The following is a 114,675-nucleotide window of genomic DNA, read 5'->3' on the forward strand; positions in this document are numbered from 1 at the left end:
CCGCGGCGCGTCGATCACGGGACCAACTTCTACGCCGCATCCGCCTTGCGGGACAGCCGGTTCGGGCCGCTGCTGTTCGGGTGGCTGACCGAAGGACGAGACCGGCCGGCCTGGACGGACGACTGGGCGGGCGTCATCTCGCTGCCTCGAGTCGTCTGGCTCGGACCGGACGGGTCGCTCCGCAGTGCACCCGTGCCGACGGTCGACACACTTCGCGTCGGTGAGGGCTCACGCGCCTTTGGTGCGTCGACGGGTGCTCAGTGCGAGATCGTCGTACCGGAAGGCTCCGGGCAGGTCGTCATCCACTTCAGTGAGCAGGAACGCCTGCTGATCGAACTGGACGCCGACACCCTGACAGTCGACCGCACCCAAGCCAGCCTGGACCGCCACGCCCACGCCGACCGCATGCAGGTCGCAGACGCCTTCGACCCCACATCCAACCGCCCAGCCGCCCGAATCATCCTCGACGGCTCAACCCTGGAGATCTTCACCAGCGCAGGCCGAGCCCTAAGCACCCGCATCTACCCAACCACCCCACCCACCTGGCGGATCCAAGCCCCACCCACCGCCCACCTCTGGCCCCTCGCCAGCTACTCGCCGAACAACTGGTCGTAGTGGGTGGTGAGTGATACGTGGGTGACGCCGTTGAAGACGCCGGGGATCTTGCCGTACGACGTGAGCGCGGTCGAGCGGCCGTTCGCGTGACTCAGCGCGAACTGGTACGCGGCCTGCTTGTCGTGGTCGACGGCGACGAGGAGCGTGCCGCCGCGGGTGCCGCAGCTCTGGGCGACCAGGGACTCGTACGGCGCCCATCCGCCGGTGCGGACCAGCTTCAGGACGGGCTTGGCGCCGGCCGCGATCGGGATGTGCACGGTGTAGAGCGCCCCGGCGGTCGTTGTCATCAGCAACGTGTCGTACGTCGCGGTTTCGCTGATCACCGTCATCGCCTTGAAGCCGCGGAAGCCCGGCAGCGGGCCGAGCGCCTTGAAGCCGGCGCCGACGATCGCGTACCGGTACAGGCTGCCGTTCGTGTTCAGGCCGTACAGGTACGCGTGCCGTGGCTGCGCGACGCTGTAGTTCGATGTGGCGATCGACTTGAAGCTGCTCCAGCCCGCTCCGACCTTCTTGAAGGTCGGCACCGGCGGCTTCGTCTCGTCGTTCGGGATGTACGTCGTGTGCCGGTACAGGTTCCCCGCCTGCAGCAGCAGGCCGTAATAGTAGTACTGGGTCTGCGAGGCGTTGGTCGCGAAGTACCAGGTCGCGTCCGCGCGGGTGCTGACGAACGGGAACGACTGGTAGCTGATGGACCGCGGCGGTGTCGCCGGCGTCGCGTCGATCTCCTGCATGGTGCCCGCGGCGGTCGGCACGCCGACTGCGCTGACGCACGGGTCAGCAGCAGCGGCCTTCGCCGACAGTGGCTGGGCGGTCTTTTCCGGGAAGTACGGCGTCGGGTCGGCCTGGCCGGTGGCGGCCGCCGGCGCCGAAACAGCCGCGGCGCCGAGCAGGCCGGCCCCGGCCAGCGCGAGCGCGAATCGCTGCAGTTTCATCGGAGTCCCCCTCCAAGATTGTCTCGAAGTTCGAGATTCCGCCGACTATAGCCAGGCCTGCGGACATCTGACGAGGGCAGTTGCAGCTACCTGCAACTCCCGCCGCTCAGCTGCGGCTCCGGCGGGAACGAGTCGCCGCGAGGATGCCGATGCCTGCCACGATCAGCGCCAGGGCGGCGAGCAGCAGGCCCGGGCTGACCGAACTGCCGGTGTTCGGCAGTTCGGTCCCAGGCTTCTGCGGCGGCGGGGTCGGCCGCCCGGGCTGACGCGGAGTGACCGTCACGGTGACCGTGCTGGTGTTGTCGGTCGGGTCCGGATCCGGAGTGGTCGCTTCGGCCTTCGCTGCGTTCGTCACCGAGGGTCCGCCGTACTGCGCGTCGACCAGGACGTCCAGCACCACCTTCGCCGTCGTACCAGGGTCGATCCGACCGACCGCACAGGCGATCTTCTGACCGTCCGCGGTGCAGTGCTTCGGAGTGGTGGTGAGCCGGAGACCGTTCGCGAGTACGTCGGTGACCGTGACGCCGACCACTGCGGAAGGGCCGGTGTTGTGTACGGCGATGACGTAGCGCAAGGTGTTTCCGGCGATCACCTTCGGCGCCGATGCGGTCTTGTGGAGGCTGAGGTTCGCCGACTGGGTGGTGCGGCCACTGACCTCCGCCTCGTTGTTGGCGATCACCGGGTCCGGCGTGGACGAGCCGACGCGGGCGATGTTCTCCAGCGTGCCGGTGAATCCGGGGACCACTGTCGCGATGATCGTGATCGCGATCGTTGCCCCTTCGGGCAGCAACGCTGTACCGCACTGGACCGTCCCGGCCTCAGGAGCGTCCAGCGCACCGGCGGCAACCGGAGGCAGCAGAGTGCAGGAGCCGCCCGTGGTGCTCACCTTGGTGAGGCCGCGCGGCAGTTCATCGGCGATCGTGACCATGCGGGCGTCGGACGGGCCGTTGTTCTTCACAGTCAGCACGTACTTCACCGTCTGCCCGGAGACCGGTTCGGCCGGAGACATGGTCTTGGTGATCGCCAGGTCCGCCAGCGCCGTCACCGGCGACTCCACGGTTCCGGAGTTGTTCTCCGGGTGCGGATCGGTCGTCGGCGACGTCGCGGTCGCGGTGTTGGTGACGCTCGCGCCGTCGTACCCGGATGCCAGCCGTACGCGCAGCGAGACGATCGCCTGTCCGATCGGCAGGTCACCGAGCTCGCAGCGCACCGCACGTCCCTCGACGGTGCAGCCTCTCGACGCAGAGCTGACCGTGAGCCCAGCGGGCACGGTGTCGGACAGTACTACTGCTCGTGCGGTCGACGGACCGGCGTTGGTGACGACGATCGTGTAGTCGAACGCACTGCCCGGCGTCACCCCGGCCGGGTCGGAGGTCTTCGTGACACTGAGGTCCGCACGGGTCTCGACCGGGGTCGTCACCGTGGAACTGTTGTTGCTCTCGTCCGGGTCACTCACCGGAGAGGTCGCCGTCGCAGTGTTCGTGAGCGACGTTCCCTGGTACGCCGGATCGAGCGCGGCCGTGATGAGTACGGTCGCCGCCTTGCCTGCGGCGATCGTGCCGAGCGCACAGCTCACCGTCTGACCGGTAGTCGTACACGTACCTTGGCTGGGATCCGCCTTCACCAGCGACAGGCTGGTCGACAGGCTGTCCGTTGCGGTGACCGCAGTGGCGTCCGACGGGCCGTGGTTCACCACAGTGAGGCGGTAGGTGACTCCGCCACCGGCCACCACGGTCGACTCGTCGCTGGTCTTGATGACCTCGACGTCGGCGACCTGCTCCACGTCGGTCCTCACCGAGCCGTCGTTGTTCGACGGATCGGGGTCAGCCGTCGCACTGGTCACCGAGCCGGTGTTGGTGATCGCCGTGGTCTGCGAAGCCGCTACCGCGACCCGTAGTACGACGACCGCGTTGCCACCTGCTGCGACCGTTCCCAGCGCACAGGTCACTGTGGAGTTGGCCGTCGTACAGGTGCCGTCCGCACTCGTTGCCTCCAGCACCGACAGCCCCGCCGGCACGGTGTCCGTGACAGACACGCTCTGCGCGGTAGAAGGTCCGGCGTTGCGCACGGTCAACGTGTAGACCGCCTCGCCGCCAGCCACAAGAGGCGACGGCTGCACGGTCTTCACGAGGGACAGGTCGGCGGCCGTGGTCACCGTGGTCTCGACCGAGTCCTTGTTGTTCTGGTCGCTCGGGTCCGGAGTCTGCGAGCTCACGGTCGCGCTGTTGACCAGGGTCCCGGCCGGCTGGTCCGGCGAGACCTTCACCACGATGGTGGCCTGGGCGTCGTCATCGGCTGCCAGCTTGCCGACAGGGCAGCTGACGACCGGCTCCGACACGGCTGGATCCTGCGTGCAGGCGCCACCAGGTCCGGTTCCGCTGACGAACGTCGTACCGGCCGGAAGCGTGTCTGTGATGACCGCGCCGACGGCGTCGGACGGACCGGCGTTGTGCACAGCCAGCGTATAGGTCAGCTCGTTGCCTGCGACAACCGTTGCCGCCGCTGTCTTGGTCACGGACAGGTCCGCCTGGGCCTGAACGGACGGGGTGGTGGTTGAGGTGTTGTCGGACGTGGTCGGGTCGGCCGGCGTCCGCGAGGTCGCCGTGGCCGTGTTGACGAGTTCACCGGGAGCAGTACCAGGTGCAACCGTGCCCTTGATGGTGACCACGAAGCTGTCCCCGGCCGCCAGCGTCGCCGCCAGGCAGCGCACGGAGCCATTGGCCGCGGTGCAGGTCGCTCCACCGGTCGCCGAGGCCGACACCCCAGTCACAGCGTCAGGTACGTCGTCCTCGACGGTGACACCGTGAGCGTCCGACGGACCGGCGTTGTGGACCGTCAGGGTGAAGGTGATCGCCTTTCCGGCCACCACCGGATCCGGCGAGGCGGTCTTGGTGATCGAGATGTTCGCCTGCGCGCCGGTCATCAGCGTGTATGTCGCCGAGTTGTTGTCGTCGACCGGGTCCGGTGTGGGTGAGGAGACGGTCGCGGTGTTGTCGAGCTGGTTGGGCGGAGTGCCGGACGGGACGTTCGCCACCACTGTCACGGTCACCACGTCGCCGGGCGCCACGGTGCCGACAGCACAGGTGACGGTGCCGTCAGCCTCGGTACAGCTGCCACTGGAGGTGGTCGACGAGGCGTACTGCAGTGGGGACGGCACCGGGTCGGTCACCTTCACCGACTGCGCCGCGGACGGCCCGTTGTTCGTCACCGTCAGCGTGTAGGTCACTGGACGACCAGCTTGCACAGGTACGGGCTGAGCGGTCTTCGTGATCGCCAGGTCGGCGCTTGCGGTCAGGTCGTCCGTCGTACGCCCAGTGTTGTTGCTGGTGTCCGGGTCCGACGTGGAGCTCGTTGCCGTAGCGGAGTTCGTGAGTTGCCCGATTGCCTTGGGAGAAACGGTTCCTGTCACTGTGATGGTCGCGGTAGATCCAGCGGTCAGAGTGCCCACAGCGCACTGCACCTGTGCCGAGTCAACCGTGCAAGACCCGGCGGAGCTGTCCGCCGTGACACCTGTCAGCGCACTGGGTACGACGTCCGTCAGCACAACCTTGTGCGCGTCGGAAGGCCCGTCGTTGTGCACAGTGATCCGGTAGGTGATCGGCTCGCCTGCAACGACCGGCTTGGTCAGTGTCTCCTTGGCGACGACCAGGTCGGCCTTAGCCGCACCTGGTGTGACAGTCACCGTGCCGGTATTGTTCGAATCATCCGGATCCGGGGTGTCGCTCGTGACCTTCGCACTGTTCGTCAGCGCACCGCCTTGGTACCCGGCGTCCAGCGTCGCTGCAATCCGTACGTCGACGCTCGACCCGGCTGCCAGCTTGGCGAGCGTGCAGTTGACGTCCTGACCAGCTGTCGAACAGTTGGCCGCGGACTGTACGCCGGTGATCGTGAAGCCGGCCGGTACCGAGTCCCCGACGCGGACCTGCTCTGCGTCGGACGGTCCGTCGTTCTTGATCGCCAGTGTGAACACGACGGACTCACCAGGTGCCGGTTGAGTCGGGGCCACGGACTTCACGAGCGAGAGGTCCGCCGTACGAGTCACATCAGTAGTGACCGACGAGGTGTTGTTGTCCGGGTTCGGGTCCGACGTGGAGGTGGTCACAGTGGCGACGTTGGTCAGGCTGGTCGCGGGACTCGACGAGGCAACACGTACTACCACGGTGATCGTTGCCGTTGACCCAGAGCTGATGGTTCCAACGAGACAAGTTGTCGACGCGCAGGTGCCCTGTGTGGGCGTCGCGGAGACCAGCTCGACGCCGTCGGGCAGCGTGTCGGTGACCGTCACGTCCTGCGCGGCACTCGGACCGTTGTTGCGGGCAACCAGCGTGTAGGTCAGCTCACCGCCTGCGGACACCGGGTCCGGCTTCGCGGTCTTGGTGATCGACACGTCCGCCGACGCCGCGACCGGTGTGTGCACCTCGTCGGTCCGGTACGTGTACTGCTTGTTCAGCGTCTCGGCCGTGTAGTCGAGCAGGCCGACGTTGTCCAGCGTCGTACCGGCCGCGGCCTGGTCCACGGTCATGCGGAACCGGACCGTGCTGCTCTGGTTCTTCTTCAGCCGGCCGCCGTTCGTGGCGTTCGCACCGGTGCCGATCCGGAACCGGACCGTGCGAGACGTGTAGTCCGCCTGGTCGTCACCGACCTGGTCGGTCTTGGCGCCAGAGCCGGCACCCGACACCACACTGAGCGATCCGGGCACGTACGTCGTGTTCGGCGGCAGCTCGTCGCGAACGGTCGACCTGAGCGCGTCGTCGTCACCTGTGTTGCTGAAGCTCAACGTGTATTCGAGGGTGTCGCCAACCTTCGCCGGCTCGTTGCCGGCCAGGTTCCGGACCGTCTTCGTGCCGAGGATGGTCGGCGCGTACAGGTCGATCTGCGTGGTCAGCGCGGCCGGGTAGTACACGTCGCCGGTGCTCGCGAAGGTCAGCTCGGCGCGCGTCGAGTTGTTAGGCAGGATGCCGGCCGCGTCCACGACCTTCGCGTCCATGCCCAGGTTGTTCACGTTCGCCGGGGTCCGGTCGGTGAGGTTCGTGCCGCCGTCGGTGATCCGGCTGCCGTAGAAGTTCGCCGACGGGCTCTGCGCGTCGGCGAGCCTGGTGCCGTTGACTGCGAAGTAGTCACCGGTGATGCCGGCGTCGCCTTCGTACGTGACGCTGCCGAAGCGCGCGTTGACTGCACCGCTCGGCGGCGCGAGGAACCCGGAGATGCTGGTCCGCACCGGCTCGCCACTGCTCACCTTGGCGTACCCGTTGAAGACGCTGAGGTCCCGCAGCGGCTCCTCCGCGGACTGGTACGCGATCACCAGACTCCACCCGGCGTACCGGTCGCCACCGGTCCCGGTCGGCACGTCGGCGCCCCAGTACTCGCCGTTGCCACCCGCTCGCACGAGGTCCGTCACGTCGAGGTACGACGAGTAGTCGTTCTTCGACCCGGTGTTCAGGTAGTCGGTCCGGTTCGCGGTGACCGTCTGGTACGCCGCGTTGCCGGGCAACCGCAGGCGCATCGTCGTACCGTCGTCGCTGGTCCCCGTACCGCCGCTGCCGGCGCCACGGGCAGCGCCCCAGAACAGGCCGGCGTACAGCACCTGAGCACCGGCCGGCAGGGCGACCGTCGCGCCCGAGGAGGACTTGGTGGACGCGTCGGAGTCCAGGTCCACGGGCTCCATCGTCCAGTTGTTGTTGTTCGCGTTGGCGCTCCCGCCGGCCAGCGCCGCGCGACACGTCGGGGACGTCCGGTCGCAGCTCAGCAGGGTGTTGCCGGTGATCCGGACCGCGCCGTTCGTCTGCGCCCCGAAGACCTTCCCGAAGTCCCGCACGGTGTCCGCCCTGGCAGTTGCCGTCAGCACCGTTCCGGACACCACCACGAGCAGCAGAGCAAGCAACAACTGCGCACCCGAGCGGCCATCCGAAGTCCCCGTTTCTGTCAGCGGTCGCCAGGCAGGCATACCACACAACAGATCACAGAGTAACCAATCAACTACTGAATGTCGTACTCATTCGTTGCCGCGGGCCCGCACCGCCGGTCGCGTCGTGCGTTTCTCGATGCTCTTACGGCCCGCCTGCTCGGATGTCAGCGGTACGACGCGGCGCACGAAAACGCCCGGCAGATGGATCGCGTCCGGTACGAGCTCGCCGACCTCGACGACCCGCTCGGCCTCGACGATCGTCAGCCGGCCCGCCATCGCCGCGATCGGATTGAAGTTCCGCGCGGCCGCGTGGAACAGGCAGTTGCCGGCCCGATCCGCGACCGCGGCACGGACCAGCGCGATATCGGTGACGATCGCCTCTTCCAGCACCATGTCCAGGCCCTGGAACGTCCGGATCTCCTTGGGCGGCGACGCGACCGCGACCGTGCCGTCGGGCGCGTACCGCCACGGCAGCCCGCCTTCCGAGACCAGCGTGCCGACCCCGGTCGGCGTGAAGAACGCCCCGAGCCCGGTGCCGCCCGCCCGCAAGCGCTCGGCGAGCGTGCCCTGCGGTGTCAGTTCGAGCGTCAACTCCCCCGCGAGGTACTGCCGCGCGAACTCCTTGTTCTCCCCCACGTACGACGCGATCACCCGGCTGATCCGCCCGCGTTCGAGCAGCAGACCGAGCCCCGCGCCGTCGACACCGCAGTTGTTCGACACCACGGTCAGCTCGCTCGCACCCTGCTCGAGCAACGCCTCGATCAGGAACCACGGAATCCCGGCCAGCCCGAACCCACCGACCGCGAGGCTCGAACCGTCCGCGATGTCCGCCACCGCCTCGGCCGGAGTGGCGACGACCTTGTCAAGACTCATGACCTCGACGGTAGGCCGCTGCGACCCATAGGGAGAAATACTCAGATGCGTTGGATCAAGACTCTGAGAGTATGAATCGCGTGGAGCTCCGTCACCTGCGGTACTTCGTCGCCGTCGCCGAGGAACGGCACTTCGGCCGCGCCGCCGCCCGCCTGCACATGGCGCAGCCGCCGTTGTCGCAGCAGATCCGCCAACTCGAGAGCGAGCTGGGCCTGCAACTGCTCCGCCGTACGACGCGACGCGTGGAGCTCACGCCCGCGGGTGAGTCCTACCTGGTTCGGGCGCGGCAGATCATCGCGGCGGTCTCGTCCGCGGCGGGTGAGGCGCAGCGGGTCGCGGCCGGGTTGCAGGGGCGGTTGGTGATCGGGTGCGTCGGCTCCGCGACGTACAGCCTGCTGCCACAGCTGGTCCGGACGTTGCGCGAGGAGCTTCCCGATGTCGAGGTCGCCGTACAGGGCGAGATGCTCGCGCCCGACCAGGCGCAGGCGCTCGCGGACGGGCGGATCGATCTCGGGCTGCTGCGGCCACCGGTCGATGACGAGTCACTGCGGGTCGACGTACTGCGAGCAGATCCGCTGATCGTCGCCGTACCCGATGGGCATCGCCTGGCCGGCCGACGCCGGGTGCGGCTGAAGGAACTGGCCGACGAGGACTTCGTGATCCATGCGGGTGGCGGTCGTTCGGTGATGCACGACACCGTCCTCGCACGCTGCCGCGAGGCCGGGTTCGAGCCGCGCGTCCGTCACGAGGTAGCCGAAACGTCAACGCTGGTGACGTTCGTCGCGGCCGGGCTAGGCATCGCAATCGTCCCCGCCCCCGTCGCCGAACTCCTCATCCCAGGCGTCACCTACCGCCCACTCACCGGATCCCCAACCATCGAACTAGCAGCCGCCACCCGAACAACCGACGAGGCTCCCCACCTCGAACGCGCACTATCCGTCCTCAAAGGGTTGGTTCAGTAGAAGCTCGGAGAGTGAGGACGACCTCGTTGCGGTGGAGGGTCAGGGAGCCGCCGGCGGCTTCGGCGCAGCGGCGGGCTATGTCCAGGCCCAGGCCGGTGGAGCCTCGGTCGCTGCGGCCGCGTTCGCCGGCGCCCAGGGGGATGCCGGGACCGTTGTCGGCGACAACTATCCGTACGGCGCCGTCCGCGCGGGTCAGCGTGATCCGCGCGGGCGTTCCGTCGGGGGTGTGTGCGACGACGTTCTCCACAAGTGCGTCGAGCGCGGCGCCTAGGTCCTCGCCGGAGGAACGCACTGCCGCCGGCGCGTTCGGCAGGTCCAGCGCGAGCTCCCGGCCCTGGTCCTCGAACAGCGGCTCCCAGAACGCGGCCCGTTGACGCGTCACCTCGACCGCGTCCGAGTGCGGAACGCGACCCTCGCGCTGCGGTCGACGGGCGGCGCTGATCACCGCGGTCAGTGTCCGTTCGAGAGTGTTGACCTGGGTGTTCAGCTCCTCGGCACTCTCCCGGTCCGGCAGCGCCTCGACCTGCAGGCGCAGCGCGGTCAACGGCGTACGCAGGCGGTGCGACAGGTCCGCGACCGCCTCGCGTTCGACCGCGATCACCTCGTCGATCCGGTCCGCGAGCCCGTTCAGTGCGGAGCCGACCTTCGCGACCTCGGCCGGTCCGGTCGTCGGCGCGCGGGCGTCCATATCGCCGAGAGCCAGGCGTTCCGCCGTACTCGCCGTTTCCTCCAACGGGCGCGCGAGGCGCCGGGACACCAGCTCGGCGCCGAGGATGCTGAGCAGTAGGACGACCAGGCTCGCGCCGACGAGAATCAGGATCCGCGGCACCACACCGGCGTACAACTCGTCGCTGGTCAGGTAGAGGCAGACGGTGGCCGCGCCGTCCGGCGTACCGACGCTGACGTCCACCGCGAGACCGCCGCCGACATCGCGGTAGTCCGCGTCACCGATCTTCGGCGGGCCCTTGTCGTCGTGGTCGTCGTCGCCGTACCCGGCCGGCAGGTTCGTCGGCGTCGGCACCCCACCAGGCGGCGGGTCGCCCAGCGTCGTACCGTTCGGCATCCGCACCGAGATCCGGCCCGCGTGGGCCGTCAGGCCGTTCAGGTACGCCGTGATGTCGTCGCTCGTATGGCCCTGGTCGCCGACGTAGTACGCGACGCTCTCCGCCAGGTAGCGCGCCTTGTCCTTGGACTCGTTGGCCGTCGTACTGCGCAACAGAAGCACCAGCGGTACGGCGAACGCGAGCACGACCAACGTGGTCATGCCCACCGACAGCAGCAGGATCCGACGGCGCATGCTCAGCCGTCCACCGCGAGCTTGATCCCGACGCCGCGAACACTGTGCAGGAACCGCGGCGCGGCCGCCGTCTCGCCGAGCTTCCGACGCAACCACGACAGGTGTACGTCGACAGTCCGGTCACCACCGCCCCACGGCAGCCCCCAGACCTCCGCGAGCAGTTCCCGCTTCGTCACCACGGCTCCGGGGCGACGCGACAACGCCAGCAGCAGGTCGAACTCCTTGCGGGTCAGGTCGACCGGCCTACCGTCGACGGTCACCTCCCGGCTCCGCGGATCGATCCGCAACCCGCCGACCTCGACAGTCGAATCCTCCTGCTGGTCCTGCCCGAGCCGCCGCAGTACGGCGCGAATCCGCGCATCCATCTGCGCCGCGCTGAACGGCTTGATCACGTAGTCGTCCGCGCCCGCATCCAGCAGCCGTACGACGCTCGCGTCGTCGTCGCGCGCCGTCGCCACGATCACCGGTACGTCGCTGACCGCCCGCACCATCGCGAGCACGTCCCGCCCGTCCAGATCCGGCAGCCCGAGATCGAGCAGCAACACCTCCGGCCGCTCCCGCGCGACCGCGGCGACCCCGTCCGCGCCAGCCGCGACCGCCGAGACCACATGCCCGGCCGCCGTCAGGGACTTCCCCAACGACAACCGAATCGCATCATCGTCCTCGACCAGCAACACCCGCGCCATGTACCCGAGCGTAACCGCCGCCCCCGCAAGCGAGCCTCAAGCGGGCGTTAAGCGTTCTCCGGAACTTTTTCGTCACCAGGTGACTGTTTCTCACCGGAAAGGCGAGGTGGCTTGAGCCCGGTGGTGCGGAGTTCGAGGGTGGCCAAGGCGGTGACGACCTCGCGGTCGCCGGCACGCCAGGCGGCGACCGGGTCGTCGGAGATCTTCGCGAGTTTGTGCATCGGCTGGTTCGCCATCGCCCGCAGCGCGAACAGGTCCAGATCCGCCGCGTTGTCGATGAACCGCCGCGCCGCCGTGGCCCGCCGCGCGAACCGGATCCGCCGCGGCACCCAGATCAGTACGGCGAACAGCACCGGCAACCCGATCGTCACGCCCGCGAGCACGTACGCCAACTGCTCCACCGCATGTGCCTGATCCCGCCCCGCCTGCGCCAACTTCCCCGCCGCCCCGGCCGCACTGTCGATCGGGGACCGTAGTTCATCCCCCACCGCCGGCACCTTCCCGATCGGCTCGGACATCCGCCGCAGATCCCCCGCGAGCCCGTCCCCGGCCTCCGCCGCCTTCCGCCCCGGCGCCCCCAGCGCATCGGTCGCCCGGTAAACCAGCAGCCCCAGCTCGACACACAGCCAGACCCAGGCCACCAGCATCAAATCCCCAACCACCTGACCGAATCGCCGCGCCCCGACATCGGCATAGAGCTTCACCACAGCTGCCCTTTCGTTGGCCGTGGGACCAGCCTGCCGGGAACCGCGTCACTGCGCCAACGACCCCCGCGCGGCGATCAGCGGAAGGCTTCGGCGTTCGTTCGGGCCCAGGCCGTGAAGTCGACGGCCGGACGCTGCAACAGATCGGTGAGGTCGGGACCGACAGCCGTCTCTGCGGGGGTCGGAGAACCGAAGACCGCGAGCGTGGCGTCCGCGACATCCGCCGGCATCCACTGCACCATTTGCTGCCGGGCCTCCTCCGGAGAGACCTCGACAAAGGCGATGGGCTCACCGAGCGCCGCACCGAGGGATGCCGCGCGCTCGCGCGGTGTGCTGACCGGGCCGGCCAGTTCGTAGGTCTTGCCGGCGTGCCGACCATCCAGGAGCGCCGCGGTCGCGGCTCCGGCGAGGTCCGCCGGGTCGGCGGTCGGAAGCGCGATGTCGGCGTACGGCGCGAACACCGTCCGAAGCTCTCGGACCGACTGCGTCCAGGCGAGCGCGTTCGTGTGGAAGCCGCCGGGACGCAGGATCGTCCACTGCAGGCCCGAACCGGTGACAGCAGCCTCGAGCGCGCGGAACCCGTCGTACGCGTCGAGGTCCGGCCGCGTCCCGGCCGCCACCGAGGACAGCAGCACGATGTGGCGGACTCCCGACGTCTTGGCGACACCGGCAATCGCCTCCGGGTCGAGGCCGGCGCCCGCGCCGTGCACCAGGACGAACAGGGAATCGGCGCCCTCGAACGCCGGGACGAGCGAGTCCGGGTCGGCGAGATCGGCGCGGACCGCAGCCAGGCCGGCGGCGGGCGGCAGCGGCGCCGAGGTGCCTCGCGAGACTGCGGTGACCGTCTCACCGGCGGCGAGCAGGTTGCGGACGAGCGGGCGGCCGATGTTTCCGGTCGCACCTGTCACGACGATCATGGGGATACCTCCGGGTCGTTGTTTCCGACTGACCCGACGCACGCTACTGTCATGGAGATAGTGGGTTCCTCATGGAAAGCGACGTACCCGGGAGATCCGTTTGACTACCACGACCAGCACCACGACCAGCACCACGACCAGCACCGCCACCGCATCGACCGACGTCCGCCCGTGCCCCATTTCGCCGGTGGTCGACCTGGTGTTCAGCCGCTGGACGACCCCGATTCTGTGGACCCTGCACGAGAACGGCCGCCAGCGTTTCATCGAGCTCGAACGCCGGCTCGGCATCACGCCCAAGGTGCTGACCCAGAGGCTGCGGCAGATGGAGCGTGACGGACTCGTCGTACGGACGTATCACCCCGAGGTGCCGCCCCGGGTCGAGTACAGCATCAGCGAACTCGGCGAGAGTCTCGCCCCGGTCTTCGCCTCGCTCAGCACCTGGTCGCAGGAGCACCTTCCGGCCGTCGAAGAGGCACGGGCCGCGTACTCCGGCCCGCTGCCGCGCTGACGGATCCGGTCACAGGTTCGAGCGGAGGTTCCACAGGAGCGGGTAGTAGCGGAGGTCGAGACGGCTGCGGAGGTAGCTGGCGCCGGACGAGCCGCCGGTGCCCGGCTTGGTGCCGATCATGCGCTCGACCATGACCACGTGCCGCGCGCGCCACGCCGCGGCCAGTTCGTCGTGCTGGACGAGAGCCTCGGCGAGTTCCCAGACGGCGGCGTAGTGCGAGCGGTCGCCGGCAATCTTGCGCAGGGCGTCGCGGATGGAGTCCTCGGAATCGGTGTCGAACCCGGCCTTCCGCAGTACGTCGAGGTACGCGTCCCAGAGCGTCGGCTCCTCCAGCCGGCGCCGCAAGCGATCCTGCTCGACCGAGGTCAGCCCGCGGAAACGGCGTACGAACGACGGATCCTTCGCGCCGGACAGGAACTCGATCTCGCGGAACTGCACGGACTGGAACCCGGACGCCGGCGACAACCGGTGCCGGAACTCACCGAAGTCCTGCGGTGTCATCGTCTCGAGGATGTCCACCTGCTGCGTCAGCACGCGCTCGATCGTGTGCACCCGCCGCAGCAGGTGCTCGGCCAGCCAGTGCTCACCGGCCAGCATCGCGTCGCGGGACGCGGTCAGCTCGTGCAGGACCTGCTTGAACCACAGCTCGTACACCTGGTGGATCGTGATGAACAGGAGCTCGTCGTGCGCCGGCGGGTCGGACTCGAGGCGCTGCTGGTCGAGCAGCTCGGCCAGCCGTAGGTAGCTGCCGTACGTGAGCCGGCCGCCCTCCTCACCGAAATGTACGTCGACCCCGCCCCACTGCCCCGCAACCCCGTCACCAGTGCTCATGACACGGAGACTAACCGACCACCTTCGTGACCGGTCAGCGATTCGTTCGTTGGATCTTCGGTACGCCGAGTTCGAGGAGTTCCATGTCCGCCACGGTCGACACACCGATCGTTCCGGGTCCGGTCCAGGGGCCGACGCGTGAAGAGCCGCTGGTCGAGGCGTTGCTGCTCGACGACTACCGGTCGCTCGTCCACCTCGCTTATCTGATCCTCCCGCCTGCGATCAGCCGGGCGAGGCGGGTGGCGGCAGCGCACGCGGTGGTCCAGCGGGCGCTCCCGCCAGGGCTCGCGCCGCCAACCGAACTCGTGCTCCCGTCGAGCCTCACCGCGCCGGTGGACGTCAGGATTCCGGCGACCCGGCTCCGGGAGTTCATGCGCCGCCGGGTCGTCGAGGAAGCGACCCGGCAGGCGGAGCACCGAACGTTGCGCGCGCGCCTCGGCAGCGTCCTCGCCCCGGCCGACGCCCTCGGCTTCGAGCCCTGCACGACCCGCCCCGACCGCTCCGCGACCGGCCGCCGCCGCGCCCGCGGCCGCCGGTTCGCGATCGCCACCGTCCTCGTCGTCACCACCGCCATCCTCGCCGCGCTCCTCACGTTCTGACCCAGCCCGGATCTGCAGGCCCGCATCTTGACGTAGTGTCGTCACCCACCTACCTTCGGTGGCACCGCATTCTTCCTACCGCCCCAGGGAGATCCGTGATGTACGTTGGAATCGTTTCCAGCCTGTCCCTGCTGATCGCTCCCCTCGGCGCGCCACCACCCGCGCCGGCTGAGACCCCATCGGTGAACATGTCCACCCAGGCAACGATCTGCAACAAGTACTGCGACGCCCGCGACCCCGCCCTCGCGCCCAACGACCGGGCGCCGGTGTCCAGCACGCTCTTCGGCCGCACGATCACCCTGCACTTCGACGACGACGACGCGATGGGCTGGGCCTCGATCGAGAACGGCAACCCCGGCGACGAGGTCTGGCTGGACCGTTCGATGGACGGCGGCCGCACCTGGTCCGGCGGCAGCCGCCTCGGCAACACCGCGATCCCGAGCGGCCAACGCGGCTGGCGTACGCAGATGTACAACGTCGACGACTGGAACAACCTCGGCGTCGGAGCACTCCGCGCGTGCGGCAAGGCCGGCGACCGCGCCGACATAGCCTGTACGGCGTGGGCTCGTACGACGTGGAACGCCTGGGACCGTCGTACGGCGGCCGCGACCGCGCTGATGCAGGACTACAACCTGTCCAGCGGACTGTTCGACACCACCGGCTGGTGGAACTCGGCCAACGCGCTGAACGCGCTGATCGACAACGCGCGGGTCAGCGGGATGCCCAGCTACAAGTACGCGATCGGCAAGACGTACGACCTGAACCTGAACAAGTTCGAGGGCCAGTTCCGCAACGACTACATCGACGACACCGGGTGGTGGGGGCTCGCATGGGTTGCGGCGTACGACCTCACCGGCGAGGCCCGGTACCTGCAGACGGCGCGCGCGGACGCCGATCACATGGCGGCGTACTGGGACAACACCTGCGGCGGTGGCGTCTGGTGGAGCGAGGCGAAGACGTACAAGAACGCGATCTCGAACTCGCTGTACATCCAGCTGAACGCGCAGCTGCACAGCCGGATCGCCGGCGACACGACGCACCTGCAGCGTGCGCAGGCCGGGTGGACGTGGTTCCAGCAGACCGGGATGATCAACGGCTCGAACCTGGTGAACGACGGCATCGACCTGTCCACGTGCAAGAACAACGGCGACACCGCGTGGACGTACAACCAGGGCGTGCTGATCGGCGCCCTCACCGAGTTGTCCAAGGCAACGAACAACTCGACGTACCTGACCTCCGCACGCCGGCTCGCCGACGCATCGACCACCGCGTCGTCGCTGCACACCGCCGACGGCATCCTGCGCGAGCCGTGCGAGAACGGCGACTGCGGCGGCGACGGCCCGTCATTCAAGGGCGCGCACATCCGCGGCCTCGGCAAACTGAACGCGGCGCTGTCCGACCACCCGTACACGACCTACCTGCAACGCCAGGCCGACCGCGCCTTCGCGGCCGACCGGACACCGATGGACCAGTACGGCCTGCACTGGTACGGGCCGGTCGACAAACTCGACGCAGCCCGCCAGCAATCCGCCCTCGACCTGCTCAACACGGTGTGAGACGTGGCCTGAGGGCCGGGTAATGCCATGATGACGGGCATGGAGCTGAAGATGTCGGCGTCGTACGACGCCACCCCCGAGGAAGTGTTCGCGATCGTGACGGACACCGCCTTCCGCGAGCAGGCATGCGAGAAGACGAAGGCACTGTCGTACGACGTCAAGGTCAGCACGTCAGGTACCGACACCGTCGTCCGGGTCTCCCGGAAGATGGAGTCCACCGACATCCCCGACATGGCCCGCAAGTTCGTCGGCGACACCCTGACCGTCGTCCAGACCGAAACCTGGCACGCCGCCGGCGCCGACGGTTCGCGCACCGCGGAAGTGTCCGGCGAGATCACCAACACCCCCGTCACCCTGAAGGGCACCGCCCGAATCGCCCAGGACGGAGCTCAGACCGTCCAGGCCATCAACCTCGACGTCAAGGTCGCCGTACCCCTGATCGGCAAGAAACTCGAGCCCTTCGTAGTAGACGCCATCCGCTCCGGCCTCCAAAAAGAACACGACCTAGGCCACGACTGGTCCGGCAAATAACCCCCGCCCCACAATTGGCCCGTTGTCGACCGCGCTCGGCTCATGCTCGGCTCGGGCTCGGCTCGGGCTCGGCGTGCTCGGCGTGCTCGGCGTGCTCGACTCACGGTCGGGCGGCGATGGTCCGTGATCGGGACCGTGTCGTTGCGCTGAGCGGGTCACCTCCGGTGGCAACCTGAGAAGAAGCGTTGCACCGGAGGTGACCCGTTGATGCGAAGTACCCTGCGAAAGAAGCGCGACCGGACCCCGTCGACAACCGACGCAGCCCAGTACTGCGCGTTCTGCGCCACCGTCATGCCATTCGAACGCATCGAACCCTCGGACTACCTGGTAGACGAGCCCGACGAGTGGATCTGCATCAAATGCGGCTCCGCCCTCCTAGTAGACCCACCCACCCAGCAACTCCACCAATCCGCCTAACCCCAGCGCCACGCTCCGACCCGGTGAACAATCCGCACCCCCAAACCACAAGCTATTACCTGTCCAACGCCCCCACCCGGGCTCCCCACCCCCCACTTCACGGCGCGCGTCCGCCGCCTTCCAGCGGCACGCTGCAGGTGTGCGAACAAGCCCCGGGGCCGGACCACAAGCTATACCTGTCTCACGCCCCCACCCGGGCTCCCCACACCCAGCTCCCGGCGCGTGTGTTGACCCGCTTCCCAACGCCCAGTTCCCGCCCCGCCTACCGCGGTTTCCCACACCCAGCTCGCAGCGCCTACCTACCCCGCTTTCCCACACCCAGCTCGCAGCGCCTACCTACCCCGCTTTCCCACGCCCAGCTCGCGGCGCCCACCTACCCCGGTTCCCCGCGCGCGCTTCCCCGCGCGTCCCCGCCTCCACTTCACGGCGCGTGCCACCCCGGCTCCCGGCGGCACACCCCGGATGTGTGAACAAGCCCCGGGGACGAAGCACAAGCTATTACCTGTCTCACGCCCCCGCCCGGGCTCCCCACACCCACTTCACGGCGTGCGTCCGCCGCCTTCCAGCGGCACGCTGCGGGTGTGTAAACAAGCCTCGGGGCCGGAGCACAAGCTATTACCTGTCTCACGCCCCCGGCAGGGGTTCCTACGCCCACTTCCCGGCGTGTGTTGACCCGCTTCCAAACGCCCAGTTCCCGCCCCGCCTACCCCGGTTTCCCACGCCCCGCTCGCGGCGCCTGCCTGGCCAGGTTCCTCACACGCGGTTCCCGGCCTGTCCCCGCATCCAGTTCACGGCGTGTGTTACCCGGCATCCGGCAGCACTCTCCGGATGTGTGCATAAGCCCCGGGGACCGCGCACAAGCTATTGCCTGTTTCACGCCCCCGCCGGGTGTTCCCACATCCAGCTCTCGGTACGTGTCTGCACCTGGCTTGCCCGGCGTGGGGCTAGGCGCGGTTTGTGGTGTCGGCGGCTGTGAGAGCTTGGCGCATGGATTCGCGTACTTCGGGGGGCCAGGGACCGGTGTTGGTTAGTGGGATGTCGGTCATGAAGCGGCGTTCGGGTTCGGGGATGGTTGTGGCTACGAGAGTTGGGTCGTCGACGACTGCTGCGTAGAGCCTCGGGCCGTCGGCGCCGAAGAGGTCTGCGGCGACCAGGCGGCCGTCCGTGTTGCGCATGATGTTGTCCGGGTTGTCGTCCAGCTTCGGCGCGAACCAGGGGAACTCCCGGCGCCCCCGCTCGTGCACCCGCCATACAACGTCTGCGAGTTCGGCAACCTCCGGCTCGCGCGCCGCCAGCGCCCGGTGGAACGCGGCCGCCTCGTTCGCGTCAACCGGCTCGAGCCACTCCATGATCTGCAGGTCGCCGCCGCCCACCAGCCGGCGGTGCGCGTACAGCCGCGGTACCTGGCGGGTGTGCGCCGCCTCCCGATACAGCGCGACCGTGTACGGCGCTGTCGGATCGAACGGACTGATCCGCGCAGCGTACGACCGTCCGGGGCCCGCAACGCAATCGCCCAATCCCCCGCCCCACAAGACGTCCACCCAGCGTCCCGCAACACCCGCTCCACATCCCGATAGTCCCCGTCCCCGGGCACTAGCCCCACATCCCGATAGTCCCCGTCCCGCAGTACCTGCTCCACATCACGATTGCCACCGCCCCGGAGTACCTGCTCGGTGTCCCGGTCGTCGCCGGCCCGCACGACCTGCTCCGCGTTCCGGGGGTCGCCGGCCCGCACGACCTGCTCCGCGTTGCGGAGGTTGGCGTTCCGCAGGACCTGCTCCGCGTTGCGGGGGTCGCCGTCGCGCAGGACCTGCTCCGCGTTGCGGTCGTCGCCGTCTCGCACGACCTGCTCCGCGTTCCGGGGGTCGCCGGCCCGCACGACCTGCTCCGCGTTGCGGACGTCGCCGGCCCGCACGACCTGCTCCGCGTTGCGGTGGTCGCCGTTCCGCACGACCTGGTCCGCGTTGCGGTGGTTGGCGTTCCGGAGTGCCTGGTCTGCGGATGAGTGGTTGGTTTTGAGCGGTGGTGACTTGTGGGGGTTGTCGGGGGGCATGTTGGCGAGGATAGGTAGGTGGGTGCGCTTGCCGCCTTCTAATAAGCGCCGGCTGGGGTTAGAGGGGTGGGCCGAAGGCGCAAACCACCTGGGTTTTGTGGGTGGGGTCGAGGGCGTTGGCTACTAGTTGGGCGACGGTTGGGTCGAAGGCGAGGCCTACGTGGCCGACGGGGTCCAGGGGGCAGGTGTCTTGGACGTACTCGTTGGTTACGCCCGGCTCGCGGATGAAGGATGTTTCGTGCGGCGTGACCAGGGCGTCGAAGCGGGACACGATCACCGTGTACTTCACTCCGGGTTGCGCGATCGGCCCAGCGGTCAGTTTGGTGACGGCCGATCCGCCGACGATGAGTTCGTCACAGGCGGGGCAGCCGAACTGGCGCAGTACCTGGTCGACGAGCGGGCCCAGGCCGAGGTAGTCGCCCACGCTGACCAGTCCGCCGAACGTCGTGCCGTGTGTCGGCGGGGCCAGTGCGATCACCTTGCCCACCTGAGCGGCGTACCCGAGGACCTTCGGGCCGTAGATCGACTGGAAAGCGCCCTCGGAGTGCCCGACGATGTCGACCTTCGCCGCGCCGGTTGCCTGGCGGACGCGCTGGACGAAGGACGCGATCTCCGCGGACGACTTCGTGATCGAGACGGTGCCACCGACCGGGATCGCCGGGGTCGCTTGGCCGTAGGTGAGGGTGAAGGCGCAGTAGCCCTTCGCGGCCAGGAACGGGCCGAGGTACGAGTAGTTGCCGGGGCCGTTGCCGCCGAGGCCGTGCAGCAGGACGAGCGGGTTCGGATGCGCGGCCGACGGTTTGCACGCCCAATCGTCAAAACCCGACGACGCCGCAGCACCGGCCGTCGTCACAGCACCAGAAGCGGCCGCAGTACCGGAAGCAGCAGCCGCAGCACCCGAGGCAGCATCAGAAGCAGTCGCGGCGCCGGAGGCGGTCGCAGCTCCGGAGGTGACGGCTCCGGTAAGGAGGACGGCGGCGAACAGGCTCGCGGCGGTTCGGCGGAGGCGGTAGCGCATGACAACTCCCCGTGACAGTATCGATGAGTGATCAGTAGATCACGGGTAGTTGAGCACGTTCGCCGGTTACAAACAAGAGCTCGTATTCAAAACAAGACCTGTGGGTTACGGATCTGCCACTCGGGGTAGTGTCCAGCGCATGAGTCGCACGATACGGGGACTGGACGCCGGGCAACGCCGGGCCGAACGACGCGAGCAGTTGCTGGACGCGGCGCTCAAGCTGTTCGCCGACAACGGGTACCTCGGTACGTCGATCGAGCAGATCTGCAGTACGGCGTACATCGGGACCAAGAGTTTCTACGAGCTGTTCACCAGCCGCGAGGAGTGCTATCTGGCGCTGCTCCGGCGGACCTCCGAACGCCTCGAGGAGCGGATGGAAGACGCCGCCGGGAAGGCGACCGGGAACGAGCGCCAGGAGGCGCCGCGGCTGCTCGCGATCTTCGTACACGCGTTGGTCGACGACCCGCGGATCACCAAGGTCACCTTCGGCATGGCGTCCGGCATCTCGGAGTCGGTCGAACGGCAGCGCCGCGCCAACCGGCGGTGGGCGGCCGGCTTCCTCGTCCAGCTCTGGGACCGGTACGACGGACCGCAGCCCGAGGAGCAGCGCACGGCACGGCACAGCGTGGCGATCGGGCTGATCGGCGGCATGTTCGACCTGGTCTCGGACTGGCTGCTGGACGCGGACCTCACCGCTCCGCCGCAGGTCGAGGCGCTGATCGACGACCTGACCACCTTCTACATCACGGTACGGCGGGGCCTCGCGACCTGACCCTCACTCGAAGACGAGCGTACGAAGGGCGACATGCCCTTCCTCGTCGATGACGTAATGCGCGTGGCCCTCGTCGTCGACCGCGACACCCTCGACCCGGCGTACGTCACCGAAGTGATGAACCACCTTGCTCCCAACAACCCCGCCGGACTCGGGCGGTAGTTCGAAGCGGACATGCTCGGAGTCGGCGAGAGCACCTTCCGGGTGGTCCGCGAGTACCGTGGCCGACTTCCCCGACGCGTCGAGGTCCCCGACAACAGCGTCGAACACATCACCGCCGCGCGTATCGAGGGCCCGCAGTCCCGCCGGCGCCTCGACGCCGCCGACATCGCCGAGGATCCAGACGTTTCCACAGCGCGGTACGGCGTTGGCGTCGTCGAACAGCTCGTCGACGTTCTCGAGTTCGACCAGGACCGGATGTCCGTCGGCGGTCACCGGGTACCGCAGCCCGAGCAAAAGGTTGCCGTTGGCACGGAACTCGGCCGCCTCGACGTTGATCGGGTGGTCGGTCGGGCGGACCATCCCGTCCCAGCTCTTCGACCGAGACTGTCCACGGGCGATTGTCGCCTCGACGTACGCCTGCCGTCCGAGCGCGCCGACAGGGAGCAGGTCGATGTCCGCGAGCGCATCGTTGACCGCCCGATGCAGCCCGAACCGGAACCGCACAATCTCCATCGAGACCGGCCCGTCACCAGGCGTTCCAGGAGAAGCGATCGACTGCTCCGGGACCCGGGCGATCCAGGACCGCTTCGCCGACAACGGGCCTGCTTTCTTCCCGAACTGCGAGCCGAGCAAGTACACGTACCCGTCCCGGGCGGCGCATGCCTCGGCGTCCTCGGTCTTGCCCGCGCTCAGGCCGGCGTCGGCGTGGATCCGCCGGGCCGACCAGCCCTCGTCGAGTGCCGTTCCGGCGGCGTGTACGAGCAGCGCGAGCGCGTCCTCCGCCGCGGTCTCGTCCAGGACGGTGACGAACGCCCGGTCCCAGCCGTGCCGCGCCAGCACGTCAGGCGTGAAGACGCGGCACAGGTCGGAGGCTTCGTTCGGTTCGAGGTGCAGATCAGTCGCATGCATACCCGAGCAACGACGGGTCCAGCGGGAGTGCTCCCGCCGGCCGCCGATTCCCGGGTAATCCCCGATCAACCCTGATGCAGACTGCTCTTTTCTCAGCCCTGGTGCGGGTAGCGGTAGTCGGTCGGCGGGGCGAAGGTTTCTTTCATCGAGCGCGGGGAGGCCCAGCGGATCAGGTTCCACATCGAGCCGGCCTTGTCGTTGGTGCCGGACGCCCGCGCGCCGCCGAACGGCTGCTGCCCGACGACCGCACCGGTCGGCTTGTCATTGACGTAGAAGTTCCCGGCCGCGAACCGCAGGTACTCCGCCGCCTCCGCGACCGCGGGCCGGTCCTGCGCGATGACCGCACCGGTCAGCCCGTACGGCGCGGAGTGCTCCATGCCCTGCATCACGCTCGCGTAGTCCGCGTCGTCGTACACGTGCACGCCGAGGATCGGGCCGAAGTACTCGGTCGTGAAGATCTCGTCGGTCGGGTCGTCGGAGACCAGCAGGGTCGGGCGGACGAAGTACCCCTCGCTGTCGTCGTAGGTGCCACCGGCAACGACCTCGATCGAATCCGTGGCCCGAGCCCGATCCAGCGCGGCCTTGTGCTTGGCGAACGCGCGGTCGTCGATCACCGCGCCGATGAAGTTCGACAGGTCGGTGACATCGCCCATCGTGATCGCGTCGGTCTCGGCGACGATGTCGTCCCGGATCCGGTCCCACACCGAGCGCGCGACGTACGCCCGGGAAGCCGCCGAGCACTTCTGCCCCTGGTACTCGAACGCGCCACGCACCATCGCGGTCTTCACCACCGCCGGGTCAGCGGACGGGTGCGCCAGGATGAAGTCCTTGCCGCCGGTCTCCCCGACCAGCCGCGGATAGGTCTTGTACGACGCGATGTTCGTGCCGACCGCGCCCCACAGGGACTGGAACGTCTTCGTGGAGCCGGTGAAGTGGATACCGGCCAGATCCGCGTGGGTCAGCGCCGCCTTGCTGACGTCCATGCCGTCACCGGTGACCAGGTTGATGACGCCGGCCGGAAGGCCCGCGGCCTCGAACAGCCGCATCGTCCAGTGCGCCGCGAACTGCTGCGTCGGCGACGGCTTCCAGACGACGGTGTTGCCCATCAGCGCCGGCGCGGTCGGCAGGTTGCCGGCGATCGCGGTGAAGTTGAACGGCGTGATCGCGTACACGAAGCCCTCGAGCGGCCGGTAGTCGACCCGGTTCCACACGCCCGGGGAAGAAATCGGCTGGTCGCTGACGATCTGCCGCGCGAACGCCACGTTGAACCGCAGGAAGTCGATCAGCTCGCAGGCGGCGTCGATCTCGGCCTGCTGCACGGTCTTGGACTGACCGAGCATGGTGGCCGCGTTCAGGGTGTCGCGCCACGGGCCGGCCAGCAGGTCGGCGGCCTTCAGGAAGATCGCGGCGCGGTCGTCGAAGGACAGCGAGCGCCAGGACGGGGCAGCCGCCAGGGCCGCGTCGACGGCGGCCTTACCGTCCGCCTCGGTCGCGTTGCCGAGCGTGCCGAGCACCTGCGCGTGCTTGTGCGGCTGCACCACCTGGATCGGCGCGCCGCCACCCAGCTTCTGCTCGCCGCCGATCGTGCAGGTGAGGTCGATCGCACCCGCCGCGGTGAACTCCTTGAGCTTCGCCTCCAGGCTCGCGCGCTCGGACGAACCGGGCGCATACCCCTTGACGGGCTCGTTGGCAGGCGTCGGGACGGCGGTGACGGCATCCATGGCTGTGCAGCTCCTCGAGTGTGGTGGACCGTACTTGGGCACGCCGGGTGCGGATGGCCTGGCGTGACACCAGCATGGTGCCACGCCAGCACCGTCAACCACGAACGCGGCTGTTTATCTCCTCCAGGGCATGTGCTGGAGGGCCCAGGTGTTGCCGTCGGGGTCCTCGAACCAGGCGTAGAAGACCCCGCCGAGGTCCTCGGTCTCGCTGACCTCGACACCGCGGCCGATCAGCTCCGCGCGGGCCGCCTCGATGTCCTTCACGACGAGGTGCAGCGAGCGCAAGGAACCCGGCTGCATCTCGGCGTTCGGCAAGCCCTGGAGCAGGGCGATCGAGCAGTACGAGCCCGGAGGCGTGAGCTGGACGATGCGCACACCGTCCGTCGGCGTCACGTCGACATCAGCATGGAAACCGCACTGGTCGGCGTAGAACTGCTTCGCCCGGTCGATGTCGGACACCGGCACCGGGATCAGCTCGAGCAGGAACGCCCCGGGCTTCACCACCACGGCGCTCGGATCGTCCGGGACCTCCGAGATGTCCTTCGGGATTTCCGTCTGCTCACTCATGCGGACTTCTTCGTAGCCTTCTTGGCTGCCTTCTTCGCCGGCGCCTTCTTGGCGGCGGCCGCCTTCTTGGCCGGAGCCTTCGCCGCGGCCTTCTTGGCGGGTGTCTTCGCGGCCTCGCCGGACCCACCGCCCGCGCGACGCGCCTTCGCGGCCTCGACCGAGGCACGCAGCGCGGCGACCAGGTCGACGACCTCGGCGCCGTCGGTCTCCTCTTCCTCGGACTCCGGCAGCGGCACGCCCTCGGCCTTCGCCTGGACGACCTTCTCCAGCGCCTGCCGGTACTCGTCGTGGTACTGGTCCGGGTCGAACTCACCGCGCAGCGTGTCGATGTACGACGACGCCATCGCCTTCTCCTGGGACCGGATCTCCACGTCCTCCGGCGGCGCCGCGAACGCCTTGTCCCGGATCTCGTCCGGCCACAGCATCACCTGCAGCACCAGGACGTCGTCGACCGTCCGCAACAACCCCAGGCTCTCCCGGGACCGCAGCGCGACCTTGACCAGCGCATACAGCTCGGAACCCTCGAGCGCGTCCCGGAGCAGCACGTACGGCTTGGCACCAGGTCCGCCGTCGGCCGCCAGGTAGTAGGACTTCCCCAGGTACAGCGGGTCGACCTGGTCGGCCGGCACGAACTCCAGCACGTCGATGACCTTCTTGCTGGACAGCGGCAGGTCGGCGAAGTCGTCCGAGTCCAGCACCACCATCCGGCCGTCCGGCATCTCGTAGCCCTTGCCGATATCGGAGTACGGCACCTCTTCGCCGTCGATCGAGCAGATCCGCTTGTACTTGATCCGGCCCCCGTCGGCGACGTGCACCTGACGGAACGAGATGTCCTTCTCCTCGGTCGCGGAGAACACCTTGATCGGGATCGTCACCATCCCGAACGAGATGGCCCCCTTCCAGATCGCCTGCATCGCCATCAGCTCCCTAAGTGCGCTGTCCGCCGCGCGGCCCCTCCGCCGCGAGCAGATCGGGGATCTCCTGTGTCGCGTACCACATCAGGTCTTCACCCTCGCACGAATCGAGGGCGAACACAGCGTTGTCGTCACCGCTCTGCGCTGCGTCCCAGAGGTCCGCGGCCTTGCCGATCACCGTGGTCGCCTGCGCCGCGTCCAGATGCACGGACACCACCGACCGCCACGGAATCACCACGTGCAGCTCCAGCCGGGCGTCACCGAGCTCCACAGAACCGTCCGCCGGCGGTACGGCGCTGACTTCGGCCGCGATCACCACCCGTCTCCGAGAGGTGCCCGGATCGGCGGCCAGCAGTCCTACCGAGGCGCGGGCCGCCTGCGCCATCGCGACGTACTCCAGCTCCTCGTCGTCGCCTTCGACGTACCACTCGCGCAGTGCCGGTGTCACGCCGTACGCCGTCAGCGGCGCCGGGCCGATCTCGCCGGCGTTGCACGCCGCGCTCAGCAAGTGGAGCGTGGATGGGACGTAGACCCTCATGAGCCCGCCTTCTTGGTCTGTTTCCTCCGGCCCCGGGAAGCCCGGTTCCGGCTGCCCCTGGTGGTGTCCAGCAACTCGTCCAGCGCATCGGTCACGCATTGGGCGAAAACAGCGAGGTCCGGCATGGCCGTGCGGTCCGCGTTCAGACCGTAGTACACCTTCCCGTCGTACGACGTGACGCCGACGGACAGGCCCTGACCGGGCATCAACGGCACCACCGGGTACGACGCGAGCATCGGGGCACCCTGCGCGTACAGCGGGAACTGCGGACCCGGCACGTTGGTGATCACGACGTCGTCGATCGGGCGGACCGTGGTGGTCGCGACCCGGGCGGCGAGCGCGTGCAGCGTGGTCGGGGCGAACCCGGCGATCCCAACCAGCGAGCGGGCGCTGACTGCGCGACCGGTGTCCTTGTGCACCTTGGTCTGGTACGAGATCTGGTGCAGCCGCATGACCGGGGAGTTCTCGCCGACCGGCAGGTTCACGCTCGAGGCGATTACCCGGGAGCCGAGCGACGTGGGCTCGTCGTCCTCGTCGTCGCGGATGCTGACCGGGACCACGGCCCGCACGCTCCGGGTCGGCCCGACGCCCTCGCCACGGGTCATCATCCAGGCCCGGAACGCGCCCGCGACCACGGCGAGGACCACGTCGTTGACCGTGCCGCCGTGCGCTGCGCGGATGGTCCGGTAGTCCTCGAGATCGGTCTGCACGGTGGTGAATCGCCGCTGACCCGATGTCTTCACATGCAGTGAGCTCTCCTGCGCGTGCCGCTGCGCGACCAGCGAGCCGACCACGCCGCCGAGCACCTCGCGGACCGACGTCGAGCCGGTCAGGCTGGCCATCTCGGCGCGGGCCAGCTCGAGGACCGCGCTCGGATGCTTGGTGGCGTCGGTGAACACCCCGGCGAGCAGCTCCAGCGCGGACGGCGGGTGCTCCGGCTGCCAGGTGTCCGTCGGGGTGTCCTTCGGGTGCGCCGTCGCGTCCAGCACCACCTGGCCGATGTCGACCGTGCTGTTGCCGTCGACAAGCGCTTGATGGGACTTCGCGATGATCGCGAATCGGTCACCTTCCAGGCCCTCGACGAGATACATCTCCCACAGCGGGCGGGCCCGGTCGAGCCGCCGGGACATGATCCGGGCGACCAGCTCGAGCAGCTGCGCGTGCGTGCCGGGGCGCGGCAGGGCGGAGCGGCGTACATGAAAGGTGATGTCGAACTCTTCGTCGTCCACCCACACCGGCGCGGCGAACCGGCCGGGCACCTGCTGGACCCGCTGCCGGTACTTCGGCACGAACGTGATCCGGTCCCGGATCAGCGCCACCAGGCTCTCGTAGTCGAAGCCCTCGTCACCGTGCACCGGCGGCTCGAAGATGTCGACCGTCCCGACGTGCATCGGGGTGGCCGGCGACTCGGCCTTGAGAAAGGTGAGGTCGAGCGACGTCAACCGGTCGGGCACGGCGGTCACCTTCCTCTCAGTTCGACGGAATCTCACCCTAGCTGCCCCTGCCGACAGTGGGCTGCGACACTGGCCGTACGGGAACACTGAGCTATCTGTGTTCGTCAGGCAAGAGGGTGCGTCGCGCCCCTGGATATGTCACATGACCCTTGAAAGGCTCCTGGACCGATGCGTTCGACGCTCACTCGCGGTGCCGCCACCGCTCTTCTGCCCGCCCTCGGCATGCTGGTCCTGGCCGGCTGCGGCGGAAACGACGCCAGCGGCAGCACCACCCCTTCGCCGAGCGCCCCGGCCAGTACGCCGACGTCGACCCTCCCCACCAGCACCCCGACCCCTGGCTCGCCGAACGCGAGCTCGCCGTCGAACACCGCCGACCCGTCCGGTGAGCAGGCCGATGTCACCGTCGACGTCACCGTTGCCAACGGCAAGGTCAACCCGAGCGGCGCGACGATCAAGGTGAAGGCCGGTCAGACCGTGCTGGTCAAGGCGGTCAGCGACGTCGCCGAGGAGCTGCACATCCACGGGTACGACAAGGAGCTGGAGCTCGCCCCGGGCAAGCCCGTCTCGGTCAAGTTCACCGCGAACATGAAGGGCACCTTCGAGGTCGAGACCCACAAGAGCGGCAAGCTGGTCGCCAAACTCGTTGTCTCATGATGCTCCCGCTGCACGGGATCGGCGGTCGTCAGGACCTGCCGATTCCGTTCGGGCTGGCGGTCGGTGGGGCCGCGGTCGCGGTCGCGTTGTCGTTCGTCGTCCTCGGGCTCGCCTGGCGTAGTCCGAAGTACCGCGGCGACGCGTCCGGCGTACCGTTGCCGACCGCAATCACCCGGACCGTCGACGCCGGCTGGTTCCGGTGGCTCGTCCGGCTGCTCGGGCTGGCGACCTTCCTGTACGCGATGGTGTCGCTGGTGTTCGGCGTCGACCGGCTGACGAACCCGATCTTCGGCTTCATCTACATCCTGGTCTGGGTCGGCCTGGTGCCGATCTCACTGCTGTTCGGGCCGGTCTGGCGGACGCTGAACCCACTGCGCACCCTGCACCTGCTGCTGTCGAAGCTGCTCCGCCAGCCGCCGTCCAAGGGTCTGCTCGAGCTTCCGGCCTGGGTGGGTCTGTGGCCGGCCACGCTGGGCATCTTCGCGTTCACCTGGCTGGAACTGGTCGCGCCGGACCGGGCCACGATCCCGGTACTGCAGGCGTGGATCGCGTTGTACGTCGTGATCACGCTGTTCGGCGCGGTACTGTTCGGCGACCGCTGGTTCGCGCAGGGCGATCCGTTCGAGGTGTACGCGACCCTGATGTCGCGCCTGTCGCCGTGGGGTCGCCGTACCGACGGGCAGCTGGTGCTCCGCCGGCCGCTCGAGAACCTGGACGGCCTTCGCGCGCAGCCCGGACTCGTGGGGATGGTGGCGGCGCTGCTCGGCTCGACGGCGTACGACGGGTTCTCGAACTCGTCCGCCTGGATCGGCTGGGCGCAGAACCAGAACATCTCGATGACGTGGCTCGGCACCGGCGCGCTGATTGTCTTCATCCTGTTCGTGCTGATCACGTACTCCGGCGCGACAGTCCTCGCCGGCCGGCTCTCCGACAGTTCGCGGACCTCGCTACCGGGCCTGTTCGCGCACTCCGTCGTACCGATCGCATTCGGGTACGTCGTCGCGCACTACCTGACCCTGTTCATCCTGGAAGGGCAGCGGACGCTGATCTACCTGAGCGACCCGCTGAGCAACGGCGCCAACATCTTCGGCACCGGACTCCTCGCCGTGAACACCGGCATCACCAACCACAGTGCGGCCATCGCGCTCATACAGGTCATCGCAGTGGTCTGCGGCCACCTCCTCGGCGTCATCTCGGCCCACGACCGCGCGGTCGCCCTGTTCCCCCGCGCAAAGGCCCTAGCCGGCCAGCTCCCCCTACTGATCGTCATGGTCGGCTACACCTGCGGCGGCCTGCTACTGCTCTTCTCCTCTTGAGCCTTCGGTAGGCCGCGGCTGGTGACGACGAGCAGGATGAAGGCGATCATGCCGACGATCAGGTGTGAGTTGCCGGGGATCGACTGCCAGAAGGTCCAGTCGAGTTCCCTGTCGTCGCGGAACGGGACCCACCAGATCGAGCGCAGTACGAACAGGCCGTAGAACAGCACACCGGTGACGGCCGCGGGGTTGAGGCCCCACACGCGGTTGACGCCCCGGATCAGGCTGACGCCGAGCGGGATGATCCACACCCAGTGGTGGCTCCACGAGATCGGCGACGCGTACAGGACCGCGAGCGCCATCACGGAAATCGCCGTCACGCGCTCGTCCGCGAGCCAGTACTTGCGGGCCAGCCACAGCACCGCCAGCCCGAACGCGGCCGACAGCACGAACCAGGTCGGCTGCACCCAGCTCGCCTCGTTACCGATCCGGTGCAGGAAACCGTTGAACGACTGGTTGCCGGTGTACGCGATCCCGCCGACCCGGTTGGCGTCGAGGATCACGTCGGTCCAGTACCGCCACGACTGGTGCGGCACGATCGCGAACCCGATCGCCATCGTCGCCAGCAGCCCGAGTACGGCGTTGCGCAGCGCACGCCACTGCTTCGTGACCATCAGCAGCGCCAGGAACGGCAGCGGGGTGAGCTTGACGCCGATCGTCACGCCGAGCCAGAACCCGCGCAGACGCGTGTCGTTCGGCCGAATCAGGTCCAGCAGGATCATTGCGGTCAGCAACAGGTTGATCTGGCCGAACTGGATCGTCTGCCAGACCGGCTCCAGCAGCAGCGACAGTACGGTCAGCGCGATCAGCACCGCCGTACGCTTCCGCTGGGTGACGAACGACCAGAACGTCTTGGTCAGGCTCGCCCGCCACAATGCGGTGATGCACAGCACCGAGAGGGTCGTCCAGGCGACCAGCGCGACACCCCACGGTACGGCGGCCAGCGGGACCATCGCGATCGCCGCGAACGGCGGGTACGTGAACGGCAGGCCCGAGCCCGCCAGGTGTGCGTCGTACAGCGAATCGCCGTGCAGCAGGACCGAGCCGCCCATCCGGTAGACGCGCAGGTCGATCATGCCGCCGTACAGGTGGCCGATCCAGGCGCCGAGCGCCACGAGGACCGCGCATCCGGCGATCGCGATGACGACGCGACGACCAGCCGGCCGAGTGGGGGAGGAGGTTGCGGGAGTGGTCACGGTCACGTCAGGTCGGCTCCGAACAGGGTTTCCAGCGCTCGCCGGGTCTCGTCGTACTCGGTGTGAAGAATCGCGGTCATTCCGATCGCGCGGGCGCCGTCGACGTTGAGTTGCAGGTCGTCGACGAACACGCACTCGGCCGGCTCGAGGCCGAGCCGGCTCGCGGCGAGCTGGAAGATCTCCGGCTCGGGTTTGCGCAGGCCCACCTCGCCGGAGATGACGATGTCGTCGAACATCCCGTCCCACGTGTCCCGCGGATAGGTGTTGCCCCAGGAGTTCGACAGCAGCGCGGTCCGGATCCCGCGTTCGTTCACGCGGCGGACCAGCGCGGCCATCGCGGGCTGGTGCTCGAAGTGCGCGAACATCCGCTCGATCAGTCCCTCCGCGGGAACCGGCGTACCGTCGCGGCGGACCAGGATCGAGGCGAGTTTGCGCTCGAAGTCGGGGACGGCGATCTGGCCGCGTTCGAGCGCGTGCACCGGGTTCAGCTCGGCGGTCACGCTCTCGGAAGGGAGCCATTTCAGGACTGCTTCGAGGTAGGAATCGAAGTCGAAATCGTCCACTTCCGCCCAGCGCCGCAGCGCCGGCTCCAGACCCGAGGTGAGCACGCCGCCCCAGTCCACCAGCAGACCACGCGGCACCGCCCGCACCTCAACCATGCGCGCAAGCCTACTCAGAAGGCCCCCGCCCTCACCCTCCCGACCCTCACCCTCACACCCTGTGCACGCTCTCCCATCCCCAGTCAGTGGTTGTATTCGATGGAGACGTCACCCGAGGACGTCTTCGCCGTGATCGTCCGGGTCGCGTTGGGATTGTTGCTCACGTTCGCCGCCTCGTCGCCGGACGACGTCGCGGTGTCCACCTTGTACGACTCGGTGCCGGACGGGATCCGGATCGAGACGTCGCCCGAGCTCGTCTTCGCCTCCACCGTCTGCGGGGCGACGGCGAAGTCCAGCGACGTACTGCCGGAACTGCTGTGCGCCGTCACCGAGGTCGCGGTGAGCCCGTCCGCCTCGAGATCACCCGAGCTCGACTTGAGGTCCAGCGGCCCACGTACGTCGTGCACCTCGATGTTGCCCGAGCTGCTCTTCAGCTCCGTCGCGCCTTCGATCCCCGCGATCGTCATGTTTCCGCTGCTGCTCTCGACCGTGAGCTTCAGGTCCCGCGGCACCGTCAGCACGTACGTCGTTTTGCACCCGAACGACAGGAATCCGCAGCCGCCGCTGTTCAGCTCGAGCGTGCCTTCGCTCTCGTGGTACTTCTCGCTCGGATCCGAGCCGAACATGTTCCGCGAGGACTGCCGGTCGACCTTGATCTCGGTCCCGTCGCCGGGCCGCACCTCGATCGTCGCGGAGCCGCCCTTCACGAGCAGCGAACTGTCGTGCACCGGGTAGCTGGTCTGGCTGTTCTTGGTGCCCTCGGTCAGTCCGGTGAGCGCCCAGTACGCGCCGCCGAGGATGAGGGCGACCGAGATGGCGATCCCGTACCGCCGCTCGACGCTCATCGAGCTCCGCGGCCGGCCTTGGACATCGGACATGACGCTCCCTCAGGTGCGGGTCGAAGTACGTCCAACCCTGGCACACAACGGCCCTGCTGTCGGCGGGGATGTCCCCCAACTCGACCCTGAGTGCCGGGTCAGGCGGGGACCGAATGGAGGTCGTTGGCGATCGCCGTGGCGAGCTGCTGGAACGCCTTGCGGAGCTTGCTCGACTTCGCGGCCTCGGCGAGGCTGCGCCCGTGCGCGACCGCGGTGTCCGTCGCACTCAGGTCGTACGGCAGCAGGGCAGCGTGGTCGATCCCGGCGTACTGCCGCAGCGCATCCAACGCCGCGTCCCCCGGCGACCCGCCGAGCGACCCGGACCGCAACCGGTTCACCACCACACGCGGGTTGACGGACGGTACGACGGCGCGCAGGTCGTGGACCGCCCGGATCAGGCGGGTCAGACCGACCGGATCCGCCGTACCCACGACGACGACCTCGTCGGCCTCCTCGAGCGTCACCACCGTCGCCCCGTTGCGCCGCGGCGCCAGCGAGTCGAACGAGATCTCCTCGTCGGTCTCGATACAGAACCCGGCGTCGACCACCGTCATCGGCGCCAGCGTCCGCGCGGTCGACCAGACCGCCTCGACCGCCGCGGGCCGCAGCTCCGTCCACCGGTCGGCCCGGCTGAGCCCGGTCAGCACCAGCAGATGCGGGTTCACCTCGCGCGCGTGCCGGGCGAGCATCACCATGTCGAGCGATCCGTTCGACGCCGATCGCGCCGCGGCGGCCAGGCCGGAGGTCTCGTCGAGCATCCCGAGCATCTGCGCCACGGTCCCGCCGTACACGTCGACGTCCGCGAGCAGCGTCGGGACCCGTTTCGCGGCAAGTTCACAGGCGAGGTTGACCGCGACGGTCGTCCGCCCGGGCGCGCCGGTCGGTCCCCAGACTGCCACCAGCCGACCGGTGCCTTGCGGGAACGCGGGCGGCTGCGGGTTGCCGGCATTCTCCGGCGAGAGCGGCACGAAACCGCCCGCGAAGTGCGAGTTGGTGATCGGCGGGCCGGCGTCGACCGCATCGGAGATCGCCCGGCCGAGGTCCGCCGGGCTCACGTCGGCGGGCAGGATCCGCTCGATCCCCATCCGGCTCAGCCGGTCCTCGGCGCCGAACGGCGCACCTGTCTCGGTCGGGTCGACCAGGGCGAGCACGGCGATACCGCGGGCATAGAGCGCGGCGACCGCATCGGACGACAGCCGCGGCAGCGCGTCGGCGAGCAGCACCGCGCGGGCCTGACCGCTCGCAGCCGCCGCCATCACATCGGCGATGTCGACACAGCGCCGTACGATCCGGATCCCTGGAGCGCCCTCGGTCCGCCGTACGACGTCTGCCTCCCACGGCGCCCCGGTCACGGCTAGCAGGACTGGGACCGACATCAGCCGTCCTTCCGGACCAGGGTCGGCTCGCCCGTGCTGATCGCGGTGAGGGCGGCCGGGATCCGGGGCAGATCAGCCGAGGCGAGCGCGATCGTCACCTGTCTACGCGCCGAACCGCCTGAGACACCCTTCACCGAGTCGATCTGCAACACGCGAACGCTGCTCCACAGCGCCCGGGCGGGCTGACCCTCCTCCTTCGGCACCACCCACACGTCCACCACATCGCCGGGCGCGGTGTCCGACGGCAGACGCCCGGCCGCCACCGACAGCGGGAACTCGGTGCGGTCCTGGTCGGACTTGGGTACGGCGGCGTCCTTCGGCACGAACTCGCCCTGACCGACCGTCCGGCCGACGACCAGACCCTTCAGATCGGCGTCGGCGGACAGGTACCGCCCCGCGTCGTCACCACTGGTGAAACGGACATGGACCGTGGTCAGGTCGTCGTTGGTCAGCGGGGTCCCCGCCTTGAGCTCGTGCTTGGCCGCCCAGATCGTGGTCGTGTCGTCGGCGGACGACAGCAGCTTCGCGCCGGCCAGCGCGGTGACGGCGACCAGCAGCACGCCGAGCACCAGGCGGCCGTCCTTCCAGCGCGCCTTCCGGCTGCGCTGGGCCGGAGCAGCCGGCGCCCCGAAGCCACTTCGCACTGCTGTCTCGACCACTTCGTCTCCCCAGTCGGTGGATCGCTGATCCCGGGACATTCTGCCTGGTTGCCGCTCGAAGGGTGAACGGTCATCCACAGGCTGTCATGGCCTGGGGACAAACACGGCCGTCCACTCGCCAACCGTGGCAAACTGAAGGAACCAGCCACTATCCGAAGGAGCACGACGATGCCGGGTCCCCGCTTCCTCCAACTCGCCGACGTCGCCGAGGTCCTGAACATCTCCGCCAACCAGGTCTACGCACTGGTCCGCCGCGGCGATATCCCCGCCGTCAAGATCGGCGGCCGCGGCCAATGGCGAGTCGAGTCCACCGAACTGGAAAAGTACATCGAACGCCTCTACACCGAAACCAAACAATTCATCACCACCCACCCCTTCGGCGAAGAAGCAGAAACCCCCGAAGACGCCAACCTCTAACCCCCCACCCGCCCCCGACGAGCTGGCGCCGGAGGCTGCACACAGGACGTGGGGTCCACACACACGAAGTCGTGTCTGCGCACCGGAACTGGGACCCGCACACAGGAACTGGGGCCTGCACACAGGAGCTGGGGTCTGCGCACAGGAAGCGGGGCCGACGCACACGCGGCGGTGCCTGAGCACAAGCAATTACCTGTCCCCACACCCCGGAAGGGGTGCACTCGCCAGCGGGCCGACGCTCGGAGGCGGCGAGAAGCGGGTCCGCGCGTACGCCGTCGTGCCTGAGCACAAGCAATTGCCTGTTTCCACACCCCGCAACGCGCACTCCCCCGACAAACTGGCCCCCGGAGCGGCGCTCACAAACTGGGGCCTGCGCACAGGCAGCGGGATCTGCGCCCGCGCGGCGGTGCCTGAGCACAAGCAATTGCCTGTTCCCACACCCCGCAAGGGATGCACTCGCCAGCCGGCCGACGCTCGGAGCCGGCGGGAAACGGGCCTGCCTGTACGCCGGGGCGCCTGAGCACAAGCAACCACCTGTCCCCACACCACGCAACGCGCGCACTCCCCCCGACAAGCTGGCATCCGGTGCGGCGCACAGGAACTGGGCCTGTGCACAGGAACGAGGGCCTGTGCACAGGAAGCGGGGTGTAGGCACACGCCGAGGTGGCTGAGCACAAGCAACTGCCTGTTCCCACACCCCGCAACGCGGGCACTGCCCCGGCGGGCTGGGGCGCGGAGCGGGACGCGCGAGCTGGGGTCTGCGCATAGGAAGTGGGGTCTGGGCCGACGCCGCGGGGGCTCGGAACAGGCAATTGCCTGTTCCCAGACCCCGGGAGGGGTGCACTGGGTCGGCGGGTGGGCGGCGGGTGGGGGTTAGCGGCGGCGTAGGGCGCGGAGGGCTTGGGTGGGGACCAGGCGGACGTTGTAGACCTCGGTCCGGCGGCGGGGGGCGTCCAGTGGGTGCTCGGCGAGTTCCAGGAAGTCGGCGCCGACGCGGTCGATGGTGCCGGTGACCGGGCCGCCACCGCTGCAGAACAGGGTGACCGGTGAGCGGTCCCGGGCGATCCCCCTCAGCAGGTGCGCAAGGCCTAGTTTCCCTTCGACGGCCCCGACCGCCGGCTCCGCCCACGGTCCCAGCCGGTGTACGGCGACCAGTGCGTCGACCGGGATCAGCCACTCCTCGTAGCGCTCGGTCTCGAGCAGCAGGCAGTCCTTGCCGACCCGGCTGAGCAGTCCGCGGACAGGCTCCGCGTCCTGCAGTTCGACGCGTACGACGGTGTTCACCGCCCCGCGCAGACGGTCCAGCACCGTGATCTTCCCGACCTCGGCGCGGATCCGATCGGCCACTTCGCCGTACAGGTCACTGTCCTGGAGCGCCTCGAACTGCGACTCCAGGTCTGCGAACAACGCTTCCCACCGCATGACCGTGAACCTACCGCTCCCCGGCATCACCGCGCCCTCCGACGGTCACCGTCCGCAGCGGAAAACGACGCAGCGTGCGTTAAGGACTTGCAAAGGTCCCGTAGAACCGGTCTATAGTGATCAAGCCAACGCAAACTAACGCAAACTCATAGGTCGGGGGCGAAGCGGGATGAACGCGATGATCCGGGCGATCAAAGGCGCGATCATGCTGGCTGCACTGGTCGGGCTGGGCCTGCTGCTGCGGTGGATCACCGCCGGCTCGATCACCGGCCTGCGGACGTACGACCTGGACTCGCTGACCAGGCTCGCCGTCGGGACGGTCGCGTGGATCGCGTACGGGTGGCTGGTGCTGGCCGCCGTACTCACGGCGCTCGAACAGATCCCCGGCGCGGTCGGCGCATTGGCCGGAGCCGTCGCGGGCCGCATCACGACCAAGACCGCCCGGGCCCTACTCCGCTCCGGCCTCGGCGTCGCCGCCGTCACTCCCCTAACAGTCGGCGCCGCTCACGCCGCCCCCGCCGACACCGCCCACGTCAGCCAGTGGACCCAGCCGTCGTCGGCCACCCAATCCACCAACAGCCGCGCCACCGTCCAACTCGGCCGCCGGGACACCTCGTTCCGCCACACCGAACCCCGCTCCACGGTCCAATTCGGCGGCATCGACGCGTTCTACGGCGCCACCGAACCCCACTCCACGGTCGAACTCGGCAGCACGGACACGTCGTACGGCGCCACCGAGCCGCGCTCCACCCACTTCGGCAGCAGGGACACCTCGCACGGCGCCATCCAGTCCCGCTCCACCGTCGAGACGGGTGACACGGACACGTCGTACCGCGCCACCGAACCCCGCTCCACGGTCCAGTTCGGCGGGGCCGATGCGTCGTACGGCTCGACCGAGCCTGCATCCTCCGTGGAGCTCGGCGGTGGCAACAGCGCGGCGGATCAATCTGCGCGCGAGTACCGGGCGACCGAGCCCCGTTCCGCTGTCGAGATTGGTGGCTCCGAGACCTCGCCGGCGCGGGCTGTCCGGAACCGCGCCGACTACCGGGCGACCGAGCCGGCGTCCAGCGTGGAGATCGGCGGCCCGGGGGCCGGCCTGCATCGGATGAGCACTGACAGCACGGCTGACCGTCAGAACAGCAACGAGTACCGCGCCACCGAGCCCCGTTCCGCGGTCGAGATCGGGAACTCCGAGGGTAAGCCGCAGGCACCGCAGGACCCCACCGACTACCGCTCCACCGAGCCGCCCTCGCAGGTCCGCCTGGGCCACCCCATCCAGAGCGCGCCGGACCGTCCCGCCACCCCGAGCACGCGTGCGCCCGACAACCCCACCCGCAACACTCCGACCCCGAACCGCCCGGGCACCCTCGGCCACCCCGCCACCGGCCGCACCTCTACTGACCGCACTTCCACTGACCGCGCCTCTACTAGCCATCCCTCCACCGGTCGGGCGGCTGCTGGCGATCCCGCTTCGGGTCGGTCGGATGCCTCTGGCGCGGACGCGGCGGGGCGGGTGGATGGCGGACGTACGGGGTCTGGTCGGCCTGTTGCTCCCGGCGGGTCTGTGGACTCGCACGCGACGGATGGTGGCGGACGGAAGGGTGGGAATGACGTGCCCGCGGGTGGGCGGGTGGGGGTGCCGGATCGGCCTACCGCTGGTGCGCCGACGCGGTATACCGCGCTGCGGCCGGGTGTCCCGGTGCGGGTCGTCGTACGGGAAGGTGACTCGCTCTGGAGCATCGCCGCCCGCGAACTCGGCTCTGGAGCGACGGCTGAAGCGCTCGCCGCACGCTGGCCGGACTGGTACGCCGCGAACCGCCACGTGATCGGGGACGACCCCGACCTCATCCTCCCCGGGCAGGTACTCCGCGTCCCGCCCGCGCCCACCGGCGACCACCTCCCGCCCCACCACCAGGAGCAGTGACATGAGCCAGCCCCACAACCTCCGGCCGGAAGACCTCCCGCTGGAAGACCTTCAGCCCGCTGCTCCGCTCGCCGCCGTCCCCACCCGTACGACGGACCGCACCGGAGCCCCCGCCACTCCCGAACATCCCGCCCCCACCCACCCGGACGCACCGGAGGCTCACATGAACGTCCCCACCCCCACCTCACCGTCAAGCAAACAGCCTGAGGCGAATGCGGCGGACACGCCGACTGCTACAGGCACGGGGACGTCGACTGGCACGGGCACTGGTACGCCGGCTGTAGCTGGCACCGGTACGTCGGCTGCCACAGGTGCAGGTACGTCGTCAGCGACTGCTGCAGCGGGCGGGCCGGAAGGAGCTACAGCTGCCGGAACTTCGGTTGCTGGAGCTGAGGGGGCTGACGCTCCGATTGCCGGCACCGAGCTCACTGGCACCGCGGCTGCTGGTGCAGCGGTCGCCGGTGCAGCGGTCGCTGACACTCCGGCCGGTGCAGTGGTCGCTGGCACTCCGGCCGCTGAAGCCCTCGTTGATGGCATTGCGGTTGCTGACACTGCGGTTGCTGGCGCTCCGGTTGCTGGCACTCCAGTTGCTAGCACTCCAGTTGCTGGTGCCGCGGTTGCTGGTGCCGCGGTTGCTGGAGGCCCCGTTGATGGCGCTGCGGTTGCTGGACGCCCCGTTGATGGCGCTGCGGTTGCTGGAGCGCCGGTCGCCGGGAGTCCGGTTGGTGGTGCTGGGGTTGGTGGTGCTGGGGTTGCTGGGGCGGGGGTTGTTGGGGCGGATTTGGTGGGGATGTTGGCTGCGGTGGCTCGGCCTCGGTTGGCGTCGGTTGGTGGGGTGGGTGAGCACAGTGTGCCGGCGACTGCGCGGTACGCCGGGGAACTGACGGATGGGGCGTTGGCGTTGCGGTTGCAGGCGATTACGCGGCTTGGTGTCGTGTCTGCGCCGCGGCACCTGTCGAGCATTGACGCCTTCGCCACTCCTCAGACCCAGAACGCTCCCGCACCTTGTTCGAAAGAGCAGGAGAGCGCGGCCGTCGCATCCGCCCTGGACGTGCGGAGCGGCGCGGCCGTAGCTGCTCCGGAAGAGCACGGCGGTGCTGCCGTCGTCCCAGCTCTGGAGCACGGTGGTGCGGGCGTCTCACCTACCCAGGAAGGGCAGAGCGACGCGGCCGTTGCGGATGGGCAGTTCGGCGCGGTTGGCGCGGCCGTTGCAGATGGCCAGGGCGGCGCGGTTGGCGCGGGCGTTGCGGATGGGCAGGGCGGCGCGGTTGGCGCGGGCGTTGCGGATGGGCGGGGTGGCGCGGCGCGGCCGGGCGGGTCGGGTGGTGCGGCTTCGGCGGGTGTTGTGGGTGGGGCGACGGAGCGGGGGCGGAAGCTCAGTGTGGTGCCGGCGGTTGCGGGTGCCACGCACACGGTCGCGGCGCCTGGGCAGCCTGACGGGGCCCGGGCGTCGCTCAAGACAGTCGACACCACGTCTTCCGACACCGCACTCACCAACACCACGTCGGCCGACGCCACATCGGCCGACGCCACGTCCAGCACCACGCCAGCCCACACCACGTCCGCCGGCACCACGTCCAGCACCACGCCAGCCCACACCACGTCCGCCGGCACCACATCGACCCACGCCACGTCCAGCGCCACGTCGGCTCACGCTGTTTCCGGCGGTTCGTCGGTTGTTGCCGGGCGGGGGTTTGGTGACCGGGAGGGTGGGGTTCCGGTTTTGCCGGAGGTTGGGGTTTGGGGGGCTCGGATGGCTCAGGCGGTTTCGGAGGTGTTGGCGGGGGATCGGCCTATCTCGCAGTTGGTGCGGTTCACCGACGATGTGGTGTTCATGGAGCTGAATCGGCGGGTGCGGATGTTGGGGTTGAACTCGACCGCGGGCATGCGTGGGGCCAAGGAGAAGAGCACTGTGCGTTCGGTGCGGGTGTTCATGCCGGAGCCGTGTATTGCTGAGGTCGCTGCGCATGTTCGGCACGGGGAACGTTCGCGCGCGGTCGCGTTCCGGTTGGAGGTTCGCCGTAACCGGTGGGTGTGCACTGCGCTCGAACTCGGTTAGACGGTGCGCACATGCCGCGTCGAACTATTGGTGGGGGTTTGGCGTCTTACGAGGCGCAATTCGATTGTGCTGGTTCTGTCATGTGGCTGGGGACACGGCGGCGTACGGTGGCCGGGGTCGTCTTTCGGGGGGAAATGTGATGTTGGACAGTGCAGCCGCCACTTCAGCGTGGCAGGTGGATGTTCGGGAGTTGACTGCCGCCGAGCGGGCGCGTGTCCTCCCTGCGGTACGTCGGCGGCGGTGGAGTGAACGGATCCGCCTGCTGTACCCGTTGGCGGTGCGCTACCACCGTGCTGCCAAGCGGCTGGAGTGGATGAGGTCCCGCACGCCGTACGCCGTCACGCGCGACGTGAACGACCTTCCGACAAGAATCAAGCGGCACAAGTCGTTGCTGTTGCGGCAGCTCGGTGAGACCGAGATGTGGATGCAGCACAACAAGGTGACGAATCTGAAGCTCGCCTGCGCGCAGGTCGACGGGCTGGTGATCCGGCCGGGTGAGACGTTCTCGTTCAACAAGGTGGTCGGCAACGCGACCCGCCGTAAGGGCTACAAACAAGGGATGCGCTTGTCGAACGGGCAGGCCAAACCGGGGATCGGCGGCGGCATCTGCCAGCTGGCGAACCTGCTGCACTGGATGGTGCTGCACTCGCCGTTGACCGTGACGCAGCGGTCCACGCACAGCTTCGACCCGTTCCCGGACAACGGGCGGGTGCTGCCGTGGGGCGTGGGCTGCAGCATCGTCTACAACTATGTGGACCTGCAGTTCCGCAACGACACCGACCAGACGTTCCAGCTCCATGTCGGCGTCGGCGACCGCTATCTCGAGGGCGAGATCCTGGCCGACGTCCCGGCCGAGTCGTCGTACCGGGTGTTCGCGAAGGAGGAGCGGTTCCTCCGGGTCGGCGCGGACTACTTCCGGCGGAACGAGATCTGGCGGACCGTGATCGATCGGCGGACGGGTACGGCGGTCCGCGACGAGTTGATCCGCGAGAACGTTGCCCTGGTCAAGTACCTGCCGGTCGACGTACCGGTGCTGGACGTCGTACTCCCGGACTGATCACCCGAGCAGCGAGCACCCGTACTTCTCGAACAGCGCCGGCTCCTCGCTCGGGTTGCCGAACGTGTGGGGCACGCCGCGCGGTCCGATGATCCCGGACCCGGACGGTACGTCGTAGTCCTCGCCGTCGATCCGCATCCGCATCGTGCCGGACAGCACGTACCAGGCCTCGTCGTCGGTGTGATGAACATGCAGCGGCGCCTGCCACGCGACCGCGTCCGACGTACGTCCCGCGGCCTCCCACTCGGCGAGCACGAGGCCGGCTCCCTCCGGCGCAACCGTCCGCCCGAGCAGCGGAACCCCCGACAGATCATCGCGACGTGACACCGGAATCTCCTCCTCGCCGGAACCATTGCCCCAAGTCGCCGTCCGCAAACTGTCGGAGCGGCGTAGCACACTGGCAGCGTGACTGTAGCTGTCGAGCCGTACCGGGAGCGCCCCGCGCGCATCGCCGGCGCCGACCTGTGGACACGGACGGCGGAGGGCGGGGTGTACCGGATCCTGCCCGACGGCTGCATGGATCTGCTGCTGATGGACGACGACCTGTTCGTCGCCGGTCCGGACAGTCGCGCCTGGACGGGCAGTGCGCCGCGGGGCACGCGGTACGCCGGGATCCGGTTCGCGCCGGGTGCCGCGCCGGGCTTCCTCGGCGTACCGGCCCGCGAGTTGCTGAACCAGCGGGTCCGCCTCGCCGATGTGTGGTCGCCGAACCGAAGCCGACGCCTGCTGGATCGGATCCGCGCGGCGCCCGACCACGCGACCGCGCTCGATCTCGAGGTCGCCAGACTGCTCGAGCAACCCACCGACCGCCTATCCGTGCACGTACTGCGCAGCGTCCGCGGCGGCCTGCTCCGCGGCACGGCCGGGGTCTCCCGCCTGGCAGCGACGATCGGCCTCAGCGAGCGGCAACTGCACCGGCGCTGCCTGGACGCGTTCGGCTACGGCCCGAAGACGCTCGACCGGGTCCTGTGGATGAACGTTGCCCTCGACCACGCGCGCACCGGCGTCCCGCTCGCCGACGTCGCCGTACTCACCGGGTACGCCGACCAGGCGCACCTCACCCGCGATGTGAAAGCTCTCACCGGTCTGCCGCCGAAGACGCTCTTGGGCTGACAAACTGCTCCTCATGACCGAAGTCGGTACGACGACGTTGCGGCACAACCCGCTCAACGCGGTGACGGCGAACGTCGAGAGGGTGACGTACGCCGACGGCCGGACCGCCGTACGCAAACAACTGCGGCGGCCGGGCAACTCCTCCGGGCCGTGGGCCGCGTCGACCGACCCGCGGCACTGGAACTACTGGCGCCGCGAACTCGAGGTCTATCGCGACGACGAGCTCCGCGAGCAGCTCGCCGACGCCGGACTGGTCCTGCCCGCCGCGCAGGTCGACGAGCGGCCCGACGGCGCCGTACTGCTGATGGACGACATCGCCGGTACGCCGGGAACGCACTTCAGCCTCGCGGAACACGCAGTACTCGCGCGCGCCTGCGGCCGCTGGCAGGCCCGTCCCGCACCCGAACGGCCGTGGACGTCGACGGGCTTCCTGCGCGACTACTCGACGACTCGCGACGTTCCCTGGCACCTGATGACCGATGACGCGGCGTGGCAGCAGCCGCTCATCCGCGAGACGTGGCCGGCCGAGCTGCGCGAGGCCTGGACCGGCCTGCTGGTCCATCGTGACGCGCTGCTCGACCTCGTCGCGACGCTCCCCCGCGCCCGCTGCCACCTCGACTTCTGGGTGTCGAACGTGATCCAGCGGCCGACCGGCGAGCTTGCACTGTTCGACTGGTCGTTCCTCGGTGACGGCGCGCTCGGTGAGGACATCGGCAACTACATCCCGGACGCGGTGTTCGACCTGTTCTGGCCGGCCGAGCGCCTGCCCGAGCTGGCCGAGACCTGCATCGCCAACTACCTCGACGGTCTGCACGAGGCCGGCTGGCGCGGCGACCCGGATCAGGTGCGGCTGGCGGTGATGGCGTCCGGTGTGAAGTACGCCTGGCTCCTGCCCGGCTTGCTGGGCCGCGCCTCGGACACGACGCACAACGCCTACCACCGCCAGGTCGACAGCCGGTACCTGTTCCACCAGCGCGGCCAGGCGCTGCTGCACGTGGCCGACTGGTGCGCCGAGGCCCTCAGCCGATCACGACGGTGAAACCTCCCGGTACGACGAGTGGCTTGCCCCTCGCAACCAGCCGTCCGCTGGAGTCGTACGTGTACGCGTGCCCACTAGCGCCCACCACACGAGGACGGGTGTCGACGCTGACCAGCAGCGTCGCCGCTCCGATCCGGAGGCTGCTGATCGTTGGGAGCAGCAGTACTGCGTCCAGCTGAGCCGTGCCCGCCGACTGCGTGCTGAGCGCGGTCGCGTTGGCAGGAAGCGGGCTGGCGAGTGTCAGCGGTTGAAGGGCGCCGGGTGCAGCCGAGATGCCTTGCGGGCCGCAGACGTGGACCAGCGTGCCAAGGGTGCGGCCGCCGCTCGTCCAGGTGGTCCGGACCGGCGTGGGTGTGTCGACGAGGTTGACGACCGGGAGAACCAGACGCGGCTGCGCTGACGCCGGCACGGTCCACGTCGCCGTACCGTCGACGGAGAGGTAGGAGCCGTTGCTCCATTGGGATTCGCCGGTCCACGCCGATGGTGGTGTGACGACCGTACCGCCGGTGGCCGTCTCAGCCTCGATGATCTGGAGCCCGTCGTACGCCGATGCGCCTGACAGGCGGGCAACGTCCGGGCGGGCGTCGAGGGCGAGCATCGAGAGCTGCCCGTGGATCGTGGACTCGGCGCCCGAGTTGCGGTTGATCCTGCCGTCGCCGGAGATTCCGTCGTACGTGCGACCGGTGGTGGCGTCGTACATGGGCTGGCCGGCGCGGTTGGCGCCGAAGTACCAAGCCGCGACGAAGGCGGCGAGGTGTTGCTGGCCAGGGTGGTCGATCGCGAGGAGCGCCTGCAGGCGGGCGTCGACGCCGTACGCGATCTGGGAGCGGTCGATCGGCGTCGGGAGCCAGCCGTTGTCGGGTCCGCCCGCTGTGAGCAGGAGCGGAGTGAAGCCGGCGGTGTCGCCGATCGCTGCGGTCAGGAAAACGTTTTCGTTGAGCGCGGCCGAGGCAGCGGCGAGGGCCGACGGCATCTGGGCGCCCCAGGCGTGCCAGACCGAGATCGACTCGCCCCAGGGCAGAAGCGCCCGGAACGGCCACTCGCGCGTCGAGCCGGCGTGCAGCTGCGCGATGCCTTCGGCGAAACGCGTGAGGGCTTGACGGGCACGAGGCGATCCGCCTGCGTCGACGTACGCCGACAGTCCAAGGACCGCTTCGGAGGTGGCGTCCGCGCCGTTCACGATCAGCCAGGCGGGGAGGCGGCGGCCGTCGACGACGTTGTACTGGCCGTAGCGGATCAGGACCTGGCGTTCGAGGGCAGCGATCGCCGACTCGAGGCGGTCTTTCAGGAACTCGGCAAAGGCTCGGTCGGTTCTACGGAAAACGCTGTATCCCTCCCCCAATGCCCAGACGGTGCGGGCCAGCCAGTAGGACGGGCCGGAGTCCGAAGGGTCGGGGAGCTCTACCGGCTCGGCGCTCGGGTTGAGCGTTCCGTCGGGCTGCATCCAGAGCACGACGTTTCCGTTGGGCGACTGCAGGAACGTGAGGGCTCGCAGAAGGTCGCGGGCGGTCTGCAGCGAACTCGCCTGGTGGAAGAGTTTCCAGTGCCGCAGGTACACAACGGCTGCCCGCGCGATGTCGTCCGCGTTGTAGGCGCCTTGTCCGTAGGTGTTCGTCGCCGGGTCGTAGGTCCCACCACCGATCCGCCGGTACGAGCCGTCCGCCTGATGGTCGGCGTACGTCCACAGAACACCCAGCGGGCCGGAGCCGTACGTGGTGTGACCGGCGGCGGCTGGAGGTGAGACCGGAGCCCGGAGGAAATCGAGATGGGCGAGATTGGACAGGCGGGTGGCGGCAGCAGCGGGAAGGGTGACTGTGGAGGCGGCAGCCACCGCGAGTGCTCCGCCGAGGACGGTCCGGCGGGTGGGTTTCATAGCAGGCGGTCCAATCTGGCCACGCCGATGGCGGCGTCGGCCATGCCGTAGAAGACGTAGTGCACGCCTTCGATCTCTTCGATGGCAGTCGGGAACACGACGTTTCCGACCGTTCCGACCTTTTCCTCCTCGGTTTCCGGGACCATCAGGGGTTCGGTAGTCCGGGCGATGACCCGGGTCACGTCGTCGGCGTCGAGGATCAGCGCGCCAGCCGCGTAGCAGACCTTCTGCGTGGTGGGGTCGAAACCTTCCGGCTGCTCGCCGGTGACGCCGTGGTGGACCACCAGCCAGCCTTCGGGGATCCGCAGCGGTGCCGGACCGGCGCCGATCTTCAACTCCTCGAAGGGGTACTCCGGCATCGCGACCAGCCGGTGCTGACGCAGGTGGACGAGGTTCCGCAGATCGTCCTCGACGGCCGCGACGGGAACGAACGACACCCAGATCCCCGGGCGGTCGTCGGTGACCCCGGCGGGCAGATGAACGCCCTCCCCTTCGCGGAACCACCCGAGATCCCACATCGGTCGGTGCAGCATCGCGTACGACGGTTCGCCGTCCGGACCCGGCACCGGTTCGGGGAAGAAAACGGTGTCCTTGTTCGGGAACAGGTTGAGGTCGGTGTCCAGGTCCGGCTGGTACTCGAAGTGCAGCGGACCCAGCCGGCGCCAGTCCCGAAGATCCGACGACACCGCGAGCGCCGGCTTCGGCCCGAGCGGCCCGTAAGCGACGTACGTCATCACATGCAGCCCGAGCGACGGGACGAAGGTGACCCGTGGATCCTCCACGCCCGCGTTGTTCTTGCCGCGTTCCCAGCCTTCGTCCGGTGCGAGCACGACACCTTCGCGCCGGACGCCGACCGGTACACCGTCGGCCAGTTCGACGGCGGCCAGGCCGACCCGTGACACGTTGCCGTCAGCAACCAGCCGCGGCAGCAGGTACAGCTGGCCGTCGGGCGTGTGTCCGGTGGCCGGGTTCAGCACCCCCGCCGCCTCGAGTTCGTTGCCCGGCTCGGCCGTCATCAGGACGCCGACCCGAGTGAGCGTATAGGGAACAGTCACGGAAAAGCCTTTCAGAAGTTAGCCTTTGACGCCCGACGACAGGTTCGTCGAGATGAAGCGGCGCTGGAAGACGATGAACAAGGTCACTGCGGGCGCAGCCAGCACGCACGCACCCGCGAGCACGGCACCGAACGGGTTCGCGGCCCGCGCCGAGACGGTGGTGAGGTAGTTGGACAGCGACACCGCGAGCGGTTGCAGGTCCTGCTGCTTGGTGATCAGGAAAGGCCACAGAAACTCGTTCCACGGCCCGATGAACGTGAGCAGTACGCCGGTCAGCAGGGCCGGCCGCACCAGCGGTACGGCGACCCGCCAGAGGATGTTCAGCTCCGACGCCCCGTCGATCCGGGCCGCGTCGAACAGCTCGGCCGGCAACTGCAGGAAATACTGCCGGAAAACGAAGACCGCGGTCGAGTTGATCAGGAACGGCAGGATCATCCCGAGGTAGCTGTCGGCGAGCCCGTAGCTGCGCACGATCAGCACGTACAGCGGGATCGTCAGCAACTGGAACGGCACGACCTGGATCAGCAGCATCAGGTTGAACACCAGCCCGCGTCCACGGAACTGCAAGCGGGCCAGCGCATACCCGGCGAGCACCCCGAACACGAGCGTCCCGAGGATCACGCCGCCGGTGAAGATCCCGGAGTTGAGCAACGACCGGCCGAGATGGATCGCCTGGTTGATCTCGGCGTAGTTGTGGCCGGTCAGGTTGCCGGGAGACGGAAATGCTCCGGAAACCGACGGATCCGGCTCGGTCTGCAGCGAGCCGATCAACATGTAGTAGAAGGGAAACAGGAAGACGAACGCGCCGATCAGCAGGCCGACGAACTTGAGCTTCACGACTCCTCCTTCCCCACGAAACGCCGTTCGACCAACGCGAGTACGAGCACACCGATGACGAGCAGCACGCCGATCGCCGAACCCACGTCGGGGTTCCCCTGCTCGATCCCGCGCTGGTACATGATCAGAACCGGAGACGCGGAGGCTCCGTCCGGGCCGCCGCCTCCGGTCAGCAGATAGGGCTCGGTGAACAGGTTCGCGCCGGTCACCGTGGCGAGCAGCACGACCAGCGTCGTCGCCGGCCGCACGCCGGGAATCGTGACATTCATAAAACGTTGCCACCGACTCGCGCCGTCCATCTCAGCGGCCTCATACAGCTCGCCGGACACGTTCTGCAGCGCGGCCAGGTAGAGCAGGATGAAGAAGCCGAGCTGCTTCCACGTGACGTAGATGGCGACTGTCGGCATGGCCAGCGACGAGTTCACCAACCAGGACGGATCAGGCGCGAGCGGCCCGAGGACCGAGTTGACCAGACCGTTGGAGTTGAACAGGAACAGCCAGACGCCGACGACCGCGACCGAGGCGGTGACGTAAGGGACGTAGTACGAGACCCGGAAGAACGTGCGCCACCGGATCGCCGCGTTCAGCGCGTTCGCGAGCAGCAGCGACAGGACGACCGTCAGCGGAACGTTGATCACCAGAAACACCAGAACGTTTCCGAACGCCCGCCGTACCGCTGGATCCGACAGCACTGTCACGTAGTTGTCGAACCCGACGAACGGCCGCTCCACGATCGCGCCCGGCGCGGTGAAGAAGTAGTCGTGGAACGACATGTACACGGCGAACCCGAGCGGATACGCGAACACCGCGGCCAGGAAAACGACGTACGGCGTGACGAACGCGATCCCGACCGGATGCTCACCGAGCACCCGGCCGAGCGGACCACGCGACCTCATGACTGCTTGGCTAGTTGGTCGACCTTCTGGGCGGCGCCGTCGAGGGCCGTGCCGATGTCTTCCTGGCCGAAGATCACCGACTTGGAGTAGGCGTCGCGGAACGTCTGCCAGATCGTGATCGAGTTCGGCACGTTCGGCACCTCGACGGTCCGGGACGCCTGGTCCGCGAACGTCTTGTACTCGGGGTTCTTCGCGAAGTAGTCGGCGTACGTCAACGCGACGTCCTTGCGCAGCGGCATCTGCCCGGTCGCGGCCAGGAACTTTCCGTCCTGTTCCTTGCTGGTCGCGAACTTCAGCACGTCCGACGCAGTCCCGCGGTTCTTGCACGCGGAGTACATGGCGACGTTCTTGGCATCGGAAAACGTGTGAATCTCGTTCGCCGGCTTACCGGACGACGTCGGCACCGGTACGACACCCCAGTCGACCTTGCCCTTGTACGTCGCGATCGCCCACGGACCGACCACGGCCATCGCCGACGTGCCGTCCACGAACGCGTCCCCGGTGTACTTCTCGGGCGACGCGAGCTTGTCGGCGTACATCGTCCGCCAGAACTGCGCGACCTTCTTACCCTCGTCGGACGCGAACGTCGACTTGCCGTCGGCAACCAACTGCTTGCCGCCGCTCTCGGCCGCGTACAACGGGTAGAAGTCGAACCAGGACTGGTAGAACTCGTTGCTCGGCGCCGGGTAGATCGCGAACTTCGCGGCCTTCGACGCCACCACCTTGCGCGACGCCGCGAGGAAATCGTCGTACGTCTTCAAGGAAGGATCGGTGATTCCGGCCTTCGCGAAGATTCTCTTGTTGTAGAAGATCATCACCGGGTTCGACTTCCACGGCAGCTGGTAGTACTTGCCGTCCGCCGACTTGTACTGCTGCGCGATGTCGCCGGACCGCTCCTCGATGTAGGACGCGTCCAGCGGCACCAGACCGCCCTGTTTCTGGAACTGCGAGACCGACGCCGGCGAAGTGTTGAAGATCAGGCAGGGCGCGTTCCCCGCGGTGATCGCCGCGCCGATGACCTCCTCGGACGACTTCCCGGTCGGGATCTCCTGAGAGGTGACCTTCTGGTCGGCGTGCTCGGCGTTCCAGGCAGCGACCATCTGCTTGCCCCAGGCGACTTCTTCGGCGTTGTTCGAGTACCAGATCGTGATGGGTCCGCGGGCTTGTGCCGCGGTGTCGGCGTCACCAGCGCCGCCACCGCCGCTCCCACACGCGGCGAGCGAGCCTGCCAGAGCCACGGCCAGCAATCCAGCTTGCAACTTCATCAGGGGTTCCTCCTACAAAGGGGGTGCAGCAGTGGAGCGGCGTACGACGAGTTCTGCGGGCGGCAACTCGACGTCGGGTACGTCGGTGTCGCCGTCTACGACCCGGTTGAGGGTCTGGGCCGCCGCCTCGCCGAAGCGGAACGGGTCGGCGCGGACCGTGGTCAGGCCGGGATGCACGTACTCGGCGAGCTCGCTGTCGTCGAAGCCGGCGATGCTCAGGTCGTCCGGCACGGTCAGGCCCGCGGCCTGGGCGGCGCCGAGACCTGCGATCGCCATCCGGTCGTTCGCGTAGACGATCGCGGTCGGCGGCTCCGGCAGCGCGAGCAGCCGCCGGGTGGCCTCGATCCCGCCGGCCGCCGTGAAGTCACCGGTCTCGACCGCGACCGGCTCCAGACCGGCAGCGGCCAGTGTGTCGACGAACGCCGTGGACCGTGCCGTGGCGTGCACGAACGCGGGCGGACCCGCGACATGCGCGATTCGGGTATGCCCGAGCTCGAGCAGATGCTCGACGACCTCCCCCGTGCCTGGCCGGTCGTCGAGGGTGACCGCGGGGAACGGCGAGTCCCCGTCCGGCCGGTTCAGGGTGACCGCGGGCAGGCCGAGCTCGATCAGCAGGCCGATCCGCGGATCGTCGTGCCGGAGGTCGGACAGGAACACCCCGTCGACCCGCGCGTCCTGGGCGAGTCGCCGGTACCCGTCCTGTTCGGACTCGCCGGCCGTGACCACCTGCAGCACCAGCGCCTGCCCCCGCATCGACAGCACGCTCTCGACCCCGGCGATGAACGCCGGGAAGAACGGGTCCGACGACAGCACGGCCGGGTCCCGGGTAATCACCAGGCCGAGCGCGAACGCTTTCGAGACCGACAGCGAACGCGCCCGGTTGCTCGGCCGCCAGCCGAGTTCGTCGGCGGCCGCGAGGATCTTGTCCACGGTCGTCTGCGCCAGTCCGGGGCGGCCGTTGAGCGCGAACGACACCGAGCCCTTGGACACGCCGGCTCGGAGCGCTACATCCGCGATGGTCGGCCGCTTCGCCACTCGAACCTCCGATTAAACCGGTTTAAGCAGCATCTAAACCGGTTTAAACCCGCTCTGTCAAGGTCTCGGACTGCTGCGCAGTACCGCAATCTCCGGGCAGTTCCGCGCACTCGTTTGCAGTCGATCGCTTGACGGAGCGGTTGTCACGGCGCTTGACTGGTCGGCAGTGACGCACCCAGCCGGTACCAGGCCGACGGCCTGCAGTCCGGTTTCCCGGCGCCAGGGCTCAGGTGAGGCCCGAGGCGGGGTAGCGTCCCCGGGACCGATGGAGCAAATCGTGTCCAGACTCATCCGCCGCCTGCTGGTAGCAGCCGCGGCCACCGCCCTCGCAGTCACCGCGACCACCCTCACCCGAACCTCCGCCGACGCGGCCGTCACGCTCCCGCCGGCACACGCGAAGTTCGACTACCAGATCGGCGGCGCGTATACCCCGCCCGCCGGTGTCCAGGTGGTCACCCGCGACCGGACCGCCGCACCGGCGGCCGGCCTGTACAACATCTGCTACGTCAACGCTTTCCAGGTCCAGCCCGGCGAACAGGGCCAGTGGGACTCGGACCTGCTGCTGCGCGATGCCAAGGGCAACCTTGTGATCGACGAGGACTGGGGCGAGCCGCTCCTCGATTTCCGTACGGCGGCCAAGCGGACCCGCATCGCCGCCAAGGTCAACGGCTGGATCGACGGCTGCGCCGCCAAGGGCTACAAGGCGATCGAGCCGGACAACTACGACAGCTACACCCGCTCGAAGAACCTCCTCACCGCCGGCCAGGCCAAGGCGTACCTGACCCTGCTGGCCACCCACGCTCACAGCAAGAGCCTCGCCATCGGCCAGAAGAACACGGTCGAGCTGGCCGGCGCCCGCACCACGGTCGGCCTGGACTTCGCGGTCGCCGAGGAATGCGGCCAGTACGACGAGTGCGGTGACTACGTCGATGCCTTCGGCAACAATGTGATCGTGATCGAGTACACCGACAGCGGCCGGCGTACGGCGTGTTCGCAGTACGGCGGAACGCTCTCGATCGTGCAGCGCGATGTGGACGTCTCCGTCCCGGGCGACTCCGGGTACGTCCGCAAGACCTGCTGAAACTCCTTTCCTGCAACCCTTTCTGGAGACCGCCATGTCTCAGCATGCTCGAAACCTGTCCCGCCGTGACATCCTCCGCACGGCCGCCGCCGTCGCGGCCGCAGGCACCCTCGGTGCGTGCGGAAAGGCCGAGGATCAGGGCGCCGACGGTGTCGTGACCCTCGACCTGTGGCACGGGCAGGTGGATCTCGGCAAGGCCGCGATCGACTCCCTGATCACTGCGTTCAACCAGTCGCACCCGAAGATCAAGGTGGTCGGCGGCGGTGGTGGCGTGACCGCGGACAGCATGCTGCAGAAGGTCACCGCGGGTCTGGCGGCGGGGTCCTACCCGGATATCGCGTACATCTTCGGGTCGGATCTCGCCAGCCTGACCAAGTCCCCCAAGGTCGCCGATCTCACCGGTCAGCTGAAGATCGACGACTACTGGCCGGCCGCGAAGGACGCGGTCAGCGTGAAAGGCAAGGTCCGCGCTGCGCCGGCGCTGCTCGACTCGCTGTGCGTGGTCTACAACAAGAAACTGTTCGCCGCCGCCGGTGTCGCCCCGCCGAAGGCCGGCTGGACCTGGGACGATTTCGTTGCCGCCGCCAAGCAACTGACCAACCCGGCGAAGGGAATCTTCGGCACCGGGTGGCCTGGGGTCGGCGACGAGGACACGGTCTGGCGGATCTGGCCGATGATCTGGGACCTCGGCGGCGACGTGGTCAGCGGCGACGGCAAGTTGGTCGGGTTCGACTCGGTCGGCACGAAAGCCCTGGAAACGCTGGACCGGCTGCGCACCGACAAGTCGCTGTACGTCGACCCGAAGCCGGGCAGCGAGCAGCTGTACCAGGTGTTCCTCGGCGGCCGGATGGGAATGGTTGCCACCGGCCCCTGGCAGCTCCCGGAACTGAAGGACAACGGCCTCGAGTACGGCGTGGTGCCGCTGCCGTCGTACTCCGGGAAGCCGATAACGATTTCCGGCCCGGACACGTGGACGATCTTCGACAACGGCAAGACGAAGGTAAAGGCGGCCACCGAGTTCGTCACCTGGCTGGCCGAACCGGCGCAGGACCTGCAGTGGGACATCAAGGGCGGCAGCCTGCCGATCACCAAGGCGACCGCGGAAATGCCTGACTGGAAGAAGCATTCCGCGGCGACGAACGGGCTGGACGTGTTCGTGACCGCGCTCGACACTGCGAAGGTGCGGCCGACGATCTCGACGTACCCGCAGATCTCTGAGCACGTGGGTGCGGCGATCGCCGCCGTTCTGCTCGGGAAGCAGAGTCCCGCGGACGCGTTGAAGCAGGCCGTCGACCAGTGCAACCAGGTGCTGGCGGTGCCGAGCTGATGGCCAGTGTGGTCGGGACGTTCACCGTCGATCCGCGGTCCCAGGCGGCCAAGCGGCGGGCGCGTGGTGAAGGTCCGACCGGGTGGGCGTTCGTCAGTCCGTCGGTGGTGATCATTCTCGGGCTGAGCGTCGTACCGGTGCTCTGGTCGTTGCTGTTGTCATTCCAGGTGAACGATCTGGTGTCGCCGAGCGAGTGGGTCGGGCTGGCGAACTACAAGGCGCTGGTGAAGGACCCGGCGTTCGGGTCGGCGGTCTCGCACACGCTGATCTACACGGCGTTGTATGTGCCGCTGAGCGTGGTCGCCGGGTTGGGGATCGCGATCGCGCTGGACCGCAAGATCGCGTTGATCGGGCTGTACCGGACGTTGGTGTTCGTGCCGTTCGTGGTGTCGGCGGCGGCGCAGGGCGTGCTGTTCTCGTTCGTGCTCGACCCGGAATTCGGGGTCGCGAACTCGTTGCTGCACAAGGTCGGGCTCCCGGCACAGGGGTTCTTCAGCGATCCGGGTCAGGCGCTGTACCTGTTGGTCGCGATCTCCTTGTGGAGCGGCACCGGGTTCTGCGTGATCGTCTATCTCGCCGGCCTGCAAGGGGTTTCGAGCGAGCTGGTCGAGGCGGCCCGGATCGACGGCGCCGGTCGTTGGGGCGTACTGCGGCACGTGACGCTGCCCGCGCTGGCTCCGGTGACGATCTTCCTCCTGCTGTTCCAGACCATCAACGCGTTGCAGGTGTTCGACCTGGTGTTCGTCACCACGAAGGGCGGACCGCTCGGGTCGACGACGGTGATCGTGTACTTCATCTGGGAGAAGGCGTTCAAGACGTTCACGGCCGGCTACAGCGCGGCAGCGGCGTACACGTTGGCGGTCGCGTTGCTGGTGGTCGGTGCCGCATTGCAGATCTACCGGAGGCGGGTGGCTGCCCGATGAAGCGGATCAGCGGTTGGCATTTCGTCCTCGCGCCGCTGGCGCTGCTCTTCGCGTTGCCGTTGGTGTGGCTGCTGGTCAGCTCGGTGATGAGCAACGCGGAAATCAACCGTTTTCCGCCGGCGTTGTGGCCGCACGGGATCAAGCTCGACGGCTACCGGTACGTGCTCGGAAACGCGCTGTTTCCGCGCTGGTTCCTGAATTCCTTCGTGGTTTCCGCGGTGGCGGTGACGGCGAACCTGGTGCTCGGGTCGCTCGGCGGGTACGCGTTCGCGCGGATCCGGTTCGCCGGGTCGAAGCTCGTCCTCGGGCTGATGCTGGCGACGATGGTGATCCCGTTCCAGCTGACGATGATCCCGACGTTCCTGGTGATGAAGCACCTCGGTCTGATCGACACGCTCGGCGCGCTGATCGTGCCGTCGCTGGTGACACCGCTTTCCGTGTTTCTGTTCCGGCAGTTCTTCGTCTCGCTGCCCCGCGAGCTCGAGGAGGCGGCCTGGATCGACGGCTGCGGGCGGCTCCGGATCCTGGTGTCGATCGTGCTGCCACTCGCGCGGCCGGCGTTGAGCACTGTCGCCGTACTGACGTTCCTCGCGACCTGGAACGACCTGACCTGGCCGTTGATCGCGATCAACAGCGACTCCACCTACACCCTCCAGCTGGGGCTCACCACGTTCCAGGGACAGCACCACACCCAGTGGTCCGCCGTGATGGCCGGCAACGTCATCACCGTGCTGCCCGTTCTGCTGGGGTTTCTCCTGGCCCAGAAGGCGTTCATCCGCTCCCTGGCCTCCACCGGACTCAAAGGCTGACTATGGACCTCCTTGTCATTGGCGACGCCAACCCTGATGTCGTGATCGGGCCGGTTGACCAGCCGATCCTCTTCGGTCAGCGGGAGCGTCTGGTTCCGACTGGGTCGCTCGTGCTCGGCGGCTCCGCGTCGATCATGGCATGCGGCGCGGCCCGGCTCGGGCTCAGCGTCGCGTTCGCCGGCCGCGTCGGCGACGACCCGGCCGGCGACTTCGTCCGTACGTCGCTGGCCGACCACGGCGTGAACGTCGACGCGCTGGTCGTCGATCCCACACTGCCGACCCCGCTCACCACGATCCTCACCTCGGGCGACGATCGCGCGATCCTCACCTCCCCGGGATGTTTGCCCAGTACGAGCGCGGACGACGTACCGCTGGAGCTGGTGCGTTCGGTGCGGCATGTGCATGCGGCGTCGTTCTATCTGTTGCCGTCGTTGGCGGCCGGGCTGGCCGGGATCTTCAAGAAGGCGAAGGCTGCGAAGGCGACCACCTCGCTGGATCCGAACGACGATCCCACCGGGCGCTGGGACCGATCTGTCCTCGACCCGATCCTGCGCGTCACCGACTACTTCCTCCCCAACGCCGCCGAGGCCCTGGCCTTGACCGGCCACCACCAGGTCGAGGACGCCGCCGGCATCCTGGCCCGCCGCGGTCCCCTCGTCGTGGTCAAGAACGGCGTCGACGGCGCCATCGCCCACAGCGGGTCGAAGGTCCTCACCGCACCGGCGCTCAAGGTCGAAACGATCGACGCCGTCGGAGCAGGCGACAGCTTCGACGCCGGCTGGGTGGCCGCCGTACTCAACGGCTCCCGCCCCGACCGCGCCCTCGCGATCGCCGCGGCCTGCGGTTCGCTATCAACCCGGGCTGCAGGCGGCACAGCAGCACAACCCGACTGGGACCTAGCAGTAGAAAGCGTGACGTCATGACCAGGATCGCCTTCATCGGTGCCGGCAGTGTGGTGTTCACGCAGGGGCTGCTCGCCGATCTGTTCGCGCTCGAGCTCGGGCCGTTGCAGATCGCTCTGCACGACATCGACCCCGAGCGGCTCGAGACGGCCGCGGCCGCGGCGTCGTACATCGCCCGGGAGCGTGGCGTCGTACCGCAGATCAGCAAGCATCTCGAGCGCCGGGCGGCGTTGGACGGCGCCGATTTCGTCATCAACATCGTGCAGGTCGGGATGAACGCGGCGACCCACGCCGACTTCGAGATCCCCGCCCGGTACGGGATACGGCAGACGATCGGCGACACCCTCGGCGTCGGCGGGGTGTTCCGCGCGCTGCGGACATTCCCGGTACTGCGGGGGCTCGCGAAGGACATCGCCGACGTCTGCCCGGACGCGTGGCTGCTCAACTACACCAACCCGATGGTGATGAACGTCTGGTACCTCAAGGCGCTCGGGGTCCGCAACGTCGTCGGGCTCTGCCACTCGGTGTACTGGACGATGCAGGGCCTGTCCGAGCTGGTCGGCGTACCGTACGACGACGTCACGTACCTCGCCGCCGGGGTGAACCATCAGTCGTGGGTACTGCGGTTCGAGCGCGGAGCCGAGAACCTGTACGACCGGCTCGACGAGGCGATCGCGGCGGATCCCGAGCTGCTGCGCCGGGTCCGGGTCGACATGTACCGGCGGCTCGGGTACTACCCGACCGAGACGAGCGAACACTCCTCCGAGTACGTGCCGTGGTACCTCGGGCACGCGCGTGAGATCGAGCGGCTCCGGCTGCCGATCGGCGCGTACCTCGACATCGTGGCGGAGAACCTCGCGTCCTACGAGCAGACCCGCAACGCGTTGAAGGCGGGCGAGCCGGTCGATGTCGAGCCCACCATGGAATACGCCCCGCAGATCATCCACAGCATCGTCACCGGCACTCCTCGGACCGTCTACGGGAACGTGCCGAACACCGGTCTGATCACCAACCTGCAGGCCGGAGCGGTCGTCGAGGTCCCGTGCCTGGTGGACGCGTCCGGCGTACAGCCGACCGCGGTCGGCGCACTCCCGGCGCAGTGCGCGGCGCTCAACCGCTCGTACCTGAACGTGGCCGAACTCGCCGTACAGGCAGCGATCGAGGAGGATCCGCGCGCGATCCGCCAAGCCGTCATGGTCGACCCGGCGACCGCGGCCGCACTACCCGTCGAGCAGATCTGGGAGCTGTGCAACGACCTGGTGCTTGCTCACCGCAACTACTTGGACCCGTCGTTGAGGGCGGCGCTCAGATAGTCGCGGTACGTCGCGAAACCGGCGAGGACCTCGGCCGCGGTCGGCTGACCGGTCAATGCGCCGACACCCTGGCCCGCGTAGATCGACGCGCGGGCCGGGTCGGCGACCTTGGACCCCTCGACCCACACCTCGTGTGCCGAGTCCTCGGTCTTGAGCTCCTCCTCATGTCCTTCCCACGTGTCGAAGAAGGCGTTGCGGAGCGCTCGGCCACCGAACTCGTCCGGCCAGCCCGCACGCGAGGCGGCGTCGAACACCGTGCCGTAGACGGTCTCGGTCTCGTTCGCCTCGATGATCCGCTGCCGCGCCGGCTCCTTCGTCTGCGCCTCCACGCAGGTCAGGAACGCCGTACCGATCCAGCCGCCAACGGCTCCGGCAGCAAGTACAGCCGCTAGGCCGCGTGGGCCGGAGATCCCGCCACCCGCGAGCACGGGCAGGTCGGTCGCGTCGAGGATCGCCTGCAGCAGCGGGAGGGTGGCGACGGCGTTCCGTCCGTGGCCGCCTGCTTCGGCGCCGCGGGCAACGATCACGTCCACGCCGGCGTCTACGGCCTCGCGGGCATCCGCGACCGTGCCGGCCTGCGTGGCGACGACGATGCCGGCCTCCTGCAGCGGGCCGACGTACGGCGTGTAATCCCCGAAGCTCAGCGACACCAGCGCGGGACGCAGCTCCAGCACCGCTTCCAGGTGCTCGGGATGGTCCTTCACCGACCACGCCATCAGCCCGATGCCGTACGGCGTACCGCTCGCAGCGGCGATCGCTCCCTCGGTGCGGATCCAGTCAGCCGTGACAGCCGATCCCGCTCCGAGCATCCCCAACCCACCGGCGGCGGAAATCGCAGCAGTCAACTCCCCGCCACTGACATTCGCCATCGGCGCCCCAACCACCGGCACCCCAACCCCAAACCTCTCCCGCAGCCACATACCCCAAGCGCACCACACCCCGCCCGCACCCCGCCATGGCCGGCACCACACCCACCCCACCAACACGCCATGGCCCGCACCACACCAACCGCCCTCGCCATCGTCGGCACCCCACCAACCCGCCCTCGCAACCGGCGGGGTCGGCCACTCGCGGGGCCTGTACCCGCGCGCCGGTGGCGGTGAACAGGATATTTCCCGTGCACCGCCCCCAGTACCTGTTCAAACCACCAACGGCCGGCCCCCAAGCAGAGGGGACCGGCCGTTGCGCGCGTGGTGGTTAGAACTTGTAGACGTCCGACTGGGGGTCGCCGTGGCAGCGTTTGTACTTTTTGCCGGAGCCGCAGGGGCAGGCGGCGTTGCGCGGCGTACCGGCGTACTCCAGGGTGCCGCCCTCGACGGCGTCCTGGTGCATCGCGACCTCGTCGTCACCGTCGATGGTCGGCGCCGAGTACGTCAGCCGCTGCGCACGCGGCTCGTTGGTGAGGCCCTTGGCCCGCAGGCGCGGCGTGTCCCGCGGCCGCGGGGTGTCCTGCGGCCGCTCCTCGTCCTCACTCGGATCGGCGAGCTCGGCGACCGCGGCACCCGAGGAAAGGATGTCCTGGATCGAGCGGCCCTCGAGTCGGTCCTCGTCCGCGAGGGCCGCCTCGTTCGCGAGCTCCATCTCGGCGCGCATCGCCTCCACGTCCACCTCGACGTTGAAGATGAACCCGACCGACTCCTCCTTGATCGACTCCATCATCGAGGCGAACATGTCGTAGCCCTCGCGCTGGTACTCGACCAGTGGGTCGCGCTGCGCCATGGCGCGCAGGCCGATGCCCTCACGCAGGTAGTCCATCTCGTACAGGTGCTCGCGCCACTTGCGGTCCAGCACGCTCAGTACGACGCGACGCTCCAGCTCGCGCATCGCGTCCTCACCGAGCAGTTCCTCACGCCGGTCGTACGCCGCGGTCGCGTCCTCGAGGAAGCGCTCGACCAGGAAGTCCTGGGTCAGGCCGGCCTTCTCGCCGCCGGCCTCCTCGATCAGCTCGTCCTCGGTGAGCTCCGACTGGTACAGCGTCTTCATCGCGGTGAACAGCGCGTCCAGGTCCCAGTCCTCGGCGAACCCGTCCGCGGTCGCGCCCTGCACGTACCCGGTGACGGTCTCCTCGAGCATGTCCTGCACCTGGTCGCGCAGGTCGGCGCCCTCGAGTACGCGGCGACGCTCGTCGTACACGACGTGCCGCTGACGGTTCATCACGTCGTCGTACTTGAGGATGTTCTTCCGGGTCTCGAAGTTCTGCGCCTCGACCTGACCCTGCGCCGACGCGATCGCCTTCGTGACGACCTTGTTCTCCAGCGGCTGGCTGTCGTCGTTGTTCCGCGACATCGCCCAGTCGACCATCTCGCGCTTGAACAGCCGCATCAGGTCGTCCTCGAGCGACAGGTAGAACCGGGACTTGCCCGGGTCACCCTGCCGGCCGGCACGACCGCGCAGCTGGTTGTCGATCCGGCGGGACTCGTGCCGCTCGGTGCCGAGCACGTACAGGCCGCCGAGCTCGCGGACCTCGGCCTGCTCCTCCTTGACCTGCTTCTCGAACCGCTCGAGCATCGCCGGGTACTCGGCCTCGTACTGCTCGATGTCCTCGGCCGGGTCGATGCCGCGGGCCCGCAGCTCCTTGTCGGCAAGGAACTCCGGGTTGCCGCCGAGGATGATGTCGGTACCACGACCGGCCATGTTGGTGGCCACCGTGACGGCGCCCTTCCGGCCGGCCTCGGCGACGATCGCGGCCTCGCGCGCATGCTGCTTCGCGTTCAGCACCTCGTGCTTGATGTTCTCCTTGAGCAGCTGCCGGGACAGCCGCTCGGACTTCTCCACCGACGTCGTACCGACCAGGATCGGCTGCCCGGTCGCGTGCGCGTCGACGATGTCCTTGACCACCGCGTCGAACTTGGCGTCCTCGGTGCGGAAGATCAGGTCCCGCTCCTCGACCCGGATCATCGGCTTGTTGGTCGGGATCGGCACCACGCCGAGCTTGTAGACCTTCGAGAACTCGTTCGCCTCGGTCATCGCCGTACCGGTCATGCCGGCCAGCTTGGTGTAGAGGCGGAAGTAGTTCTGCAGCGTGATCGTCGCGAGGGTCTGGTACTCCTCCTTGATCTCGACGCCTTCCTTGGCCTCGATCGCCTGGTGCAGGCCCTCGTTGTAGCGGCGGCCGTGCAGCGTCCGGCCGGTGTGCTCGTCGACGATCAGGACCTCGCCGTCGCCGACGACCACGTAGTCCTTGTCCAGGTGGAACAGGTCCTTGGCCTTCAGCGCGTTGTTCAGGTAGCTGATCAGCGGGGTGTTGGCCGACTCGTACAGGTTGTCGATGCCGAGCCGGTCCTCGACCTTCTCGATCCCGCGCTCGAGGATCGCGACCGTGCGCTTCTTCTCGTCGACGTCGTAGTCGGCGACCCGGCGCTTGGTCTCGTCGATCTCGAGGTCGGTGATCCGCGGGTTCTTCCGCTTCAGCTCCGCCTCGTCGGCCAGCGTCCACGCCTTCAGCGAGTTCGCGATCCGGGCCATCTCGATGTACCAGCGCTGACTGTCCTCGGCCGGGCCGGAGATGATCAGCGGCGTCCGGGCCTCGTCGACCAGGATCGAGTCCACCTCGTCCACGATCGCGTAGTTGTGCTCGCGCTGGACGCAGTCCTCGATGCTGCCCGCCATGTTGTCGCGCAGGTAGTCGAAGCCGAACTCGTTGTTGGTGCCGTAGGTGATGTCCTTGGCGTAGGCGATCCGGCGCTCGGCCGGGGTCATCTCCGGCAGGATCACGCCGTAGTCGAGGCCGAGGAAGTGGTACACCCGGCCCATCCACTCGGCCTGGTACTTGGCCAGGTAGTCGTTCACCGTGATCACGTGCACGCCCTTGCCGGACAGCGCGTTCAGGTACGTCGGGAGCGTGCCGACCAGGGTCTTGCCCTCACCGGTCTTCATCTCCGCGATGTTGCCCAGGTGCAGCGCGGCCCCACCCATGATCTGGACGTCGTAGTGCCGCTGGTGCAGCGTCCGCTTGGCGGCCTCCCGGACCACCGCGAAGGCCTCCGGGAGCAGCGCGTCCAGGGATTCCCCGTTCTGGTGACGCTCCTTGAACTCCGCCGTCTGCTGACGCAGCTCTTCGTCCGACATGTTGACGAAGTCGTCCTCGATGGAGTTGACCATCTTCGCGATGCCCTGCAACTGGCGGAGGATCTTGCCCTCGCCGATCCGCAGGACCTTGTCGACAACCTTCATGGTGGGGAGTTCACTCCTTGCTGCTGAAGCCTGGGTTGCGGCCGAACGCCGACAGGGCACGGCCGACCCACGGGAAGGCGTGCGACCCCCATCGTACGGGGCTGGGTGTGCCAAGCCACGCCCGCAGCGTGCCCCCGGCGTTATCCGACCCACGCACGGGCGGCCCGAAAAGTTCCCAGCAGTCTGTCAGAATCCTCGCAGGGCGTCACTGAGCGCTGGCGACAGGTCACCACCGCCGGCCACCCGGACCTGGTCCAGCCCGAGCCACCCGGCCAGCTGGACGAGCTCCGCTGCCAGCTCCTCGGCGGTCTCCACTGGCGCCTTCGGCTCCGCGTGCGCCGACTGGACGAGCAGCACACCGCCGGGGCGGTCGGCCTTGAGGTCCACCCGGGCGACCAGCCGGTCCCCGAGCAGGAAGGGCAGCACGTAGTACCCGTGGACGCGTTTCTCGGCCGGGACGTAGATCTCGATCCGGTACCTGAAGTCGAAAAGGACTTCGGTCCGGGTGCGCTCGTACACCAGCGAGTCGAACGGGCTGACCAGGGCGCGCGTGTTCACCCGGCGCGGCAGCCGCGCATCGCGATGCAGGTACGCCGGACGCTTCCAGCCGTCGATCCGGACCGGGAGCAGCTCGCCCTCCTCGACCAGCTCGGAGATCGCCTGCTGCGTCGGAGCGGGCGCGGTCCGGAAGTAGTCCCGCAGGCACTGCGCGGTGGCCACCCCGTGCGCCCGGGCCGCGATCGAGATCAGCCCGCGGTGCGCCTCGTCGAGCGTCGGTGTCGGCGTCTCGACCACCGCGCGAGGCAGCACCCGTTCCGGTACGTCGTACAGCCGCTCGAACTGCTGGTTGCGGCGGGCGACCGTGATCTCGCCGGCGAAGAACAGGAACTCGAGAGCACGCTTCACGTCGGACCAGTTCCAGCCCCAGTTGTCCTTGGTCCGCTCGACGTCGTCGTCGATCTCGCGGGCGGTCAGCGGACCGTGGTTCCGGACATCGGAGAGCACCTGCTTGATCAGGTCCGGCCGCTCCTTCGCGATCGACCGCGGGCCGCCCCACGCCTCGGTCGTCGCCCGGGCCATCCGCCAGCGCATCAGCGGGTGCGTCTCGACCGGGATCAGCGACGCCTCGTGCGCCCAGTACTCCACCAGACGGCGCGGCGCCTTCCCGGCCGCGCGGTCCAGTAGATCGCGCGGATACGGACCGAGGCGGGAGTAGAGCGGCAGGTACTGCGTCCTGCTCAGCACGTTGACCGAGTCGATCTGGATCAGCCCGATGCGGCCCAGCACCCGGGTCAGCGCCCGCATGTCGGGGACGCCCTTGGGCCGCGGGTCCATGAATCCCTGCGCCGCGAGCGCCACCCGCCGCGCCTGACCCGTCGAGATCTGCAACTGCGTCGTCATACCCAGATTCTGCCGGGCCCCACCGACAATCCGCCCTCACTCCGTCTTTGAGCACGCATCAACCATTTCCACGGCTCGCATTTGGTTGGTGGGGGCTCAAAGAAGGGCGGGCATAACTCTGGTGTTACCCAAAGTGGGAGGTGCGCTACGGATGGTGTTCGGGGGACCCTGCGATGAGGCCGTCCGCCCGTGCGGCCCCTATCACCCTGGAGTGAGGCATGACAGGAAAGAAGCATGCGGTCCGCGCTGCCCTCGCGGCCGGCGTACTGGCCGCGGCGTCCCTAGGTGCGGTGGCCGTCGCAGGCTCCGCATCCGCCGCGCAGTCGCCCGACGTACCCAAGACCCGGATCGTCGGCGGCACCATCGCCCACACCGCCGACACCCCGTGGGCCATCCAGCTCTCGAACAGCGGCTCCCCCGACCCGACCGGTGAGTGGTGCGGCTCGACGCTGGTGAAAGCGAACAAGATCGTCACCGCGGCGCACTGCGCACAGGAGGCCGCGTCCACCTACACCGCGATCCAGGGCCGGGATGTGCTGAGCGACAAGTCCACCGGCCAGGAGTCGAAGATCAGCAGCATTTGGGTGGACCCGGAGTACGGCAAGTCGCCCGCTCACGACGTCGCGGTGATGACGCTGGCGACGCCGTTCGAGGGTGTCGACACGCTGGCGCTGGAGACCGACAAGGCAGCCGACGCGGCCGGCGCGGCGTCGATCGTCTACGGCTGGGGCGAGACCGAGGGCACCGGCCCGGCGGACACCTTCCAGAAGGTCGACGTACCGGTGCTGGGTGACGCGTACTGCCAGAAGGCGTACGCGAGCGAGGGCTACACCGCCGACGGCGAGATCTGCGCCGGGTACGAGGAAGGCGGCAAGGACTCCTGCCAGGGCGACTCCGGTGGCCCGCTGGTCCTCAACGGCCGCCTGTTCGGCGTCGTCTCCTGGGGCGTCGGCTGCGCGGACGCCGGCAACCCAGGCGTGTACGCCGAGGTCGCGACGTACGCCGCCGCACTACAGCAGCAGATCGACAGCTGACGTAACCGCGGGACAGCGCCGGGCCGGGCAATCTGCCCGGCCCGGCGTCTGTCACCTCCTGAGGTCTCAGACGGCCAGCCGGATCACGCCGTAGTCGTAGCCGCGGCGGCGGTAGACGACGCTCGGCTGGTTCTCGTCGGCGTCGACGTACAGGTAGAAGTCGTGCCCGACCAGTTCGAGCTCGTAGAGCGCCTGGTCCAGGGTCATCGGCTTGGCGGTGTGGGTCTTCTCGCGCATCACCAGCGGTCCTTCGCCGGTGACCAGGAGAGATCCGTACTTGTGCGTCGCCACCTCGTCCTCGGCGACTGGTTCCTCCACTACAGGTGCGTTGCCGTTGAGCGGCTGCTTCGCGTTCACGTGCCGCAGGCCTTCCGGCGCTCGCTCACCACGGTGCACACGACGCCGGTCGGCCGCCTTGCGGACCTGGGACCGGAGCCGGTCCAGGCAGACGTCGAACGCTGCCTGCTTGGTCTCCCCGCACGCCTCTGCGCGGACCACCGGACCCTTGGTGTACATGGTGAGCTCGACACGCATCGCCCGATCGTGCTGTCGCGGGTTCTTCTCCTGGCTGACTTCCACCTCGCACCGCAGTACCCGGTGATCGACCTTCTCGATCCGTTCGAGTTTTTCCTCGACGTACTGCCGGAAGCGGTCACTGACCTCGCAGTGATGACCCTTGACAACGACGTCCACGGAAACCTCCATCGATCGGCGACTCTTTTACGTGTTCGGACCCCCGTGCTCGTGGTGACGGTGCCCGAAACGAGAACACCCGCTGTCGAACCCGTCGGACCTCGTGGCGAGGAATCCGGCTGATCCGGTCCTCCACCACTCCACTGCCCGACAAGCCCTAGCGGGTGTCATAGGCCAACGCTAGTCGGCTTCGGCGAAAACCGGTAGAGAAGTTCTCATGAACCAGACGCCGGTTGCCGGGCGGTGGCCGCCAGCAGCGCACAGCCGAGGACCTGGATTCCCCGGGATTCCAAGGCGCGGCAGGCTTCGCTGAGCGTGGATCCGGTGGTGATCACGTCGTCGACCAGCAGGACCGGTTGACCGATCAGCGTTTCAGCCCAGCGCGAACGCAGCCCGAACGCCCCGTCCAGGTTCGCGGTACGGCGTTCCGCGGACAACCCGGCCTGGTCGTCGGGCCGCCCCACGACCCGCAGCGCGTCGGCTGTCCGGGCGTCGATTCCCTGTCTGCGCAGGGATCTGACGGCAGTCTTCGTAATCCGCCCGAGCGGATCGTGCCCGCGCTTGCGGACCGTTGCCCGAGGCGACGGCACCGGACACACCCACGCCGCCCGGCGCTGGTCGAGGGCCGCCCGTACGACGTTCGCGAGCAGCTCACCGAGTGGCCTGGCAAGGGCGTACCGGGCGTGCTCCTTGTGCGCGAGGATCAGGTTCCGGAGCTCCCCGGCGTACGGCGCGGCGGCGGTCGGGGGCGCGAGACCGGGTGGACTCGGGTCGGGCCATGCACGGAACGGAGTCAGTTCGGTCAGTAGCCGACGGCAACCACCACAGAGAGTGACGCCAGGCCGGGTGCAGCCTGCGCACCGCCCGCCGAGCACCAGGTCCACGAACCCGTCCCACCCGCGCACCACCTCACGGTCCACGATCGGCCGCGGCCCCCGCAACCGCGCGAGCCGGAGCCTGTGGACAACTGGCTCAGCCGGGGTAGGTGGGGATGATCGTGGCCTGGCTGTTGTCGGCGTCCATGGACACCCACCCCAGGTCCTTGCTGAGCCAGTGGATGCGGCCGGCGTCGTCCTGGATCACCGGCAGCGTGTCCTTGTGGGTGTTCGACGCGACGTGCTCGGGGACGAAGCCCGGCGCCGCGCCGGGCAGCAGCTGCAGGCTCGACCCGTCGGTGCTGACCAGCCAGGCCTGTGGCGCCGCGTTGTCGGTCCCGATCACGATGATGCCCTGCTTGTCCCAGGCCGCGTCGGTGATGTTGGTCAGCGCCAGCCGCAGCGGCCGGAACGCGCCCAGCATCAGCTGCTTGCCGCCCTTCGCGGTCTGGACCGTCGCGGTCTCGACATAGTTCTGCTTCGTGGTTGCGCTGTGCATCACCAGCAGCGCCCGGACACCGTCCGGAGCCATCCGCAGGGCGACCGGGGTGTCTCCCTTGAAGTCGGTCTCGACCAGATTGACGCGACCGTCGTCGTCGCGGACGCGCAGCCGCGGGTCCTCGCTGTCGGCCCTGTCCAGGAACCACACGTTGTCCTGGCCGTCGAAGCTCGGCGGCAAGGTCTTCCCCTCGACCTTGATCTCGGACGCCTTGCCGGCGTTGTCGGCCGGCTCCAGCTTTCCGTAGACGACATGGCGCCCGTCGGCGGTCACAATCGCACCGGCGTCACCCGACAGCGTGACCGCGAAGGACTGTGCCTTGTAGAGCGCCAGCGGGCCTGCGTTCAGCGGCTGGGCGGAGATGTCCGACGCTCCGTCCAGTCCGACGATCCGCTGCGGCTTCTGCCCCAGCAGACCGTACAGCTTGGTCATCGCACCGGCCGTCGTCTGCGGGTCGTACGCGCTGAAGTTGGCGAACGGCAGCACCTCCGGCTCGTCCGGAAGCAGCGGTGCACCGCCGACGGTGATCTTGGCGCGGAGGTTGAGCTGGTTGAGCGTCCAGACGATCTGCGCCGCCAGCAGCCGTCGGTCCTGGTCCCGGAGCGATCCGGCCGCGTCGTTCAGCGCCACGGTGGCCACACCGAGGTCCACCGGGACCGACACCTGGACTTCGGTGCCGGGCGGCGCGATAGACACCACGCCGTTGCCCAGCCGGGTGGTCGGACCCTTCAGCAGCTCCTGGATCAGCTGCGTCGCGGCCTGGCCGGACGGGAGGTTCTGCGGCAGCCAGACCTGGTCCGGCACCAGCAGGTCCCGGGACTGGTTGAAGAAGTACAGGTCCCGGGGAGCGAGTTTCAGGTCGACCTGGTTGCTGCCCAGGTACGCGCCCGGCGGCACCGTGTCGACGCGGAACTGCCCGTCGACCTTCTTGAGCTTGAAGAAGAAGTCGGCCTTGTCGCTCGCGGCCGCCGGGATCCACTCGCCGCGCTCGCCGATGGTGGCGATCTTGTGGGCGGTCAGCTGGATCCCGTCACCCTTCCGGGTCAGCGACTCCGGCCGCTGGTCGTACACCACGGTCTGCGACTCGGGCTTCCACTCCCCCGCGGCCTCCGGGGTCATGTACTGGCGCGCGACGTCGTACGCCTGGGAGTCCGACATGGCCTCCAGGAAGCCGCTGACGATGGCCATGTCGTCGATGTTCGCCCGCGGCGGCTTCGCCTCGACGCCGACGCCACCCAGGTCCGGCGCGAGCCCCTGCCGTTCGCCGTTGCGGATGGTGCCCTTGGTCGGCACGGTCGCGCAGCCGCCGAGCAGCGCCACGGCCAGCAGGACACCGATCAGCCGGCGTCTCACAGCTCCTCACCGCCGCTCAGCTTCTGGTACGGCGCACCGACGTCGACGAGCTCGGTGACGACCCGGGTCGCGTCGGGCGGACGCGGCGGCAGCGGCGAGCCGGTGAGCGCAACGTCCGGGCGACGCGGCAGCGTCAACCGGAAGTACGCGCCGTCGCCGGGCGAGCCCCACGCGTCCAGGCGGCCGCCGTGCAGCCGGGCGTCCTCGAGCGCGATCGACAGGCCGAGGCCGGTGCCACCCGTGGTCCGGGCCCGGGCCGGGTCGGCCCGCCAGAACCGGCTGAACACCATCTCCGCCTCCTCGGGACGGAACCCGACCCCGTGGTCGCGGACGGCCACCGCGGCAGCGTCGTCGTCGTACGCCGTGCTGATCCGGATCGGCAGGCCCTCGCTGTGCTCGATCGCGTTGCCGATCAGGTTGCGCAGGATCCGCTCGATCCGGCGGGAGTCGACCTTGGCCTTGCACGGTCTCGGCATGTCCAGCTCGACCGGGCAGCCCTTGCGCTCCAGCAACGTCTCGTGGTTCTCCAGGACCCGGTTGACGATGTCGCGCAGGTCGACGTCCTCCAGGTCCAGGGCGGCCGCTCCGGCGTCGAACCGGCTGATCTCGAGCAGGTCGGCGAGCAGCTCCTCGAACCGGTTGAGCTCGTTCTGCAGGAGCTCCACCGAGCGGCGGCTGATCGGGTCGAACTGGTCACGGCTCTCGTGCAGCAGGTCGGCAGCCATCCGGACCGTGGTCAGCGGCGTACGCAGCTCGTGGGACACGTCCGACACGAACCGGCGCTGCAGCCGCGACAGCTCCTCCAACCGGCGGATCTGCCGCTGCAGGTTGGACGCCATCTTGTTGAACGACACCGCCAGCCGCGCCAGGTCGTCGGTGCCGCGGACCTGCATCCGCTCCTCGAGCTTGCCGGCCGCGAGACGCTCAGCGATCCGCCGTGCCATCCGCACCGGGGTCACGACCTGCCGGGTGACCAGCCAGGCCACAGCACCGAGCAGGACGATCAGCAACAGACCTGCGGTGAACAGGGCCCGCTGTACGACGTCCAGCGTCTCCTGCTGCGCAGTGAGCGGGAACAGGAAGTAGATCGCGTACTTGTCGCCAGTGGAGTCGATGCGGATCTGCGAGCCGATCACCAGGCCCGGGACGCTCGGGCTCTCCCGGTAGTTGATCTGCGTGTACGTGTCCCACAGCTTGGAGCCGTCACTCACCACGGAGGAGGCCAGCGCCTGCGGGATCGAGTCGCTGTCGACCAGACCGGTGTAGCGGATCGCGTTGGACGCCGCCTGGTCGGTCGGCACCAGCAGGACGTCGTAGAGGCCCGGGCGGTTGGAGCCGAGGACCAGCTTGGACAGCTCCTGGTTGACGGTGTTGCGGTTGGCGGCGTCGATCGTCGCGGAGAGCTGCTGCAGCTGCGCGCGGACCTCGGCCTGGGCGCTGCCACGGCGGGACTCCAGGACACCGTCGGTGACCTGGCTCATCATCACCCAGCCGACCAGGATCAGGACCAGCGTCGACATCAGCAGCGTGCCGGTGACGATCCGGGCCTGGATGGACCGCCGCCAGATGTCCGGCCAGTGCTTCGGGTGGGTCCGCCACAGCGGCTGCGGCTGGGCAGACCAATCCACCGCGGGGACGGTCAGTGCCAGTTCCGTCCCGCGGGATTCGGCCGCCTTCTGCTCGGGCGGTGCCGTCGGCTGCGCGCCCTGGTGGTCGGCGATCTGTCCGGTGTGTACCTCGGTACCGGGGTCCACCACCTGGTCCTCGGCGGCAGCCTGCGACTCTTGGCCGCGTCCGTACTCGATCAGTCCGCACCCGCCTTGTATCCGACCCCGCGGACCGTGACCACGATCTCCGGGTGCTCAGGGTCCTTCTCGATCTTGGAGCGCAGCCGCTGGACGTGCACGTTCACCAGCCGGGTGTCGGCGGCGTGCCGGTAGCCCCAGACCTGCTCCAGCAGCACCTCGCGGGTGAACACCTGCCAGGGCTTCGACGCCAGGCAGACCAGCAGGTCGAACTCCAGCGGCGTCAGCTGGATCGTCTCGCCGGCCCGCTTCACCGAGTGGCCGGCGACGTCGATGGTCAGGTCGCCGATGGTCAGTGACTCCGGACCGGGCTCGTCCATCCGGCGCAGCCGGGCCCGGATCCGGGCCACCAGCTCCTTCGGCTTGAACGGCTTGACCACATAGTCGTCGGCGCCCGACTCCAGCCCGAGCACCACGTCGACGGTGTCGCTCTTGGCGGTCAGCATCACGATCGGCACCCCGGACTCGGCCCGGATCGCCCGGCAGACGTCGATGCCGTCCATTCCGGGCAGCATCAGGTCGAGCAGCAGGAGATCGGGCTTGAACTCCCGGAACGCCGGTACTGCCTTGTCACCGGTTGCGACCAGATACGTGTCGTAGCCCTCGTTGCGCAGCACGATGCTGAGCATCTCCGACAACGCTGTGTCGTCGTCGACGATGAGGATGCGGCCCCGCATCGTCCGGTTACCGTCTGCCACGCCCTTAGCTCCTTGCCGTCCGCTGCCGACCGATTCGACTGCTCGGGGTGCGCCCGGCGCCTGCCAGACCGTACGCACTACGGATAGTGTCCCATTCCCCCGGTACTGCACACGCCGGATCGCCGTGTGACCCCGAGTTGGGCTGTGATCATCCGGGATCATGGTGCACTGCGGGGGTTCACCACAACTCACGGGCCGACCGGTACGACGGTTCACCGGGCGATTCATCGGGAGAGGAGGTACGCAGTGGCCGACCAGAACATGCGCCTGCACGACGACGTGGCGGCCGAGCCGCTGCGGCCGTGGCTACCGGCGGACCTGCTCGACAACGCCGCCCGGACCATCTCCGACAACAAGACGATCATGCTGGGCCTGCCGGTACTGGCCGGGATCGCGCTGGTCGCGGTGCAGGCCGTTCTGACCGAGGTCGCCGTACCAGGTGGGCTCGGTGGGTTCTTCGGGGCGGAGGACCCGTTCGAGCAGGCCGGTGCGGCTCTTTTGCTCACGTACGGCGTACAGGTGGCGCTCTTCTCGGTGGTGTCGAGCATGCTGGCCGGGATCATCGCTCTGGCCGCGGTGCGGAGTCAGCTGGCGCACCGGGCCGGTCCACGCGAGCTGATGCGGCTGGTACGACCTGCGTTCCCGGCACTGGCTGCTGTCGGTCTGGTCCAGTCGCTGTCGTTCATGCTGCTGATCGGCGGCTGGGGGCTCGCCGTGCTCGGTATCGGCGCCGGAACGGACGCCGCGATCTCCTCCGAGGCGGCCGGGGCCGCGGCGCTGGCGATGATGTTCGTCGGCGGCATCCTGGTGCTGATCTTCGGCATCCGGCTGGTGCTCGCGGGGACAGTCGTGCTGATGGAGGGCAAGCACGCACCGGACATCGGGCTCTACATCCCGGTCCGGGTGGGGGTCTGGGGCGCGCTGCGGCGGTCATGGCAGCTGGTGAAGGGCAAGTTCTGGCGGGTGTTCGGGATCCTGCTGTTCGGCGGGCTGGTGGTGAACATCATCGGGCAGGCGCTGCAGTTCGGGATCAGCGCGCTGATCATCACCGCCGGCTCGTGGGCCGGCCTGAGTGACAGCACGGGAGCCGTGGTGGTGACGATCGTGCTGGCCGTGGCGGCGGGGATCGCGACGCTGATGACGCTGGTCGCGAGCCTCGCGTTCATGTCCGCCGTACAGGCCCTGATCTATCTCGACCTCCGGGTCCGCCGGGAAGGTCTCGACCTGTGGATGCGGCCGGCGCTGCGGCTCGAGGAGACGGCGTGATCCACTTCCCGCTGGAGCCGCCGGTCGACATCGACCGGGACCAGGCCGCTCAGGAGGCGGCCAAGGAGCTGTCCAAGTCCGCGTACCGGGACTCCGGCTCACTGATCGAGAGGGCCATCGGCAAGGTGGTGGACTGGATCGGAGACCTGCTGAACAGTCTCTCCGGCTCGTCACCCAACGGCCGCGCCGGTCTGACCATGCTGATCGGTCTGCTGGTCCTGGTCGTCATCGTGGTGCTCTGGCGGTCCGGCGTACTGCGCACCAGCCGTAGAGCGAAGGCCCAGGCCGTTTTCGACACCACCAGGCCGCAGAGCGCTGCGGAGTACCGCGCACTCGCCGAACGGGAGGCTGCGTCCGGGGACTTCGCGTTGGCGATCCGCAGCCGCTTCCGAGCGTGCGTAGCGGAGCTGACCGAGCGGACCGTGCTGGACGACCGGGCCGGACGTACGGCGTACGAGGTGGTCGCTGATGCGTCGCGAGCGGCACCTGTACTGCGTGAGCCGCTGCAGCCGGCCGCACTGGTCTTCACAGAGGTTGTCTACGGCAACCGCCCGGGGACACCGGAGCGGTACGCCGTTGTCGTGGCTGCTGATGACGCTGCGCGGACTGCACGGGTGGCTGCATGAGCACGCCGGTCGGACGGAGTGTCGGCGAGAGCTGGCGCGCACTGCGGACACCGCTGCTCGTCACCGGGTTGGTCGTACTGGCTGCGATCGTTGTCCTGATCGCTACGTCCGCACGCACGTCAGGACAGTTCAGCCCGGACTCCACCGAGTCGACCGGGGCACGGGCGCTGGCAGCGTTGCTGGAGGACCACAACGTCGGCGTACACGGCACTGAGTCGCTGAACGACGCCGTACAGACAGGTGGCGGCAGTGCGCTCCTCATCGGGCCCGGTGGCTCGCTGGACGACGGGGACTGGCAGCGGATCGCACAGGCGCAGTGGAGCCACGTCATCCTGATTCGGCCCGGCAGCCGCGCTTTGGAGGCGCTGGCGCCCGGTGTGCGGCTCACGGGCAGCTCGCTGGCCGCCCGTAGCCGTCAGCCCGGTTGTGAGCTTCCAGCCGCGGTGAAGGCCGGTACGGTCACCGTCAACGGGCCGACGTACTCCGCTCCCGAGGGAGCGACCACCTGTTACGGCGACGGCATCAACAACACCGTGATCCGGCTGCAGGTCGGTGACAGGCTCGTCGACGTCATCGGTACGCCGGCGTCGTTCATGAACGCTCGACTCGCTGAGGACGGCAATGCGGCGTTGGCGCTCAACCTGTTCGGCACGCATCAGGATCTGACCTGGTACGTGCCGCAGTGGGAGTCGGACTACCCCGACTCCAACGGCGAGAGCAGCGCCCAGCTGATCCCACCTGATGTCCGCTACATCGCCTGGGCGCTGGCGTTCGCCGTACTGGTGGTAGCGATCTGGCGCGGGCGACGGCTCGGCCCTGTGGTGGCAGAGCGGCTGCCGGTGATCGTGCACGCGGCTGAGACGACTGAGGGCAGGGCGCGGCTCTACCGACGCTCACGGGCCCGCGACCGCGCTGCGTCGGCCCTGCGCGAGTCGGCGCTCGGCCAGCTGCACGAGGCGCACGGCATCCCGCGGCGGGCCGATCCGTCGGCTGTGGTCGCGACTGTCGCCGCACGGACCGGCCGGGATCCCGCCATGCTGTACGAGCTGCTCTACGGCCTGCCGCCGCTCACTGACGACGCTCTGATGTCCTTGTCCCAGGAACTCGACGTACTGACGCAGGAGGTACGACACCCGTGACGACTACCGAGGTCACCGCGGACCAGGCCCGGCAGGCACTGGTCGCGCTCCGGACCGAGATCGGCAAGGCGGTGGTCGGCCAGGACACTGCTGTGACCGCACTGGTACTCGCCCTGCTCTGCCGTGGCCACGTGCTGCTGGAGGGCGTCCCCGGTACGGCGAAGACGCTGATGGTGCGTGCGCTGTCCATGGCGATGCGGCTGGACACCAAGCGCGTTCAGTTCACCCCGGACCTGATGCCGGGAGACGTGACCGGGTCGCTGGTGTACGACGCGAAGACGAGCGAGTTCGAGTTCCGGCCGGGACCTGTGTTCACGAACATCCTGCTGGCGGACGAGATCAACCGGACGCCGCCGAAGACACAGGCGGCGTTGCTGGAGGCAATGGAGGAGCGGCAGGTCACTGTCGACGGCGAGCCGCGCAAGCTGCCGGTGCCGTTCGTCGTGGCCGCCACCCAGAACCCGGTGGAGTACGAGGGCACGTACCCGCTGCCCGAGGCTCAGCTGGACCGGTTCCTGCTGAAGGTCACGCTGGACATCCCGCCCCGCGACGCTGAGATCGCCGTACTCGCTCGGCACGCGCAGGGCTTCGACCCGCGGGACCTGGAGGCGGCTGGGTTGCGCCCGGTGGCCGGCCCGGAGGACTTGCTGGCCGGACAGAACGCCGTACGCCGGGTTGCGGTCCGGGACGACGTGCTGGCCTACGTCGTCGACCTGTGCCGCGCAACGCGCCAGTCGCCTTCGCTGCAGCTGGGTGTCTCGCCGCGTGGTGCCACGGCGCTGATGGCGGTCTCCCGCGCGTGGGCGTGGCTGTCGGGCCGCGACTACGTCATCCCGGACGACGTGAAGGCGATGGCGCGTCCTTGCCTTCGGCATCGAGTACAGGTGCGGCCGGAGGCTGAGCTGGAGGGTGTCAGCGCAGACGCGGTGCTGGAGAGCGTGCTCGCGACGGTGCCGGTGCCACGCTGATGGTTCTGACTGGCCGAGCCGGCGTCCTGGCTGCAGCTGGAGTGGTGTTCGTCGCTCTGGTGATGCCGTCGTGGGCTGGTGTCGGTGTGGTCGTTGCTGCGGTGCTGGTGGTGTGTCTGGTTGACATACTGCTGGCTGGGTCGCCGCGTCGGCTCCAGTTCAGTCGGGAGGGCGACAACGCCGTACGGCTGGGTGAGCAGGCTGCGGTGAACCTGCTGATCACCAACCCGGGACGGCGAGTGCGCGGGTTGCTGCGGGACGCGTGGCCGCCGTCTGCCGGCGTACTGGATCCGCCGCACAAGCTGGACCTGCCGTCGGGCGAGCGGCGGCGGCTGACGACACATCTCCTCCCGACGCGCCGGGGTGACCGGCACGCGTTCCGGGTGACTGTGCGGTCCGTTGGCCCCTTGGGGTTCGCCGGGCGGCAGGGGTCGCATGAGGTGGCCTGGACGTTGCGGGCGCTGCCGCCGTTCAAGAGCCGGAAGCACCTGCCGTCACGGCTGGCCCGGTTGCGGGAGCTGGACGGGCGTACGGCGTTGCTGGTGCGCGGGCAGGGCACGGAGTTCGACTCGCTACGGGACTACGTGCCCGGTGACGACGTACGGAGCATCGACTGGCGTGCGACGGCGCGGCGCGGGAACGTCGTACTGCGGACCTGGCGACCGGAGCGGGACCGGCAGGTAGTGATCGTGATCGACTCCGGACGGCTCTCCGCGGGCCGCGTCGGCGATGCGCCACGCCTGGACCACGCGATGGACGCGGCGCTACTGCTGGCCGCTCTCGCGACCCGTGCCGGCGACCGCGTCTCCTTGCTGGCTTGCGATTCCGCAGTACGGGCGGACGTACGGCGGCCGGCGCCGCAAGACGTGCTGCCGTCGTTCGTGAACGCGCTGGCGAACGTCGAGGCCGAGCTCGTGCAGACCGACTTCCGCATCGTCGTGTCACAGGTGCTGGAGCGGTTGGGGCAGCGCTCCCTCGTCGTCCTCCTCACCGGCCTCGACCCGGCGGTGATCGAGGAGTCCCTGCTGCCCGTCATCGGCCCACTGCTGCGACGCCACGTCGTACTGCTCGCATCCGTGGCCGACCCTCGCCTCACCGAACTCGAAGCCGCCCGCGGCGACCTGCTGGACGTGTACGGCGCTGCCTCCGCCGCGCGCACCCGCCTCGACCGAGACCGCCTGACCGCCACCCTCACCCGAGCCGGCGTCACCGTCGTCGACGAAACCCCGGACCACATCGCCCCCGCACTCGCAGACACCTACCTCGCACTGAAGAAGGCCGGTCGGCTCTAAGCCTCGCCCGTGGATACCCCGTCAATTCCGCGGTCGCCAGCATGGCCGCTTCCTTGACCGCGGACAACTGGATCATTTTGCGATTCTTGGACGAAACTGGCGCTATACTTGCAGTCTGCGACGTAAGGACCCGACATGCTGATCCGCTTCGAAGCCGCTAACTTCCGCTCGATCCTGGAGCCGGTCGAACTGTCGATGGTTGCGCTCGACTCGGCCCGCGAGGCGGCGCGAGAGGTGCCGAACCTGGGCGAGAGCCTGCTTCATGTGGCTGCGATCTTCGGGCCTAACGCGTCCGGCAAGTCCAACATCATCGCGGCATTCAAGTGGATACGAGACGCAGTACAAGACTCGTTGCATGTCTGGGACGAGACGATCCCGATCGAGCCATTCGCCTTCGCTGGTAGCTCTGACCGGCTCTCACAATTCACCGTCGAGGCTGTGATTCACGGTGTCCGGTTCGAATATCTGGTCGAACTCGACCGGCGGGCCGTAGCGTACGAGGGTTTGTTCCACTACCCCGAAAAGAAGCGGCGACGTATCTTCGAGCGCGAAGGTGGCGAGCTCAAGCTTCAACGAGGCTTGGGCAACCTCTCAGGAACAAGAGAGTTGTTGACAGAGCGCACGCTTGCCCTGTCGATCGCGAGACGATTCGACGAGCCGCTGGTGTCAGACTTCGCCACCGAACTCCTGCGGGTCCAGACACTCGGCCTGCCGTCGCGCGGCAGGTCGGCACCAGCGGAGTGGCGATCGACCGACAGCCTGTTCGAACCCGAGTCAGAGTTCGGTCAGGAGGCACTCTTCGAGATGAGCGATCCGAGTAGATTCGACGATGCTGACAGGGCGCAAGGGCTCGCCTTACTACGTTTGGCGGATCTCGGGATCGACGGAGTCGTCGCTGCGGACGAGGCGGACTCAACGCTGCGGGGGACACCGCGGCGCGGACGCACGCGGCGACTCTTGTTGACACATCGAACGGGTGCCGGCGCAGTCCCTCTCGACTTCGCCGCTGAGTCATCGGGTACCCGAACGTGGTTCCGGATGATCGGCCCGCTGCTGATGGCCTTGAAACAAGGATCACTGCTCCTGTTCGACGAGTTGGACGCAAGCCTGCATCCGACGCTGTCACAGGAAGTCATCGCATTGTTCCAGGATCCGGCGACGAATCCACGAGATGCACAGCTTGTCTTCACAACCCATGACACAAGCTTGCTCAACCACCTCAACCGTGATGAGGTCTGGCTGACGGAGAAAGCCGATGACGGCGCGACCCGGCTCGGCGCGCTCGCAGAGTTTGCCGGTGAGCGAGTCAGAGCGTCGGTCAATCTGGAGAAGGCCTATCTCCACGGCAGGTTTGGAGCGCTTCCCGACACTGATCGCACGGAACTTCTTCGCGCTATCGGTTTGATCGCCTGATGACGGCTCGCCGCGGGGGCTCGAAGGATCTGCGGCGCAGGTCAGCGAGCCGTCCCGAGCGCAAGACCATTCTGATCTTCTGCGAGGGCGAGGCCTCCGAGCCGGACTATCTCAACGCCCTCAAACGGCTGCCGGAGATCCGCAGCAACACTGCGATCAGCCTGGTGATCGATCCGACCCCAGGCCTTCCTCTGGATTTGGTACAAAAAGCTGTTCAGCGTCGGCGGCGCGATGCCGAGATAGACGAGTGCTGGTGCGTCTTCGACGTCGAGTGGCCGCAACATCATCCGCACCTGGAACGGGCGCTGCGGATCGCTGCAGCCGAAGGAGTCCGCGTCGCGATATCGAACCCGTGCTTCGAGTTGTGGCTGATTCTGCATTTCCAGGACCAGGCGGCGTTCCTGCACACCCATGGTGCGGAGACGATCAGCCGTCGACTCGACGGTCGTCCCGGCAAACGAATCGACGGTGCGAAGTACATGCAGCTGCGGCACGATGCCTGCGATCGAGCCGCACGACTCGCCAATCTGCACCGGGGCAACGACAGCCAGTTTCCGGACAACAATCCGTCGTCGACGATGCACGAGCTACTCGCCGCAGTCGAGAGGCCGCAGGCCGAGCAGGACGGCCGCCTCTAGGCCAGCGCTAACTCGAAGATGTCGCGGTGGGCAGTGGTGAAGGCGTGCTCGCGGTAGGACCAGGCGATGCGCTCGGCGGCTTCTGCACAGGTCCTTTTGGTCCAGAAGTCGACATTCCACAGCAGGCGGGACAGGACGGCCGGGATCAGGCCGGGGCGGTCTGCCGTCGGCAGGTCGTAGCCGTCGGTCAGGACGCGGACCTGGTGGGCTTGGCGTGCGGGGTCGTTGTGTTTGGACGCGATGCACCAGGTCCAGGCGGCGTACCCGAGGTCTTCCAGGGGATCGCCCGGGGCGGCCAGGTCGAAGTCGATCAGGGCTGCTGGGAGGTCGTCGGTGAAGACGCAGTTCGTGGGGGCGGGATCGTGGTGGCAGACGACCGGTTGGCCCGCGGCGAGGTCGCTGTCGCGAGTGGCGTCGTGGAAGGCGCGGAGCAGTGCACCTGCGGCGGCGACTTGTTGGTCGGACCAGAGTTGGTATCTCGACGGCACCCAGCCGTCCAGGTACGTGAGAATGTCGCGGCCGGTCTCGTCCTGGCCCAGGTACTTCGGGACGGCCCTGAAGCCCCGTTCCTCCAGGAGTTGCAGGAGGTTCGCGGTGAACGCGGAGCGATCCGACCCGGGGCGGCGTACCGTGTCGGCGACACGCACCACCCCGGGCGTCAGACGGCCTCCGCTGAGCGGGTGTTCGGTCACGCCATCGTGGGACGGGCCTGAGCGAACGTCCACTGGTGGCCCTCCAGGTCCTCGGCTTCGTAGCAACGGTATCCGTGCTGGTGGATGTCCGAGAGGATCTTCGCGCCGTTCTCCTGACTGTGCGCGAAATGGGCGTCGAGATCGTCGACGTACACCCAGACGCCGTGGTCCAGTTGCGCGATGCGCTTCTCCGTCAGCTTGAAGAGCAGGATCGCGCGGGTGCCGACCTGCAGCTCGATCCAGGACGGGTCGGTGCCCTCGGCCGGGATCTTGTCCCACGAATCCAGGCCGAAGACCGTGTGCAGCCAGCGGGCCGCGGCGGCGGGATCCTCGTAGTACAAGGCGATCGCGAGCCGGTCCAGTTCGCGCGGCGTCCGGGACGCGTGATCGCGCCGTTCGGCCCAGGCCGGGAGCCAGTGGATGACGTTCGGCCAGAAGTAGAAGGCCTTCTCGCCACCGGTGACGAGCGACTGTACGACGGTCACGCGGGTGCCGCCGTCGTACGCCTCGAAGTCGATGCGGGTCTCGGTGTCGTCGACCGAACTGCGATAGGCGAACAGCGCGCCCGGCGTCCAGTCGGTGATCCTGCCGAGCTCGAGCACATCGTCGGGCGGCGAGTACACCTCGAGGATGCGGCCGCCGACGCCGGGCTCGATCTGCATCGCGGTGGCGCGGGCGGCGTCGAAGAAGTTGATCGGGCCGCGCACCCACCACAGATCGATCTCCTCGGTGAAGATCTCGAACGCAGTCGCCGGATCGACAGCAACCTCGACCGATGCGGTCGCGGACGGTTCAGTCATCGGACTTCCCTTTCTGCTCGACGTGACGCTTGCCCTCGACGTGGCGTTTGAAGGAGCCCAATTGGTCGCGCCAGTGGGCCTGGACCTGGTCGAGCCAGGCCTGGACGGCGACGACGGGCTCGGGGTTGAGGCGGAACACGCGGACCCGGGCGTCGTCCGGGACCCGCTCGTCGGCGACCAGCCCGGCTTCGAGCAGGATCCGCAGGTGCCGGCTCATCGCAGGCGACGACGCCCCGGTCGCCTGCGCCAACTGACCAGCCCGCTGCGGTCCTTCACCCAGCAGTTGCACAACCTGCCGGCGCGTCGGATCAGCCAGCACCTCGAAGAACCGATCCACCTGATCTTCCGCCATACCGCAATAGTTCTATCAGTTGTTAACTATTGTCAACAGCTGGAACCAGATGGCAGGAGACCTGCGGCTGGGTGATGGCCGGAAGGATGGCAAGTGGAGTGGTGGTGCAGGCGTCGGCGCCCTTGCCGGCGGCGACGAGTTGGCAGCGGGGGTGGAAGCGACAGCCGGTGGGGATGCGGGTCGGGTCCGGGGGTTCGCCGGTGAGGACGATGCGGTTCGGTGATTCGGGAAGAACGCTCAGAAGCGCTTGCGTATAAGGGTGTTGCGGGTTCGTCAGGACGTCCTCGGTGGGACCGGACTCGACGATGCGGCCCAGGTACATGACGGCGACCCGGTCGGCGATGTTCCAGGCCAGGCCGAGGTCGTGGGTGACGACGAGCGCGGACAGTCCGAGGTCGTCACGCAGGCGAAGCAACAGCGAGAGGATCTCGCCACGCACCGAGGCATCCAGAGACGCTACCGGCTCGTCGGCGATCAGCACCTTGGGGTCGAGCGCGAGCGCGCCGGCGATCACGACGCGTTGGCGCTGGCCACCACTCAGCTCGTGCGGAAAACGCTGGAAAAAGCGTTCCGGCGGCCGTAGACCGGCCCGCGCCAGAGCCGACGACACCACGGCCTCCTCGTCCGGCAGGCCGTGGATCCGGGGGCCTTCGGCAACCGCCTCGTACACGGTGTGGCGTGGGTTCAGGGATCCCATCGGGTCTTGGAGGACCAGTTGGACCTGACGACGAAACGCCTTCAGCGCGCGGCCGGAGTAGCTCAGCGGCGTTCCGTCGTACGAGATCTTGCCGGAGGTGGGACGCTCCAGCCCGAGCAGCGTGCGGGCGAGCGTGGTCTTGCCGCAGCCCGATTCGCCGACCAGTGCGACGATCTCGCCGGCGCCGACAGACAGGTTGACGCCGTCGACAGCCCGCGCCCGGCGGCCGCCGCGGCCGGGGAACTCGACGTGCAGCTCAGTTGCCTCTAGCAAGAGTCACTCCCCTACCAAGACGCAGGCGGCGGTCCGGTCGGCGCCGGACGCCCGCAGTTGTACGTCGGACGTCGCGCACGACTCGAGCGCGACCGGGCAGCGCGGGTGGAACGCGCAACCACCCGGCAACTGCTGTGGATCCGGCGGATCACCGGCCAGCCCGCGCGGAGCGAGGCGGGACGCAGGGTCGCCGACGGTCGGGAACGCGGCCGCCAACGCTTGGCTGTACGGGTGCAGGAACCCGTTTTCCGCGGGCCCCACCTCCACCAGGCGGCCCGCGTACATGACCGCGAGCCGGTCGCACACGTCCGCGAGTACCGACAGGTCGTGCGAGATCATCAGCAACGAGATGCCGTGGTCCGCGATCAGCTGGCGGATCAGGGACAGCACCTGCGCCTGCACCATCAGGTCGAGCGCGGTCGTCGGCTCGTCGGCGATGATCAGCTGCGGTCCACACGCCAGCGCCATCGCGATCATCACTCGTTGCCGTTGGCCACCACTCAGCTCGTGCGGGTAGCTCCGCGCGCGCCAGGCCGGTAGCCCGACCTGTGCCAGCAGCTCGCGTACTCGCGCGGACGCGGCCGCACCGGACGCCTGCCGATGGACGAGCAGCGGTTCCGCGATCTGGTCGCCGATCCGCTGCACCGGGTTCAGCCCGTGCTGCGCGCCCTGGAACACGATCGACGCCGACGACCACCGGACCGCCCGCAGCCGGCCCCACTTCATCGCCAGCACATCCTCGCCGTCCAGCATCACCCGCCCACCGACGACCGCGGAACGCGGCAGCAACCGGAGCAGCGCGAGCGCGACCGAGGACTTCCCCGATCCCGACTCCCCCGCCAGCCCGAGCGCCTCGCCGGCCGCCAGCTCCAGCGAAACCCCACGTACGGCGGGTACGTCGGCGGACTCGAGCCGGTACGTCACGGTCAACTCGTCGAGCTCAAGCATGTGCACGCGTCCGCAACCGGGGATTGAGCACAGTCTCCAAGGCCCTTCCACACAAGGTGAACGCCATCACCACGGTCACGATGCAGAGGCCCGGCACGAGGATGTACCACCACGCGCCGGCGGTCGCCGCACCCCAGTCGTACGAGCCGCGCAGCATCGTCCCCCACGAGGTTTTGTTCGCGCTCACGCCGAGGAACGCCAGCGTCGACTCGGTGACGATCGCACTCGCCACCTCCAACGTCGTACTTGCCAACAGCAACGGTGCGACGTTCGGCAGCACATGCCGGGTCGTGATGTGCCAGTGCCCCCCGCCAAGTGCCAGCGACCGCTCGATGTACGGGCGTGCCTCGACGGCCAACGTTTGCGCACGGATCAGCCTGGCCGTCGACGGCCAGGACGTCACGCCGATGGCGACGATGATTGTCGCGGTGGAACCGCCGAGGATCGCGGCCAGCACCAGCGCGGTGACGAGCGACGGGAGCACCAGGAACCAGTCGGTCACCCGCAGGATCACCGCACCGATCCAGCCGCGGAAATGCCCGGCCGCGATGCCGAGCACGGTGCCGATCACCATGCTGAGCAGCGCCGCGAGGAATCCGATCAGCAGCGAGGTCCGCGAACCCCACCAGATCATCAGCAACACCGACCGCCCCGACTCGTCCGTCCCCAACGGATCGTCGAGACTCGGCGGCGCCATCTTCGCGCCAGTGCCGCTCACCACGTTCGTCACGCTCGAGTCGATGAAGAGCGGCGCTAGCAGCGCTAGCACTACGGCAACGGCGAGGATCACCAATCCGGCGACACCGGCGCGATGCGTGCGGAAATCCGCCCAGAACCTTCCGATCGCACGCCGCCGACGTACCCAGGTCACATTGCTCATGCCGACCTCACTCGCGGATCCAGCAGGTGGTACACCACGTCCGCCAACGTGTTCATCAGGATCACCGACACCGTGATCAGCAGGAACGTTCCCTGCATCAACGTGAAGTCCGGCACCCGAATCGCCTCGTAGAACAGCTGCCCGAGCCCCGGCCAGCTGAAGATCGCCTCGACCGTCACGGCACCCCCGACAACGAACCCGATCCGCATGAACACCAACGTCACGGTCGGCAGCAGCGCATTCGGTACGGCGTGCTTGCGGCGTACGTCGTCGTCACGCAGACCCTTCGCCCGCGCCGTCGTGATGTAGTCCTGCCCGACCTCGTCGATCACCGACGACCGCATCACCAGCAGGTACTGCGCGTAGACGACCGCGACCAGCGTCAGGCACGGCAACACCATGTGCTGCCCGACATCCAGTACGCCGGCGAACCCGTCCGGCTTGTCGACGCTCGAGCTGCCGCGGGTCGGGAAAATCCCCGGAATCGGCCCGATTCCGGCCGCGAACACCATCAACAGCAACAGCCCGAGCCAGAACGTCGGCACCGACCACAGCACCAGCGAGATGGCGGTCGACACCTTGTCGAACTTACTGCCGGGCTTCCATCCGGCGCGGGCGCCCTGCCAGAGACCAAGGCTCACTGCGAGGACCAACGCCGTACCGGTGAGCAGCAGGGTCGCCCCGATCCGTTCCCCGATCAGGTCGAGCACCGGCCGCTTGTACTCGTACGAAACGCCGAGGTCGAACCGCAGCGTCTGACCCAGGAAATGCAGGAACTGCTCAGGAATCGACTTGTCCAGCCCGAGCCGCGCACGCTCCAGATCCAGCTGCTCCGGCGTCATGTTCCGGCCCTGCGCGAGCGCCCGGACCGGATCGCCCGGCAACAACCGGAACAGGAAGAACGTCGCGACAATCACCATCGCGATACTGAGCAACGCCCCACCCGCCTTGGTCGCCGCGTACCGCAGCAAACCACGACGGGCCGGCGTCTGCTCCAGCTCTTCGACGGCAGTGGTGGTCATTCGCGCTCGTCGGCCGCACCGCTGCGGCGACGCAGGACGAAGAAGCCGGCGAGTGCGAGTACGACGATGCCGCCCGCGACGCCTGCGATCACGCCGGCGCTCGACCCGCCTTCGTCGGCCGACGCGCCGTCCTTCGACACCGCCTCGAGCGTGTAGAACGGCCAGTACCCGGAACCGCCGTACAGCAGGCCCTTGTCCTCCGGGATCGGCGTGATGCTGGCGATCCGGTCCTTGCGGTAGCCCTCGAGATCGTTCGGGTAGTAGAGCGCGATCACCGGCGCGTCCGTGTAGAGCCTTTCCTCCATTTTCTTGATCGTTTCCGCGCGCTTTCCGCGGTCGAGTTCCTTCTGCTGCTGGAGATACAGGCTCTCGTACGTCGGGTCGCAGTAGAACGACTCGGTGCCGCCTCCCTTGCCGTCGGCGCCGGGACGCCGGCTGCACAGGTGCGTGCCGAGCACCTCCTCCGGGTCCGGGTTCACCGACCAGCCGCTGATCGCGATGTCGAAGAGTGCCGTCGTACCGGTCTCCTCGGTGAACTTGCTGGAGTCCAGCCGCTTGGTGGTCAGCGTGATGCCGACCTCCTTGAACCAGCCGGTCAGGTACTCGGCGAGCTTGTCCTCGATCGGGGCGTCGGTGTGGATGCTGAACCGGAACTGCAGTTTCCGCGACCCGTCCGGCATCGTCCGGACGCCGTCCGCGCCCTTCTTGTAGCCCGCGTCGTCGAGGATCTTGTTCGCCTTCGCGAGGTCGAACGTGACCTTCTCGGCGCCGCTCGCCTCCCAGAAGAAGTCCTTGTACAGCGGCGGAATGATCGATCCGTCCGCCGGTTTCGCCAGCCCGCCCTGAACCTCGTCGACCAGCTTCTGCTTGTCGATCGCGTAATGCAGCGCGGTCCGCACCTTCGGGTCCTTCAGCGCCGGGTGCCCGTCACCGATCGGCTTGTCGTCACTGGTCGTCGCGCCGTGGTTGATCTGCAGGTACGTCGCCCGCCGGCCCTGCGTGTTCCACTGGACGATGTTGCTGTCGCTCTTCAGCGACTCGAAGTCCGGCGGGTTCAGCCGGCCGATCAGGTCGATGTCGCCCTTCTTCAGGCCGACGATCGAGGCCGCGGGGTTGTCGTAGAAGATGATCTGCAACTCGTCGATCTTCGGGCGGCCGCGCCAGTAGTCCGGGTTCGCCTCCAGCCGGACGAACTGGTCCTTCTTGTGCTCCACCGCGACGTACGGTCCACTGCCGACGGTCGGGTACACCTCGGCGTCGTACTTCGAGATGTCCTTGACCTTCTCCCACACGTGCTTGGGCATGATCGGCACCGGGTTGTCGAGCATCGACGCCTGCGGGGCCTTGAGCTTGATCGTCAGCTCCTGGCCGTTCGCGGTGACACTCTGGAAGTTCTCCACCGCCGGGCCGTTGCCGGTCTTCGCGCCGTCGTCCGTCATCATCTTGTTGAACGTCCAGGCCGCGTCGTCGGCGGTGATCGGCTGCCCGTCCGACCACTTCGTCTGGCGGATCTTGAACGTCCAGGTCAGCCCGTCCGGCGACGTCGTCCACGACTCGGCCAGATCCGGGCTGGGCTGCAGCGTCTTCGAGTCCGGCACCGTCAGGAAGCCGTAAATCATCCGCTGGATCGATCCCGTCACCAGCCGGACGGCGAGGAACGGGTTCATCGAGTCGACCGACTGGGTCACCCCGATCTTGATGACCTTCTTCGGCGCCGGCTCCGCCGCCATCGCCGTACCAGGCACCGCCGCCAGCACGCACAACGCCGCCAGCACCGCCAACAACTTCCTCATCGGTCCGCCCCACCTTCCCCAGCTGGTACTGGTGTTGGGGAAGAACCCACACCAGCAACCACCACCCTGTCAACAAGATACGAACCTTTGTCACACCGAAGTAACCTTCTTACCACCCATCTCCGACCGCCCAGGGACCCGCGATCGTGTGTATCGGATGGATGGTGGCGAGGGTGCGACGTGGTGAGGCCGAAATGCGAGGGACAGGCGGAGATCGCCGGGGTAGCCTCAGCGAGTCATGGATACGTCTGAGGTCACGCGTGCGATTGCGGCCGCTACTTCGATTGCTGCATCGCTCGGTCTGCAAGCCGACGACGCAATCGTTCTTCACAACTCGAACAAGCTGGCGCTGCGGTTGACGCCGTGCGACGTGTTCGCCCGAGTCGCTCCCGTCGGGCAAGAGGTTGCGGAGCTCGAGATCGAGGTCGCTCAGCTGCTCGCTGAGGTCGGCTGCCCGGTGAGTGCGTTGGAACCTCGGGTAGACCCGCTCGTGTACACGCGCGACGGCTTCGCAGTCACCTTCTGGACCTACTACGAGCCCGTGACGCCAAACCTCTCACCAGCCGACTACGCCAAGGCGCTGGAGCAACTGCACGCCGCTATGCGCAAGGTTGATGTGGCGATCCCACGTTTCTCGGATCGAATTGCCGAGGCGCAAAAGATCGTTGCCGACCCGGACCTCTCACCGGAGCTCGCCGACGCAGAGCGCGCATTCCTTGGCGGCAGGCTGGAAAGCTTGCGACGCGCGATCGACGGCCGCGGTGCCGCAGAGCAGTTGCTTCACGGCGAGCCGCATCCGGGCAATGTACTCAGCACGAAGAACGGCGCGTTGTTCATCGACTTCGAGACGTGCTGCAGTGGACCCGTCGAGTTCGATCTCGCCCACGTACCCGAGGCAGTCTGCGAGCACTACCCGGGCATCGACCAAGCACTACTGGACGACTGCCGCCAGTTGGTTCTCGCGATGGTCGCCGCGTGGCGTTGGGACGTTGGCGACCAGTTCCCGAACGGGAGATGGTTCGGGGAGGAGTTCCTGCGCGTGCTGCGCGAGGGCGCTCCGTGGCCGACACTCGACGAGCTGAACACGCGGGCGGACGCTCAGTAGAAGTCGCCGACGGGCGGGGCGTGGCAGTTGAACTGGTGGCGTTGAACAGGCAATAGCAGGTGCCCACCCACCATTTCCTGTCTCCGCCCACCACGTCCTGTCTCCGCCCACCACGCCCGTCTCCATCCACGCCCGTCTCCGGCTCCGCCACCGCTGGCTCCAGCCGCCGCGAGTCGGCGCGATTCCGCGGGGTGCCCTCGCCGCGTTCCGTCCCCCGTCACGCATTTGGGCTTGACTACACGGTTGTGTAGTAGTTTGCTCTTGTGTGTAGGGGGAGGAGTTGGGGATGGAGCGACCGGCGGATGATCTGACGGCTCGGGCGCGGATTCGGGATGCGGCGATCCGGCTGTTCGGGGAGCGTGGGATCGAGGGGGCCTCGATTCGGGACATCGCGGCCGAGGCGGGGGTTTCGTCGGGGCTGGTGCGGCATCACTTCGGGTCGAAGGAGTCGTTGCGGGACGCGTGTGACAAGTACGCGACGGAGCGGATGCTCGAGATCAGCGCGGAGATGGCGACCAGTAGGGGTGTCGCCGCGCTGGATCCGGTGGCGTTGCATCCGCGGGTCTTTCCGCTGCAGATGTACCTGGTCCGCTCGATGATGGACGGCTCCGAGACGGCGACCGCGTTGTTCCTCGGGGCGGTCGAGACGATCGAGGACTGGTCGAAGGGGTACGGCATCGAGCCCCAGGACCGGCGGGCGTACTCGGCTGCGCTGGCCGCGATCAAGTTGAGCGTGTTCGTGTTCCGCGACCAGGTGTCGAAGGCGCTCGGCGAGGACATCACGTCGCCGAGCGGGTACGCACGGATCGGCCAGGGACTCCTGGACGTGTTCAGCATCCCGATCATCACGCAGGAACAAGTGGAAACCATTCGGAATCAGGAGAAATGATCATGCCGGCTGCGATCAGCACGGAAGGTCTGGTCAAGTCGTTCGGGCGAACGTACGCCCTGGACGGTCTCGACCTCGCGGTGCGAACCGGTGAGGTGCACGGGTTCCTCGGCCCGAACGGCGCGGGGAAGACCACCACCATTCGCATCCTGCTCGGAATGACCCGCGCGGACGAAGGTACGGCGCGGGTCCTGGACGGCGATCCGTGGTCGGACGCGACCGAGCTGCACCGGCGGCTCGCGTACGTGCCGGGCGACGTGACGCTGTGGCCGAACCTGTCCGGCGGCGAGGCGATCGACCTGCTCGGCCGGATGCGCGGCGGCGTGGACAAGAAGCGGAAGGCCGAGCTGCTGGAACGGTTCGACCTCGATCCGCGGAAGAAGGCGCGGGCCTACTCGAAGGGCAACCGGCAGAAGGTCGCGCTGGTCGCCGCGTTCGCGTCCGACGTCGAACTGCTGCTGCTCGACGAGCCGACGAGCGGGCTGGATCCGTTGATGGAGGAGGTCTTCCGCGAGGTCGTGCAGGAGATCAGCGACCGCGACGGCCGGACCGTGCTGCTGTCCAGCCACATCCTGTCCGAGGTCGAGGCGCTATGCGATCGGGTCACGATCATCCGGGCCGGCCGCGCCGTCGAGAGCGGCACGTTGAACGAGCTGCGCCACCTCACCCGGACGTCGATCCAGGCCGAACTGGTCGGCCCGATGGACGGTTTGGCTCAGCTGAGCGGCGTACACGATCTCACGGAGAACGACGGCCGGGTCCAGTTCGACGTGGACACCGACGAGATCAACCCGGTACTGCGACGGTTGACGGAGATCGGCGTACGGAGTCTGGTCAGCCAGCCGCCGTCGCTGGAGGAACTGTTCCTGCGGCTGTACGAACCCGAGGCGGTGAAATGAAATCGCTCGCCGGCACGGGCGGACTGATCCGCTTGATCCTGCGCCGCGACCGCGTGGTGCTGCCGCTGTGGATCGTGCTGCTCGTCGCGATCTCGGTGAGCTACGTGCAGCAGTACGGCGACCTGTTCCCGACGCCGGAGTCGCGGGTCAAGTACGCGAGCAACGCCGGCTTCATCACCTTGTACGGCGAACTTTCCGGGCCGAGCCTGGGTGAGTTCGTCACCTGGCGACTCGGATTCGTACCGGTGATGGTCGGACTGATCAGCCTGCTCACGGTCATCCGGCACACCCGCGTCGAGGAGGAGTCGGGGCGCCGTGAGTTGCTCGGGGCAACCGTCGTCGGGCGCCACGCGCAGCTCGCGGCGGCCCTCGCCACGACGCTCGGCGCGAACCTCGTGCTCGCCGTACTGCTTGCCCTCGGCATGCACAGCCAGGACCTGCCGCTGTCCGGATCGGTTGCCATCGGCATCGTCTACGCGGGCACCGGCTGGCTCTTCGCGGCCGTCGGCGCTGTCGCGGCCCAGCTGACCGCGAGCGCCGGGACAGCGCGCGGCATCGCGATCGGCGTACTCGGTGGAGCCTATGTACTGCGGGCCGCCGGTGACACCAGCGCGCACACGGACGGCCCACTCGCGTGGCTGTCGTACCTGTCCCCGCTCAGCTGGGCGCAACAGATCCACCCGTACGCCGACAACCGCTGGTGGCTCGCCCTGGTGATCCTCGCAGCAACCGTCGCACTCATCACCATCGCGTTCCAACTCGCCGTACGACGAGACGTCGGCTCCGGCCTGCTCCCCGACCGGCTCGGACCCGCGGACGGCACCATGGGCTCGCCGCTCGCGCTGGCGTGGCGGCTGCACCGCGGCCTGCTCGCCGCCTGGACGGTCGGATTCGCCTTGCTGGGCTTGCTTTTCGGCGGTGTCGCCGAGGGCGTCGGCGACATGATGCGCGACGATCCGAGCATCCAGGAGATGTTCCAGCGGATGGGCGGCGCGGCTGGGTTGATCGACTCGTTCCTGGCCGGTGTGATGACCCTCGTCGGCCTGATCGCCTCGGCGTACGCCGTGCAGGCCACCCTCAGGATGCGTGTCGAGGAGATCAGCGGCCGCGCCGAGCCGGTGCTCGCGACCGCGACGAGTCGCTGGCAGTGGGCCGCGAGCCATCTCGTGTTCAGCCTGCTCGGGCCGGCCGTCGCGCTGCTCGCAGCGGGTGTCGCCGAGGGATTGGCGTACGGCGTGGCGATCGGCGATGTGGGAGGACAGCTGCCTCGCCTGATCGGTGCTGCACTCGCGCAGTTGCCGGCCGTGTGGGTACTGGCCGCGATCGCGATCGCCATCTTCGGGTTCTTCCCCCACGCTTCGATGGCGTCCTGGGCCGGACCGACGGTGTGCATCCTGATCGGGCTGGTCAGCGCCGGCGTCAGCACCGCCGGCTGGATCCGCGACATCTCGCCGTTCACCCATCTCCCGTCGCTCCCGGGCGGGTCGGTGTCGGCCGGTCCCTTGCTCGTCCTGCTCGCGATCGCAGTAGTCGTCGGCCTCGCCGGTCTGGTCGGGCTGCGCCGCAGAGACCTGCCGGCGTAGATCAGTGGCGGGCGTTCCGCGACCAGCTGAAGCAGTAGGCGCCGAAGGCCGCGATCCCGACCGCCAGCACCGTCAGCAGCACCGACCCGAACGGCTGCTCCTTGATCGTGCGCAGCGCCGTATCGAGACCACCCGCCTTCTGCGGGTCGTAGCCGATCGCCGCCCACCCGAACAGCACACCGACCACCACGAACGCGATGCCCTTCGCGACGTACCCGATCCGCCCCAGCAGCACGGTCACATCCGAGACACCGCCGACCAGGTCCTCGGTGAACCTCTTCGTGATCCCCTTGTACACGTGGTAGCACCCGAGAGCCACGATCGCGACCCCGACGACAACGACCAGAGCCCGGCCCCCGCCATGCGCCATCACCCGCGCGGAAACCGTACGCTGCCCGCCGCTGCTCGAGCCGCCGGAGCCGACTGCGACCTTCACCGCGGTGGCACCCAGCACGAGGTACGCGATCGCATGGCCGACCGCGGACACCTTCTTGTGCAGGTCCAGGTGCCCCCAACCGAGCTGCAGAACCCGCCACACCACTAGTGCGAACAGTCCGATCGCGACGATCCACAACAGCACGCCACCGAGCGGTTGGCCGGCCAGCTCCTCCAGAGCGCCTTGCTGCGACGCCTCCTGCGACGACTGGCCGAACGCGAGTTGCAGCGCGATCCAGGCGATCAGCAGGTGTACGACGCCGTACGCGACCAGACCGGTCGTGATCGCGACGTCATACGTCCTGCTGTGGCGGACTTCATGCGCTGTACTCACACACTGCCAGTGCCCAGGACGGAAACGGTCAGGCGGAAACGGTCAGGCGGAGACGGTCAGGCGGAGACAGGCGCGGTGGCCTCACGGTCCGCTTCGTCGATGTCGCCGTACTCGCCGTGGCGGTGGGCGCGGCGGCCGACGGTCCAGACGTAGGTGAAGAACGCCAGCTCGGCGAGGATGCCGATGGTGATGCGGACCGGGCCGGGCAGGAACGGGGTGACGAACGCTTCGATCAGGCCGGTGACGAGCAGCACCGCGGCGAGGCCGATCGCCATGCCGACGGTGGCGCGGCCGGTCTGGGCGACGGACTGCATGCGGGTCCGTGGCCCCGGCACGACCCAGGACCAGCCGAGCCGCAGGCCGGCCGCGGTCGCGATGAACACCGCGGTCAGCTCGAGCAGACCGTGCGGAGTGATCAGGCTGAAGAACAGACCGCCCTTGTCGTGGCCGATCATCAGCCCGGCGCTGAGGCCGAGGTTCAGCGCGTTGTCCCAGAGGATGAAGACGGACGGGATCAGCAGGATGCCGAGCGCGAGTACGGCGGCACTGATGGTGGCGTTGTTGATCCAGACGCGGAGTGCGAAGTCCTGTGCTGGGTTGTCCGAGTAGTACGACTCGAAGTCGTGCTCGACGAGCTGCTTGATCTGGTCCGGCGTACCGATCGAGTCCACCACCTCCGGGTGCGCCAGCACCCGCCAGGCAGCCCAGGCCGCGACGAGGTAGAAGAGCAGACCGATGGTGACCCACCAGCGTCTGGACGCGTAGAGCGCGGCCGGGAAGCTCACCAGGAAGTACTTCGAGATGTCCCGCCAGACGGGTGCCTGTGCTCCTGTCACGGCACCACGAGCGTCGGCGATCAGCCCGGACAGGCGACCGATCGACACCGGATCCGCTCCGGCCGCCCGCAGCGCGGCCAGGTGGGTGCCGACGCGCTGGTAGAGCACGACGAGCTCTTCGGCCTCCGCACCGGACAGGCGACGCTGGCGACGGGTCAGGTACGCCAGGCGGTCCCACTGCGGCTGGTGCACCGAGACAAACGCTTCTACGTCCACCGCCACACCTCCTCCACCCGACTGATGGCAGACTAACCGGACCGAGTGTCTACCGCGTCTACAGGGGGAGGGGCGACAACGTGTCTCAGCTGGTCACCGGCGAAGCTGTCGTCCTCCAGGTGCGGATCGCCCGGATGCCGACGCGGGCGCTGGCGTGTGCGATCGACATGGCGCTGCAGGGCATCGTGCTGACCGTGCTGATCGCGTTGCTGGCCGGTTTCCTGTTCGGGAGCCAGACCAGTGAGGCGCTGGCGGTCGCGCTGATCTTCATCGTCGTACTGCTCGTGGTGGTCGGCTACCGGGTCGTGATGGAGACGCTCACCCGGGGGCGGACGCTGGGCAAGATGGTGCTGGGCCTGAAGGTGGTGCGCGACGACGGCAGCTCGATCCGGTTCCGGCATGCGCTGGTGCGGACGCTGATGTGGTTCTTCGTCGACTTCGCGCCGTGGTTCGCGGCCTGCCCCGGGATCGTGGCGAGCCTGATGAACAAGCAGGGCAAGCGGATCGGGGACATGGTCGCCGGTACGGTCGTCATTCGCGAACGGAACCAGTCGATGGCGTCACCGCCGTTGTTCGTCCCCGGCCACCTGGTCCAGTGGGCGCAGTCGCTCGAACTGTCCCGGCTGTCCGACGAGCTGGCCAACGCGGCCCGCGACTACCTGGCCCGGTACGCCGAGCTCCTGCCCGGTGCGCAACACGCCCTCGGCGAGGCGCTGGCCGCCCGCGTGGCCGCCGTCATCGCCCCCGCGCCGCCGACCCAGATCATCGCGCCCGCCTACCTCTCCGCCGTTCTGGCCGAACGCCGCCGCCGCGAACTCCAGCGCCTCTCGACCCAACGCGCCCCCTTCGCTCCCAACCCGTACGGCGTCTCCGCGAGCCCCTTCGCCCCGCCCAGCCCATACGGCGTCCTCCCGCCGCCGCCGCCCGTACCGGGCCCGTTCGCTCCGCCCGCGCCGCCGTCCGCGGCCCGCCCCGCGACCGTCAACGCCCAAGGCTGGGCCGCACCAGGAAGCAACGAGTCGAGCCAGTGGTCCTGACCTGAATCTGCACGCAAGCAAAACCCCCTCCAAAGGGCCGTTTCCGACCACTTGGAGGGGGTTGTGCCTGCGCTCAGTACCGGTAAGCCTCAGCCTTGTACGGCCCCTCAACCGGAACGCCCAAGTAAGCAGACTGCTCCTTGGTCAGTTCCGTAAGCTTCACGCCGAGCGCGTCGAGGTGCAGACGGGCGACCATCTCGTCGAGGTGCTTCGGCAGCACGTACACGTCGGTCGGGTAGTCGGCGGTCTTCACGAACAGCTCGATCTGCGCCAGCACCTGGTTGGTGAACGAGTTCGACATCACGAACGACGGGTGGCCGGTCGCGTTGCCCAGGTTCAGCAGGCGGCCCTCGGACAGCACGATGATCGTGTGACCGTCCGGGAACCGGAACTCGTCGACCTGCGGCTTGATGTTGACCCGCTCGACACCGGCGGTCTTGTACAGGCCGGCCATGTCGATCTCGTTGTCGAAGTGGCCGATGTTGCCGACGATCGCCTGGTGCTTCATCGCCGCCATGTGGTCGGCGGTGATGACGTCCTTGTTGCCGGTGGTGGTGACGAAGATGTCGGCGATCCCGACCACGTCGTCCACGGTCGTCACCTGGTACCCGTCCATCGCCGCCTGCAGCGCGCAGATCGGGTCGATCTCGGTGACGATCACCCGGGCGCCCTGGCCGCGCAGCGACTCGGCGCAACCCTTGCCGACGTCGCCGTACCCGCAGACGACCGCGACCTTGCCGCCGATCAGGACGTCGGTGGCGCGGTTGATGCCGTCGATCAGCGAGTGCCGGCAGCCGTACTTGTTGTCGAACTTCGACTTGGTCACCGAGTCGTTGACGTTGATCGCCGGGAACAGCAGCGCGCCGGCCTTGTGCATCTCGTACAGCCGGTGCACGCCGGTGGTGGTCTCCTCGGTGACGCCCTTGATGCCCTGGCCGATCGTGGTCCACAGCTGCGGGTCCTCGGTCAGCGTGCGGGTCAGCAGCTTGAGGACGACGGCGTACTCCTCGGAGTCCGCGGTCGACGGGTCCGGTACGGCGCCCGCCTTCTCGAACTCGGTGCCCTTGTGCACGAGCATCGTGGCGTCACCGCCGTCGTCGAGGATCATGTTCGGACCCTCTTCACCCGGCCACTTGAGCGCCTGCTCGGTGCACCACCAGTACTCCTCCAGCGTCTCGCCCTTCCAGGCGAACACCGGTACGCCGGCGGGGTTCTCGGCGGACCCGTCCCGGCCGACGACGACCGCGGCGGCGGCGTGGTCCTGCGTGGAGAAGATGTTGCACGAGACCCAGCGCACCTCGGCCCCGAGCGCGATCAGCGTCTCGATGAGCACCGCGGTCTGGATCGTCATGTGCAGCGAGCCCATGATCCGCGCGCCGGCCAGCGGCTTGCTCTCGCCGTACTGCGCGCGCATCGCCATCAGGCCGGGCATCTCGTGCTCGGCCAGCCGGATCTCCTTGCGCCCGAACTCGGCCAGGCCGAGGTCCGCCACCTTGTAGTCGAAGGTCATGCCGCTCCCCTGAAGACAGTGATTGGTTCGTGCTGAGCCTAGAGGTCCGAGCCACGCGGTTTGATCGCTCCAGGCGCATTTTTGACACCGGAATGTCAAGATTGATGCTATGCGCATCACCGAGGCCGCTCGCCAGCTGGGTACCACTCCGCGCATGCTGCGCTACCGGGAGGCACTCGGGCTGCTCCCCCGCTCCCGTTCCGAACACACGGCGCAGCGCCAGTACGACGAACGGGACCTGGCCGCCGTCCAGCTGGCGCTCGATCTCGAACGCCGGTACGACGTGACGCCGGCCGCGCTCGCCTTCGCGCTGAGAGCGCTCGCCGAACCGTCCGTGGCCGCGGACATCCGCAATCTCGGGTACCGGACCGGCCGCCTCACCGCCCCACCCACCCAGGCGCAGATCGACCGCGACCGCGCGCTCAGATGGCTCGGACGTTCCGGCGTACTGCCGCCCAGACCCCGCTGATCTCCGAGATGGTGCCGCGGGTGCGGATCAGCGGTATCGTCCGAGGTGTCATGCTCCGCCGAGTCCGGAGCGGTGTTGCCCCAGCCCCCGGCGCACTCCGACGGAGTCCTACGGGGTGTTCATCATGGTGTCAGCGACGGGTCCCGGCGATCAGGTTCAGGACGAGTTCCAGGCGGTCGGCGGAACGCTCGAGCGAAGCCTCATCTGGGTGTTCATCGTCGTACCCACTCTCGCGCTGCTGCCGGGGATGTTCTTCGCCTGGGGCGGCTGGATCGGCTGGCACGACGTCGTCCTGCTGATCGTGTTCTACGTGATCACCACCACCGGCATCGGCACCGGTTACCACCGCGGCTTCACCCATGGCTCGTTCAAGAGCAAGCGTGGTCTCAAGATCGCACTCGCGATCGCCGGCAGCCTGGCTCTCGAGGGGCCTCCCATCCGCTGGGTCGCCGACCACCGCAAGCATCACAAGTTCTCCGACCGCGACGGAGACCCGCACTCGCCCTGGCGCTACGGCACCACGGCCTGGGCGGTGACCAAGGGATTCATCTTCGCGCATGCCGGGTGGGTGCTCTGGGGTACGGATCGCGCCGACCCCAGGCACTACGCGCCCGACCTCCTGCGCGACCGCGACCTGGCAGCGATCTCACGACACTTCCGTGCCCTCGCCGCGATCTCGCTGCTGGCGCCCGCGCTCATCGGCGGGCTGTGGGACAGGTCGTGGCACGGCGCCGCGACCGGATTCTTCTGGGGCACGCTGGTCCGCGTCGCCCTGATGCACCACGTCACGTTCTCGATCAACTCGATCTGTCACGTGACCGGCAAGAAACCGTTCGACGCCCGCGACCGGTCCGGCAACGTCTGGTGGCTGGCCATCCTCAGCCAGGGCGAGTCGTGGCACAACCTCCACCACGCCGACCCCACGTGCGCACGCCACGGCGTACTCAGGGGACAGATCGACGTGAATGCCTGGATCATCAGGCGCCTCGAACAGCTCGGCTGGGCGTACGACGTCAAATGGCCGGTCCAGGAGCGCCTGGACAGGAAGCGCGCGGCGTGACCTGAGAATCAGTGCGAGGGTGCCTCGGGTACGGCGGGGCGCTCGTCGGGGACGTAGTTCTCCTGGAACACATCGGGCTCGAGGTAGATGTGCTGACTCATCGGCTCGGCCTCGCGGATCGCACGTTCGGCCGCGTCGATGATCTCGGCGACGACGGCCGCGTCAGTGGTCGGCTCGACACCGAGCTTCGCGGCGACCAGGACCTCCTCGGGACCGAGGTGCAGGGTCTTGATGTGGATCAGGCGCTGCACCCCCGGGGTGTTCTCGATCGCGGCGACGATCTTCTGCTGCGCCTCGCGGGTCGCGGACTCACCCAGCAGCAGGGACTTCATCTCGATCGCCAGGAAGATCGCGACGCAGACCAGCAGCGCGCCGATCGCCATCGACCCCAGGCCGTCGAACACACCGTTGCCGGTGGCAAGCGTCAGGGCGACGCCGATCAGCGCCAGCACCAGACCGGTGAGCGCCGCGAAGTCCTCCAGCAGGATCACCGGCAGCTCGGGGGCACGCGCGTTCCGGACGAACCGCACCCAGGACACGTTGCCGCGCAGCTTGTTCGCCTCGACGATCGCGGTCCGGAACGACAGGCTCTCCATCACGATCGCGGCCAGCAGCACCGCGACCGGGACCCATTTCCAGTGGTCGATGCCGTGCGGCTCGTGCACCTTGTGGTAGCCCTCGTACAGCGCGAACAGACCACCCACGCTGAACAGTACGATCGACACGATGAACGAGTAGACGTACCGCTCCCGGCCGAACCCGAACTGGTGCAGCTCGTCGGCCGCCCGCTTGGCCCGCTGGCCGCCGACCAGCAGCAGCACCTGGTTGCCCGCGTCGGCGAGCGAGTGGATCGCCTCGGCCAGCATCGACGCCGACTGGGTCAGCGCCCAGGCGGCGAACTTGGTGACCGCGATCCCGGTGTTCGCCAGCAAAGCCGCGACAACGGCCTTGTTCCCGCCACCAGCCATGGTTGTTCAGGTCCTCCAGTTAGCGGGCGGACACGACGAACGCCGTGCCGGAACCACGCAGGGTACAGGGTCCTTCGGTTCCCGAGGCGAACGCGGACTGCCCCGCGGACAACGTCACAGCGGATTCTTTGCCTGCGGCATCGACAGTCCCGTCGACGCAGCAGATGATCCGCGGCCCGCTACCTTCCACGGCCCGCTCGTCGCCGGCCAGGTCGACCCGCTGCACAGTGAAGTACGGACAACCGGTCTCGTAGACCCCATCCGCTGTCGCGGTGAGTACCGGGTCGGCAAGCGGCTCGAAGTCGACCACCGAAACCAGCTCCGGTACGTCGATGTGCTTGCTCGTCAGCCCACCGCGCAGCACGTTGTCCGAGTTCGCCATCACCTCGAACCCGAGCCCCCGCAGGTACGCGTGCACGTTGCCGGCCGGCAGGTACACCGCGTCGAACCGCTGCAACCGCACCCGGTTCAGCAGCAGCGCCGCAAGTACGCCGGGGTCGTCCGGGAAGTCCGCGCACAGCCGGGAGATCGTCTCGCGCTCCAACGCGAACGCGTCACCCGTGTACGTGTCGACGGCGAACCCCAGAGCGGCGACCAGCGGACGGATCGCGTCCCGGTCACGGCTCATGAAATCGGTGAATGCCTCGCGCAGCTTGCCGTCCCGCAGCAGGTCCGTCAGCTCGCCGAATCCGGCCGGACCCAGCGCATCCAGCAGCGCGACCGTACTCTCCAGCGGCCGGAAACCGACCAGTGCGTCGAACGGCTCGAGCGCGATCAGGATCTCCGGTTTCGGCCAGGCGTCCTTGTAGTTCCGGTCCGCGGCGTCCCGGGGAATCCCGGCCGCCTCGTCCCGCGCGTACCCGTCGATCGCCTGCTCCCGGGACGGGTGCGCTTGGATCGACAACGGCTGCGCGGCCGCGAGCAGCTTCGCGAGGAACGGGAACCGGCCCTCGAAGCGTTCAGCCGTGTCCGCGCCCAGCACCGCGGCAGGGTCGGCGGACACCACGTCGTACAAGGTGTCGCCGTTCGGCAGCACCGACGGCGCGGACTCGTGCGCGCCCATCCACAGCTCGGCCTGCGGCTTGCCGTCCGGCTGCACCCCGAGGAGCTCGGGAAGGGCGGTCGGCGAACCCCACGCGTAGTCGCGAATCGTGTTCTGCAGCGGGACTACCACGCCGGGTCCTCCGAGGGGATCCCTGGCTCGGCCGGGTCGTCGTCGACCGCCGTACCGTAGCGGCCCAGGCCGATCCCGAGGTACGCCGCGGCGTACCGGCCGTGCTGGGTCAGGGCGGCGTACCGGGCGATGTCCGTACCGTTGGCCTGCGTCACCGTGTGTACGCGGACGTCGTGCGCCCGCGCCTTGTCCTCCAGCTTGCGGCGGTGCTCGGCGACACCGGAGTCCTCCACACCGTCGTCCAGGATGATCAGAGCCGGCCGCAGCTCCTCCGCCTTGTCGAACGGGTCCGCGAACAGGTCCCGCGGCGGCTGGTTGAGCACTGGCAGCAGATGACCCGCGTCAGCGGCCAGAGCAGGTCGGCCGCTCGCCAGCCGCAACGCCTCGACCACACGCCGCGCTGCCCGCGCTGCGAGCACCGAGCCGCCCCACACCAGCGGCAGCGCGTCCGCGAGCACCAGTGCGAGGTCCTTGGCCGGGTTGGACGCCACGTCCGTGTTGGGCGAGCACTCGATCGCTACGTCGTCCAGCATCGACGCGACGGCCTTGTGGTCCACCTCCGGCCCCAGGTCCATCTGATGCAGCGCCTGCAGTACGGCGACCGCGGACGCAAGCTGGTCGTCGGACTGGGACGGCAGCCGGATCGCGTGCCGCAGACCCGCCGAGGCGATCGCCACGGGTGAGTCCTCCGGCGCGGCCACCAGCAGCCCGCAACCCCGTCGTACCGCCTCGCCTGCGGCCGAGACCGCGTCGAGGTCCTCGGAAGCGCCCGCGAGTACGACAACCAGGTCGAGCGGACCCGCCCAGCCGGGCAGCCCCGGACCGGGCCAGGCGAGGAACGGAACCGGGCACACCGGCTCCAGGACGGCCCGGACCAGCCGGGCGTCCAGGCCTGCCGCCACCACTGCGCGGGGGCGGAAGCCGTCGGACTCCACGGTGGCCAGCACGTCCGCGGACGCTTCCAGCTCGGCGCGGACCCGCGCGCCGGCCATCGCCAGCCGTCGCAGCAGGTGGTCCGCCGCCCCGAGTGCGGCCGGGTCGTCCAGCCGGGTGTCGTCGAAGACGCTCATCAGCTCGGTGTCAGCTCTCTGTCGCGGCGGGTTCCCTGGTGTCCCGGGCCTCGTCGATCAGCAGCACCGGGATGTCGTCACGCACCGGGTACGCCAGCCCGCAGGCGGCGTTGGTGCAGATCAGCTCGTTCGCCTCGTCGTCCACGCGGAACTCCGAGCGGCACTTCGGGCAGACCAGGATGCTCAGCAGGTCCGGGTCCAGATTGACTGCCATTCAGTTCTCCCTACGCACCAGTGATCAGGGCCAGTACTTCGTCGCGGACGCGTTCCATCTCCGGCCGGTCCGCGGCCTCGACGTTCAGCCGTAGCAACGGTTCCGTGTTCGACGCACGGACGTTGAACCACCACTGTCCCGCCGACACAGTCAACCCGTCCAGATGGTCGACGGTCACGCCGTCGACGCCAGAATAGGTGTCTTCGATCGCCGCGACGGTCGCCGCCGCGTCCGCGACCTTGTTGTTGATCTCGCCGGACGCGACGTACCGCTCGTAGTCGGCGAACAGTTTGCTGGCCGGCTGGTCCTGCTCGCCCAGCGCGGCGAGAACGTGCAGCGCGGCCAGCATGCCGGTATCGGCGCGCCAGAAGTCGCGGAAGTAGTAGTGCGCCGAGTGCTCGCCGCCGAACACCGCGTCGGTCTCGGCCATCTTCTGCTTGATGTTCGAGTGCCCGACCCGCGTCCGGACCGGAACGCCGCCGTGCTCGGTGATCAGCTCCGGGACCGCCCTGGAGGTGATCAGGTTGTGCAGGATGGTCGAGCCGGGGTGCTTCGCGAGCTCCCGTACGGCGACCGCGCCGGTGATCGCGCTCGGTGAGATCGGGTCGCCCTTCTCGTCCACCACGAAGCAGCGGTCCGCGTCGCCGTCGAAGGCGAGGCCGAGATCGGCGCCGGTCTCGCGGACTTTGGCCTGCAGGTCGACCAGGTTCTTCGGGTCGAGCGGGTTGGCCTCGTGGTTCGGGAAGCTGCCGTCGAGTTCGAAGTACATCGGGACGATCGTCACCGGGCCGTCGGCGAACACGGCCGGGACGGTGTGGCCTCCCATGCCGTTGCCGGCGTCGACGACCACCGTCAGCGGCCGGATGCCGGTCAGGTCGACCAGGTGGTGCAGGTGGTCGGCGTACGCGGTCAGCAGGTCCTTCTGGGTGATGTGGCCCGCGGCGGACCTGGTCGCCGGGCCCTCGGTCAGGGCCTTGGCGACCAGGTCGGCGATGTCGCGCAGACCCGAGTCGGAACCGACCGGGGCAGCGCCCGCGCGGCACATCTTGATGCCGTTGTACTGCGCCGGGTTGTGGCTCGCGGTGAACATCGCGCCGGGCAGGTCGAGCCGCCCGGATGCGAAGTACAGCTGGTCGGTGGACGCCAGGCCGATGTCGATCACGTCCGCGCCGGTACTGGCCACGCCCTCGGCGAACGCGGCCGCCAGCGCCGGGCTGGACGGCCGCATGTCGTACCCGACGACGACCGCGCCGGGCCCGCCGAGCACGTCCAGGACCTCGACGAACGCGGCCCCGGTCGCCCGGGCCACCGACTCGTCCAACTGGTCCGGCACAACCCCCCGGACGTCGTAAGCCTTGAAGATCCCCGCAACATCAACCATGCACGGACCCTATCCGGCCCACCGACCAAGCTGTATCTCAGGCCTTCTCGAACCAGCCGGGGTTGCTGCGGTGGTGGACCGTCGGCAGCTGGCGGGCGCTGGTCGGGGCGGCCCACTTGGCGGCGTTGGCGATGATCTGCTGGACCTCGGGCTGGTGGTACGTCGGGTACTCCTGGTCGCCGGGGCGGAAGTAGAAGACCCGGCCCTGGCCGCGGCGGTAGCAGCAGCCGGAGCGGAACACCTCGCCGCCGGAGAACGAGCTGACGAACACCAGCTCGTCCGGCTGGGGGATGTCGAACAGTTCGCCGTACATCTCCTCGCGCTCGATCACCAGCGGGTGCGGGATGCCCTGCGCGATCGGGTGCCCGGCGGCGACCGTCCAGATCAGCTCGCGGTCGTTCTCGGCCCGCCAGTCGAGCGAGCACGTCGTACCCATCAGCTTGATGAAGATCTTGCTGAAGTGCGCCGAGTGCAGCGCGATCAGGCCCATCCCGGACAGCACGTGCTGCTGCACCCGGTCGACGATCGCGTCGTCGACGTCACCGTGCGCGGCGTGCCCCCACCAGGTGAGTACGTCGGTGTCCGCGAGCACCTCCTCGGTCAGACCGTGCTCCGGGTCCTGCAACGTGGCGGTCCGAACGACGACGTTCTCGCCCAGCTTGGCCCGCAGCGCGGCCGCGATCGTCCCGTGCATCGTGTCGGGGTAGACCTTGCGCACGGTCTCGTCGCGGCCCTCGTGGACGTTCTCGCCCCAGACGGTGACGCGAATGGGATCAGTCATGCAGCACAACCTCTCGTCCCGCCTTCGCCGAGGCGTAGCAGGCGTCGATGATCTCGGTCCGCAGCAGCGCCTCGGATCCGTTCTGGCCTTCCCACTCACCGCTCTTGACGATCCGGACGAACTCCCGCACCACGGCGCGGTGGCCGAGCCCGGCGCCGGTCGCCGGCCGCACCTCGGCCGGTACGCCGCCGACGTCGGTGAAGATCCGCAGCGTGTCCTCGGTGGTGTAGTTCTGCACCTCGATCTTGGCGCCGCCCTCGGTCCCGAACAGCTCGATCCCGAAGTTGTCGCCCGGTGCCCGGAACGTCGCCCAGCTGGTCTCCAGCTGCAGCGCGCCGCCGCCCTTCAGCCGCAGGTACGCCGTGGCCAGGTCCTCCACCTCGAACGCCGAGCCGAGCGTGTTCGCGTTCGGATCGCGGCTGCCCTTGCCGCGCGGGCCGAGCTCCGCGAACGTGTCGGCCGACACGGTGCTGATCTGCGGCTCGCCCATCAGGTGCAGCGCCATGTCGAGGATGTGGACGCCGAGGTCGATCAGCGGCCCGCCGCCGGACAGCTCCCGGTTGGTGAACCAGCCGCCCATCCCGGGGATGCCGTTGCGGCGCATCCAGTGGGCCTTCGCGTAGTAGATCCGGCCGAGCTGGCCCTCGTCGATCTGGTGCTTGAGCGCCGCGACGTCACCACGCTCGCGGTGGTTGAACACGACCTTCAGCACCCGGCCGGCCTGCTTCGAGGCCTCGACCATCGCGGTGCCCTCGGCCACGGTCCTGGCCAGCGGCTTCTCGGACAGCACGTGCAGACCCTTCTGCAGGGCCGCCAGCGCGATCGGGGCGTGCAGCTGCGTCGGCGTACCGATGCTGACCGCCTCCAGCCCCGGGGTCTCGAGCAGGTCCTCCCATTTCTCGTACAGATGCGGTACGCCGTGCTTCTCGCCCAGACTGGTCAGGATGTCCTTCTCCAGGCCCGCCAGGCCGATCACCTCGACGTCCGGCAGCTCGGAGAACGCCTCCAGCGCCGTCCGCCCGGCAAAGCCCAGTCCTATGACACCGACGCGCAGTTTTTGATCGTTCACAGACACGATCCTCTCCCGATGACAACGACAGACACAAACCCCTTCCCACACTACGGAACACGTTCCAACACCGCGTGAAGGGGTGTGTCAGTCGTCGTCGGCGTCGAAGTCCGGGTCGATCTGTTCGGGGGACAGGGCGAGTACGTCGGCCAGCTCGAGTACCAGGGCGGAGCGGACCAGCCAGGACAGGCCGGCGCCGGAGCGTTCGGCGCGGAGTTCGATCGGGCGCCGGAACACCACGATCCGGTACGGCTCGTGCGACGTACCGCCGGTGGCGTGCGTGAGCGGGATCTCGGTGGTGTCCAGGTCCAGGTTCGGGACGTCCTCGATCGCGAACTCGACCCGCGCGACCACCTGCGGCAGCCGTTTCTCCAGCCGTGTCACTTCGATCGCGACCACCTCGTCGAACTGCGCGGCGGCGGACCGCTGCAGCGGCAGACCACGCGGCGCGAACTTGCTCGGCCGGCTGATCGGGCCGAGCATGCCGCGCCCATGGCGGTCGATGTGCCTGCGATGACGGCGAGCCTCGGTCACGCGCTCAGCCTAGTGGGCGTAATGTCTGGTCGTGAGCATCGCCAGGATCTGTTCGCGCGCCGGATGCCAGAAGCCTGCCGTATCGACGCTCACTTACGTGTACGCCGACTCGACCTGCGTCATCGGCCCACTGGCGACGTACGCCGAACCGCACTGCTACGACCTGTGCGCCGACCACGCCGAGCGCCTGACCGCTCCGAACGGCTGGGAGGTCATCCGGCTCGCTCCGGACCCCGCAGCCGCCGGACCGTCCTCGGACGACCTGGAAGCCCTGGCGAACGCAGTCCGGGAAGCAGCACGTCCCCTGCCCCGCCGCGAGCCCGGTGCCGGTACGCCGGGCGCCCCGGTCGAGGTAGCGCGCCGCGGTCACCTGCGGATGCTGCAGGACCCCGGCGCCAACACCAGCGAAGGCTGATTACCGCAGTGCAGCGCTGACGTCCGGCTGGGCGCCCAGCTGCGCGCGGAACACCAGCGACGTCGTCAACGGCCACGCGGCCACCTGCGGTACGTCGTTCTCGCCGGGCTTCGCGGCCGGCATCAGCGTGACGCCCGCGACCACAGTCCCCCGCGTCTGCTGAACCATCAGGTACGTCGGCCGCGGCTGCGCCGGAAACGCGATCTGTGTCGTCGCGCCACCGACCACGTCCAGCGCCCGCGTAGTCAGCACTCGGTCGGCAGCGTCCCGCAGCTCGAACTTCACGCTGCCGGTCTTCCCCGGCGCCGTCACCTGCAGCATGGCCGGCTGCGCGTGCGCCGGAATGACCAGGTACGCCGGTCCAGTCAGCGCCTCCGCCGACCCGATCGACGAGAACTCGGTCCGGCTCGCGTCCGTGGCCCGCACCGACGCGGTCACCGGCTGGTCCGACGTCACGGTGATCGCGCTGGCGTCACCGTGCAGCACCGGGTCGAGCATGAACGTCTTCACCGAGCCCGCCCCGATCTGCACGGTCTCCAGACCGGCCGGCTTGAACGGCCCGTTCGGCCCGTTCACCGTCAGGCTCGCGGTCGCCTGCAGGTCGGTGGGGTTCGCCACCGACAGGATCCGCAGACCGCCGCCCGCCGCCACCGCGGGCACGAACACCTTGGTCGCGGGCGCCGCCGACGTGTTCAGCCAGTCCACACCGGCCGGCTGACTGCCGTTCGACGCGTTGGACCGGACGGCGGCCGCTACCCGGCCACCTGTCGATTCCACGTGCAGGGCGATGTCGCGGAGGTTCGGAGCGACCTGCTTGAGGAACAGCTGGAAGGTGCCGAGGGCCGGCACCACGATGCCCCGCGCGGCGGGCAGGTCCTGCGCACCGGTCCGCGCGTACACGCTGACGTTCACTTCCGCGTTGATGCTGTCCAGGTTGGTCAGCACCAGCACGTCACGCCGGTCGCTCGCACCGGACGCTCCGACGAACCAGAAATCCGAACCGGGCACCTGGCACGGCACGCTGGCCATCCCGCGGTTCACGCCCTCCTGCGCGGTCGTCGTACTCGTGCCGGCTGCCCCCGCGGCCAGCGGTCCGGTGCCCTTGATGGACAGCGGCTCCGGCTTGACGACCACTGCGCTCGAACCGATGGTTCCGCGTTTCAGCAGCGACCCGACCGGGTCCGACGTCGTCGGCAGCGGAGCGATCGTCAACGGTTCGGCGGCCCCTGGCGCGGTCGGCGTACCTTCGGGCAGCGTCGGCGCGACGCCGTTCACCACGCTCGCCATCGTGCCGCCGGGAGACAGCACCGGGCAGGACAGCGCCGTACGGTTCACCACTGTGCGGGCCGGCTCGGTGACGGCTGCTTGCGCGCGGGTGTCGGCCTTCTCGGGGTGGATGACCACTCCGATCCCGGCCAGCGCGGCCATGGCAACGACAACGGCTCCGATCCGGAGACGCGGGTCGGACAGCAACCGGCTCACCGGACCCTCCTCGCGTGGGTGCCCTGCGGTACGGCGACAGTGCGGCGCACCGTCGGCAGACAGAAGACCAGTGCGAGGATCCAGCCGATCAGGCCGAGGATGCGCCAGACCGTGTGGGTCTGGTCGACCAGCGGCGTCTTGCCCTCGATCTTCGACCGGTCGACCAGCCAGGAGGCGTCGCCGTCGTTCGCACTGGCCCTGGTCAGGCCAGGCAGCGAGTCGAGCGTCGACTGCAGCGTCGGGTCCACCGGAGCGGGCAGGTACACGTAGTCGATGGCGAGACCGGCCAACTGCCGGCCCTCCTCACCGCTACCGCCACCACCGAGCGTCGACAGGACGTCCGTGAGCGGCTTGGTCTGCGCCGTGGTCGGCGCCGCCTCGAGCGACCCCATCCGCGGACCGCCGTTCTTGACCAGCGCGAACCGCATCTGGCCTTCCGGCGCCTTCCGCACCACCAGGATCGACTGGTTGTCCGGCGGATCCTGCGAAGCGACCAGGTACTCCGGGAGGTCCTGAGCGGGACCACGCCACAGCGGACCGTCGGCCCCACGCACCAGCCAGAAGCCTGCCGTCACGACCGTGGTCAGCAGGACGATGCCGAGCACGCCCTGGACGATGATCTCGGTGGACTTGCCGACCGAGTCCCAGGCGACCGCGACGGTGATGATCCAGCCGGCCGTCATCAGGAACATCAACGGCCCGCTGCCACCGCCGAGCCGGCTGGCGACCAGTGTCCCGGCCAGACCAGCCAGTGCGGCGAACCAACCGAGCAGCTCGTACCGCTGCCGCGACTGACGCAGCAGACTGGCCAGAGCCACCAGAATCAGCGGTACGGCGAACCACCACGGCGCAGGCGCACCGATCGGCGTACCTGTCAGCAGATGCGGCAGGCTGTCGCCCGGACCGACCGCAGCGGTCGGCGGACCGCCCGCCTCCCACCCCAGCTTCGACGGGTGCTGCGCCAGGTCCAGCGTCCAGGGCAGCACCAGCAGCAGGCCCAGCACGACCGAGAACACCAGTTGGCGCCCCTGCCGCCGCCAGCCGAGCCCCAGCACCGCGCCGAAGACCAGGATGACGCTCACCAGCAGACCGAGTGCCGGCGTGAACGCGAACAGCACCGCCAGGCAGATCCCCGCGAACCACGCGGCCCGCCAACTGCCCTGAACGAGCACGCGCCGCCGACGAGCAACGGTGTGCACAGCGGCTCCGAGCAGCGGCAGCACGATCGCCGCCACACACGTCCCGATCCGCCCCTGAGTAATCGCACCGTTCGTGAAAACAGCCAGCCCGTACGCCGATGCGCCCCAGGCGCGCGCCACGCGGTCGACGACGAACGCTCGCAGCAACGCCCACGCAGCCAGGCCGGCCAGTGGGACCGCGCCGAGCAGCAGAACGTTCACCGCGCCGGCCGGACCGAACATGACCGTCGAGAACGCCCAGAACTGCGCCAACCAAGCAGGTGGTGTCACACCCGGCGGTGCGGACGCAGCTGCATGCCACAACGCCGCGAGGTTCTCCTGCGCCGGCAGCAACAAGTTGGACCGGAGCGCTCCGCCGCCGATCAGATCGCGAGCTGCGATCAGCGCACCGATCGCGAGCACGACCCACGCGACCAGGAACGGCCGGCGGATCAGTTGACGCCGCCACCTCGGCTGGTCGACCGCCACACGCGCAGTGGACTTCGCGCGCCGGGCGCTCGTGACGACCTGTTCTTCCGGCTCGTCCGCCCACGCTTCACGGATCCGCTCGGAGATCGTGCTGGTCGTCTCCTCCAGGTTGTGCCGCAGTGCGTGCACGGACCGGGAGAACAGTCCCTTGATGTCGTCGTACGGGACCTGGTCGAGATTTCGGCGGTCCTTGCGTGCTTGCGTCCAGCCACCGGCCAGGAGGGTGCCGAGCAGCGCGGTCCACTCGTCGACAGCGCCAGACGGTGTCTTACCGAGCAGGAACCAGACCGACCGCATCACGGTGCCGAGCAGGAACCGCAGGATCAGCAGCGGAAGCAGCTTGCCGGGAGCGTTCGCAAGAACGGTGTAGTACGCATGTGCGCGGTCGAGCTGGTACGCGTGTCGCCGGGTGCCGGCCAGCGCCCGCTCGCCCGTCGCCGCGGCCTGCGCGTGGTAGATGACCGCGTCGGGTGCGACGCCGACCTGGTACCCGGCGCGGCTGGCGCGCCAGCCGAAGTCGATGTCGTCGCGGAACATCGGCAGCCGCGGGTCGAAACCGTGCAGCGCCGCCCAGACGTCGCGGCGTACCAGCATGCCGGCCGAGCTGACCGCGAGCACGTTCCGTGGCTGGTCGTGCTGGCCCTGGTCGAGCTCGCCGTTCTCGATGCCGGTGTCGCGGCGGCCGCCGAGCGACGTGGTGACGCCGACCTCGAGCAACTCCCGGTCCCGCGGCCAGAGCCGCAGCTTCGGGCCCCAGACGCCGGTGTTCGGCGCCATAGTGGCCTGGAGCAACAATTTCTCCAGGGCCTTCGGCGCCGGCGCGCAGTCGTCGTGCAGCAGCCAGAGCCACTCCACCACGGGCATGTGGCCGTCGTCGCCGTACGGGCCGACCGCGCTCGGGATCGGCGCGAAGCCGTGCGCCTCGAGACCGCGGGCGACCGCCATCCCGAAGCCGGTCCGCGCGGAGACACTGACCACCGGCTCCACACCGGGCATCGCGGCGAGCAGTTCGGCGGTTTCGTCGGTGGATCCGGTGTCGACCGCGATCAGCCGGTCCGGACGCGGGTTGAGCGCCCACAACGCCTCGGACAGCCGCGGCAGCCAGGCCGCGCCTTCATGCCCGACCACCACCGCGGTGACGACATGCCGGACCCGCGGACGACCCATCGGGTCGTCGGTGTGATCGGTGGGGAAGTCGACGGAGTCGAAGAATTCCCAGCCGGCCGGGGCTTCTTGTTCCATGCGGAGCTGTGACACCTCGATGCTTGCGGACGGTCACCGTGACCGCAGGTCCCGGCGAGGAATCACCATACAGCCGCCGTCACACAGCCCGGAAAGCCGCAGGTCCCGGCCGGGAAAGCCGCGGGCCCCGGGCGACGTTCGCCCGGGGCCTCGCGGAAGTCCTGATGTGTTTGTGCTGTTACCGACGGCTCAGACGGCCTTCTTCTTCAGCTTGCGGCGTTCCCGTTCCGACAGACCGCCCCAGATCCCGAAGCGCTCGTCGTTCTGCAGCGCGTACTCGAGGCACTCGCCCCGGACGTCGCAACCGAGGCACACCTTCTTGGCCTCGCGGGTGGAACCGCCCTTCTCCGGGAAGAAAGCCTCTGGATCGGTCTGGGCGCACAGCGCCCTTTCCTGCCAGTTCGGCTCCTCCTCGATCGCCTCACCGTCGACAATCGCCATCAGCTCTGTCACGGTACGACCTCCTCGACCCTGTTCGTTCCCCTGTACATGTGGGTTTGCGGTCCACATGCCTGACCTCGTCCGTCCTGCGCTCTGCAACGGTCCCCGATACCGAGTGTCCTAACGAACGACACGGTTGAAATTACATTCCTGCAATCCACGAAAGTCAAGCCGTGCTCTGCTATTGGGATCATCCGCAACACGGCCGCAAAAGAACGAGAGGCCTGTAGATACAGGCCTCTCGCGCTGTGCACCCGGGCTCGAACCGCGTTCTGCCCGGATTTTCCCGCCGGCTTGGTAAGGGCTTGCTGTCACAGAGCTGCCCTTGCTGTTACCTGATCAGGAAGGTTGCGACCACCAACCCTGCTGTCCCTGACCCTGCTGGTTCGGGTCGTTCTTGTCCGCCTCGGCCCGCGGGTCGATCCGGGTCTCGTCGGCGGCCTCGGGCTGCGGCGCCGGGTCCGCAGCACTCGGCTGCGGCTCAGCGGCCGGGGTCTCCTCGGCCTGCCAGGCCTGCTCCTGCTGCCAGGCCTGCGGTGCCTGCTGGGCCTCCGCCGGCTCCTGGGTGCCCTCTACGGTGCTGTGCTCCGGCTGGCCCCACTCCTGAGCGGGCGGGGTCTGCTGGCCGTACTCCTGGCCACCCCACTGCTGCTGGCCGGCGTCAGCGCCGCCCCACTGCTGCTCCTGCGGCCACTGCTGCACCGGCTGAGCCTGCTCCTGGCCGCCCCACTGCTGCTGGCCTTCGGACGCCCAAGCCTGCGTCGGCTCGGCGCCTTGACCCTCGGCGGCCGGCCAGGCCTGCTCGGCGCCCGGCTGTGCTGCGTGCTGACCCGAGTGCTGGGCCTCGGCCTCACCGGCCGACCAGGCCTGCTGCTCGCCCTGGTTCCAGCCCTGCTCCTGCGGCCACTGCTGGCCCTGGTCCTGGCCTGCGGCGTAACCACCAGCAGCACCGGCAGCACCAGCGGCCGGGTAGCCGCCGTACTGCTGGCCTTGGTCGTACTGACCGCCGAACTGACCCTGCTGGGCCGGCTGGCTCGGGTCGTAACCCTGCTGGCCGTAGCCCGGCTGCTGTCCGTACGGCGCCGTCTGGCCGTACTGCTGGCCCGGCTGACCCTGCTGGAACTGACCCGGCTTCGGCGCACGCACCGGCACCGGCAGCGACTGGAACGTCTTCAGGGCGTACAGGCCGATGCCGCCGTACAGCGCGAGACCGCCGAGCGAGGCGATGAAGCCGACGATCTTCTCGCCGGCCGTGCCGCTGCCGTTGAACTGCGCGAAGGTGGCGACCAGGCCGAGCAGCAGGAAGAGACCGGTGACGCCGAGCGCGCCCAACACGACGATCCGTGCGTTCGGCGTCCGCTCACCTTCGTTGACCAGCCAGACCGCACCCACCAGCGCGGGAAGCAGCGCCAGTGTGGTGATGGACGGCGGCACAATGACGGAGTGCACGCCGCTGGAAGCGGCGACGAAGCCGATCCCACCGACGAACAATGAGAACAGCGAGGCCAGCGCGAGCAGGCCGGCGAATGCGAGCAGGATGTACGCGACCGGCTCTCTGAGCTTCTTGGTTGCGTCGGTGACCACGGAGGGCTCCTCGGATGTTGGGGGGCCGTACAACTGAGCTGTGCGGACGTGATGACCCTCCGCAGCATAGTCGTGCGGTGGTCCGACGCATTGACGACTCGGGCAGACTCTTCCCATGCGATTGACAGTGCTGGCCGGCGGCATCGGCGGCTCCACCTTCCTGCTCGGGCTCCTGAAGGCCCGTCCGGACGCCGAGATCACCGTCGTGGGGAACACCGCGGACGACATCACCCTGTTCGGGCTGCGGGTCTGTCCCGACCTCGACACGGTGATGTACACGCTCGGCGGCGGCATCTCCGAGGAGCGTAAGTGGGGCCGTGAGGACGAGACCTGGGTGATCAAGGAGGAGCTCGCGGCGTACGGCGTGGAACCGGCCTGGTTCGGGCTCGGCGATCGGGATGTGGCGACGCACCTGGTGCGCACCCAGATGCTGGACGCCGGATATACGCTCAGCGCGGTCACCGAGGCGCTGTCCGCCCGTTGGAAGCTCCCGGTACGGCTGCTGCCGATGAGTGACGACCGGGTCGAGACCCACGTCGTGGTGGACGACCCGGAGCAGCCCGGGAAGCGCAAGGCCATCCATTTCCAGGAGTACTGGGTCCGCTACCAGGCCGCGATCCCCGCGCACCAGATCGTTGCCGTCGGCCAGGACAAGGCCAAGCCCGCACCCGGCGTACTCGAGGCGATCGCGGACTGCGACGTACTGATCGTGCCGCCGTCCAACCCGGTGGTATCGGTCGGCACGATCCTCGGCGTTCCCGGGATCCGGGAGGCGGTCCGCGAGACGAAGGCCCCGGTCATCGGGTTGTCGCCGATCATCGGCACCGGTCCGGTCCGTGGAATGGCGGACAAGGTGCTCGCCACGGTCGGGGTAGCGTCGACGGCATCGGCTGTCGCGCGGTACTACGGTTCCCGCACGTCCGGCGGCGTACTGGACGGCTGGCTGATCGACACCTCCGACGCAATCCAGGCGGATTCGATCGCCGGGGCCGGAATTCACGCGCAGGCGGTGCCGTTGTGGATGACGGACGAGACCAAGACCGCCGCGATGGCTGACGCGGCACTGACCCTCGCGGAGGCCGTGCGGCGATGAGGAAGCACCTGGAGATCTTCCCGGTGACCGGACTGCCCGAGGTGGCGGCCGGTGCGGACCTGGCGGCGCTGATCGCCGAAGGCACCGACCTGCGCGACGGCGACATCGTCTCGGTGACGTCGAAGATCGTCAGCAAGGCGGAGAGCCGGCTGACGTACGGCACTCGCCAGGAAGCGATCGACGCCGAGCTCGTCCGGGTCGTCGCCCAGCGCGGCGAGACCCGGATCGTGCAGACCCGGCACGGCCTGGTGATGGCCGCGGCGGGCACCGACACGTCCAACACAGCCCCCGGCACGGTCCTGCTGCTCCCGGTCGACCCCGACGCGTCGGCCCGCGACCTGCGGACGGCCCTCAAGGAGCGGTACGACGTCAACGTCGGCATCATCGTCACGGACACGCTCGGACGCCCGTGGCGCAACGGTCAGACCGACCTGGCGATCGGCGCGGCCGGCGTCCGCGTCGTGGAGGACCTGCGCGGTACGACGGACAGCCACGGCAACGTCCTCGCGGTGACCGAGCCTGCGCTCGCCGACGAGATCGCGGGGGCCAGCGAACTGGTGAAGGGCAAGGCGGACGGCGTGCCCGTCGCCGTACTGCGTGGACTGGACGACGTCGTACTGCCGGTCGGTGAGCACGGGCCGGGCGCCCGGGCGCTGGTGCGGGACGCCGAGCACGACATGTTCAGCTTGGGAACGCGTGAGGCCGCGCGGGCCGCCGTACTCGACCGGCAACCGCCTGCGGGACCGCGCGCGGCCGATCCGGCGCTGTGGTCCGGGCTGCTCGCAGACGTCGACGGTGTGCGTCTGGAGGCGGCTGACAACGCTGTCACCGTGTTCGGGGACGAGCCGGTGATCGTCGGAATGGTCGCGGAGCGACTGGCAGTGCTGCTGCACGCCGAGGGGTACGGCGTGAGCGTGCGGCCCGGACCGGGCAGCGAGGCAACGGTCACGTTCGGCTCACGGTCTGCGTAATTGGGCACTAGTTTTCTAGGCAACTTCTTAGGGTCACCTCGTACACTGCCTTCGCAACGGCGGCGCGGTAGCCGCCCCTGGCCGGGAAGACAACACTGTGGGTAAAGCGTCGTCGCAGAAACAGTCGCGCCGCGAGATGATCGAGAAAATGCAGCGCGAGCAGGCCCGGACGGACCGCCGCCGCACGATCCTCATCGTGGTGTGCTCCATCGTGGTCGGCCTGGCCATCATCGCCTTCCCGGCGATCAAGCTGATCCAGGAGTCTCGGACCAAGAACCAGGCCCTGACCGACTTCGGTGTCGCCTCGACCGCGGCCTCCTGCGACGCGGCCACCAACGACGTGGCCGGCGGCACCCAGGACCACCGACCCGACGGCGAGAAGATCATGTACGCCGTCTCGCCGCCGTCCTCGGGCCCGCACTACGCGGTCTGGGCGCCGTTCGACAAGAAGTTCTACTCCGACAGCGACCGTCCGCCGGTGGAGAACCTGGTGCACAACCTCGAGCACGGCTACACGATCATGTGGTACCGCGACACGCTGCCGAAGGACCAGATCGACCAGATCGAGAAGATCGCCAAGTCGAAGCTGCCCGACGCGTCGATGAGCAAGTTCATCGCGGCGCCGTTCAAGGAGAGCGACGGCAAGCCCTGGCCGGACGGCAAGAACATCGCCTTCGCGCACTGGAGCGGCCCCGACTCCGCCCAGAAGTCCTTCGGCCACCGCCAGTTCTGCGGCTCGGTCAGCGGCGAGGCCCTGAAACAGTTCATGGAGAAATACCCAGCCACCGACGCCCAGGAACCCAACGGCGGCTGATCCGCACCCGACCCGCGTTCGAGGGGATGCCGGCGCTCCGGTCAGATGTGTGGGCGTCGGCGGCGCCATCCGGAGACTCGCAACACACCGTGGAGACCAGACCCGACATTCCCTGTCTCCGCCCACCAGTTCCTGTCTCCAGTCCCCACACCACCGCTCGCCCGCACCACCGCATGCCCGCACCACCGCCCGCCCGCACCACCGCCCGCCCGCACCACGGCCCGCCCGCACCGCACGCACCGCACCACCGCATGCACCGCTCGCACGCACCGCACCACCGCATGCACCGCACCACCGCATGCACCGCCTGGTCCGTCTCGCCGGCCGGGCCTGGCCGGGCGCGACGGGCCCCTCGCACACGAGGGGATATCCGATGGTGTTGTGGCTTCTCCGTTGGTGTTAGAGGGGAGAACCCACAACACCAGGGGATATCCGGTCTCCTGTCGGACGGGTGAGTGGGTGGGGGTGGTGTGGTGTGGTGCCGGCTGGCGGGTTATGCGGGCGATGGCGGGAAGCAGCAGCAGGCCAGCGGTGACATAACCCGCCAGTGGCGACCCGCCGACGGGCCGGCATCGGGCCGGCATCGGGCCGGCATCGGGCTGGGATGAGGCTGCAGCACCGGGTGGCCGGCTGGGTGATCGGGTTGATAGCGGGGATCGGGGTGGTGGCGGAACGGGTGCTCGCGGCGGGTGATGTGCACGCTCGACAAGTAGTGCACCGGCGAGACGGTGTACGCACGGCCACGTTCACGCCCAGGTGCACTACCCCACCACCCGACACCTCCTGTCGAGCGTGCACATCACACCAAGCCCGGCACCGCCCTGGAACCCGCCGACCACCCACACTCAGTCACACGAGCGGATATCCCCTGGTGTTGTGGGTTCTCCCCTCTAACACCACCGGAGAACCCACAACACGAGTGGATATCCGCTCGTGTTGTGCTGGGTCAGATGTAGTTCGCGTGGTCGGACTGGACTCGGGCTACCAGGTCCTTGACGCGTTCGCCGTCCGAGAGTGGGCAGACCATCGTCACGTCCTTGGTGTGGACGATGATGTGACTGCGGAGGCCTACGGCGGCGACCAGGTGGTTCGGGTCGTCGGTGACGATGATGTTGTCGTGTGAGTCGAGCAGGCAGCTCAGGGTGATGTGGTCGGTGCGGTTGCCGTTGGCGTCGGCGTCGTACGTGTCGGCGAGCGCGGCCCACGAGCCGACGTCCAGCCAGTGCACAGGCATCGGTACGACGACCACGTCCGCGTCGACCTTGCCCTGCGACGCCGGCTCCATGACCGCGTAGTCGACGCTGATCTTGCGCAGGTTCGGGTAGATCTCCGCGAGCGTCGCCTCCCGCTCCGGGGTGTCCCAGACCGCGGCGACCTCACGCAGCCTGGCGGCCGATTCGGGCAGCAGCGTGTCGAGCACGTTCAGTACCGTGGAGGCCTTCCAGACGAACATCCCGGAGTTCCACCAGAACCGCCCGGTCGCCAGGTATTCCTCGGCCGTCGCCCGGTCGGGCTTCTCCCGGAAGCGGTCCACGACGTACGCCGACGTACCCTCGATCGGCGCCCCGCGCTCGATGTACCCGAGCCCGGTGTGCGGATGCGTCGGCTCGATCCCGAACGTCACCAGCGACCGGCCGCGCGCCTCCACGACCTCGAACCCCTGCTCGATCGCCTTCTGGAACTCGTCCTCCGGGCTGATCAAGTGATCCGATCCGACGAACGCGACCACCGCGTCCGGATCGTTGCGCGCAACCACAGCGGACGCGAGCCCGACAGCGTTCGCGGTGTCCCGCCGCGCGGGCTCACCGATGATGTTGTGCGGGCCAAGCTCCGGCAATTCCTTGCGCACCACGTCGGTGATCGCACCGACGGTGCAGACGTAGATGTTCTCCGGAGCGACCAGTCCCAGCAGCCGGTTGTACGCCACCCGCAGCAGCGACTGTCCCGCCGCCAGCGGCAGCACCTGCTTCGGCCTGTCGTCTCTGGACATCGGCCACAACCGCGTCCCTGAACCACCCGCCAGGATCACCACGTTTCGCATGAGGAGAGACCCTACCGGTCGTCGTCACCAGGGGGTTGCGGAAGCCGGAGGTGCTTGAGGTCCGGTGGTACGGGGGCCGAGGGCTGCCAGAACAGTTCGGACTGCCCGTCGAGCTCCGTCGCCGGTGCGTCCGTGAGGCGGAAGCGGTCGCGCAGCCGTCCGTAGAAGTCCGTTGGACGCAGTCGTACCAGCCGCAACCGCTGCGGCGACCCGTACACCCCGATCCAGTCCCCCGGATCGAGTACGCCGCGCAACTGCCCGTCGATACTGACCGCGGCCTGCCCCGAATGCGGCAGCACCCGCAGCGCGATCGGCTCGTCCGGCGCCGCGACAACCGTGCGGTTGAAGGTCATGTGCGGTGCGACCGGAGTGAACACGATCGCCTCGGTGTTCGGCGACAGGATCGGCCCACCGGCGGCGAAGCTGTACGCCGTCGACCCGGTCGGTGTCGCCACGATCACCGCATCGGCGGAGTACGACGCCAGCAGCCGGCCGGACAGGTACACCCCGAGCGCCACCTGGTGATCGCGCGCGAGTTTCTCCACCACCACGTCGTTCAACGCGGTCACGTCGAGCGCCATCCCCCAGCCGTCGCCCTCGGCCATCTCGTGCCGTACCGGCGGCGGAGGCAGCGAAGGCCCGTGCCCGTACCGCAGCAGCGACTCGATCCCGCTCGGGATCTCCAACGGCCGCGACGCGCGCATCGTCAGCGTCATCCGTTCCTCGTACGTCGCCCCGCCGTGATGCACCGCCTCGAGCGCCTCCTCGACGTCCTTGCACGCGACCTCGGTGAGAAAACCGACCTTCCCGAGATCGACCCCGAGGACGGCGGCGTTGTTCTTCGCCGCGATCCGCGCGCCGCGCAGGAACGTCCCGTCACCCCCAAGCGTGACCACCAGATCCGGATCTCCCGCGTGGTGCAACTCGTCGGTCCCGGTACGCCGTTCCTGGTCGGTCCACACATCGATATCGGTACACCCGATCGAGTGCGCGCCCGCCCACCGACGTACCGTCTCCGCGGTCTCCACCGCCACCGCACGCCCCTGGTGCACCACAAGCCCCAGCCGCCTGATCGCCACAACCCCTCCTCCACACATTCCCTGACCCACCGTAACCTCCCCCACCTCACCTCCCCCGGCACCATCGCGCCCCACCAACCACCCCGAGCGCCCCGAACGGTCGGTACGTGCCCAAAGACGCCAGGGCGATGGGTGGGTACCGCGGGCGTCGCGTCGCAACCCTCCCCACCCCGATCCCCCGGGCAACTTTGTGCCCCCACCAACCACCTCGAGCGCACCAAAACGGTCGGTACGTGCCCAAAGACGCCGGGGCGATGGATGGGCGCGGCGGGGCGCGGCGTCGAACCTCCCCACCCCCGCCCCGCGCAACTTTGTGCCCCCACCAACCACCCGGAGCGCCCCGAAACGGTTGGTGGGAGCACAAAGAACGATGAGACGGAGAGGTGGGTACGGCGGCGCGGGCGCGGATAGCGCGGGGTCGGGGTG

Annotated in this window: 104 protein-coding genes (1 of these 104 cut by a window edge); 42 read left to right on the forward strand and 62 right to left on the reverse strand. The window is 68.6% G+C overall.

Annotation, left to right across the window (positions count from 1 at the left end; translation table 11 throughout):
* Positions 1 to 615: the 3' portion of a glycoside hydrolase family 32 protein gene (locus ACWF0M_RS06790; protein WP_452234647.1), read on the forward strand. 741 nt of this gene lie to the left of the window's left edge; the window shows 615 of its 1,356 coding nt (coding positions 742-1,356); its start codon lies off the left edge, out of view; it ends in the stop codon at positions 613 to 615.
* Here ACWF0M_RS06790 and ACWF0M_RS06795 read toward each other — a convergent pair.
* The 3 genes from ACWF0M_RS06795 to ACWF0M_RS06805 form a co-directional block, all read right to left on the reverse strand.
* Positions 591 to 1,547, reverse strand: a complete 957-nt coding sequence (locus tag ACWF0M_RS06795) for a hypothetical protein (protein WP_452234648.1) — start codon at positions 1,545 to 1,547, stop codon at positions 591 to 593. The two genes, ACWF0M_RS06790 and ACWF0M_RS06795, sit on opposite strands and share 25 nt — an antisense overlap.
* A gap of 106 nt (positions 1,548 to 1,653) precedes the next feature.
* Positions 1,654 to 7,431 (reverse strand): LPXTG cell wall anchor domain-containing protein, encoded by a 5,778-nt coding sequence (locus ACWF0M_RS06800; protein WP_452234649.1) that lies wholly within the window; start codon positions 7,429 to 7,431, stop codon positions 1,654 to 1,656.
* Between the two features lie 108 nt (positions 7,432 to 7,539).
* Positions 7,540 to 8,325: a CoA transferase subunit A gene (locus ACWF0M_RS06805; protein ID WP_452234650.1), complete on the reverse strand. Its 786-nt coding sequence runs from the start codon at positions 8,323 to 8,325 to the stop codon at positions 7,540 to 7,542.
* Positions 8,326 to 8,405: 80 nt separating this feature from the next.
* On the opposite strand from ACWF0M_RS06805, the gene ACWF0M_RS06810 reads away from it, so the two are divergent.
* On the forward strand, positions 8,406 to 9,287 hold the full coding sequence (locus ACWF0M_RS06810; RefSeq protein ID WP_452234651.1) for a LysR family transcriptional regulator: 882 nt from the start codon (positions 8,406 to 8,408) through the stop codon (positions 9,285 to 9,287).
* Here ACWF0M_RS06810 and ACWF0M_RS06815 read toward each other — a convergent pair.
* From ACWF0M_RS06815 to ACWF0M_RS06830, 4 genes are all read right to left on the reverse strand, one after another.
* Complete coding sequence (locus ACWF0M_RS06815) at positions 9,268 to 10,584, reverse strand: sensor histidine kinase (RefSeq protein ID WP_452234652.1); 1,317 nt, start codon at positions 10,582 to 10,584, stop codon at positions 9,268 to 9,270. The genes ACWF0M_RS06810 and ACWF0M_RS06815 overlap by 20 nt on opposite strands.
* Before the next feature lie 2 nt (positions 10,585 to 10,586).
* Positions 10,587 to 11,270 (reverse strand): response regulator transcription factor, encoded by a 684-nt coding sequence (locus ACWF0M_RS06820; protein WP_452234653.1) that lies wholly within the window; start codon positions 11,268 to 11,270, stop codon positions 10,587 to 10,589.
* Positions 11,271 to 11,317: 47 nt separating this feature from the next.
* A complete protein-coding gene (locus ACWF0M_RS06825) occupies positions 11,318 to 11,974 on the reverse strand; it encodes a hypothetical protein (protein ID WP_452234654.1) in 657 nt (218 codons plus the stop codon).
* 77 nt (positions 11,975 to 12,051) lie between these two features.
* Positions 12,052 to 12,891 carry an SDR family oxidoreductase gene (locus ACWF0M_RS06830; RefSeq protein ID WP_452234655.1) on the reverse strand — a complete coding sequence of 280 codons (840 nt, stop codon included), beginning with the start codon at positions 12,889 to 12,891 and terminating at the stop codon, positions 12,052 to 12,054.
* A gap of 100 nt (positions 12,892 to 12,991) precedes the next feature.
* On the opposite strand from ACWF0M_RS06830, the gene ACWF0M_RS06835 reads away from it, so the two are divergent.
* Complete coding sequence (locus tag ACWF0M_RS06835) at positions 12,992 to 13,399, forward strand: winged helix-turn-helix transcriptional regulator (protein WP_452234656.1); 408 nt, start codon at positions 12,992 to 12,994, stop codon at positions 13,397 to 13,399.
* A gap of 9 nt (positions 13,400 to 13,408) precedes the next feature.
* Here the strand turns inward: ACWF0M_RS06835 and ACWF0M_RS06840 are convergent, their stop codons facing one another.
* Entirely contained in the window at positions 13,409 to 14,230 is an 822-nt protein-coding gene (locus tag ACWF0M_RS06840; protein WP_452234657.1) for a tryptophan 2,3-dioxygenase, read from the reverse strand.
* A gap of 83 nt (positions 14,231 to 14,313) precedes the next feature.
* Here ACWF0M_RS06840 and ACWF0M_RS06845 point away from each other — a divergent pair, with 83 nt between their 5' ends.
* The 4 genes from ACWF0M_RS06845 to ACWF0M_RS06860 all read left to right on the forward strand — a co-directional run bounded on the left by ACWF0M_RS06845 (position 14,314) and on the right by ACWF0M_RS06860 (position 17,333).
* Positions 14,314 to 14,829, forward strand: coding sequence for a hypothetical protein (locus tag ACWF0M_RS06845; protein WP_452234658.1), 516 nt, complete (start codon positions 14,314 to 14,316; stop codon positions 14,827 to 14,829).
* Between the two features lie 98 nt (positions 14,830 to 14,927).
* A complete protein-coding gene (locus ACWF0M_RS06850) occupies positions 14,928 to 16,385 on the forward strand; it encodes a glycoside hydrolase family 76 protein (protein ID WP_452234659.1) in 1,458 nt (485 codons plus the stop codon).
* Between the two features lie 39 nt (positions 16,386 to 16,424).
* Complete coding sequence (locus ACWF0M_RS06855; protein ID WP_452234660.1) at positions 16,425 to 16,916, forward strand: DUF2505 domain-containing protein; 492 nt, start codon at positions 16,425 to 16,427, stop codon at positions 16,914 to 16,916.
* A 207-nt stretch (positions 16,917 to 17,123) separates the two neighbouring features.
* Complete coding sequence (locus ACWF0M_RS06860; RefSeq protein WP_452234661.1) at positions 17,124 to 17,333, forward strand: hypothetical protein; 210 nt, start codon at positions 17,124 to 17,126, stop codon at positions 17,331 to 17,333.
* 944 nt (positions 17,334 to 18,277) lie between these two features.
* On the opposite strand, the gene ACWF0M_RS06865 is transcribed toward ACWF0M_RS06860, so the two are convergent.
* Positions 18,278 to 18,874, reverse strand: a complete 597-nt coding sequence (locus tag ACWF0M_RS06865; RefSeq protein WP_452234662.1) for a hypothetical protein — start codon at positions 18,872 to 18,874, stop codon at positions 18,278 to 18,280.
* A gap of 570 nt (positions 18,875 to 19,444) precedes the next feature.
* The gene (locus ACWF0M_RS06870; protein WP_452234663.1) at positions 19,445 to 20,404 is read right to left on the reverse strand and encodes an esterase/lipase family protein; all 960 of its coding nucleotides are present in this window, start codon (positions 20,402 to 20,404) and stop codon (positions 19,445 to 19,447) included.
* Between the two features lie 139 nt (positions 20,405 to 20,543).
* Here ACWF0M_RS06870 and ACWF0M_RS06875 point away from each other — a divergent pair, with 139 nt between their 5' ends.
* Positions 20,544 to 21,176, forward strand: coding sequence for a TetR/AcrR family transcriptional regulator (locus ACWF0M_RS06875; RefSeq protein ID WP_452234664.1), 633 nt, complete (start codon positions 20,544 to 20,546; stop codon positions 21,174 to 21,176).
* A gap of 3 nt (positions 21,177 to 21,179) precedes the next feature.
* Here ACWF0M_RS06875 and ACWF0M_RS06880 read toward each other — a convergent pair whose 3' ends face one another.
* The 6 genes from ACWF0M_RS06880 to ACWF0M_RS06905 all read right to left on the reverse strand — a co-directional run bounded on the left by ACWF0M_RS06880 (position 21,180) and on the right by ACWF0M_RS06905 (position 27,441).
* Positions 21,180 to 22,247 (reverse strand): hypothetical protein, encoded by a 1,068-nt coding sequence (locus ACWF0M_RS06880; protein ID WP_452234665.1) that lies wholly within the window; start codon positions 22,245 to 22,247, stop codon positions 21,180 to 21,182.
* Positions 22,248 to 22,339: 92 nt separating this feature from the next.
* Positions 22,340 to 23,968, reverse strand: a complete 1,629-nt coding sequence (pruA, locus tag ACWF0M_RS06885; protein ID WP_452234666.1) for an L-glutamate gamma-semialdehyde dehydrogenase — start codon at positions 23,966 to 23,968, stop codon at positions 22,340 to 22,342.
* Positions 23,969 to 24,082: 114 nt separating this feature from the next.
* The gene (locus tag ACWF0M_RS06890) at positions 24,083 to 24,535 is read right to left on the reverse strand and encodes a VOC family protein (protein WP_452234667.1); all 453 of its coding nucleotides are present in this window, start codon (positions 24,533 to 24,535) and stop codon (positions 24,083 to 24,085) included.
* Positions 24,532 to 25,449: a non-homologous end joining protein Ku gene (gene ku, locus ACWF0M_RS06895; RefSeq protein ID WP_452234668.1), complete on the reverse strand. Its 918-nt coding sequence runs from the start codon at positions 25,447 to 25,449 to the stop codon at positions 24,532 to 24,534. Before ku ends, ACWF0M_RS06890 begins: the two co-directional genes overlap by 4 nt.
* 13 nt (positions 25,450 to 25,462) lie before the next feature.
* Positions 25,463 to 25,987, reverse strand: coding sequence for a DUF6912 family protein (locus ACWF0M_RS06900; RefSeq protein WP_452234669.1), 525 nt, complete (start codon positions 25,985 to 25,987; stop codon positions 25,463 to 25,465).
* A complete protein-coding gene (locus tag ACWF0M_RS06905) occupies positions 25,984 to 27,441 on the reverse strand; it encodes a WS/DGAT/MGAT family O-acyltransferase (protein WP_452234670.1) in 1,458 nt (485 codons plus the stop codon). The genes ACWF0M_RS06900 and ACWF0M_RS06905 overlap by 4 nt, the downstream gene beginning before the upstream one ends.
* 168 nt (positions 27,442 to 27,609) lie before the next feature.
* On the opposite strand from ACWF0M_RS06905, the gene ACWF0M_RS06910 reads away from it, so the two are divergent.
* Both ACWF0M_RS06910 and ACWF0M_RS06915 read left to right on the forward strand, forming a co-directional pair.
* Positions 27,610 to 28,095, forward strand: coding sequence for a cupredoxin domain-containing protein (locus ACWF0M_RS06910; protein WP_452234671.1), 486 nt, complete (start codon positions 27,610 to 27,612; stop codon positions 28,093 to 28,095).
* The gene (locus tag ACWF0M_RS06915) at positions 28,092 to 29,411 is read left to right on the forward strand and encodes a hypothetical protein (RefSeq protein ID WP_452234672.1); all 1,320 of its coding nucleotides are present in this window, start codon (positions 28,092 to 28,094) and stop codon (positions 29,409 to 29,411) included. The genes ACWF0M_RS06910 and ACWF0M_RS06915 overlap by 4 nt, the downstream gene beginning before the upstream one ends.
* Here ACWF0M_RS06915 and ACWF0M_RS06920 read toward each other — a convergent pair.
* The 5 genes from ACWF0M_RS06920 to ACWF0M_RS06940 all read right to left on the reverse strand — a co-directional run bounded on the left by ACWF0M_RS06920 (position 29,372) and on the right by ACWF0M_RS06940 (position 34,179).
* On the reverse strand, positions 29,372 to 30,613 hold the full coding sequence (locus ACWF0M_RS06920; protein WP_452234673.1) for a glycosyltransferase 87 family protein: 1,242 nt from the start codon (positions 30,611 to 30,613) through the stop codon (positions 29,372 to 29,374). The genes ACWF0M_RS06915 and ACWF0M_RS06920 overlap by 40 nt on opposite strands.
* Positions 30,610 to 31,266 (reverse strand): HAD family hydrolase, encoded by a 657-nt coding sequence (locus ACWF0M_RS06925; RefSeq protein WP_452234674.1) that lies wholly within the window; start codon positions 31,264 to 31,266, stop codon positions 30,610 to 30,612. The genes ACWF0M_RS06920 and ACWF0M_RS06925 overlap by 4 nt, the downstream gene beginning before the upstream one ends.
* An 83-nt stretch (positions 31,267 to 31,349) precedes the next feature.
* Positions 31,350 to 32,144 (reverse strand): DUF4097 family beta strand repeat-containing protein, encoded by a 795-nt coding sequence (locus tag ACWF0M_RS06930; protein ID WP_452234675.1) that lies wholly within the window; start codon positions 32,142 to 32,144, stop codon positions 31,350 to 31,352.
* 98 nt (positions 32,145 to 32,242) lie between these two features.
* Complete coding sequence (locus tag ACWF0M_RS06935; RefSeq protein WP_452234676.1) at positions 32,243 to 33,520, reverse strand: AAA family ATPase; 1,278 nt, start codon at positions 33,518 to 33,520, stop codon at positions 32,243 to 32,245.
* Positions 33,520 to 34,179 carry an SAF domain-containing protein gene (locus ACWF0M_RS06940; protein ID WP_452234677.1) on the reverse strand — a complete coding sequence of 220 codons (660 nt, stop codon included), beginning with the start codon at positions 34,177 to 34,179 and terminating at the stop codon, positions 33,520 to 33,522. The genes ACWF0M_RS06935 and ACWF0M_RS06940 overlap by 1 nt, the downstream gene beginning before the upstream one ends.
* Positions 34,180 to 34,347: 168 nt before the next feature.
* On the opposite strand from ACWF0M_RS06940, the gene ACWF0M_RS06945 reads away from it, so the two are divergent.
* Positions 34,348 to 34,596: a helix-turn-helix domain-containing protein gene (locus ACWF0M_RS06945; protein WP_452234678.1), complete on the forward strand. Its 249-nt coding sequence runs from the start codon at positions 34,348 to 34,350 to the stop codon at positions 34,594 to 34,596.
* An 873-nt stretch (positions 34,597 to 35,469) separates the two neighbouring features.
* On the opposite strand, the gene ACWF0M_RS06950 is transcribed toward ACWF0M_RS06945, so the two are convergent.
* The gene (locus ACWF0M_RS06950) at positions 35,470 to 36,018 is read right to left on the reverse strand and encodes a hypothetical protein (RefSeq protein ID WP_452234679.1); all 549 of its coding nucleotides are present in this window, start codon (positions 36,016 to 36,018) and stop codon (positions 35,470 to 35,472) included.
* A gap of 169 nt (positions 36,019 to 36,187) precedes the next feature.
* Here ACWF0M_RS06950 and ACWF0M_RS06955 point away from each other — a divergent pair, with 169 nt between their 5' ends.
* The 4 genes from ACWF0M_RS06955 to ACWF0M_RS06970 all read left to right on the forward strand — a co-directional run bounded on the left by ACWF0M_RS06955 (position 36,188) and on the right by ACWF0M_RS06970 (position 41,058).
* Complete coding sequence (locus ACWF0M_RS06955) at positions 36,188 to 37,942, forward strand: LysM peptidoglycan-binding domain-containing protein (protein ID WP_452234680.1); 1,755 nt, start codon at positions 36,188 to 36,190, stop codon at positions 37,940 to 37,942.
* A 311-nt stretch (positions 37,943 to 38,253) separates the two neighbouring features.
* A complete protein-coding gene (locus ACWF0M_RS06960; RefSeq protein WP_452234681.1) occupies positions 38,254 to 38,826 on the forward strand; it encodes a hypothetical protein in 573 nt (190 codons plus the stop codon).
* An 11-nt stretch (positions 38,827 to 38,837) separates the two neighbouring features.
* On the forward strand, positions 38,838 to 40,001 hold the full coding sequence (locus ACWF0M_RS06965) for an Rv3235 family protein (RefSeq protein ID WP_452234682.1): 1,164 nt from the start codon (positions 38,838 to 38,840) through the stop codon (positions 39,999 to 40,001).
* 139 nt (positions 40,002 to 40,140) lie between these two features.
* Positions 40,141 to 41,058: a VanW family protein gene (locus ACWF0M_RS06970; RefSeq protein ID WP_452234683.1), complete on the forward strand. Its 918-nt coding sequence runs from the start codon at positions 40,141 to 40,143 to the stop codon at positions 41,056 to 41,058.
* On the opposite strand, the gene ACWF0M_RS06975 is transcribed toward ACWF0M_RS06970, so the two are convergent.
* Positions 41,059 to 41,385: a cupin domain-containing protein gene (locus ACWF0M_RS06975; RefSeq protein WP_452234684.1), complete on the reverse strand. Its 327-nt coding sequence runs from the start codon at positions 41,383 to 41,385 to the stop codon at positions 41,059 to 41,061.
* A 78-nt stretch (positions 41,386 to 41,463) separates the two neighbouring features.
* Here ACWF0M_RS06975 and ACWF0M_RS06980 point away from each other — a divergent pair, with 78 nt between their 5' ends.
* Entirely contained in the window at positions 41,464 to 42,171 is a 708-nt protein-coding gene (locus tag ACWF0M_RS06980) for a helix-turn-helix domain-containing protein (protein ID WP_452234685.1), read from the forward strand.
* 13 nt (positions 42,172 to 42,184) lie between these two features.
* Positions 42,185 to 43,210: an aminoglycoside phosphotransferase gene (locus ACWF0M_RS06985; RefSeq protein WP_452234686.1), complete on the forward strand. Its 1,026-nt coding sequence runs from the start codon at positions 42,185 to 42,187 to the stop codon at positions 43,208 to 43,210.
* Here the strand turns inward: ACWF0M_RS06985 and ACWF0M_RS06990 are convergent.
* From ACWF0M_RS06990 to ACWF0M_RS07015, 6 genes are read right to left on the reverse strand one after another with little or no spacing between them, the layout of a single operon-like run.
* Positions 43,191 to 45,083: a hypothetical protein gene (locus ACWF0M_RS06990; protein ID WP_452234687.1), complete on the reverse strand. Its 1,893-nt coding sequence runs from the start codon at positions 45,081 to 45,083 to the stop codon at positions 43,191 to 43,193. The genes ACWF0M_RS06985 and ACWF0M_RS06990 overlap by 20 nt on opposite strands.
* On the reverse strand, positions 45,080 to 46,138 hold the full coding sequence (locus ACWF0M_RS06995) for a glycoside hydrolase family 130 protein (RefSeq protein ID WP_452234688.1): 1,059 nt from the start codon (positions 46,136 to 46,138) through the stop codon (positions 45,080 to 45,082). The genes ACWF0M_RS06990 and ACWF0M_RS06995 overlap by 4 nt, the downstream gene beginning before the upstream one ends.
* A gap of 18 nt (positions 46,139 to 46,156) precedes the next feature.
* Positions 46,157 to 46,975: a carbohydrate ABC transporter permease gene (locus ACWF0M_RS07000; RefSeq protein ID WP_452234689.1), complete on the reverse strand. Its 819-nt coding sequence runs from the start codon at positions 46,973 to 46,975 to the stop codon at positions 46,157 to 46,159.
* Positions 46,972 to 47,871, reverse strand: coding sequence for a carbohydrate ABC transporter permease (locus ACWF0M_RS07005; protein ID WP_452234690.1), 900 nt, complete (start codon positions 47,869 to 47,871; stop codon positions 46,972 to 46,974). Before ACWF0M_RS07005 ends, ACWF0M_RS07000 begins: the two co-directional genes overlap by 4 nt.
* Positions 47,868 to 49,136: an extracellular solute-binding protein gene (locus tag ACWF0M_RS07010; protein WP_452234691.1), complete on the reverse strand. Its 1,269-nt coding sequence runs from the start codon at positions 49,134 to 49,136 to the stop codon at positions 47,868 to 47,870. Before ACWF0M_RS07010 ends, ACWF0M_RS07005 begins: the two co-directional genes overlap by 4 nt.
* Before the next feature lie 12 nt (positions 49,137 to 49,148).
* The gene (locus ACWF0M_RS07015) at positions 49,149 to 50,171 is read right to left on the reverse strand and encodes a LacI family DNA-binding transcriptional regulator (RefSeq protein ID WP_452234692.1); all 1,023 of its coding nucleotides are present in this window, start codon (positions 50,169 to 50,171) and stop codon (positions 49,149 to 49,151) included.
* Between the two features lie 277 nt (positions 50,172 to 50,448).
* Here ACWF0M_RS07015 and ACWF0M_RS07020 point away from each other — a divergent pair, with 277 nt between their 5' ends.
* From ACWF0M_RS07020 to melA, 6 genes are read left to right on the forward strand one after another with little or no spacing between them, the layout of a single operon-like run.
* Positions 50,449 to 51,252 carry an endo alpha-1,4 polygalactosaminidase gene (locus ACWF0M_RS07020; RefSeq protein WP_452234693.1) on the forward strand — a complete coding sequence of 268 codons (804 nt, stop codon included), beginning with the start codon at positions 50,449 to 50,451 and terminating at the stop codon, positions 51,250 to 51,252.
* Positions 51,253 to 51,286: 34 nt separating this feature from the next.
* A complete protein-coding gene (locus ACWF0M_RS07025) occupies positions 51,287 to 52,579 on the forward strand; it encodes an ABC transporter substrate-binding protein (RefSeq protein WP_452234694.1) in 1,293 nt (430 codons plus the stop codon).
* Positions 52,579 to 53,502: a carbohydrate ABC transporter permease gene (locus ACWF0M_RS07030; protein ID WP_452234695.1), complete on the forward strand. Its 924-nt coding sequence runs from the start codon at positions 52,579 to 52,581 to the stop codon at positions 53,500 to 53,502. The genes ACWF0M_RS07025 and ACWF0M_RS07030 overlap by 1 nt, the downstream gene beginning before the upstream one ends.
* On the forward strand, positions 53,499 to 54,311 hold the full coding sequence (locus ACWF0M_RS07035) for a carbohydrate ABC transporter permease (RefSeq protein ID WP_452234696.1): 813 nt from the start codon (positions 53,499 to 53,501) through the stop codon (positions 54,309 to 54,311). The genes ACWF0M_RS07030 and ACWF0M_RS07035 overlap by 4 nt, the downstream gene beginning before the upstream one ends.
* A 2-nt stretch (positions 54,312 to 54,313) precedes the next feature.
* A complete protein-coding gene (locus tag ACWF0M_RS07040) occupies positions 54,314 to 55,234 on the forward strand; it encodes a carbohydrate kinase family protein (protein WP_452234697.1) in 921 nt (306 codons plus the stop codon).
* A complete protein-coding gene (gene melA, locus ACWF0M_RS07045) occupies positions 55,231 to 56,526 on the forward strand; it encodes an alpha-galactosidase (protein WP_452234698.1) in 1,296 nt (431 codons plus the stop codon). The genes ACWF0M_RS07040 and melA overlap by 4 nt, the downstream gene beginning before the upstream one ends.
* Here melA and ACWF0M_RS07050 read toward each other — a convergent pair.
* The 3 genes from ACWF0M_RS07050 to ACWF0M_RS07060 all read right to left on the reverse strand — a co-directional run bounded on the left by ACWF0M_RS07050 (position 56,490) and on the right by ACWF0M_RS07060 (position 62,100).
* Positions 56,490 to 57,395: an NAD(P)H-dependent flavin oxidoreductase gene (locus ACWF0M_RS07050; RefSeq protein ID WP_452234699.1), complete on the reverse strand. Its 906-nt coding sequence runs from the start codon at positions 57,393 to 57,395 to the stop codon at positions 56,490 to 56,492. The genes melA and ACWF0M_RS07050 overlap by 37 nt on opposite strands.
* A 328-nt stretch (positions 57,396 to 57,723) precedes the next feature.
* Complete coding sequence (secA, locus tag ACWF0M_RS07055; protein ID WP_452234700.1) at positions 57,724 to 60,699, reverse strand: preprotein translocase subunit SecA; 2,976 nt, start codon at positions 60,697 to 60,699, stop codon at positions 57,724 to 57,726.
* A gap of 186 nt (positions 60,700 to 60,885) precedes the next feature.
* Positions 60,886 to 62,100 carry a winged helix-turn-helix domain-containing protein gene (locus ACWF0M_RS07060; protein ID WP_452234701.1) on the reverse strand — a complete coding sequence of 405 codons (1,215 nt, stop codon included), beginning with the start codon at positions 62,098 to 62,100 and terminating at the stop codon, positions 60,886 to 60,888.
* Positions 62,101 to 62,318: 218 nt separating this feature from the next.
* On the opposite strand from ACWF0M_RS07060, the gene ACWF0M_RS07065 reads away from it, so the two are divergent.
* The gene (locus ACWF0M_RS07065) at positions 62,319 to 63,134 is read left to right on the forward strand and encodes a S1 family peptidase (protein ID WP_452234702.1); all 816 of its coding nucleotides are present in this window, start codon (positions 62,319 to 62,321) and stop codon (positions 63,132 to 63,134) included.
* Positions 63,135 to 63,200: 66 nt separating this feature from the next.
* Here ACWF0M_RS07065 and hpf read toward each other — a convergent pair whose 3' ends face one another.
* From hpf to mtrA, 5 genes are all read right to left on the reverse strand, one after another.
* Entirely contained in the window at positions 63,201 to 63,827 is a 627-nt protein-coding gene (gene hpf / locus ACWF0M_RS07070) for a ribosome hibernation-promoting factor, HPF/YfiA family (protein WP_452234703.1), read from the reverse strand.
* Positions 63,828 to 64,042: 215 nt separating this feature from the next.
* Positions 64,043 to 64,732 carry a ComF family protein gene (locus tag ACWF0M_RS07075; RefSeq protein WP_452234704.1) on the reverse strand — a complete coding sequence of 230 codons (690 nt, stop codon included), beginning with the start codon at positions 64,730 to 64,732 and terminating at the stop codon, positions 64,043 to 64,045.
* Between the two features lie 67 nt (positions 64,733 to 64,799).
* A complete protein-coding gene (locus ACWF0M_RS07080) occupies positions 64,800 to 66,554 on the reverse strand; it encodes an LpqB family beta-propeller domain-containing protein (protein WP_452234705.1) in 1,755 nt (584 codons plus the stop codon).
* Entirely contained in the window at positions 66,551 to 68,308 is a 1,758-nt protein-coding gene (gene mtrB / locus ACWF0M_RS07085) for an MtrAB system histidine kinase MtrB (protein ID WP_452234706.1), read from the reverse strand. The genes ACWF0M_RS07080 and mtrB overlap by 4 nt, the downstream gene beginning before the upstream one ends.
* Before the next feature lie 50 nt (positions 68,309 to 68,358).
* Positions 68,359 to 69,036, reverse strand: a complete 678-nt coding sequence (gene mtrA / locus ACWF0M_RS07090; RefSeq protein ID WP_130445425.1) for an MtrAB system response regulator MtrA — start codon at positions 69,034 to 69,036, stop codon at positions 68,359 to 68,361.
* Positions 69,037 to 69,303: 267 nt separating this feature from the next.
* Between mtrA and ACWF0M_RS07095 the strand changes: the two genes are divergently transcribed.
* The 7 genes from ACWF0M_RS07095 to ACWF0M_RS07125 all read left to right on the forward strand — a co-directional run bounded on the left by ACWF0M_RS07095 (position 69,304) and on the right by ACWF0M_RS07125 (position 76,399).
* Entirely contained in the window at positions 69,304 to 70,323 is a 1,020-nt protein-coding gene (locus ACWF0M_RS07095) for a hypothetical protein (protein ID WP_452234707.1), read from the forward strand.
* Positions 70,320 to 70,949, forward strand: coding sequence for a DUF4129 domain-containing protein (locus tag ACWF0M_RS07100; RefSeq protein WP_452234708.1), 630 nt, complete (start codon positions 70,320 to 70,322; stop codon positions 70,947 to 70,949). Before ACWF0M_RS07095 ends, ACWF0M_RS07100 begins: the two co-directional genes overlap by 4 nt.
* On the forward strand, positions 70,946 to 72,088 hold the full coding sequence (locus tag ACWF0M_RS07105) for a DUF4350 domain-containing protein (RefSeq protein ID WP_452234709.1): 1,143 nt from the start codon (positions 70,946 to 70,948) through the stop codon (positions 72,086 to 72,088). Before ACWF0M_RS07100 ends, ACWF0M_RS07105 begins: the two co-directional genes overlap by 4 nt.
* Complete coding sequence (locus ACWF0M_RS07110; RefSeq protein ID WP_452234710.1) at positions 72,085 to 73,056, forward strand: AAA family ATPase; 972 nt, start codon at positions 72,085 to 72,087, stop codon at positions 73,054 to 73,056. The genes ACWF0M_RS07105 and ACWF0M_RS07110 overlap by 4 nt, the downstream gene beginning before the upstream one ends.
* The gene (locus ACWF0M_RS07115; RefSeq protein WP_452234711.1) at positions 73,056 to 74,348 is read left to right on the forward strand and encodes a DUF58 domain-containing protein; all 1,293 of its coding nucleotides are present in this window, start codon (positions 73,056 to 73,058) and stop codon (positions 74,346 to 74,348) included. Before ACWF0M_RS07110 ends, ACWF0M_RS07115 begins: the two co-directional genes overlap by 1 nt.
* 135 nt (positions 74,349 to 74,483) lie before the next feature.
* Positions 74,484 to 75,761: an AAA family ATPase gene (locus ACWF0M_RS07120; protein WP_452234712.1), complete on the forward strand. Its 1,278-nt coding sequence runs from the start codon at positions 74,484 to 74,486 to the stop codon at positions 75,759 to 75,761.
* The gene (locus tag ACWF0M_RS07125; protein ID WP_452234713.1) at positions 75,761 to 76,399 is read left to right on the forward strand and encodes an RloB family protein; all 639 of its coding nucleotides are present in this window, start codon (positions 75,761 to 75,763) and stop codon (positions 76,397 to 76,399) included. The genes ACWF0M_RS07120 and ACWF0M_RS07125 overlap by 1 nt, the downstream gene beginning before the upstream one ends.
* Here ACWF0M_RS07125 and ACWF0M_RS07130 read toward each other — a convergent pair.
* The 8 genes from ACWF0M_RS07130 to ACWF0M_RS07165 are packed head-to-tail and all read right to left on the reverse strand — an operon-like array spanning position 76,396 to position 83,856.
* Positions 76,396 to 77,046: a phosphotransferase gene (locus ACWF0M_RS07130; protein ID WP_452234714.1), complete on the reverse strand. Its 651-nt coding sequence runs from the start codon at positions 77,044 to 77,046 to the stop codon at positions 76,396 to 76,398. The genes ACWF0M_RS07125 and ACWF0M_RS07130 overlap by 4 nt on opposite strands.
* Positions 77,047 to 77,087: 41 nt before the next feature.
* Complete coding sequence (locus tag ACWF0M_RS07135) at positions 77,088 to 77,891, reverse strand: VOC family protein (protein WP_452234715.1); 804 nt, start codon at positions 77,889 to 77,891, stop codon at positions 77,088 to 77,090.
* Positions 77,884 to 78,243: an ArsR/SmtB family transcription factor gene (locus ACWF0M_RS07140; protein ID WP_452234716.1), complete on the reverse strand. Its 360-nt coding sequence runs from the start codon at positions 78,241 to 78,243 to the stop codon at positions 77,884 to 77,886. The genes ACWF0M_RS07135 and ACWF0M_RS07140 overlap by 8 nt, the downstream gene beginning before the upstream one ends.
* Before the next feature lie 22 nt (positions 78,244 to 78,265).
* Positions 78,266 to 79,213 carry an ABC transporter ATP-binding protein gene (locus tag ACWF0M_RS07145; protein WP_452234717.1) on the reverse strand — a complete coding sequence of 316 codons (948 nt, stop codon included), beginning with the start codon at positions 79,211 to 79,213 and terminating at the stop codon, positions 78,266 to 78,268.
* 3 nt (positions 79,214 to 79,216) lie between these two features.
* A complete protein-coding gene (locus ACWF0M_RS07150) occupies positions 79,217 to 80,161 on the reverse strand; it encodes an ABC transporter ATP-binding protein (protein WP_452234718.1) in 945 nt (314 codons plus the stop codon).
* Positions 80,154 to 81,041, reverse strand: a complete 888-nt coding sequence (locus ACWF0M_RS07155) for an ABC transporter permease (RefSeq protein ID WP_452234719.1) — start codon at positions 81,039 to 81,041, stop codon at positions 80,154 to 80,156. The genes ACWF0M_RS07150 and ACWF0M_RS07155 overlap by 8 nt, the downstream gene beginning before the upstream one ends.
* The gene (locus tag ACWF0M_RS07160; protein WP_452234720.1) at positions 81,038 to 82,063 is read right to left on the reverse strand and encodes an ABC transporter permease; all 1,026 of its coding nucleotides are present in this window, start codon (positions 82,061 to 82,063) and stop codon (positions 81,038 to 81,040) included. Before ACWF0M_RS07160 ends, ACWF0M_RS07155 begins: the two co-directional genes overlap by 4 nt.
* On the reverse strand, positions 82,060 to 83,856 hold the full coding sequence (locus ACWF0M_RS07165; RefSeq protein WP_452234721.1) for an ABC transporter substrate-binding protein: 1,797 nt from the start codon (positions 83,854 to 83,856) through the stop codon (positions 82,060 to 82,062). Before ACWF0M_RS07165 ends, ACWF0M_RS07160 begins: the two co-directional genes overlap by 4 nt.
* 238 nt (positions 83,857 to 84,094) lie before the next feature.
* On the opposite strand from ACWF0M_RS07165, the gene ACWF0M_RS07170 reads away from it, so the two are divergent.
* The 4 genes from ACWF0M_RS07170 to ACWF0M_RS07185 all read left to right on the forward strand — a co-directional run bounded on the left by ACWF0M_RS07170 (position 84,095) and on the right by ACWF0M_RS07185 (position 88,332).
* Complete coding sequence (locus ACWF0M_RS07170; protein WP_452234722.1) at positions 84,095 to 84,961, forward strand: phosphotransferase family protein; 867 nt, start codon at positions 84,095 to 84,097, stop codon at positions 84,959 to 84,961.
* 286 nt (positions 84,962 to 85,247) lie between these two features.
* Positions 85,248 to 85,850 carry a TetR/AcrR family transcriptional regulator gene (locus ACWF0M_RS07175; protein ID WP_452234723.1) on the forward strand — a complete coding sequence of 201 codons (603 nt, stop codon included), beginning with the start codon at positions 85,248 to 85,250 and terminating at the stop codon, positions 85,848 to 85,850.
* 2 nt (positions 85,851 to 85,852) lie between these two features.
* Entirely contained in the window at positions 85,853 to 86,749 is an 897-nt protein-coding gene (locus tag ACWF0M_RS07180) for an ABC transporter ATP-binding protein (RefSeq protein WP_452234724.1), read from the forward strand.
* Positions 86,746 to 88,332 (forward strand): ABC transporter permease, encoded by a 1,587-nt coding sequence (locus ACWF0M_RS07185; protein ID WP_452234725.1) that lies wholly within the window; start codon positions 86,746 to 86,748, stop codon positions 88,330 to 88,332. The genes ACWF0M_RS07180 and ACWF0M_RS07185 overlap by 4 nt, the downstream gene beginning before the upstream one ends.
* Before the next feature lies 1 nt (position 88,333).
* On the opposite strand, the gene ACWF0M_RS07190 is transcribed toward ACWF0M_RS07185, so the two are convergent.
* Together ACWF0M_RS07190 and ACWF0M_RS07195 are read right to left on the reverse strand one after the other, a co-directional pair.
* Complete coding sequence (locus ACWF0M_RS07190; RefSeq protein WP_452234726.1) at positions 88,334 to 89,101, reverse strand: DUF1206 domain-containing protein; 768 nt, start codon at positions 89,099 to 89,101, stop codon at positions 88,334 to 88,336.
* Between the two features lie 56 nt (positions 89,102 to 89,157).
* On the reverse strand, positions 89,158 to 90,153 hold the full coding sequence (locus ACWF0M_RS07195; protein WP_452234727.1) for a stage II sporulation protein M: 996 nt from the start codon (positions 90,151 to 90,153) through the stop codon (positions 89,158 to 89,160).
* A gap of 80 nt (positions 90,154 to 90,233) precedes the next feature.
* On the opposite strand from ACWF0M_RS07195, the gene ACWF0M_RS07200 reads away from it, so the two are divergent.
* The gene (locus tag ACWF0M_RS07200; RefSeq protein ID WP_452234728.1) at positions 90,234 to 91,190 is read left to right on the forward strand and encodes an RDD family protein; all 957 of its coding nucleotides are present in this window, start codon (positions 90,234 to 90,236) and stop codon (positions 91,188 to 91,190) included.
* 73 nt (positions 91,191 to 91,263) lie between these two features.
* Here ACWF0M_RS07200 and ahcY read toward each other — a convergent pair whose 3' ends face one another.
* Positions 91,264 to 92,700: an adenosylhomocysteinase gene (ahcY, locus tag ACWF0M_RS07205; RefSeq protein ID WP_452234729.1), complete on the reverse strand. Its 1,437-nt coding sequence runs from the start codon at positions 92,698 to 92,700 to the stop codon at positions 91,264 to 91,266.
* Positions 92,701 to 92,809: 109 nt separating this feature from the next.
* Between ahcY and ACWF0M_RS07210 the strand changes: the two genes are divergently transcribed.
* A complete protein-coding gene (locus tag ACWF0M_RS07210; RefSeq protein WP_452234730.1) occupies positions 92,810 to 93,169 on the forward strand; it encodes a MerR family transcriptional regulator in 360 nt (119 codons plus the stop codon).
* A gap of 124 nt (positions 93,170 to 93,293) precedes the next feature.
* Positions 93,294 to 94,229: an acyl-CoA desaturase gene (locus ACWF0M_RS07215; protein WP_452234731.1), complete on the forward strand. Its 936-nt coding sequence runs from the start codon at positions 93,294 to 93,296 to the stop codon at positions 94,227 to 94,229.
* Between the two features lie 8 nt (positions 94,230 to 94,237).
* Here the strand turns inward: ACWF0M_RS07215 and ACWF0M_RS07220 are convergent, their stop codons facing one another.
* The 8 genes from ACWF0M_RS07220 to ACWF0M_RS07255 form a co-directional block, all read right to left on the reverse strand.
* Positions 94,238 to 95,197, reverse strand: coding sequence for a cation diffusion facilitator family transporter (locus ACWF0M_RS07220; protein ID WP_452234732.1), 960 nt, complete (start codon positions 95,195 to 95,197; stop codon positions 94,238 to 94,240).
* A gap of 19 nt (positions 95,198 to 95,216) precedes the next feature.
* Positions 95,217 to 96,371 (reverse strand): mannose-6-phosphate isomerase, class I, encoded by a 1,155-nt coding sequence (gene manA / locus ACWF0M_RS07225; RefSeq protein ID WP_452234733.1) that lies wholly within the window; start codon positions 96,369 to 96,371, stop codon positions 95,217 to 95,219.
* Positions 96,365 to 97,441, reverse strand: coding sequence for an SIS domain-containing protein (locus ACWF0M_RS07230; protein WP_452234734.1), 1,077 nt, complete (start codon positions 97,439 to 97,441; stop codon positions 96,365 to 96,367). The genes manA and ACWF0M_RS07230 overlap by 7 nt, the downstream gene beginning before the upstream one ends.
* 10 nt (positions 97,442 to 97,451) lie before the next feature.
* Positions 97,452 to 97,655 (reverse strand): Trm112 family protein, encoded by a 204-nt coding sequence (locus ACWF0M_RS07235; protein WP_131460142.1) that lies wholly within the window; start codon positions 97,653 to 97,655, stop codon positions 97,452 to 97,454.
* Between the two features lie 10 nt (positions 97,656 to 97,665).
* Entirely contained in the window at positions 97,666 to 99,036 is a 1,371-nt protein-coding gene (locus ACWF0M_RS07240) for a phosphomannomutase/phosphoglucomutase (RefSeq protein WP_452234735.1), read from the reverse strand.
* A gap of 37 nt (positions 99,037 to 99,073) precedes the next feature.
* Positions 99,074 to 99,817 (reverse strand): ThuA domain-containing protein, encoded by a 744-nt coding sequence (locus tag ACWF0M_RS07245; protein ID WP_452234736.1) that lies wholly within the window; start codon positions 99,815 to 99,817, stop codon positions 99,074 to 99,076.
* Positions 99,810 to 100,892, reverse strand: coding sequence for a Gfo/Idh/MocA family protein (locus ACWF0M_RS07250; protein ID WP_452234737.1), 1,083 nt, complete (start codon positions 100,890 to 100,892; stop codon positions 99,810 to 99,812). Before ACWF0M_RS07250 ends, ACWF0M_RS07245 begins: the two co-directional genes overlap by 8 nt.
* A gap of 81 nt (positions 100,893 to 100,973) precedes the next feature.
* Complete coding sequence (locus tag ACWF0M_RS07255) at positions 100,974 to 101,420, reverse strand: metallopeptidase family protein (RefSeq protein WP_452234738.1); 447 nt, start codon at positions 101,418 to 101,420, stop codon at positions 100,974 to 100,976.
* A 31-nt stretch (positions 101,421 to 101,451) separates the two neighbouring features.
* Between ACWF0M_RS07255 and ACWF0M_RS07260 the strand changes: the two genes are divergently transcribed.
* The gene (locus ACWF0M_RS07260; RefSeq protein WP_452234739.1) at positions 101,452 to 101,835 is read left to right on the forward strand and encodes a DUF3499 domain-containing protein; all 384 of its coding nucleotides are present in this window, start codon (positions 101,452 to 101,454) and stop codon (positions 101,833 to 101,835) included.
* Here ACWF0M_RS07260 and ACWF0M_RS07265 read toward each other — a convergent pair whose 3' ends face one another.
* The 4 genes from ACWF0M_RS07265 to ACWF0M_RS07280 form a co-directional block, all read right to left on the reverse strand.
* Complete coding sequence (locus ACWF0M_RS07265; protein WP_452234740.1) at positions 101,836 to 103,317, reverse strand: DUF5719 family protein; 1,482 nt, start codon at positions 103,315 to 103,317, stop codon at positions 101,836 to 101,838.
* Positions 103,314 to 106,226: a glycosyltransferase gene (locus ACWF0M_RS07270; RefSeq protein ID WP_452234741.1), complete on the reverse strand. Its 2,913-nt coding sequence runs from the start codon at positions 106,224 to 106,226 to the stop codon at positions 103,314 to 103,316. Before ACWF0M_RS07270 ends, ACWF0M_RS07265 begins: the two co-directional genes overlap by 4 nt.
* Before the next feature lie 189 nt (positions 106,227 to 106,415).
* Positions 106,416 to 106,667, reverse strand: a complete 252-nt coding sequence (locus ACWF0M_RS07275; protein ID WP_020389877.1) for a WhiB family transcriptional regulator — start codon at positions 106,665 to 106,667, stop codon at positions 106,416 to 106,418.
* Positions 106,668 to 107,006: 339 nt separating this feature from the next.
* Positions 107,007 to 108,251, reverse strand: a complete 1,245-nt coding sequence (locus ACWF0M_RS07280) for a hypothetical protein (RefSeq protein ID WP_452234742.1) — start codon at positions 108,249 to 108,251, stop codon at positions 107,007 to 107,009.
* A 115-nt stretch (positions 108,252 to 108,366) separates the two neighbouring features.
* Between ACWF0M_RS07280 and cofD the strand changes: the two genes are divergently transcribed.
* From cofD to ACWF0M_RS07295, 3 genes are all read left to right on the forward strand, one after another.
* Entirely contained in the window at positions 108,367 to 109,344 is a 978-nt protein-coding gene (cofD, locus tag ACWF0M_RS07285; RefSeq protein ID WP_452234743.1) for a 2-phospho-L-lactate transferase, read from the forward strand.
* On the forward strand, positions 109,341 to 110,315 hold the full coding sequence (locus ACWF0M_RS07290; RefSeq protein ID WP_452234744.1) for a coenzyme F420-0:L-glutamate ligase: 975 nt from the start codon (positions 109,341 to 109,343) through the stop codon (positions 110,313 to 110,315). The genes cofD and ACWF0M_RS07290 overlap by 4 nt, the downstream gene beginning before the upstream one ends.
* Positions 110,316 to 110,463: 148 nt before the next feature.
* Positions 110,464 to 111,129 carry a DUF3105 domain-containing protein gene (locus tag ACWF0M_RS07295; RefSeq protein ID WP_452234745.1) on the forward strand — a complete coding sequence of 222 codons (666 nt, stop codon included), beginning with the start codon at positions 110,464 to 110,466 and terminating at the stop codon, positions 111,127 to 111,129.
* A 946-nt stretch (positions 111,130 to 112,075) separates the two neighbouring features.
* Here the strand turns inward: ACWF0M_RS07295 and ACWF0M_RS07300 are convergent.
* The gene (locus ACWF0M_RS07300) at positions 112,076 to 113,170 is read right to left on the reverse strand and encodes a mannose-1-phosphate guanylyltransferase (RefSeq protein ID WP_452234746.1); all 1,095 of its coding nucleotides are present in this window, start codon (positions 113,168 to 113,170) and stop codon (positions 112,076 to 112,078) included.
* A gap of 11 nt (positions 113,171 to 113,181) precedes the next feature.
* Positions 113,182 to 114,249 carry an NAD(+)/NADH kinase gene (locus ACWF0M_RS07305; protein WP_452234747.1) on the reverse strand — a complete coding sequence of 356 codons (1,068 nt, stop codon included), beginning with the start codon at positions 114,247 to 114,249 and terminating at the stop codon, positions 113,182 to 113,184.
* Positions 114,250 to 114,675 lie beyond the last annotated feature (426 nt).

This window comes from Kribbella sp. NPDC055110 (assembly GCF_053607525.1).

Coding starts and splice junctions, on each gene's coding strand:
- ACWF0M_RS06795 (WP_452234648.1), bottom strand. CDS start 1,547: ATGAAACTGCAGCGATTCGCGCTCGCGCTGGCCGGGGCCGGCCTGCTC.
- ACWF0M_RS06805 (WP_452234650.1), bottom strand. CDS start 8,325: ATGAGTCTTGACAAGGTCGTCGCCACTCCGGCCGAGGCGGTGGCGGAC.
- ACWF0M_RS06815 (WP_452234652.1), bottom strand. CDS start 10,584: ATGCGCCGTCGGATCCTGCTGCTGTCGGTGGGCATGACCACGTTGGTC.
- ACWF0M_RS06820 (WP_452234653.1), bottom strand. CDS start 11,270: ATGGCGCGGGTGTTGCTGGTCGAGGACGATGATGCGATTCGGTTGTCG.
- ACWF0M_RS06830 (WP_452234655.1), bottom strand. CDS start 12,891: ATGATCGTCGTGACAGGTGCGACCGGAAACATCGGCCGCCCGCTCGTC.
- ACWF0M_RS06840 (WP_452234657.1), bottom strand. CDS start 14,230: ATGAGCACTGGTGACGGGGTTGCGGGGCAGTGGGGCGGGGTCGACGTA.
- ACWF0M_RS06845 (WP_452234658.1), top strand. CDS start 14,314: ATGTCCGCCACGGTCGACACACCGATCGTTCCGGGTCCGGTCCAGGGG.
- ACWF0M_RS06850 (WP_452234659.1), top strand. CDS start 14,928: ATGTACGTTGGAATCGTTTCCAGCCTGTCCCTGCTGATCGCTCCCCTC.
- ACWF0M_RS06855 (WP_452234660.1), top strand. CDS start 16,425: ATGGAGCTGAAGATGTCGGCGTCGTACGACGCCACCCCCGAGGAAGTG.
- ACWF0M_RS06860 (WP_452234661.1), top strand. CDS start 17,124: ATGCGAAGTACCCTGCGAAAGAAGCGCGACCGGACCCCGTCGACAACC.
- ACWF0M_RS06870 (WP_452234663.1), bottom strand. CDS start 20,404: ATGCGCTACCGCCTCCGCCGAACCGCCGCGAGCCTGTTCGCCGCCGTC.
- ACWF0M_RS06875 (WP_452234664.1), top strand. CDS start 20,544: ATGAGTCGCACGATACGGGGACTGGACGCCGGGCAACGCCGGGCCGAA.
- ACWF0M_RS06880 (WP_452234665.1), bottom strand. CDS start 22,247: ATGCATGCGACTGATCTGCACCTCGAACCGAACGAAGCCTCCGACCTG.
- pruA (WP_452234666.1), bottom strand. CDS start 23,968: ATGGATGCCGTCACCGCCGTCCCGACGCCTGCCAACGAGCCCGTCAAG.
- ACWF0M_RS06890 (WP_452234667.1), bottom strand. CDS start 24,535: ATGAGTGAGCAGACGGAAATCCCGAAGGACATCTCGGAGGTCCCGGAC.
- ku (WP_452234668.1), bottom strand. CDS start 25,449: ATGCAGGCGATCTGGAAGGGGGCCATCTCGTTCGGGATGGTGACGATC.
- ACWF0M_RS06900 (WP_452234669.1), bottom strand. CDS start 25,987: ATGAGGGTCTACGTCCCATCCACGCTCCACTTGCTGAGCGCGGCGTGC.
- ACWF0M_RS06910 (WP_452234671.1), top strand. CDS start 27,610: ATGCGTTCGACGCTCACTCGCGGTGCCGCCACCGCTCTTCTGCCCGCC.
- ACWF0M_RS06915 (WP_452234672.1), top strand. CDS start 28,092: ATGATGCTCCCGCTGCACGGGATCGGCGGTCGTCAGGACCTGCCGATT.
- ACWF0M_RS06925 (WP_452234674.1), bottom strand. CDS start 31,266: ATGGTTGAGGTGCGGGCGGTGCCGCGTGGTCTGCTGGTGGACTGGGGC.
- ACWF0M_RS06930 (WP_452234675.1), bottom strand. CDS start 32,144: ATGTCCGATGTCCAAGGCCGGCCGCGGAGCTCGATGAGCGTCGAGCGG.
- ACWF0M_RS06935 (WP_452234676.1), bottom strand. CDS start 33,520: ATGTCGGTCCCAGTCCTGCTAGCCGTGACCGGGGCGCCGTGGGAGGCA.
- ACWF0M_RS06945 (WP_452234678.1), top strand. CDS start 34,348: ATGCCGGGTCCCCGCTTCCTCCAACTCGCCGACGTCGCCGAGGTCCTG.
- ACWF0M_RS06950 (WP_452234679.1), bottom strand. CDS start 36,018: ATGCGGTGGGAAGCGTTGTTCGCAGACCTGGAGTCGCAGTTCGAGGCG.
- ACWF0M_RS06955 (WP_452234680.1), top strand. CDS start 36,188: ATGAACGCGATGATCCGGGCGATCAAAGGCGCGATCATGCTGGCTGCA.
- ACWF0M_RS06970 (WP_452234683.1), top strand. CDS start 40,141: ATGTTGGACAGTGCAGCCGCCACTTCAGCGTGGCAGGTGGATGTTCGG.
- ACWF0M_RS06985 (WP_452234686.1), top strand. CDS start 42,185: ATGACCGAAGTCGGTACGACGACGTTGCGGCACAACCCGCTCAACGCG.
- ACWF0M_RS06990 (WP_452234687.1), bottom strand. CDS start 45,083: ATGAAACCCACCCGCCGGACCGTCCTCGGCGGAGCACTCGCGGTGGCT.
- ACWF0M_RS07005 (WP_452234690.1), bottom strand. CDS start 47,871: ATGAGGTCGCGTGGTCCGCTCGGCCGGGTGCTCGGTGAGCATCCGGTC.
- ACWF0M_RS07010 (WP_452234691.1), bottom strand. CDS start 49,136: ATGAAGTTGCAAGCTGGATTGCTGGCCGTGGCTCTGGCAGGCTCGCTC.
- ACWF0M_RS07025 (WP_452234694.1), top strand. CDS start 51,287: ATGTCTCAGCATGCTCGAAACCTGTCCCGCCGTGACATCCTCCGCACG.
- ACWF0M_RS07030 (WP_452234695.1), top strand. CDS start 52,579: ATGGCCAGTGTGGTCGGGACGTTCACCGTCGATCCGCGGTCCCAGGCG.
- ACWF0M_RS07035 (WP_452234696.1), top strand. CDS start 53,499: ATGAAGCGGATCAGCGGTTGGCATTTCGTCCTCGCGCCGCTGGCGCTG.
- ACWF0M_RS07040 (WP_452234697.1), top strand. CDS start 54,314: ATGGACCTCCTTGTCATTGGCGACGCCAACCCTGATGTCGTGATCGGG.
- melA (WP_452234698.1), top strand. CDS start 55,231: ATGACCAGGATCGCCTTCATCGGTGCCGGCAGTGTGGTGTTCACGCAG.
- ACWF0M_RS07050 (WP_452234699.1), bottom strand. CDS start 57,395: ATGGCGAATGTCAGTGGCGGGGAGTTGACTGCTGCGATTTCCGCCGCC.
- secA (WP_452234700.1), bottom strand. CDS start 60,699: ATGAAGGTTGTCGACAAGGTCCTGCGGATCGGCGAGGGCAAGATCCTC.
- ACWF0M_RS07060 (WP_452234701.1), bottom strand. CDS start 62,100: ATGACGACGCAGTTGCAGATCTCGACGGGTCAGGCGCGGCGGGTGGCG.
- ACWF0M_RS07065 (WP_452234702.1), top strand. CDS start 62,319: ATGACAGGAAAGAAGCATGCGGTCCGCGCTGCCCTCGCGGCCGGCGTA.
- mtrA (WP_130445425.1), bottom strand. CDS start 69,036: ATGCGGGGCCGCATCCTCATCGTCGACGACGACACAGCGTTGTCGGAG.
- ACWF0M_RS07105 (WP_452234709.1), top strand. CDS start 70,946: ATGAGCACGCCGGTCGGACGGAGTGTCGGCGAGAGCTGGCGCGCACTG.
- ACWF0M_RS07115 (WP_452234711.1), top strand. CDS start 73,056: ATGGTTCTGACTGGCCGAGCCGGCGTCCTGGCTGCAGCTGGAGTGGTG.
- ACWF0M_RS07120 (WP_452234712.1), top strand. CDS start 74,484: ATGCTGATCCGCTTCGAAGCCGCTAACTTCCGCTCGATCCTGGAGCCG.
- ACWF0M_RS07125 (WP_452234713.1), top strand. CDS start 75,761: ATGACGGCTCGCCGCGGGGGCTCGAAGGATCTGCGGCGCAGGTCAGCG.
- ACWF0M_RS07135 (WP_452234715.1), bottom strand. CDS start 77,891: ATGACTGAACCGTCCGCGACCGCATCGGTCGAGGTTGCTGTCGATCCG.
- ACWF0M_RS07140 (WP_452234716.1), bottom strand. CDS start 78,243: ATGGCGGAAGATCAGGTGGATCGGTTCTTCGAGGTGCTGGCTGATCCG.
- ACWF0M_RS07150 (WP_452234718.1), bottom strand. CDS start 80,161: ATGCTTGAGCTCGACGAGTTGACCGTGACGTACCGGCTCGAGTCCGCC.
- ACWF0M_RS07155 (WP_452234719.1), bottom strand. CDS start 81,041: ATGAGCAATGTGACCTGGGTACGTCGGCGGCGTGCGATCGGAAGGTTC.
- ACWF0M_RS07160 (WP_452234720.1), bottom strand. CDS start 82,063: ATGACCACCACTGCCGTCGAAGAGCTGGAGCAGACGCCGGCCCGTCGT.
- ACWF0M_RS07165 (WP_452234721.1), bottom strand. CDS start 83,856: ATGAGGAAGTTGTTGGCGGTGCTGGCGGCGTTGTGCGTGCTGGCGGCG.
- ACWF0M_RS07170 (WP_452234722.1), top strand. CDS start 84,095: ATGGATACGTCTGAGGTCACGCGTGCGATTGCGGCCGCTACTTCGATT.
- ACWF0M_RS07175 (WP_452234723.1), top strand. CDS start 85,248: ATGGAGCGACCGGCGGATGATCTGACGGCTCGGGCGCGGATTCGGGAT.
- ACWF0M_RS07180 (WP_452234724.1), top strand. CDS start 85,853: ATGCCGGCTGCGATCAGCACGGAAGGTCTGGTCAAGTCGTTCGGGCGA.
- ACWF0M_RS07185 (WP_452234725.1), top strand. CDS start 86,746: ATGAAATCGCTCGCCGGCACGGGCGGACTGATCCGCTTGATCCTGCGC.
- ahcY (WP_452234729.1), bottom strand. CDS start 92,700: ATGACCTTCGACTACAAGGTGGCGGACCTCGGCCTGGCCGAGTTCGGG.
- ACWF0M_RS07210 (WP_452234730.1), top strand. CDS start 92,810: ATGCGCATCACCGAGGCCGCTCGCCAGCTGGGTACCACTCCGCGCATG.
- ACWF0M_RS07215 (WP_452234731.1), top strand. CDS start 93,294: ATGGTGTCAGCGACGGGTCCCGGCGATCAGGTTCAGGACGAGTTCCAG.
- ACWF0M_RS07220 (WP_452234732.1), bottom strand. CDS start 95,197: ATGGCTGGTGGCGGGAACAAGGCCGTTGTCGCGGCTTTGCTGGCGAAC.
- ACWF0M_RS07230 (WP_452234734.1), bottom strand. CDS start 97,441: ATGAGCGTCTTCGACGACACCCGGCTGGACGACCCGGCCGCACTCGGG.
- ACWF0M_RS07235 (WP_131460142.1), bottom strand. CDS start 97,655: ATGGCAGTCAATCTGGACCCGGACCTGCTGAGCATCCTGGTCTGCCCG.
- ACWF0M_RS07240 (WP_452234735.1), bottom strand. CDS start 99,036: ATGGTTGATGTTGCGGGGATCTTCAAGGCTTACGACGTCCGGGGGGTT.
- ACWF0M_RS07245 (WP_452234736.1), bottom strand. CDS start 99,817: ATGACTGATCCCATTCGCGTCACCGTCTGGGGCGAGAACGTCCACGAG.
- ACWF0M_RS07270 (WP_452234741.1), bottom strand. CDS start 106,226: ATGGAACAAGAAGCCCCGGCCGGCTGGGAATTCTTCGACTCCGTCGAC.
- ACWF0M_RS07275 (WP_020389877.1), bottom strand. CDS start 106,667: ATGGCGATTGTCGACGGTGAGGCGATCGAGGAGGAGCCGAACTGGCAG.
- cofD (WP_452234743.1), top strand. CDS start 108,367: ATGCGATTGACAGTGCTGGCCGGCGGCATCGGCGGCTCCACCTTCCTG.
- ACWF0M_RS07290 (WP_452234744.1), top strand. CDS start 109,341: ATGAGGAAGCACCTGGAGATCTTCCCGGTGACCGGACTGCCCGAGGTG.
- ACWF0M_RS07295 (WP_452234745.1), top strand. CDS start 110,464: ATGCAGCGCGAGCAGGCCCGGACGGACCGCCGCCGCACGATCCTCATC.
- ACWF0M_RS07300 (WP_452234746.1), bottom strand. CDS start 113,170: ATGCGAAACGTGGTGATCCTGGCGGGTGGTTCAGGGACGCGGTTGTGG.